Annotated in this window: 104 protein-coding genes and 1 tRNA gene (1 of these 105 cut by a window edge); 49 read left to right on the top strand and 56 right to left on the bottom strand. The window is 65.0% G+C overall.

Translation table 11 applies throughout. The features are described from left to right. The 4 genes from XI04_RS26715 to mobB all read right to left on the bottom strand — a co-directional run. Positions 1-442, bottom strand: partial view of a sigma-54-dependent transcriptional regulator gene (locus XI04_RS26715; RefSeq protein ID WP_152103448.1) — the 5' portion only. The gene continues 992 nt to the left of window position 1, outside the view; the window shows 442 of its 1,434 coding nt (coding positions 1-442); its start codon is at positions 440-442; the stop codon falls past the left edge of the window. A 180-nt stretch (positions 443-622) separates the two neighbouring features. After that, on the bottom strand, positions 623-856 hold the full coding sequence (locus XI04_RS26710; RefSeq protein ID WP_028142272.1) for a sulfurtransferase TusA family protein: 234 nt from the start codon (positions 854-856) through the stop codon (positions 623-625). 45 nt (positions 857-901) lie between these two features. After that, entirely contained in the window at positions 902-2,158 is a 1,257-nt protein-coding gene (locus XI04_RS26705) for a molybdopterin molybdotransferase MoeA (RefSeq protein ID WP_152103449.1), read from the bottom strand. 9 nt (positions 2,159-2,167) lie between these two features. Beyond that, positions 2,168-2,695 carry a molybdopterin-guanine dinucleotide biosynthesis protein B gene (gene mobB, locus XI04_RS26700; RefSeq protein WP_028142270.1) on the bottom strand — a complete coding sequence of 176 codons (528 nt, stop codon included), beginning with the start codon at positions 2,693-2,695 and terminating at the stop codon, positions 2,168-2,170. Between the two features lie 211 nt (positions 2,696-2,906). Here mobB and fdhD point away from each other — a divergent pair, with 211 nt between their 5' ends. The 3 genes from fdhD to XI04_RS26685 all read left to right on the top strand — a co-directional run bounded on the left by fdhD (position 2,907) and on the right by XI04_RS26685 (position 4,741). Continuing rightward, positions 2,907-3,797 carry a formate dehydrogenase accessory sulfurtransferase FdhD gene (fdhD, locus tag XI04_RS26695; protein ID WP_271608450.1) on the top strand — a complete coding sequence of 297 codons (891 nt, stop codon included), beginning with the start codon at positions 2,907-2,909 and terminating at the stop codon, positions 3,795-3,797. After that, on the top strand, positions 3,778-4,419 hold the full coding sequence (gene mobA, locus XI04_RS26690; RefSeq protein WP_271608451.1) for a molybdenum cofactor guanylyltransferase MobA: 642 nt from the start codon (positions 3,778-3,780) through the stop codon (positions 4,417-4,419). Before fdhD ends, mobA begins: the two co-directional genes overlap by 20 nt. A gap of 91 nt (positions 4,420-4,510) precedes the next feature. Beyond that, a complete protein-coding gene (locus XI04_RS26685) occupies positions 4,511-4,741 on the top strand; it encodes a hypothetical protein (RefSeq protein WP_028142267.1) in 231 nt (76 codons plus the stop codon). A 70-nt stretch (positions 4,742-4,811) separates the two neighbouring features. Here the strand turns inward: XI04_RS26685 and XI04_RS26680 are convergent, their stop codons facing one another. From XI04_RS26680 to XI04_RS26670, 3 genes are read right to left on the bottom strand one after another with little or no spacing between them, the layout of a single operon-like run. Then, complete coding sequence (locus XI04_RS26680; protein ID WP_271608452.1) at positions 4,812-6,773, bottom strand: molybdopterin biosynthesis protein; 1,962 nt, start codon at positions 6,771-6,773, stop codon at positions 4,812-4,814. Between the two features lies 1 nt (position 6,774). Next, on the bottom strand, positions 6,775-7,881 hold the full coding sequence (locus XI04_RS26675) for a molybdopterin-binding protein (RefSeq protein WP_271611304.1): 1,107 nt from the start codon (positions 7,879-7,881) through the stop codon (positions 6,775-6,777). Between the two features lie 54 nt (positions 7,882-7,935). Next, positions 7,936-8,763 carry a substrate-binding domain-containing protein gene (locus tag XI04_RS26670; RefSeq protein WP_038949543.1) on the bottom strand — a complete coding sequence of 276 codons (828 nt, stop codon included), beginning with the start codon at positions 8,761-8,763 and terminating at the stop codon, positions 7,936-7,938. A 380-nt stretch (positions 8,764-9,143) separates the two neighbouring features. Between XI04_RS26670 and XI04_RS26665 the strand changes: the two genes are divergently transcribed. Next, positions 9,144-10,037: a helix-turn-helix transcriptional regulator gene (locus XI04_RS26665; RefSeq protein ID WP_028142263.1), complete on the top strand. Its 894-nt coding sequence runs from the start codon at positions 9,144-9,146 to the stop codon at positions 10,035-10,037. Between the two features lie 98 nt (positions 10,038-10,135). Beyond that, positions 10,136-11,350, top strand: a complete 1,215-nt coding sequence (locus XI04_RS26660) for an ABC transporter substrate-binding protein (RefSeq protein WP_028142262.1) — start codon at positions 10,136-10,138, stop codon at positions 11,348-11,350. A 129-nt stretch (positions 11,351-11,479) separates the two neighbouring features. Here XI04_RS26660 and XI04_RS26655 read toward each other — a convergent pair whose 3' ends face one another. Next, the gene (locus tag XI04_RS26655; RefSeq protein WP_028142261.1) at positions 11,480-12,442 is read right to left on the bottom strand and encodes a TAXI family TRAP transporter solute-binding subunit; all 963 of its coding nucleotides are present in this window, start codon (positions 12,440-12,442) and stop codon (positions 11,480-11,482) included. A gap of 107 nt (positions 12,443-12,549) precedes the next feature. Between XI04_RS26655 and XI04_RS26650 the strand changes: the two genes are divergently transcribed. Then, entirely contained in the window at positions 12,550-13,524 is a 975-nt protein-coding gene (locus tag XI04_RS26650; protein WP_028142260.1) for a Bug family tripartite tricarboxylate transporter substrate binding protein, read from the top strand. A gap of 323 nt (positions 13,525-13,847) precedes the next feature. Continuing rightward, positions 13,848-13,923: transfer RNA gene (locus XI04_RS26645), tRNA-Ile, on the top strand. Positions 13,924-14,111: 188 nt separating this feature from the next. Here XI04_RS26645 and XI04_RS26640 read toward each other — a convergent pair. Next, on the bottom strand, positions 14,112-17,222 hold the full coding sequence (locus tag XI04_RS26640; RefSeq protein WP_028142259.1) for an efflux RND transporter permease subunit: 3,111 nt from the start codon (positions 17,220-17,222) through the stop codon (positions 14,112-14,114). After that, positions 17,222-18,325 (bottom strand): efflux RND transporter periplasmic adaptor subunit, encoded by a 1,104-nt coding sequence (locus XI04_RS26635; protein ID WP_038949707.1) that lies wholly within the window; start codon positions 18,323-18,325, stop codon positions 17,222-17,224. The genes XI04_RS26640 and XI04_RS26635 overlap by 1 nt, the downstream gene beginning before the upstream one ends. Positions 18,326-18,521: 196 nt before the next feature. On the opposite strand from XI04_RS26635, the gene XI04_RS26630 reads away from it, so the two are divergent. The 3 genes from XI04_RS26630 to XI04_RS26620 all read left to right on the top strand — a co-directional run bounded on the left by XI04_RS26630 (position 18,522) and on the right by XI04_RS26620 (position 20,448). Continuing rightward, positions 18,522-19,100, top strand: a complete 579-nt coding sequence (locus XI04_RS26630) for a TetR/AcrR family transcriptional regulator (protein WP_028142257.1) — start codon at positions 18,522-18,524, stop codon at positions 19,098-19,100. 32 nt (positions 19,101-19,132) lie between these two features. Next, entirely contained in the window at positions 19,133-19,984 is an 852-nt protein-coding gene (locus tag XI04_RS26625; protein ID WP_028142256.1) for an alpha/beta fold hydrolase, read from the top strand. Between the two features lie 95 nt (positions 19,985-20,079). Next, a complete protein-coding gene (locus XI04_RS26620) occupies positions 20,080-20,448 on the top strand; it encodes a rhodanese-like domain-containing protein (RefSeq protein WP_028142255.1) in 369 nt (122 codons plus the stop codon). 71 nt (positions 20,449-20,519) lie between these two features. Here the strand turns inward: XI04_RS26620 and XI04_RS26615 are convergent, their stop codons facing one another. Beyond that, positions 20,520-21,482, bottom strand: coding sequence for a helix-turn-helix domain-containing protein (locus XI04_RS26615; RefSeq protein WP_271608386.1), 963 nt, complete (start codon positions 21,480-21,482; stop codon positions 20,520-20,522). Between the two features lie 241 nt (positions 21,483-21,723). Between XI04_RS26615 and XI04_RS26610 the strand changes: the two genes are divergently transcribed. The 5 genes from XI04_RS26610 to XI04_RS26590 all read left to right on the top strand — a co-directional run bounded on the left by XI04_RS26610 (position 21,724) and on the right by XI04_RS26590 (position 28,531). Further along, positions 21,724-22,695, top strand: a complete 972-nt coding sequence (locus tag XI04_RS26610) for an ABC transporter permease (protein ID WP_271608385.1) — start codon at positions 21,724-21,726, stop codon at positions 22,693-22,695. Positions 22,696-22,735: 40 nt separating this feature from the next. Beyond that, positions 22,736-23,752: a sugar ABC transporter substrate-binding protein gene (locus tag XI04_RS26605; protein ID WP_028142252.1), complete on the top strand. Its 1,017-nt coding sequence runs from the start codon at positions 22,736-22,738 to the stop codon at positions 23,750-23,752. Positions 23,753-23,829: 77 nt separating this feature from the next. After that, a complete protein-coding gene (locus tag XI04_RS26600) occupies positions 23,830-25,947 on the top strand; it encodes an ABC transporter permease (RefSeq protein ID WP_271623802.1) in 2,118 nt (705 codons plus the stop codon). Continuing rightward, a complete protein-coding gene (locus XI04_RS26595) occupies positions 25,944-27,038 on the top strand; it encodes a hypothetical protein (protein WP_271608383.1) in 1,095 nt (364 codons plus the stop codon). Before XI04_RS26600 ends, XI04_RS26595 begins: the two co-directional genes overlap by 4 nt. Next, positions 27,035-28,531: a sugar ABC transporter ATP-binding protein gene (locus XI04_RS26590; RefSeq protein WP_271608382.1), complete on the top strand. Its 1,497-nt coding sequence runs from the start codon at positions 27,035-27,037 to the stop codon at positions 28,529-28,531. The genes XI04_RS26595 and XI04_RS26590 overlap by 4 nt, the downstream gene beginning before the upstream one ends. Positions 28,532-28,575: 44 nt before the next feature. Here XI04_RS26590 and XI04_RS26585 read toward each other — a convergent pair whose 3' ends face one another. Then, on the bottom strand, positions 28,576-28,800 hold the full coding sequence (locus XI04_RS26585; RefSeq protein ID WP_240536433.1) for a hypothetical protein: 225 nt from the start codon (positions 28,798-28,800) through the stop codon (positions 28,576-28,578). A gap of 452 nt (positions 28,801-29,252) precedes the next feature. Here XI04_RS26585 and XI04_RS26580 point away from each other — a divergent pair, with 452 nt between their 5' ends. Next, entirely contained in the window at positions 29,253-29,528 is a 276-nt protein-coding gene (locus XI04_RS26580; protein ID WP_028142247.1) for a hypothetical protein, read from the top strand. A 12-nt stretch (positions 29,529-29,540) separates the two neighbouring features. Here XI04_RS26580 and XI04_RS26575 read toward each other — a convergent pair whose 3' ends face one another. Beyond that, the gene (locus XI04_RS26575) at positions 29,541-30,335 is read right to left on the bottom strand and encodes an adenylate/guanylate cyclase domain-containing protein (RefSeq protein ID WP_028142246.1); all 795 of its coding nucleotides are present in this window, start codon (positions 30,333-30,335) and stop codon (positions 29,541-29,543) included. Between the two features lie 239 nt (positions 30,336-30,574). On the opposite strand from XI04_RS26575, the gene XI04_RS26570 reads away from it, so the two are divergent. Beyond that, a complete protein-coding gene (locus tag XI04_RS26570) occupies positions 30,575-30,754 on the top strand; it encodes a hypothetical protein (RefSeq protein WP_038949715.1) in 180 nt (59 codons plus the stop codon). Positions 30,755-30,900: 146 nt separating this feature from the next. Here the strand turns inward: XI04_RS26570 and XI04_RS26565 are convergent, their stop codons facing one another. The 7 genes from XI04_RS26565 to XI04_RS26535 all read right to left on the bottom strand — a co-directional run bounded on the left by XI04_RS26565 (position 30,901) and on the right by XI04_RS26535 (position 36,621). Next, positions 30,901-32,094, bottom strand: a complete 1,194-nt coding sequence (locus XI04_RS26565) for an adenylate/guanylate cyclase domain-containing protein (protein WP_271608381.1) — start codon at positions 32,092-32,094, stop codon at positions 30,901-30,903. Between the two features lie 114 nt (positions 32,095-32,208). Continuing rightward, entirely contained in the window at positions 32,209-32,793 is a 585-nt protein-coding gene (locus XI04_RS26560; RefSeq protein WP_038949720.1) for a HutD/Ves family protein, read from the bottom strand. Beyond that, positions 32,768-33,616, bottom strand: coding sequence for an alpha/beta fold hydrolase (locus XI04_RS26555; RefSeq protein ID WP_271608380.1), 849 nt, complete (start codon positions 33,614-33,616; stop codon positions 32,768-32,770). The genes XI04_RS26560 and XI04_RS26555 overlap by 26 nt, the downstream gene beginning before the upstream one ends. Positions 33,617-33,720: 104 nt before the next feature. Continuing rightward, on the bottom strand, positions 33,721-34,290 hold the full coding sequence (locus tag XI04_RS26550; protein WP_028142242.1) for a DUF2087 domain-containing protein: 570 nt from the start codon (positions 34,288-34,290) through the stop codon (positions 33,721-33,723). A gap of 251 nt (positions 34,291-34,541) precedes the next feature. Continuing rightward, positions 34,542-35,387 (bottom strand): SDR family NAD(P)-dependent oxidoreductase, encoded by an 846-nt coding sequence (locus XI04_RS26545; RefSeq protein ID WP_271608378.1) that lies wholly within the window; start codon positions 35,385-35,387, stop codon positions 34,542-34,544. Positions 35,388-35,396: 9 nt separating this feature from the next. After that, a complete protein-coding gene (locus XI04_RS26540; RefSeq protein WP_271608377.1) occupies positions 35,397-35,948 on the bottom strand; it encodes a carboxymuconolactone decarboxylase family protein in 552 nt (183 codons plus the stop codon). After that, positions 35,926-36,621: a TetR/AcrR family transcriptional regulator gene (locus XI04_RS26535; protein ID WP_028142239.1), complete on the bottom strand. Its 696-nt coding sequence runs from the start codon at positions 36,619-36,621 to the stop codon at positions 35,926-35,928. Before XI04_RS26535 ends, XI04_RS26540 begins: the two co-directional genes overlap by 23 nt. A 167-nt stretch (positions 36,622-36,788) precedes the next feature. Between XI04_RS26535 and XI04_RS26530 the strand changes: the two genes are divergently transcribed. The 5 genes from XI04_RS26530 (at position 36,789) to XI04_RS26510 (ending at position 43,631) form a co-directional block, all read left to right on the top strand. Beyond that, the gene (locus XI04_RS26530; protein ID WP_038949726.1) at positions 36,789-38,000 is read left to right on the top strand and encodes an ABC transporter substrate-binding protein; all 1,212 of its coding nucleotides are present in this window, start codon (positions 36,789-36,791) and stop codon (positions 37,998-38,000) included. A gap of 3 nt (positions 38,001-38,003) precedes the next feature. Then, positions 38,004-38,897 carry an MBL fold metallo-hydrolase gene (locus XI04_RS26525; RefSeq protein ID WP_271608376.1) on the top strand — a complete coding sequence of 298 codons (894 nt, stop codon included), beginning with the start codon at positions 38,004-38,006 and terminating at the stop codon, positions 38,895-38,897. A gap of 11 nt (positions 38,898-38,908) precedes the next feature. Beyond that, positions 38,909-39,877 (top strand): Bug family tripartite tricarboxylate transporter substrate binding protein, encoded by a 969-nt coding sequence (locus XI04_RS26520; RefSeq protein ID WP_271596505.1) that lies wholly within the window; start codon positions 38,909-38,911, stop codon positions 39,875-39,877. Between the two features lie 109 nt (positions 39,878-39,986). Beyond that, positions 39,987-40,526 carry a VOC family protein gene (locus tag XI04_RS26515; RefSeq protein WP_271608375.1) on the top strand — a complete coding sequence of 180 codons (540 nt, stop codon included), beginning with the start codon at positions 39,987-39,989 and terminating at the stop codon, positions 40,524-40,526. Positions 40,527-40,631: 105 nt separating this feature from the next. After that, positions 40,632-43,631: a patatin-like phospholipase family protein gene (locus XI04_RS26510; protein WP_271608374.1), complete on the top strand. Its 3,000-nt coding sequence runs from the start codon at positions 40,632-40,634 to the stop codon at positions 43,629-43,631. On the opposite strand, the gene XI04_RS26505 is transcribed toward XI04_RS26510, so the two are convergent. Continuing rightward, positions 43,624-43,800 (bottom strand): hypothetical protein, encoded by a 177-nt coding sequence (locus XI04_RS26505; RefSeq protein WP_157158100.1) that lies wholly within the window; start codon positions 43,798-43,800, stop codon positions 43,624-43,626. The genes XI04_RS26510 and XI04_RS26505 overlap by 8 nt on opposite strands. Positions 43,801-43,832: 32 nt before the next feature. Between XI04_RS26505 and XI04_RS26500 the strand changes: the two genes are divergently transcribed. After that, complete coding sequence (locus tag XI04_RS26500) at positions 43,833-44,645, top strand: class I SAM-dependent methyltransferase (RefSeq protein WP_038949730.1); 813 nt, start codon at positions 43,833-43,835, stop codon at positions 44,643-44,645. Between the two features lie 33 nt (positions 44,646-44,678). Here the strand turns inward: XI04_RS26500 and XI04_RS26495 are convergent, their stop codons facing one another. Both XI04_RS26495 and XI04_RS26490 read right to left on the bottom strand, forming a co-directional pair. After that, complete coding sequence (locus XI04_RS26495; protein WP_152103498.1) at positions 44,679-46,235, bottom strand: L,D-transpeptidase; 1,557 nt, start codon at positions 46,233-46,235, stop codon at positions 44,679-44,681. 231 nt (positions 46,236-46,466) lie between these two features. After that, the gene (locus tag XI04_RS26490) at positions 46,467-47,903 is read right to left on the bottom strand and encodes a lipopolysaccharide biosynthesis protein (protein ID WP_271608373.1); all 1,437 of its coding nucleotides are present in this window, start codon (positions 47,901-47,903) and stop codon (positions 46,467-46,469) included. 329 nt (positions 47,904-48,232) lie between these two features. Here XI04_RS26490 and XI04_RS26485 point away from each other — a divergent pair, with 329 nt between their 5' ends. Next, on the top strand, positions 48,233-49,300 hold the full coding sequence (locus tag XI04_RS26485; RefSeq protein ID WP_152103500.1) for an endo-1,4-beta-xylanase: 1,068 nt from the start codon (positions 48,233-48,235) through the stop codon (positions 49,298-49,300). 10 nt (positions 49,301-49,310) lie between these two features. Here XI04_RS26485 and XI04_RS26480 read toward each other — a convergent pair whose 3' ends face one another. The 3 genes from XI04_RS26480 to XI04_RS26470 all read right to left on the bottom strand — a co-directional run bounded on the left by XI04_RS26480 (position 49,311) and on the right by XI04_RS26470 (position 54,614). Then, positions 49,311-50,261, bottom strand: a complete 951-nt coding sequence (locus XI04_RS26480) for a DUF6492 family protein (RefSeq protein ID WP_271608371.1) — start codon at positions 50,259-50,261, stop codon at positions 49,311-49,313. A gap of 95 nt (positions 50,262-50,356) precedes the next feature. Further along, positions 50,357-51,151 (bottom strand): protein-L-isoaspartate O-methyltransferase family protein, encoded by a 795-nt coding sequence (locus XI04_RS26475; protein WP_271608370.1) that lies wholly within the window; start codon positions 51,149-51,151, stop codon positions 50,357-50,359. 1 nt (position 51,152) lies between these two features. Continuing rightward, positions 51,153-54,614 (bottom strand): AAA family ATPase, encoded by a 3,462-nt coding sequence (locus XI04_RS26470; protein ID WP_271608369.1) that lies wholly within the window; start codon positions 54,612-54,614, stop codon positions 51,153-51,155. Positions 54,615-54,756: 142 nt separating this feature from the next. Between XI04_RS26470 and XI04_RS26465 the strand changes: the two genes are divergently transcribed. The 4 genes from XI04_RS26465 to XI04_RS26450 all read left to right on the top strand — a co-directional run bounded on the left by XI04_RS26465 (position 54,757) and on the right by XI04_RS26450 (position 63,461). Next, complete coding sequence (locus XI04_RS26465; RefSeq protein WP_271608368.1) at positions 54,757-61,209, top strand: non-ribosomal peptide synthetase; 6,453 nt, start codon at positions 54,757-54,759, stop codon at positions 61,207-61,209. Between the two features lie 139 nt (positions 61,210-61,348). Next, complete coding sequence (locus tag XI04_RS26460) at positions 61,349-61,519, top strand: hypothetical protein (RefSeq protein ID WP_162832248.1); 171 nt, start codon at positions 61,349-61,351, stop codon at positions 61,517-61,519. Positions 61,520-61,752: 233 nt separating this feature from the next. Beyond that, positions 61,753-62,484, top strand: coding sequence for a 4'-phosphopantetheinyl transferase family protein (locus XI04_RS26455; RefSeq protein WP_028142226.1), 732 nt, complete (start codon positions 61,753-61,755; stop codon positions 62,482-62,484). Beyond that, a complete protein-coding gene (locus XI04_RS26450; protein WP_271611435.1) occupies positions 62,481-63,461 on the top strand; it encodes an LLM class flavin-dependent oxidoreductase in 981 nt (326 codons plus the stop codon). The genes XI04_RS26455 and XI04_RS26450 overlap by 4 nt, the downstream gene beginning before the upstream one ends. A gap of 122 nt (positions 63,462-63,583) precedes the next feature. On the opposite strand, the gene XI04_RS26445 is transcribed toward XI04_RS26450, so the two are convergent. The 3 genes from XI04_RS26445 to XI04_RS26435 all read right to left on the bottom strand — a co-directional run bounded on the left by XI04_RS26445 (position 63,584) and on the right by XI04_RS26435 (position 67,706). Further along, positions 63,584-64,609, bottom strand: a complete 1,026-nt coding sequence (locus tag XI04_RS26445; protein WP_028142225.1) for a histone deacetylase family protein — start codon at positions 64,607-64,609, stop codon at positions 63,584-63,586. A 180-nt stretch (positions 64,610-64,789) separates the two neighbouring features. Next, a complete protein-coding gene (locus XI04_RS26440; RefSeq protein WP_271591673.1) occupies positions 64,790-65,731 on the bottom strand; it encodes an SMP-30/gluconolactonase/LRE family protein in 942 nt (313 codons plus the stop codon). Then, a complete protein-coding gene (locus XI04_RS26435; protein WP_404536981.1) occupies positions 65,688-67,706 on the bottom strand; it encodes a PQQ-dependent sugar dehydrogenase in 2,019 nt (672 codons plus the stop codon). Before XI04_RS26435 ends, XI04_RS26440 begins: the two co-directional genes overlap by 44 nt. A gap of 261 nt (positions 67,707-67,967) precedes the next feature. Between XI04_RS26435 and XI04_RS26430 the strand changes: the two genes are divergently transcribed. Together XI04_RS26430 and XI04_RS26425 are read left to right on the top strand one after the other, a co-directional pair. Then, entirely contained in the window at positions 67,968-68,201 is a 234-nt protein-coding gene (locus XI04_RS26430; RefSeq protein ID WP_018316955.1) for a DUF6894 family protein, read from the top strand. A gap of 9 nt (positions 68,202-68,210) precedes the next feature. Further along, positions 68,211-68,387 carry a hypothetical protein gene (locus XI04_RS26425; RefSeq protein ID WP_162832249.1) on the top strand — a complete coding sequence of 59 codons (177 nt, stop codon included), beginning with the start codon at positions 68,211-68,213 and terminating at the stop codon, positions 68,385-68,387. A gap of 180 nt (positions 68,388-68,567) precedes the next feature. Here the strand turns inward: XI04_RS26425 and XI04_RS26420 are convergent, their stop codons facing one another. Continuing rightward, entirely contained in the window at positions 68,568-69,341 is a 774-nt protein-coding gene (locus XI04_RS26420; RefSeq protein WP_212476366.1) for an enoyl-CoA hydratase-related protein, read from the bottom strand. A gap of 121 nt (positions 69,342-69,462) precedes the next feature. Between XI04_RS26420 and XI04_RS26415 the strand changes: the two genes are divergently transcribed. Both XI04_RS26415 and XI04_RS26410 read left to right on the top strand, forming a co-directional pair. Further along, the gene (locus tag XI04_RS26415; protein ID WP_212476364.1) at positions 69,463-71,052 is read left to right on the top strand and encodes a gamma-glutamyltransferase family protein; all 1,590 of its coding nucleotides are present in this window, start codon (positions 69,463-69,465) and stop codon (positions 71,050-71,052) included. 91 nt (positions 71,053-71,143) lie between these two features. Beyond that, positions 71,144-71,602 (top strand): hypothetical protein, encoded by a 459-nt coding sequence (locus XI04_RS26410; RefSeq protein ID WP_212476362.1) that lies wholly within the window; start codon positions 71,144-71,146, stop codon positions 71,600-71,602. 55 nt (positions 71,603-71,657) lie between these two features. Here XI04_RS26410 and XI04_RS26405 read toward each other — a convergent pair whose 3' ends face one another. The 4 genes from XI04_RS26405 to XI04_RS26390 are packed head-to-tail and all read right to left on the bottom strand — an operon-like array spanning position 71,658 to position 75,142. After that, positions 71,658-72,944 (bottom strand): NAD(P)/FAD-dependent oxidoreductase, encoded by a 1,287-nt coding sequence (locus XI04_RS26405; protein WP_212476360.1) that lies wholly within the window; start codon positions 72,942-72,944, stop codon positions 71,658-71,660. A gap of 12 nt (positions 72,945-72,956) precedes the next feature. Then, on the bottom strand, positions 72,957-73,688 hold the full coding sequence (locus XI04_RS26400; RefSeq protein WP_095425573.1) for an amino acid ABC transporter ATP-binding protein: 732 nt from the start codon (positions 73,686-73,688) through the stop codon (positions 72,957-72,959). Continuing rightward, positions 73,685-74,338 (bottom strand): amino acid ABC transporter permease, encoded by a 654-nt coding sequence (locus tag XI04_RS26395; protein WP_028142217.1) that lies wholly within the window; start codon positions 74,336-74,338, stop codon positions 73,685-73,687. The genes XI04_RS26400 and XI04_RS26395 overlap by 4 nt, the downstream gene beginning before the upstream one ends. Before the next feature lie 45 nt (positions 74,339-74,383). After that, complete coding sequence (locus XI04_RS26390) at positions 74,384-75,142, bottom strand: ABC transporter substrate-binding protein (RefSeq protein WP_212476358.1); 759 nt, start codon at positions 75,140-75,142, stop codon at positions 74,384-74,386. 166 nt (positions 75,143-75,308) lie between these two features. On the opposite strand from XI04_RS26390, the gene XI04_RS26385 reads away from it, so the two are divergent. Next, a complete protein-coding gene (locus tag XI04_RS26385; protein WP_038974372.1) occupies positions 75,309-75,947 on the top strand; it encodes a helix-turn-helix domain-containing protein in 639 nt (212 codons plus the stop codon). 462 nt (positions 75,948-76,409) lie between these two features. On the opposite strand, the gene XI04_RS26380 is transcribed toward XI04_RS26385, so the two are convergent. Both XI04_RS26380 and XI04_RS26375 read right to left on the bottom strand, forming a co-directional pair. Beyond that, the gene (locus XI04_RS26380; RefSeq protein ID WP_038972072.1) at positions 76,410-77,675 is read right to left on the bottom strand and encodes a D-amino acid dehydrogenase; all 1,266 of its coding nucleotides are present in this window, start codon (positions 77,673-77,675) and stop codon (positions 76,410-76,412) included. A 70-nt stretch (positions 77,676-77,745) separates the two neighbouring features. After that, complete coding sequence (locus tag XI04_RS26375) at positions 77,746-79,074, bottom strand: aspartate aminotransferase family protein (protein ID WP_212251037.1); 1,329 nt, start codon at positions 79,072-79,074, stop codon at positions 77,746-77,748. Positions 79,075-79,223: 149 nt separating this feature from the next. Here XI04_RS26375 and XI04_RS26370 point away from each other — a divergent pair, with 149 nt between their 5' ends. Continuing rightward, positions 79,224-79,772 (top strand): cupin domain-containing protein, encoded by a 549-nt coding sequence (locus tag XI04_RS26370; protein WP_018646206.1) that lies wholly within the window; start codon positions 79,224-79,226, stop codon positions 79,770-79,772. Between the two features lie 191 nt (positions 79,773-79,963). Beyond that, complete coding sequence (locus tag XI04_RS26365; RefSeq protein WP_271608364.1) at positions 79,964-80,116, top strand: hypothetical protein; 153 nt, start codon at positions 79,964-79,966, stop codon at positions 80,114-80,116. Between the two features lie 43 nt (positions 80,117-80,159). On the opposite strand, the gene XI04_RS26360 is transcribed toward XI04_RS26365, so the two are convergent. From XI04_RS26360 to XI04_RS26350, 3 genes are read right to left on the bottom strand one after another with little or no spacing between them, the layout of a single operon-like run. Beyond that, positions 80,160-82,421 (bottom strand): xanthine dehydrogenase family protein molybdopterin-binding subunit, encoded by a 2,262-nt coding sequence (locus XI04_RS26360; protein WP_271608363.1) that lies wholly within the window; start codon positions 82,419-82,421, stop codon positions 80,160-80,162. Then, the gene (locus XI04_RS26355) at positions 82,414-83,469 is read right to left on the bottom strand and encodes an FAD binding domain-containing protein (protein WP_271623801.1); all 1,056 of its coding nucleotides are present in this window, start codon (positions 83,467-83,469) and stop codon (positions 82,414-82,416) included. The genes XI04_RS26360 and XI04_RS26355 overlap by 8 nt, the downstream gene beginning before the upstream one ends. Further along, a complete protein-coding gene (locus XI04_RS26350; RefSeq protein WP_038972077.1) occupies positions 83,466-83,963 on the bottom strand; it encodes a (2Fe-2S)-binding protein in 498 nt (165 codons plus the stop codon). The genes XI04_RS26355 and XI04_RS26350 overlap by 4 nt, the downstream gene beginning before the upstream one ends. A 252-nt stretch (positions 83,964-84,215) precedes the next feature. On the opposite strand from XI04_RS26350, the gene XI04_RS26345 reads away from it, so the two are divergent. Together XI04_RS26345 and XI04_RS26340 are read left to right on the top strand one after the other, a co-directional pair. Continuing rightward, positions 84,216-84,854: a TetR/AcrR family transcriptional regulator gene (locus XI04_RS26345; RefSeq protein WP_271608361.1), complete on the top strand. Its 639-nt coding sequence runs from the start codon at positions 84,216-84,218 to the stop codon at positions 84,852-84,854. A gap of 66 nt (positions 84,855-84,920) precedes the next feature. Beyond that, positions 84,921-85,328 (top strand): DUF4864 domain-containing protein, encoded by a 408-nt coding sequence (locus tag XI04_RS26340; RefSeq protein WP_271608360.1) that lies wholly within the window; start codon positions 84,921-84,923, stop codon positions 85,326-85,328. On the opposite strand, the gene XI04_RS26335 is transcribed toward XI04_RS26340, so the two are convergent. Next, complete coding sequence (locus XI04_RS26335) at positions 85,325-86,590, bottom strand: MFS transporter (RefSeq protein WP_097668792.1); 1,266 nt, start codon at positions 86,588-86,590, stop codon at positions 85,325-85,327. The genes XI04_RS26340 and XI04_RS26335 overlap by 4 nt on opposite strands. Positions 86,591-86,763: 173 nt before the next feature. Between XI04_RS26335 and XI04_RS26330 the strand changes: the two genes are divergently transcribed. The 8 genes from XI04_RS26330 to XI04_RS26295 all read left to right on the top strand — a co-directional run bounded on the left by XI04_RS26330 (position 86,764) and on the right by XI04_RS26295 (position 94,059). Continuing rightward, a complete protein-coding gene (locus XI04_RS26330; RefSeq protein WP_244429174.1) occupies positions 86,764-87,186 on the top strand; it encodes a hypothetical protein in 423 nt (140 codons plus the stop codon). 74 nt (positions 87,187-87,260) lie between these two features. Then, complete coding sequence (locus XI04_RS26325; RefSeq protein WP_028142204.1) at positions 87,261-87,545, top strand: hypothetical protein; 285 nt, start codon at positions 87,261-87,263, stop codon at positions 87,543-87,545. Positions 87,546-87,554: 9 nt separating this feature from the next. Next, positions 87,555-88,994: a TolC family protein gene (locus XI04_RS26320; RefSeq protein ID WP_271623800.1), complete on the top strand. Its 1,440-nt coding sequence runs from the start codon at positions 87,555-87,557 to the stop codon at positions 88,992-88,994. A 13-nt stretch (positions 88,995-89,007) separates the two neighbouring features. Next, positions 89,008-90,339: a copper oxidase gene (locus XI04_RS26315; protein ID WP_271608358.1), complete on the top strand. Its 1,332-nt coding sequence runs from the start codon at positions 89,008-89,010 to the stop codon at positions 90,337-90,339. Positions 90,340-90,371: 32 nt separating this feature from the next. Continuing rightward, positions 90,372-90,824, top strand: a complete 453-nt coding sequence (locus XI04_RS26310; RefSeq protein WP_271608357.1) for a cupredoxin domain-containing protein — start codon at positions 90,372-90,374, stop codon at positions 90,822-90,824. Between the two features lie 16 nt (positions 90,825-90,840). Continuing rightward, positions 90,841-91,143: a copper-binding protein gene (locus tag XI04_RS26305; RefSeq protein ID WP_038949761.1), complete on the top strand. Its 303-nt coding sequence runs from the start codon at positions 90,841-90,843 to the stop codon at positions 91,141-91,143. 279 nt (positions 91,144-91,422) lie between these two features. Continuing rightward, on the top strand, positions 91,423-93,564 hold the full coding sequence (gene flhA / locus XI04_RS26300; RefSeq protein ID WP_028142199.1) for a flagellar biosynthesis protein FlhA: 2,142 nt from the start codon (positions 91,423-91,425) through the stop codon (positions 93,562-93,564). A 294-nt stretch (positions 93,565-93,858) separates the two neighbouring features. Then, positions 93,859-94,059 (top strand): hypothetical protein, encoded by a 201-nt coding sequence (locus XI04_RS26295; RefSeq protein WP_028142198.1) that lies wholly within the window; start codon positions 93,859-93,861, stop codon positions 94,057-94,059. A gap of 284 nt (positions 94,060-94,343) precedes the next feature. On the opposite strand, the gene XI04_RS26290 is transcribed toward XI04_RS26295, so the two are convergent. From XI04_RS26290 to fliI, 12 genes are all read right to left on the bottom strand, one after another. Continuing rightward, positions 94,344-94,889, bottom strand: coding sequence for an REP-associated tyrosine transposase (locus tag XI04_RS26290; RefSeq protein WP_028142197.1), 546 nt, complete (start codon positions 94,887-94,889; stop codon positions 94,344-94,346). A gap of 73 nt (positions 94,890-94,962) precedes the next feature. Continuing rightward, entirely contained in the window at positions 94,963-95,892 is a 930-nt protein-coding gene (locus XI04_RS26285) for a hypothetical protein (protein WP_271623799.1), read from the bottom strand. Between the two features lie 368 nt (positions 95,893-96,260). Beyond that, positions 96,261-96,872, bottom strand: a complete 612-nt coding sequence (locus XI04_RS26280; protein WP_271623798.1) for a toxin-activating lysine-acyltransferase — start codon at positions 96,870-96,872, stop codon at positions 96,261-96,263. Positions 96,873-98,810: 1,938 nt separating this feature from the next. Beyond that, complete coding sequence (locus XI04_RS26275; protein ID WP_080670183.1) at positions 98,811-99,083, bottom strand: hypothetical protein; 273 nt, start codon at positions 99,081-99,083, stop codon at positions 98,811-98,813. A 548-nt stretch (positions 99,084-99,631) separates the two neighbouring features. Beyond that, positions 99,632-100,438 (bottom strand): transglutaminase-like domain-containing protein, encoded by an 807-nt coding sequence (locus tag XI04_RS26270; protein WP_028142196.1) that lies wholly within the window; start codon positions 100,436-100,438, stop codon positions 99,632-99,634. Between the two features lie 78 nt (positions 100,439-100,516). Beyond that, positions 100,517-100,690: a DUF3606 domain-containing protein gene (locus XI04_RS26265; RefSeq protein WP_081494336.1), complete on the bottom strand. Its 174-nt coding sequence runs from the start codon at positions 100,688-100,690 to the stop codon at positions 100,517-100,519. Between the two features lie 195 nt (positions 100,691-100,885). Further along, on the bottom strand, positions 100,886-102,109 hold the full coding sequence (locus tag XI04_RS26260) for an NAD(P)/FAD-dependent oxidoreductase (RefSeq protein WP_212476343.1): 1,224 nt from the start codon (positions 102,107-102,109) through the stop codon (positions 100,886-100,888). 132 nt (positions 102,110-102,241) lie between these two features. Continuing rightward, a complete protein-coding gene (locus tag XI04_RS26255; RefSeq protein ID WP_028142193.1) occupies positions 102,242-103,201 on the bottom strand; it encodes a helix-turn-helix transcriptional regulator in 960 nt (319 codons plus the stop codon). Between the two features lie 174 nt (positions 103,202-103,375). Next, positions 103,376-104,425, bottom strand: a complete 1,050-nt coding sequence (locus tag XI04_RS26250) for an anti-sigma factor (protein ID WP_152103516.1) — start codon at positions 104,423-104,425, stop codon at positions 103,376-103,378. Positions 104,426-104,462: 37 nt separating this feature from the next. Next, a complete protein-coding gene (locus XI04_RS26245; RefSeq protein ID WP_028142191.1) occupies positions 104,463-105,008 on the bottom strand; it encodes a sigma-70 family RNA polymerase sigma factor in 546 nt (181 codons plus the stop codon). 181 nt (positions 105,009-105,189) lie between these two features. Continuing rightward, positions 105,190-105,609, bottom strand: coding sequence for a flagellar export protein FliJ (gene fliJ, locus XI04_RS26240; protein WP_008138882.1), 420 nt, complete (start codon positions 105,607-105,609; stop codon positions 105,190-105,192). Between the two features lie 121 nt (positions 105,610-105,730). Continuing rightward, a complete protein-coding gene (gene fliI, locus XI04_RS26235) occupies positions 105,731-107,056 on the bottom strand; it encodes a flagellar protein export ATPase FliI (protein WP_028142190.1) in 1,326 nt (441 codons plus the stop codon). 440 nt (positions 107,057-107,496) lie between these two features. On the opposite strand from fliI, the gene ctrA reads away from it, so the two are divergent. From ctrA to XI04_RS26215, 4 genes are all read left to right on the top strand, one after another. Continuing rightward, positions 107,497-108,198, top strand: a complete 702-nt coding sequence (gene ctrA, locus XI04_RS26230; RefSeq protein WP_008138878.1) for a response regulator transcription factor CtrA — start codon at positions 107,497-107,499, stop codon at positions 108,196-108,198. Between the two features lie 173 nt (positions 108,199-108,371). Continuing rightward, on the top strand, positions 108,372-108,776 hold the full coding sequence (locus XI04_RS26225) for a DUF350 domain-containing protein (RefSeq protein WP_028142189.1): 405 nt from the start codon (positions 108,372-108,374) through the stop codon (positions 108,774-108,776). A gap of 1 nt (position 108,777) precedes the next feature. Next, positions 108,778-109,182 (top strand): hypothetical protein, encoded by a 405-nt coding sequence (locus tag XI04_RS26220; RefSeq protein ID WP_271608356.1) that lies wholly within the window; start codon positions 108,778-108,780, stop codon positions 109,180-109,182. Between the two features lie 3 nt (positions 109,183-109,185). Further along, positions 109,186-110,346, top strand: a complete 1,161-nt coding sequence (locus tag XI04_RS26215) for a glutathionylspermidine synthase family protein (RefSeq protein ID WP_028142187.1) — start codon at positions 109,186-109,188, stop codon at positions 110,344-110,346. A 291-nt stretch (positions 110,347-110,637) separates the two neighbouring features. On the opposite strand, the gene XI04_RS26210 is transcribed toward XI04_RS26215, so the two are convergent. The 4 genes from XI04_RS26210 to XI04_RS26195 form a co-directional block, all read right to left on the bottom strand. After that, positions 110,638-111,510, bottom strand: coding sequence for a CheR family methyltransferase (locus XI04_RS26210; protein ID WP_028142186.1), 873 nt, complete (start codon positions 111,508-111,510; stop codon positions 110,638-110,640). Next, positions 111,507-112,697, bottom strand: coding sequence for a protein-glutamate methylesterase/protein-glutamine glutaminase (locus XI04_RS26205; RefSeq protein WP_028142185.1), 1,191 nt, complete (start codon positions 112,695-112,697; stop codon positions 111,507-111,509). The genes XI04_RS26210 and XI04_RS26205 overlap by 4 nt, the downstream gene beginning before the upstream one ends. Positions 112,698-112,771: 74 nt before the next feature. Further along, entirely contained in the window at positions 112,772-113,137 is a 366-nt protein-coding gene (locus XI04_RS26200; RefSeq protein WP_007600538.1) for a response regulator, read from the bottom strand. Positions 113,138-113,210: 73 nt separating this feature from the next. Then, a partial coding sequence (locus XI04_RS26195) for a chemotaxis protein CheW (RefSeq protein WP_271623797.1) occupies positions 113,211-113,482 on the bottom strand: 272 nt, incomplete at its 5' end.

Below are 113,482 nucleotides of genomic sequence, written 5' to 3'. Positions count from 1 at the left end.
TGAGGATCTGGTTGGAGCGGAACGGCTTGAGCACGAAATCGGCCGCACCAGCGCGCAGGGCCTGGATCGCGGTGTCGAGGTCGGCATAAGCGGTGATCAGGATGGCGTCGGCGAAAAAGCCGACGGCGCGCTGCTCGGCGAGCCAATCGACGCCGTTCTTGCCTGGCATGATGTTGTCGAGAATGACGACGTCGTAGCGGTTGGAATCGAGCTTGCGCGAGGCCTGGTCGGTATCGGCCGCCTCGTCCACCAGCTTGCAGCGCGGTCCAAGCGTGCGCACCAGGAAATTGCGCATGCCCGGCTCGTCGTCGACGATCAGGATCGAGGCCTGCGCCAGCGCGCCGAACTCCGGCCCTGCAGCCGTCTTGCCGGGCTTGACGGCAGGCTCGCGGCCCGCCGCGGGACCTGCGGCAGCGCTTGCCCTCGATGTTGAGAAAGTCATGCCCGACGTCTTTGAGAGTCTTGGGATTGAGGGTCTTGGGATTGAGGGTCTTGGGTTTGAGAGACTTGGGTTTGAGCTCATGCACGGCACCAATCGGCGCCTTTCGCATTGCAGCGAAGTTCCGGCCGTGTCCCGCGCAGGCAACATAGTCAAACGTCGCCGCCGTGAATATTCGCCTTTCTACGGGGCGTCGCTCTTTTCGACCAGGAACACGATGCGCGCCTCGTTGCGCTCGGTGATCTCGACCTTGTCGCCGGTCTCGCGGATCAGGTTCGGAATGTCAATCACCGACAAGGGATCGGTGCAGTGGACCTCGAGCTGATCGCCCGGCTGCAACGGCTTGAGCGCCTTGCGCGTCTTCAGGGCGGGCAGCGGGCATTTCAGTCCGGTGAGATCGAGCGTCGTTCTGGTCATGGGCGCAACATGGCGGGACCGATCGATGGCGTCAACGCAAGGCCGCTAGAGCAGATCGGCGTAGGACAAAAAGCCTACGTCCTGCCCTGGCTCGACGCCCGTGACGCTCTCACCGAGCTCGACGAGGCCGTCGGTCTCGACCAGCGAGGACAACAGCCCGGCCCCTTCGCGCGGGAACTTCACCGCCTCCAGCGTGCCGTCCTGCGCCCGCCGCAAGGAGACGCGAACATATTCGCGCCGGCCCGCCTTCTTCTTGTAGGTGAAAGCCGCCCGCATCGGGATCGGCAGAAGCGGCTCCGGCAGGCCGCCGGCGAGCGCCAGCACCGTCGGGCGCACGACATGGACGAAGGTCACGAAGCTCGCGACGGGATTGCCGGGCAATCCGATCAGCGGCGTGCCGTCGATAATGCCCATCGCCACGGGACGGCCAGGCTTGATCGCCATCCGCCACAGCACCAGCGAGCCGATGCTCTCGACCGCCGCCTTGACGTGGTCCTCCTCGCCGGTCGAGACGCCGCCGGTCGTGAGGATCAGGTCATGATCACCGGCCACCTGCTTCAAGCCATTCGCGAGCGAAGTCCGCTCGTCGCGCAAGATGCCGAGATCGCTGACCTCGCAGCCGAGCCGGCGCAGCATCGCCATCAGCATGAAGCGGTTGGAATCGAACAGTTGCGAGGCCGCGCGCGGCTCGCCGGGCGAGGCCAACTCGTCGCCGGTCGAGAACACCGCAACGCGAATGCGCCTGATGACGTCGAGACTGACAAGTCCGAACGCGGCGGCGAGCGCGACATGCTGCGGCCGCAAGCGCTGGCCGGCGCGCAGCGCGATGTGGCCCTCAGGGATGTCCTCGCCCGCGGGGCGGACATTGGCGCCGGGCTTCAGCCCCGGCGGCAGCACGATCTTGCCGTCATCGTCGATGCGAACGTCCTCCTGCATGAAGACGGTTTCTGCATCCGGCGGCATCGGCGCGCCCGTGAAAATGCGTGCGGTATGGCCGGGCTTGATCGGCGCCTGTGCGAGGCCGCCGGCCTGGATGCGGCCATCGAGCGGGAACGCCCGCTCCGCGGCTTCAGGAATGTCGGCGTTGCGCACGGCGTAGCCGTCGACCGCCGAGTTGGTGAAGGGCGGCAGCGGCAGAGGCGCTGCGACATCGCGCGCCAGCACGCGCCCGTCCGCGTCGACCAGCGCCACCGTCTCCAGATCGGCGATCGCGTTGACGCGCGTCGTAATGAGACCGACGGCCTCGTCGACCGACATCATCGGGCCGCCGAAGGCAAAGCAATCGTCCGACAGTTGCGCCATGGTGCCTCGTCAGCGTATCGCGGCGCTTTTCGCCACCGCTTCTTCGACCGGCATCGCGGCGCGCAGCAGCAACGCCGCAGCTGCCGCGACATCGTCGAGATGGACAGTGGGCAGCCCCGTGTCAATGGCGGTGTCGGCCGCGATCCCGGCGATCCCGGGATCGTCGGGAAACAGCAACGGCTTGCCGTTCGCCGCGCGATGCACCTCGATCTTGCGATGCGGCTCGCGCTTGAAGCCCTCGACCACGACGAGATCGACCGCGGAAAGCTTGCTCAGGAGCTCGGGCAGCCGCGGCTCCGCCGCCCCGCGCAGTTCGTGCATCAGGGCCCAGCGGTTTGACGAAGCAACCAGCACCTCGGCCGCGCCGGCCTCGCGATGGCGCCAGGAATCCTTGCCGGGGACATCGACGTCGAACTGGTGATGCGCATGCTTGATGACCGAGACGCGCAGCCCTTGCGCGTTGAAATGCGGGATCAGCCGCGTCAACAGCGTGGTCTTGCCCGCACCGCTCCAGCCTGCAAGGCCGATGACTTTCATTCCAGCTCCGTGTCCGCGAGCGACTTGGTTTTGGTGGAACCGCTATCCCTCCCCGTCATTGCGAGCGAAGCGAGGCAATCCCGACTGCTTCCACGGTGGCACTCTGGATTGCTCCGTCGCTTCGCTCCTCGCTATGACGAACGGAGGCATTTCGTTTTCCGTCAGCATGCTTATATCGGCTTGACCCGAATGTCATGCTAACCTCGCCGCCATGATGAAGATCGACAAAGCCCCCGTGCCCCTGATCGTCCCTGACACGGCCGACCCGCGCCTGACCCAGAGCGTGGCCGGGACCGACCAGACCGGCACCAGGGTCGAGATCAAGGTGCCGATGGAGCGGCCGCTGACGCTCTACCTGAATTCCCAGGAGATCGTCACCATGATGACGATCGGCGATTACCCCGAATATCTGGCGCTCGGCTACCTGCTGAACCAGAACATGCTGAAATATAATGACGTGGTCACGGAGGTCGAATACGACGACGACCTCCAGGTGGTCGTGGTGCGCACCACGCACCACACCAATTTCGAGGCCAAGCTGAAGAAGCGCACGCAGACCTCGGGCTGTGCGCAGGGCACCGCCTTCGGCGATCTGCTCGAGGCGGTCGAAAGCGTCGCACTGCCGAAGGCCGAGCTGCGCACCTCCTGGCTTTACCAGATGACGCAGACCATCAACACGATGCCCTCGCTCTATCTGGAGGCCGGGGCGATCCACGGCTGTGTGCTGTGCAAGGAAGGCACCCCGCTTTGCTACACCGAAGACGTCGGCCGCCACAACGCCGTCGACAAGATCGCGGGCTGGATGTACCGCCACGGTGTCGATGCTAGCGACAAGATCCTCTACACCACGGGGCGGCTCACCTCGGAGATGGTGATCAAGACGGTCCGCATGGGAATTCCGATCCTGGTGTCGCGCTCCGGCTTCACCGCCTGGGGCGTCGATCTCGCAAGACAGGTCGGGCTGACGCTGGTCGGACGCACCCGCGGCAAACGCTTCATCGTCCTCGCGGGCGAGGAACGCATCGTCTACGACCAGGACCTCGCTTACGTCGAGGAAGAGTCGGCGAAGCACAAGCGCAAGGGTGAAGCTGGTGACGACTGAGATTTTGCCGACGCAAGGCGTGCTGCTCGCCGGCGGCCTGGCGCGGCGCATGGGCGGTGGCGATAAGCCGATGCGCACGATCGGCGGTCGCACCATCCTGGCGCGCGTGATCGCGCGCCTTTCGCCCCAGTGCAGCGGACTGATCCTCAACGCGAACGGCGATCCCGCGCGTTTCGCCGCATTCGGCCTGCAGGTCGTCGCCGACGACGTGCCCGGCTTTCCCGGTCCGCTCGCGGGCATCCTCGCCGCGCTCGACTGGACCGCGGCGAACCGGCCGGGCGTCGAATGGGTGCTCAGCGCCGCCGGCGACTGCCCGTTCCTGCCGCGCGATCTGGTCGCGCGCCTGCATGAAGCGCGAAAACGGGAGAGCGCTCAGCTCGCGGTGGCGGCATCAGGCGAGCAGTCCCATCCCGTGATCGGCCTGTGGCGCGTCGGCTTGCGCGACGAGCTCAGGCACGCACTGGTCGTCGAGGACCTCCGCAAGATCGACCGCTGGACCGCGCGCTATCCGCTCGCGACGGTGACGTGGCCAACCGAGCCGCTAGATCCGTTCTTCAACGCCAATACGGTCGAGGATATCGCCGACGCCGAACGGCTGGCGGCGCTGGATGATGCATCCTAAGGCGTTGCCTGTTCATGGCCTTGAGCTCCTGGCTATGAACCGGACCTAAGAAGCGAACGACCAATGATTGGGACGTTGCCCCGGATGAGCCATGGCCGACTCGCTCTTGGAAGTCATTTTCGATGTTGTCGATATCGCGTTCGATGTTTCGGACGCAATCGATCGCACGAAGCAGCTGGGCAAGCCCGACACCGTGGAAGTCCCGCCGGACCCGAAACCGTTGTCGGCCGCCGCCCAGCGTGCGCTCGCCGAAGCCGAGGAACGGGAGCGCAAACGCGGTCAGTCCGATCAAGCCGCCAGCCGCACCGACCAGGCATCGTAGCTGCAGACCCAGCCGGTATCAGTCCGCTCCTTCAGCCGAATATTTGATGCGCGAGGACTCTGCGCCGTCGCTACGCAGGCCGGAATCCCGCCCGCTCCAGCGCGGCGCGCGCCTCATTCGAGCCAAGCGCATCGAGAAACGCCTGCACCGCCGGCCGGTCTTTGCGCGCCGTGACCAGCGCGAAGTCATAATGCTCTTCCGCGAACGGAATGAAACCGAGGCAGGCCGCTTGGGCGACCGGCGCAATGGTCATGCCCCAGTCGGCACGGTGCTGCGCAACAGCTGCCGCAACTGCATTGTGCGACCGCGGCTGGTTCCAGTAGCCTTCCGGGCGCGCACCGCCGAGCAGCCGGTCGATCAGGATGCGCGTGCCGGCGCCCTGGTTGCGGTTGACCATGATGCAGGCGGGATCAGCGAGAGCAGCGGCGACGGCCTCCTTCGCACCGAGGCCCTCGAAACGCCTGTCGTCCGTGCGGAAGACGATGCCCTGCATCCGACGCCAGCCCGGTACGAGCTCGAGCCCCTCGACGAGATAGGGCGAGTTGTAGGTCTCGCTCTTGTCATCGAACAGATGGATCGGCGCCAAATCGCATTCACCGCGCTTTGCGGCCGCGAGTCCACCGAGGCTGCCGACGGCAATCGAGCGCACGGCCAGGCCGGCATGCGCGAGCTGGGCGGTGACGAGATCGAGGCCGGTGCAATGGCTGCCGACGATGACGAGATCGGGCACGCGCACATGCGGCGTGAACAGCGTCACCTCGGCTTCGGTCCCGGCCGGCATCTGGTCGGCGAGTGCGTCGATGCGCAGGAAACCATCGGCCTGAGCGAAGGACGTGATCGCACCAGACCCCTTGCCGGAGGGGTAGGCGATCAGGCCGTCCCTGCCCTCGACCAGCGACACCATGACGAACTCGGTGCGGCCGAGCTCGGACGCAATGCGCACCGGCACGGTCGCGTTCACCTTGGCATCCGAGCGCGGCGGCAAGCCAGCCAGCTTGCGCAGCACCGGCACGATCATGTCGTGGAAGGTAAACATCGCCGAGGTCGGAAAGCCCGGCAGGATCACCACCGGCTTGCCGTCGCACACCGCAAGGCACAACGGCTTGCCAGGCTTGAGCGCAACGCCATGCGCGATGATGCCGGGCTGGCCGAGCCGGCCGATGATGCGATGCGATAAGTCGCCCGCGCCTTTCGAGGTGCCGCCCGACAGGACCAGCATGTCGGCGTCCGCCAGCGCGCGGCGCATCGCGGCCTCGAGCCTGGCTTCATCGTCGGGAATGGCGCCGAGGAAGACCGCTTCGCCGCCGTTCTCGTCGATCGCAGCGGTGACGATGGCGCCGTTGGTGTCGTAGATCGCGGCGGGCGGAAGAGCCCCGCCGGGTTGGACCAGCTCGTCACCGGTGGAGATCACGGCGACACGCGGCCTGCGCGCGACGGTCACCCCGGCGACGCCGCAAGCCGCGAGCATGCCGATCTCGCGCGAGCCGATGATCGTGCCGGCACGCAGCAGCGCCTCGCCGCGCGCAATGTCGGATCCGGCGTACGACACGAATTGCCCGGGCGAGACCGCCCGACGCACGTCGATCGCATCAAGGCCAACCGGCTGGGTGTGCTCGACCATGACGACCGCGTCGGCGCCACGCGGCAACGGACCGCCGGTGGCGATCGGCGTTGCGGTTCCCGCTGCCACCTGGAGCGTCGGCGCGGTGCCGCAGTGGATGGTCTCGCCGTTCAGCGTGAGGCGCCGAGGAGCGCCTTCGCCAGCCGCCGCAAGGTCTGCCGAGCGCACGGCAAAACCGTCGACATTGGAGCGATCGAAAGGGGGAACGTCGATCGGCGCAGTGATGTCTTCAGCGAGCGCCACGCCGAGCGCATCGCCGAGCTTGCGCTTTTCGCTCGGAACGGCGCGCGGGAACAACGCGGCCTCGAAGCGCGCCAGGGCCTCCTCGCGCGAGAGGATCTTGAGGAACTGCTCCTGTTCGAGCGCGCTGCGGATTTGCGATTGCGGGTTCATCGACATGCCAAAACCCATATCATTCCCACATTAGATAGGCATCGACCGGCACGCCTGCCGCAAATCCCTCGTGGCTGTCAGGAATGAGCAGCCATGCATCCGCACCGGCAATGGCGTGGAGCGGCCATTCGCCCACGGCGAGCGGCGTCCAGCCGTGATGTTCCCTGGCCAGCAAAGCGATCTCGACGATGCCGACGCTGGACGCGATTTTTCGCGCAAGCGGCAGGCTCACCTGCCGGCGCGGCCGGCGCAGCGATAATCGGTCGATGAGCGGAAGCACGAGCGCGAGCCACACCGCCAGCGCATGATCCGGCGAGCCCGGCAAGGCGACGACGGGAACCTTTCCGAGCTTCGCGACCGCGGCGGTACGCCCGGGCTGAAGCGCAAGACCGTGGGCGATCACATGACCACGCTGAGCCAGCGCGGCGACGGCCGCATCGCCGCGGCCAACTCCGCTGCCGCCGACCGTCAGGATCAGATCGCAAGAGGATATATCCAGCGCATCGGCAATCGACACCGCATCACGCGCGCCGGCCTCATGCGTCTTCACATCCACTCCCGCGGCGCCCGCGATCGCGGCGATCATATGCATCGTTGCCGTTGCACCCGGCACGTTGACGATGCTCAGCCGGGGCCGACGCACGCCGAGCTTGTCCAAGCCGGCAACGCGCGCGAGCAGCAGATCGGCCGCGGCGACCGGTTGGCCCTCGGCGCCGGCCGGCGTGCGCGCCGCGATGTCGCTGCCGCCACGCCTGACGCCCTGCCCCGGCACGCCCTCCGCCAGCACCTGCACGAGCGGCCCCGATGGATCGACCGCGTCGGCATCGAGTACACAGTCGCAGCCGTCGGGCATCGCGTCACCGGCTTCGACCCACACGGGCGCTTGTGTCAACGGCAGCGGCGAATAAGAGGACGCGCCGACGAGATCGTTGGCGCAGAGCGCCCAGCCGTCCGCGGCGGCGATGTCGTGATGCGGATGGGCCGCAAGCAGCGGCGTGCCCGCCGCGATGCAGCCGGCCGCTTCGCTCAGCGGCAACTCCACCGGTGCGAGCGGTTCAAGCCCGCTCAGCAACGCGGCGAGCGCGGTGTCGAGCGGGGTCAGCGATGGCGGCAGGCGCTGGGTCATGCGCCATGGTGGACCATGCATCGCCCGGTTTGGCAACCACCGGCGATACCGCCGTCAACCGCCCGACCTATCCGCATTGGGGAAGAATAGCTGCTGCCCGTCGACCTTGTAGCCTGCGATCGCCGTCTGCCCCTCCGGCGAGGTCAGCCAATCGATGAAGGTCTGCGCGAGATCCTTCTTCACGTTCGGAAACTTCTCGGGGTTCACCAGCATCACGCCGTACTGATTGAGCAACCGCCGGTCGCCTTCGACGACGATATCGAGATCGCCGCGATCCCTGAAGGCGATCCAACTGCCGCGATCCGACAGCACATAAGCATTGGCGGCGCGCGCGGCGTCGAGCGCCGAGGCCATGCCCTGCCCGGCCTCGCGATACCAGGCGCCCTTGGCCCCGGCGATGTCGATGCCGGCGACGATCCAGAGCGCCAGCTCCGCAGCATGCGTGCCCGACCGATCGCCGCGCGTCACGAACGGCGCGCCCTTGGCCTCGATCGCCTTCAGCGCCGTCGCGATATCCTTGCCCTTGACGCCGGCGGGATCGTTCTTCGGCCCGATCAGCACATAGTCATTGTACATCACGTCGAAACGCTTCACGCCAAACCCGTCGGCGACGAATTTCTCCTCCTGCGGTCGCGCATGCATCAGCACGACGTCCGCCTCGCCTCTTCGCGGCCCGTCGAGCACCTCGTCGGCGCGCCGCGCGATCACCGTCACGTCGACGCCGGTCTTGTCGCGGAAGATCGGAAGCAGATAGTCGAGCAGACCGGACTCCTGCGTCGATGCGGTCGAGGCCAGCACGATTGCGCGGTCTTCCGCGGACGAGGCCGCAACGCCCGCGGTGAGGCCGCAGAAGAGCGCGAATGCAGCGGACAGGCGGCCCATGATCAGGTTCCCATTGGCTATGACGCGATCATGATGATGATCGATTGCGCCGCACTCGTGACGTGTTTGCGCGCTGCGACGCCCCATGCGAACAACAACAGATAGAATTTAAATCAAGCCACTACCGGCGGCAGGGCTTGGACCTAAGGCGGCAATCGCGCGGCTCGGGAAATTTCGGCAACGCAGATCGGCATGCCGATTGCCATCGCCGGCGATGAGCGCACGCTGCAGGATCATTCACCAAAGCAAAAGACGCGCGTGAGGATGTGTTGCAAAGCAGCGAGATGATCAGGCATGGTCCCGGAAGACGAGAATTGAAATGCAGAATTCCACCTGCGTCGAACGTCAAAAAGAAGCAAGAATTTGCATAGGAATGCAGGATGGAATTCCTGACGACCAGCGAAGCCGCCGACTATCTTCGGCTCGGCGAACGCAAGCTCTACGAACTCGTCACCACCGGCGCGATCCCCTGTACCAAGGTGACCGGGAAGTGGCTCTTCCCGCGCCACGAACTCGATCTCTGGGTGCTCTCTGGCCTCGCGCGTCCGGCCGGCATGCTGATCGCGGAGCCGCCGCCGGTCGTGGGCGGCAGCCAGGACGAGCTGCTGGATTGGAGCCTGCGCGAATCCGGCTCGGGCCTGGGATCGATGAGCGAGGGTAGCGTGCGCGGGCTCGAGCGCTTGCAGCGCAACGAGGTGATGGCGGCGGCGATACATTTCCACGGCCTGGATGCTTCCGACGATCTCACTGGGGATGCCAGTGTCGAAGCGCTGCGGGCCGCTCCGGATTTGCATGATGCGGTGCTAGTCGCGTTCGTGCGCCGCGAACAGGGTCTCGTGCTGCCGCAAGGCAATCCCAAGCATCTGCACGGCCTGACCGACGTGCTCGCGCTCGGCGCCCGGATGGCGATGCGGCAACAGGGCACGGGCGCGCAGATGCTGCTCGACGTGCTGCTGAAGCGCGCGGGCGCCACGACGCGGGATTTGCGCCGGGTCGAGACGCCGGCCCTCACCGGACCGGATCTCGCGGAACTGGTCCGCGCCGGCCAGGCCGATTGCGGCATCGCGACGCGCGCCGCCGCGCGTTCGGCCGGCCTCGATTTCGTGCCGCTGGTCTGGGAGAATTTTGACCTCGCGATGCGGCAGCGCAGCTATTTTCGCCCCGCCATGCAGGCCTTGATCGGATTTCTGAACGAGCGGCGGCTGCGCCAGCGCGCCGAGGAGCTGACCGGCTACGATCCCTCACCCGCAGGACAGATCCGCTTCGCAGCCTGACATTGACGCCCGCCCCAAAATAGTTGCAAAAGAAACCAATTCAGCCGGGCATACCCGGGGCAACACCGGCCAACGTGCCGGAACAGGGGAGGACAAGCATGAATCCAATCAGATTTGGACTGCCGGTCGCGGCCGCCTTGACGGCGGCGCTGCTGTCCGGTGCGGCATCGGCGCAGGTTTCCGACAACGTCGTCAAGATCGGCGTGCTCACCGACATGAACGGCCCGGCCTCTGCACCGACCGGCCAGGGCTCGGTGACGGCGGCGCAGATGGCGATCGACGATTTCGGCGGCACCGTGCTCGGCAAGCCGATCAGCGTCGTGGTCGGCGACCATCAGCTCAAGGCCGACATCGGCGCCTCGCTCGCGCGGCGCTGGTTCGACGTCGAGCAGGTCGACCTGATCGTCGACGTGCCGGTCTCGGCGGTCGGCCTCGCGGTGCAGAACATCGCCAACGAGAAGAAGCGGCTGTTCATCACCCACTCCACCGGCACCGCCGATTTCCACGGCAAGTTCTGCTCGCCTTACGCGATCCAGTGGGTGTTCGACACCCGCGCGCTCGCGGTCGGCACCGCGGACGCCGTGGTCAAGCGCGGCGGCGACAGCTGGTTCTTCATCACCGACGATTACGCCTTCGGCCATTCGCTGGAGCGCGACGCTTCCGCGGTGGTCACCGCCAATGGCGGCAAGGTGCTGGGCTCGGTGCGGCCGCCGCTGGCGACGCCTGACCTCTCCTCCTTCGTGCTGCAGGCGCAGGCCTCCAAGGCCAAGATCATCGGCATCGCGGCCGGACCGCCCAACAACATGAACGAGATCAAGACCGGCTCGGAGTTCGGCGTGTTCAAGGGCGGCCAGCAGATGGCGGCGCTGCTGGCGCTGATCACCGACATCCACGGCCTCGGCCTGCAGGCGGCGCAAGGCCTGCTGCTGACCACGTCATTCTATTGGGACATGGATGACAAGACCCGCGAATGGTCGAAGCGCTATTTCGCCAAGATGAACAAGATGCCGTCGATGTGGCAGGCCGGCGTCTATTCATCCGTGATGCACTATCTCAACGCCATCAAGGAATCCGGCACCGACGATCCGCTCAAGGTCGCAGCCAAGATGCGCGAAAAGCCGATCGAGGATTTCTTCTCCCGCAACGGCAAGCTGCGGGAGGACAATCTGATGGTCCACGACCTCTGGCTGGTGCAGGTGAAGACGCCGGAGGAGAGCAAATATCCGTGGGACTATTACAAGATCCTCACGACCATCTCGGGCGACAAGGCGTTCGGTCCGCCGGACCCGGCATGTGCGATGGTGAAGAAGTGACCGGCAACGCAAGCTAGCTGCAACGTCATGGCCGGGCTTGTCCCGGCCATCTACGTCTAGCCGCGCAGACAGAAGAACGTGGATGCCCGGGACAAGCCCGGGCATGACGAGCGCGGGTGTGGTCGCGAGCTACTTCATAACTCCAATCTCGCGGAAGTACTTTGCGACTCCCGGATGAATTAGCTCCGGCCTCGGCGCTGCGGCAACCGTGTTCGACGCCGTGGTCTCGCAGGCCTGCGCGAGCTTCTTGCAGAAATTCGTCTCGACGCCGTGCAGCGTCTTCGCCAGGCGATAGGCAATTTCGTCGGGCAGATCCTCGCGCGTCAGCACAAAGCTCCAGGACCCGAGCGAGGCGATCGGCGCGGACTGGTTCGGATAGCTATTGGCCGGCACCAGCAACGGCTTCAGAAAGGAATGCTTGGCGCGGATGCGCGTCATCTCTTCAACATCAGGCGCGATGAAGCGCGCGCCTGACGCGCTCGATGCGACCGCGGCAAAGCCGGGCCAGCCGATGCCGGCGCCCCAGAGCGCGGCGACGCGGCCGTCCTCGACCATCGCGGGACCGTCGCCGGCGCGATCGAGATAGATGGCCTTGAAGTCCTCATCCTGCCTCAGCCCGAGGCCATCCAGCACATAGCGCGCCAGGATCGGCAGGCCCGAGCCCTTGGCGCCGAACGCCACGGGCTGACCGACGAGATCGCGGATCGTCTTGTAGGGACTGTCCGCGCGCACCACGAACATGCCGGGGTTGGAATAGATCGCCGTGAGTATCTTCAGCCGAACCGGCGCACGCCCGATGCCGGCAAAGGCCTCATAGGCCGGCTCGCCTGCGACCAGCGCGAGATCGAGCTCGCCCTTCTCCAGCAGCGGAATGTTCTCGTTGCTGCCCTTGGTGTTGCGCGGGGCGATGGAGATTTGCGGATCGGCCGCGTTCATCACTTCGGCAAAGGCGTTGCCATAGAGTGGGAAGCCGCCGCCGGGCGTCGCGGTGCCCAAGCTGATCGTCGTGGTCGGAATGGCCGTGCCTCCGGTTTGAGCAGCAGCGGGGCTGGCGAGCAGCACTGCAGCAAGAGCGATCATCGCGAATCTCATGGTCATTCCCGGCGGGCCTGCGTCAACACCGACTTGCGGCGATGTAGGCAGGGAGCGGATTTTGTGAAAGCATATCGCCCAACGACAATAGAACAATGGGAGGCGTCATGTTGCGAATTTTGCGGTGCGGTTTTTTTGGGCTCGCAGTCCTCACAGGTCTTTTCAGCGCCACGCCTCCCTCCTCCGCCGCCTATCCCGACCGCCCCGTGCACTGGCTGATTGGATTTGCCGCCGGTGGCCCGGTCGACATCGTGGCGCGGATCATGGCGCAGTGGCTGTCGGACCGTCTCGGCCAGCAATTCATCGTCGAGAACCGCACGGGCTCCGGCGGCAACATCGCTGCCGCCGCCGCGATCAACTCGCCGGCCGACGGCTACACGTTGCTGTTCGTCGCGCCCAACAACGCGATCTCGACCTCGCTCTACAAGAAGCTGCCGTTCGACTTCATCCGCGACACCGTGCCGGTGGCCAGCATCATGCAGCTCACCAACATGCTGGTCGTCTCCAACGCGTTCCCCGCGAAGACGGTTCAGGAGTTCGTCGACTACTGCAAGGCCAATCCCGGCAAGATCTCCTTTGCCTCATCCGGCAACGGCACCTCGGTGCACATGTCGGCCGAGCTGTTCAAGGTGCTGACCAAGTGCGACATGGTGCACGTGCCCTATCGCGGCTCCGCCATCGCCTTCCCCGACATCATCTCCAACAAGGTGCAGCTGATCTTCGACAATCTGCCTTCGGCCATGGAGCAGGTGAAGGGCGGCAATGTCCGCGCGCTGGGCGTGACCTCGCCGCAGCGCTGGCCGAGCGTGCCCGACGTACCCGCGATCGCCGAGACCGTGCCGGGCTTCGAATCGGTCGGCTTCTACGGCATCTCCGCGCCGAAGGGCACCCCAAGCGAGGTGATCGAGACCCTCAACAAGGCCGTCGGCGAAGCGCTGAAAGACCCGAAGCTGGTGGCGCGCCTCACTGAAGTCGGCGGCATCCCCAAGCCGATGACGCCGGCCGAGTTCGGCAAGCTGGTCAATGATGAGACGGAGAAGTGGCGCAAGGTGGTGGAGTTCGCCGGGGTCTCGGTGGACTAGCGGCAGCTCAGCGGCGAGCCGGCAGGACATCGGAGGGGACCCCGGAGGCCCCCTCCATCAAATATCGCAAAACAACCCCATGCACAGTAGACGAGTCTAATAATTTCAATGGGTTACGGGGGACAAAAAGCGGCCCGCCGCGGGGCGTTTGCTCCGTCGGGCAAAACAGGGGATATACAGACATCGTCATCAAATTCGGTTATCCGAAACTGCGCGCCCGGCGTTCTCGCGAGCCAGAGCCAGCATTGCACCCCCGCCCCCATCCCTGTAAACGAACCGCGCACCGTTGCCGGCCGCGCGTTCCCGCGAGCCGTCTCGCGGCGGGGCCTGTAGCTCAATGGTTAGAGCCGGCCGCTCATAACGGTCTGGTTGCAGGTTCGAGTCCTGCCGGGCCCACCACGCTTCGCCCTGCGGGCTACGCGCGGCACAGCCACGCAACGACCGAAGGGCGAACGGTCCGGCGTAGCTGGAGCAAAGCGGACGCGAAGACGGACTTCGGCCGCGAGCTTCGGCCCGGCAAGCCAGCGCCACACATCAAGAGCGAAGCGAGTGAAGGCTGCCGCGCCGCCGGCTGATCAGAGATAGCCCTACTCGGCAGCCATTGCTGTTCGCAACTCCGGTTTGTCCGTCGCGCTCACAGGGATCTCATCCGCAGTCGGCTTGATGCGGAACCACGCGGCATACAGCGCAGGAAGGAAGAGCAGGATCAACACCGTGCCGACTGCCGTGCCGCCGATCAAGGTATAGGCCATCGATCCCCAGAAGACGGAGTGTGTGAGGGGGATGAACGCGAGTACGGCCGCAAGTGCGGTCAGGATCACGGGCCTCGTGCGTTGCACCGTGGCTTCGATGACGGCGTGGTAGTCGTCGAGGCCCGCCGCGCGGTTCTCCTTGATCTGTTCGGTCAGGATCAGGGTATTGCGCATCAGTATCCCGGCCAGTCCGATCAGTCCCAGAATCGCGTTGAATCCGAAGGGCTGGTTGAAGATCAGCAACGCAGGCACGACGCCGACGAGACCAAGCGGTGCTGTCAGCATGACGAGGGCCATCATCGAGAATGATCTGACCTGAAGCATGATGACGATCAGCGTTGCGGCGATCATGGCGGGAAAGACGGTCGCGAGCGCGTCATTGGCCTTCGTGGCCTCCTCGATCGAGCCGCCGGTCTCGATGCGATAGCCGGCCGGAAGCGATGCGATCAGCGGCTGGAGGGCTTTCACGATGTCCTTGGAGACCTCGGGAGGCTGCGTCGCCTCATTGATGTCCGAACGAATCGTGACGACCGGCGTGCGATCGCGGCGCTTCAGGATCGGCTCTTCGAGCTGGACTTCCGAATGGCCGATCTGGTCGAGCGGAATCAGACGGCCGTCTCGGCTCGTCAGTGAGAAGTCGGCCAACCGTGTCGGATCCAGCCGCTCACCGCCGGCGCTGCGCGCCACGATCGGGACATTGCGAATGTCCTCGCGGACCTGCGTGACGGCGATGCCAGTGAGGAGGAACTGGAGCTGCCGCCCGACTTCCGCCGGCGAGAGGCCGATGAGGTTCAGCCGATCCTGATCTGGAATGAAGCGGAGCACGGGTGTGCGATTGCCCCAATCCCGATTGGCTTGTCGCACGTCGGGAACGCCCCGCATGACCTCGACGGCTTTTTCAGAGAGCGCGTACAATTTCGCGGGATCGGGGCCCATCACCCGAAACTCCACCGGGAACGGCGTGTAGGGTCCGAAGACGAGCTGGGTGACGCGCACACGCGCTTCCCGGGCAAGGCCGTGTGATACCGCCTCCCGGAGCCGCTGCTTCAAAGCCTCGCGCGCCTCGGCGTCTGGCGTCAGCACGACGATCTTGGCAAAGGCCGGATCGGGGAGCTCCGGCGCCATCGCGAAGAAGAAGCGGGGCGCGCCCTGACCGACATAGCTGGTCACGATCTTCGCCTCGGGTTGATCATGCAGCCAGCGTTCGAGCTTCTCGACGGCGGCGGTCGTCGTCTCGATGCTGGTGCCTTCCGGCAGGCGAACCTCCACGAGAACCTCGGGGCGATCCGACGTCGGGAAAAACTGCTGCTTGACCGCGCCCATGCCGAGGCCGGACAGCGCGAAAGCGATCACGACGAGGCTGCAGGTCAGGAACTTGTGGCGCACGGCCGAGGTGATGACCCGCCGCAAGCGCCGGTAGTTCGGCGTGTCGTAGATCGCGTGGTGGCCGCCCTCGATAGGCTTGATCGCGGGCAGCATCTTGACACCAAGGTAAGGCGTGAAGATCACCGCGACGATCCAGGAGACGATGAGAGCGAACCCGACGACCCAGAAGATGTTGCCGGCATATTCGCCGGCGGTCGAGCGCGCGAACCCCACCGGCAGGAACCCCGCGATCGTCACGAGTGTGCCCGAGAGCATCGGCGCCGCAGTGTGGCTCCATGCGTAGGCCGCCGCACTGAGGCGGTCCATCCCCTCTTCCATTTTCACCACCATCACCTCGATGGCGATGATGGCATCGTCCACGAGCAGGCCAAGCGCGAGGATGAGAGCACCGAGCGTGATGCGATCGAAGAATCGGCCCGTTTCCAGCATGATGAGAAACACGACGGCCAGCGTCAGAGGGACTGCGGCGGCCACGACGATTCCCACGCGCCAGCCGAGGCTGAGCAGGCTGACCAGCAGCACCACAGCGAGCGCCATTGCGAATTTGATCATGAACTCGTCGACCGCGGAGGTGATGTTCACGGCCTGATCGGTCACCTTGTCGAGCGTCATCCCGAGCGGCAGTGTCCGCGCCAGGGCTGCGGACCTCTCTTCCAACGCCTTGCCGAGCGCCAGACCGTTCCAGCCCTCCTGCATCACTGCCGCGAGCATGATCGTGGGCTCGCCCTGGTGCCGGATGATGTAGGTGGGAGGATCCTCGTAGCCGCGACGAACCTCGGCGATGTCGGACAGCTTCAAGGTTCGTCCCGCAGCGACGATCGGCGTGTCGGCGATCGCCTGCACGCTGTCGTAACCGCCGTCGACCCGGATGAAGACCTGTGGCCCGCTCGTGTCGATCGAACCTGCCGGGGTCACCGTATTCTGCCGCTGCAAGGCGGCAACGATATCCTGTGCCGACACGCCGAGCGTTGCCAGCTTGGGATAGGAAAACTCCACGAAGATCTGCTCGGGACGTTCGCCGAAGATATTGATCTTCTTGACGCCGGGCACATGCAGCAGGTCCTGGCGGATCACCTCCGCCTTCCTGGCGAGCTCACGCATCGGCATGCCCTTCGCCTTGAGGGCGTAGAGCGCGAAGCTCACGTCCGAATATTCATCGTTGACGAAGGGGCCGAGCACGCCGGCCGGCAGCTTGCGGGCTTCATCTCCGAGCTTCTTGCGAGCCTGATAAAACTCTTCCTGGACGCTCGATGGCGGCGTGCTGTCCTTCAGCGTCACCGTCATGTACGCATAACCCGGCCGCGTCGTCGTCTCCACCCGGTCGTACCAGGTCAGCTCCTGAATCCGCTTCTCCAGGGGTTCGGCGACCTGGTCCTGCATCTCGCGTGCCGTCGCACCCGGCCACACCGTCGTGACCGTCAGGGTCTTGATGGTGAAGGACGGGTCCTCGGCCCGCCCGAGCATGAAGAAGGCGTAGGCGCCTGCTGCCGCCAGCAGAATGATAAAGAACAGGGTGACGGCCCGCTCGCGAACGGCGACCGCGGAGAGATTGAAGCTCATCATTTGCTCCCGCCGTCGGAGGCGGTCCTGACGCGAGCGCCCTCGTGCAGGAGGTGAGCGCCGAGCGAAACAATGGGATCAGCTGAGCTTGATCCAGAGATAATGGCCGCTTCGCTGGTCACGCGCAGAAGCTTGATGGGGCGAAAGTGTACGGTCGAGCTGCCGCTGTCGAACACCCAGACGCCCGTTGTCCTGCCGTCATCGAGCACGGCGCCCAGCGGCACCTGGACTTCCGGCTGACTGTCCTGGCTTGCGAGCCGAATGGTGACTGTCGCGCCGAGCGGTGCTGCCGCCGCCTCGCCGCCGAGCACGTAGCGGGCCTCGTAAGTCCGGGTCTGCGCGTCGGCAGAGTTCGACAATTGGCGCAGATGCGCCGCGTAGCGGCGTCCATCGCTTCCATACAGGCTGGCCTCGGCGAACGAGCCGATCGCCGGCCGGATCGTTTCGGGAAGCGCCACCACGGCTTCGCGAGGCCCGGACTGCGCAAGCCGAACGACCGCCTGGCCGGCCGAGACCACTTGGCCGGGCTCGCCAAGCGTTTGGGTGACCGTGCCGTCCGCGTCTGCCACCAGGATGGAATAGGTCGCCTGGTTCTCGGCGACCCCTGCCTCGGCTTCGGCCGCGGCGAGCTGCGCCTTGGCTGTATCCGAGGCGGCCTTCGCCTGCTCGTAGCGCTGCTTGGACGTCCATCCGTCGTTGACCAGGTTGGCATATCGCCGCTCATCGGCATCCGTCTGCACGACTACCGCGCGAGCCGCGGCCACGGCGTTACGCTTCGCCGCAAGCGCAAGGCGGAGGTCGGTCTCGTCGATCCGCATGAGAGGCTGCCCGGCTTTGACCTGCTCGCCGACATTCACCAGCCGCTCGACGATCTTGCCGGCGACGCGAAAGCCGAGATTGCTCTCCACCCGCGCGCCGATGGTGCCTGTGAACCCGCGCTCGGAGCCGTTCACCCGCGCGGCCTTCACCAAGCTGACCATCGGCGGCTCCTGCCTCGGGTCGCTCACGGCAGAGGCCTTTGGGGTGAAAATGCCGAGACTGACGAATGTGGCCACCCCCGCCGGGATCATAATACCGGCCAAAACGGCAGTTCCCCTTTTCATGACAGTCTCCTGTGCGATTTAGATTTCGTTCGAACTCTATATCGAATTAGAGGTCGACCACAATCTAAATTTGGCGACCTGACGGGAACGTGATCTCAGGAAATCACCGGTCCAGCTGCAACTGCCCACTTGATAGATGTCATTCGACATCTATATTGGACATAGATTTCGACTGAAATCCAAATGGAGGAGAACGATGCGCGTCAGTCGCGTTCAAGCCGCGGAGAACCGCCAAACCGTGATCAATGTGGCAAGTCGCCTCTTCAGGGATCGCGGCTTTGACGGCATTGGCCTCAAGGATCTGATGGAGGGGGCCGGGCTCACCCAGGGCGCCTTCTACAAGCAGTTCGCGTCCAAGGAGGACTTGGCGGTCGAGGCATCCAAGCGCGCGTTGGAGAGCGCTTCCGGCCGATGGTCGGACGCGGCCGCGCGCAATCCTGACGATCCGCTCAGCGCAGTGATCGGATTCTATCTCAGTGCAGATCATCGCGAAGAGAGAATGGACGGCTGTCCGATCGTGGCCCTCGGCGCGGACGCCGCCCGGCAGGGTCCCGACGTCAAGGCCGAGTTCGAAGCGGGCATCAAGGCCCATCTCGACGTGCTCGGCCGCTTCATCGCCAAGGACGGCGACCAGGGGTCCAGAGACAAGGCCATGGCCATTCTCGCGACGATGGTCGGCGCCGTGACGCTGGCGCGCGCGGTCAACGACACCGACCTCGCACGAGCCCTTCTGGATGCCGCAGCCGCGCTGGTCCGTGAAGCCGCCGCCGCTTGAACGACCGCCCCCTCGAAACTTGGAGAGATCGGATGCTTGACGTGAGCGAAGCCGGGCCGAGTTTGCTCAAATTATCGGAGAGGCTCAGTGTGCGTTTTCACAAGACCGGCAGCGGGCCTCCGCTACTCCTCGTCCATACGATCCGGACGCAGCTCGAGTATTTCCGCAGCCTCGCGCCTCTCCTCGCCCGGTCGCACACGGTGTACGCCATCGATCTGCCCGGCCACGGACACTCACCGATCGATCCGGGCGCGAGCTTCAACGAGCCCTATTTCAGGCAGGCGGTCATCCGCTTCATTGAGGCGCTAGACCTCTCGGATATAACGCTCGTCGGCGAGTCGATCGGGGGCGCATTGGTCCTCACGGTGGCGGCCTCCCTCCCACACCGCGTAAAGCGGGTCTATGCAATCAACCCCTACGACTACGAAACTCGCTATGGGGACGGAATTCGACGGGGCAATTGGCTCGCGAACTTCATTATCGGAAGTCTGCAGATCCCGGTGCTCGGGGCGATCAACGCGTCGCTCGAAAACAAGATCGTTCTCGGCAAGATCATGGGTGGTGGATACCACGACCCGCGCAAGCTGCCGGCCGATCTGCTCGCCGAGTTCGACAAGGTGGCCCACCGCCCGGGATACAAGCGGGCCGCACGCAAGGTGTTGGCGGGCTGGCGATCCTGGAGCACGGCCCGCGACTACTATCGGCAGATCTCGGCGCCGGTGACGCTCATCTATGGCGACAGCGATTGGTCTCGGCCCGACGAGCGCGAGCGCACACGGTCTCTCATTCCCAACTCGCAGGTGGTGACGCTCAGGAATACCGGCCACTTCTCGGCTGTCGAGAATCCGTCGGAGCTGGCTCGGGCGATATTGGCCGCGGAATGAGTGCATGATCAAGCAGAGCACGCTCCTCCAACAGAAGGAGGCGAAGTGCGGCCAATATGCTATCCTCCCCCCTAGGCCACCAACGGAGACAACCCATGCCAACCAGCGTCAAGCAAATGCTCGAAGCCGCCAACGCGGCGGTGCCCAAGATTACGTCGGAACAGGCCACTGACATGATCAAGAGCGGCAACACGCTGGTCGTCGACGTTCGCGATGCGCCGGAGGTGGCGGCCAGTGGCAAGATCGCAGGGGCCGTGAATGTCTCGCGGGGGATGCTGGAGTTTCGCGCGGATCCGGAGTTGCCTTCCCACGACAAGGCGTTCGACAAGAGCAAGAGCGTCATTCTCTACTGCGCGTCCGGCGGCCGGTCGGCGCTGGCCGGCAAGTTGCTGAAGGATTTGGGCTACGAGAAGGTCTACAACCTCGGCGGCTTCAAGGACTGGACGGGCGCCGTCGAGAAATAGGACGCGCGGGCCGGTCTGCAGGGGCTCGTTGCCGCCGAACGCCATCGCCGGCGGCTCGGCGCGCGATCCTCCTATTCGATCGACGTCATCTGCCGCCGGCGCAGCTCGGACGGGCTGTGGCCGAACTTCCTGCGAAACACCGTGCTGAAGTGCGACGAGCTGCTGAAGCCGAGGCGATAGGCGATCTCGGTCACCGACAGCGCGCGCAGCTCCGGGCGCATCAGCGCGTCGTAGCAACGCTGCAGGCGGCGGTTCAGGATCCATTCGGACACCGACATCTCGGTCGAACGAAACAGGTAATGCAGATGCCGGAGCGAGACGCCGTTGTTCCTGGCAATCTTCTCCAGCGACAGATCCGGATCGGTCAGATGCTCCTCGATCCAGCCCTTGACCGAGCGCAGGCGCGCGTTCCGCGCCGTCGCGTCTTCCGAGAACTCGTCCTTGTCGCCCATGTCCAGCGCGAGCGCCAGCACGTCCATCAACTCATGACCAAGCCGGGTTCGCGCCGTCTCCTCCAGGCTCGAGGCCTCCGATGCCAGCAGCGCGCAGAATTCGGCGGCGATCCGGCCCAGACCCCGCCCCGTCGCAATTGTCGCCGCCGACGGCATCTTTCCTTCGGCGAAGCGCGATGAAAATTCCTTGCGCGGAATCTCCAGATACAATGACCGGAATTGGTTCGAGCATTCGAGATCGTAGGCGTCGGAGGCCGAGAAGATCGCACCAACGCCCGGGCTGGTCACCAGGGTCTGGCCGGCCTGGAGCACGTCCATGCTGCCCTGTTGCAGAAACTGGACGTAGTAACAATCCTTGTCGAGCTTTGCGATGTGCCGGTCGCGCCGCGATATCCGCTGCTCCGACAGGAAGACGTCGCTCATCGTGACCGAGCCAAATTGCGCCTCGCGGATAAAGCCCTGGTAGTCGGCCGGCTTTACCGCGTTCACGTCGACATGAACATAGTGGTCGCAGATCGCATCTTGCCAAGCTGCGAAGCGCTTGGCGGGGTCTAGCTCCTCGGTCGTAAACACGAGATCCATGGTGGCCCGTTGCAGCGAGGTCTGGCTGTGCAGCGCACAAAAGCTGCCGGCCGATCTTAGGTTCCTGTCAGCTTCGCGCAAGACTCTTTGCGCGCCAACGCAAAAGGTTTGCGCGTTCAAGCAAGCCGCCTTGAGGCTCCTCGCTTATCAAGCGCAAAACAAATCTTGGGACGGGGGGAGGCAAGCGCGCGCCGAGACGGCGATCCCGCGCGCGCGATGCCGATCCCAGGGATGGCAAGCGATGAAGCGCGTTCGGATCAGCCAACAGGAGATCGTGTTTGCGGTCTTCGCTGCACTTTTCCTGACCTTCTCGGTCTTCCTCAGCGGCTTTCTCTCCGCCGACAACATGCTGACATTGCTGCAGAACGTGGCGGTGCTCGGCATCCTTGGCCTCGCCATGGCAATCGTCGTGATCGGCCGCGGCATCGACCTGTCGCTGATCGCCGCACTCGCGGTCCCCGGCGGCCTCGTGCTGCAGATGGTGCAGAATGGGCATTCGCTGCCGGCCTCGCTGCTCACCGCCGGCCTGCTGTCGATCGCGATCGGGCTCGTCAACGGCTGGCTCATCGCCTATGCGGAAGTGCCGCCCTTGTTCGCGACGCTGGCGACCGGCCTGTTCGTCGCCGGTCTCGGCCAGGCCGCCCTCTTCCAGCTCGACGTCGTGCAATGGAGCGACGGCATGGCCGGGTTCGAGCGGCTCGGCCAGGGCAGCATCCTCGGCATCCCCACCTCGATCGTCATGTTCGCGATCGCCTGCGTCGTGGTTTTCATCCTGCTGCGCAAGACGCGCTGGGGCGCCTACATCTACGCGATCGGCGACAACCCGTTCGCCGCGCGCGTCACCGGCATCCCGTCGCGGCCCATCATCGTGCTGCAATACGTCCTTGCGGCGCTGATCGGCTGCTTTGCCGGCCTCGTGCTGGCGGCGTCCGTCAACTCCATGCCGACCCGGATCTTCAATTCGACGCTGATCTACGACGTCATCCTTGTCGTCGTGCTCGGGGGCATCGGCCTGTCGGGCGGACGCGGCGGGGTCGTCAACGTCATCATCGGCACGCTCCTGATCGGAACGATGCTGAACGGAATGACGATCCTCAACGTCCCCTATGCCGGTCAGAACCTCATCAAGGGCCTCGTGCTCCTGGTCGCGGTCATCACGGACACGCTGCTCAACCCACGAAACGAAGAAACGGCCCAACAGGGCGACATCTGATCTGCCTGAAAAAAACGCGTATCCAACAAGGAGGAAGACAATGGCCTGCGTTCATAAATTCGCGCTTGGAAGCATCGCCGCATTGGCGCTTTCAGCCGGCGCCGCTCCGGCCCTTGCCCAGCAGGGCCTCGACGAGCCGTTCCAGAAGCCATTCCGGGAAGCGCTCGCCGGCAAGACGGTCGCCTACGTGCCGGTGGCGATGAACTTCGACCTGACCGAAGGCTGGTACGCCGGCCTCAAGAAGGAGCTCGAGCCGTTCGGCGTCAAGTTCGTGATTCGCGATCCCAACTGGAATACGAACGCCGGCGCGCAAGCCGTCACCTCGCTGATCTCGGAGAAGCCGGCGGTGATGGTGATCCACAATCCCGACGTCCAGACCTACGCCAAGCTGCTGCAGCGCGCCGAGAACGAAGGCATCTACGTCATCCAGATCAACATGGGCTCGGCCTATCGCAGCTCGGCCTTCGTCGGTGCCAACTGGATCGAGATCGGCGAGCGCCAGACCGAAGGCGTGGTGAAGGCCTGCCAGGGCAAATCGAACAAGATCGCCATCATCCAGGGCGCGCTCTCGGCGGCGGCCAGCGCCTACACGCTCAAGGGCGTCGAGAACATCCTCGCCAAGCATCCCGAGATCAAGGTCGTCTCCAGCCAGGCCGCCGATTGGGATGCCGCCAAGGCCAAGGCGATCACCCAGACGGTGCTGAAGCAGAATCCCGATCTCTGCGGCATCGTCGGCTTCTGGGACGGCATGGACATCGGCACCGCCGCCGCGATCAAGGAAGCCGGCCTGACCGGCAAGGTGTTCCTGGCGACCTCAGGCGGCGGCGAGCGCAAGGGGGCGTGCGAGCTCGTGAAGAACGGCTCGTTCGATCTCAACATGAGCTACGACGTCCCGACGCAGGCCGCGCAGATGGCCGGCACGATCAAATGGCTGTTGTCGTCGGGCGCCAAGCCGGGTTCGGTCAAGGGGTCCGAATACACAACGCTGATCCCGATCACGAAAGAAAACGCCGACACCCAGACGGCGTGCTGGAATCTCTCCGATCTCAAGAAGTGATCGCACACTAAAGCTGCGCGTTCCGTCGCTCCGGGTGCGGAACGCGCAACCTTGCTCATGGAATCAGCGGAAGGCAGATGCGCGAGACACTGACGAGGCTCCGATATCGCTACTGGCCGGACCATCTCCTCGGCGAGATCCTGTCCAAACGCTGGACCGAAACCGCCATCCCGGTGATCCTGCTGCTGATCGTCGGCTTCGCGCTCAGCCGCTCGCTCGAGCATTTCCTGTCCCCATCGAGCCTCGCCGACACGGCACGGCAGGCCGGCGAAATCGGCTTCATCGGTCTCGGCATGGCGCTGGTCGTCATCGTCGGCGGCATTGATCTCTCGGTCGGCTCGATCTTCGCCCTGACGGATTTCTGCGCGCTCTATCTGCTCGACGTGCTCAACTGGCCTGTCCCCGCCGTGGTGGTCGTCACCATGATCGTCGGCGGGCTGCTCGGCGCCGTCAACGGCGTGCTGATCGGCTATCTCAGGCTGCGCGCCTTCATCACCACGCTGATCACGCTGATCATCTATCGCTCGGCCTACGATCTGCTGATCCAGCGCTATTCCAACGCCATCGCGTCGGCTTTCCCGGACATTCCGTCCTGGGATTTCATCGGCGGCGGCAGCGTTTTCGGCATTCCCAGCGTCGCGCTGGTCTACATCGTCATCGCGATCTTCGGCCACGTCTTCCTGACGCGGCTGCGGCCGGGCTGGCACATCACCGCGATCGGCGGCTCGCGGCGCTCGGCCTACAATTCCGGCATTCCGGTCCGCCGCACCATCGCGCTCTGCTACGTCGCGAGCGGCGTGCTCACCAGCATCGGCGCGCTGTTCTTCGCGGCCCGGCTCGGCACGGTCGGCGGCGATATCGGCGTCGGTCTCGAGGTGATCGTGCTGACGGCAACCGTGCTCGGCGGCATCACGCTCGGCGGCGGCAAGGGGTCGGTCGTCAAATCCATGGTCGGCGTGCTCGTCGTCCTGCTCGTCACCAACGGCCTGACCGCCATGAATGCGCGCGGCGGCGTCAACCGCATGGCGCTGGCAACGATCCTGCTGGCGGCGGCGATGGTCGACATCCGTTGGCAGAAGAATCGCACCCGCATCATCAGCAAGGTCTATGTCGCCCCGACCTATCACGCGCTGCCGCCACCGCCGCCGACCGAGATCGGCAGCGGTGGGCCGTTCGAGCAGAACGACAAGCTGCGTGACGTCTCGCTGATCGGGCTCGGCCGGATCGAGGCGCCAGAGGACGTCATTCTCGACCGCAACGACGTGCTCTACGCGGGATCGCGGCACGGCGACATCATCCGCTTCTTCCCGCCGGACTACGAGCGGATGGAAGTGTTCGCACATATCGGCGGCCAGCCGCTCGGCATGGCGTTCGACAAAGAGGACAACCTTTATGTCTGCATCGGCGGCATGGGCCTCTATCGCATCAAGCCGGACGGCACCGTGGAGAAAGCCACCGACGAGACCAACCGCAGCATCTACTCCGTGAACGACGACAGCCGTCTCCGGCTTGCCGATGATCTCGACATCACAGACGACGGGTTGATCTTCTTCTCCGAAGCCACCGTCCGCTACGAGATGGACGAATGGCCAGTCGACGGGCTGGAAGCGCGCGGCAACGGCCGCATCATCTGCTACGACACCAAGACCGGCACCACCCACACCGCGCTACGTGGCCTCAAATTCCCGAACGGCGTCGCAGTCGCCAGCGACGGGCAATCCATCCTGTTCGCGGAAACGTTCGGTTGCTCGATCAAGCGCTATTGGTTCGCAGGTCCCAAGAAGGGCGACGTCGAGACCGTCATGGACAATCTGCCGGGCTATCCCGACAACATCAACCTTGCCTCGGACGGCAATTACTGGCTGGCGCTGGTCGGCATGCGCAGTCCGTCACTGGATCTCGCCTGGAAGATGCCGGGCTTCCGCCGGCGCATGGCCAAGCGCGTGCCGGTCGACGAATGGCTGTTTCCGAACATTAACACCGGCTGCGTCGTCAAGTTCAACGAGCAGGGCAAGATCCTGGAATCGTTCTGGGACCTCAAGGGCCTCAACCACCCCATGATCACCTCGATGCGGGAGCATCGCGGCTATCTCTATCTCGGCGGCATCGCCAACAACCGGATCGGCCGCTTCAAGCTCGACAATGCCGATCCCGACTTCGTTCAGTACGACAAGCGCTGGGGGAAGCCGTCGTGATGGTCGCTATCAGAGAATTCGCCAACCGCTTCCTCGGCCGCGGCGAGGCGGCTATCACCGTGCCGTCGTTCGACGGGGCGTTGAAGCCCAACCAGGCGCTCGAGCAGGCGGAGATCCTGCTCGAATGCGACGCGCCGGAGGATCTCGCCCCGGACGGCACCTCGCTGCTCATCGCCGATGGCGCGCGGCTGACGCGTTTGACCGGAAACTCTACAACGACGGTTCGCAGCTTCGAGCAGCCGATCTCCGCGCTGGCGTCCTTGCCCGGTGGTGGCCTTGCCGTCGCGCTCGGCGGCATGGAGGTCCGGCTCTACGACAACGCCACGGCCGAGACACCCAGGGCCGCCTTTACGCAGGGGCTGCACGCCGTCAATGCGCTGGCGCCCGCGGCCGACGGGACGTTGATCGCAACCGATGGATCGTCGTTGCACGATGTCGGCGACTGGGCGCGCGATCTGATGGAGCTCGGCAGGACCGGCCGGCTGCTGCGGCTCGATCCGAAGACGGGCGCGATCAGCGAGCTTGCCGGCGGATTGGGCTACGCTTTCGGCGCCATCACAAGCAACGGCGCCGTACTCGTCAGCGAAAGCTGGCGGCATCGCCTGGTCTCGATCGCACTGGACGGAAGCCGCAAGGATCTGCTGCGTCACCTCCCCGTCTACCCGTCCCGGCTTTCGCCGGCGAGCGGCGGCGGCTTCTGGCTCACCGCGTTCACCGCGCGCACCCAGCTGGTCGAGTTCGTGCTCCGCGAGCCCGCCTATCGCCGCCGCATGATCGCGGAGATCGACCCGGAGTTCTGGGTGGCGCCGCGTCTGCGCTCGGGCCACTCCTTCAAGGAGCCGCTGCAGGGCGCCCACATCAAGACCATGGGCGTGATGAAGCCCTGGGCGCCGCCGCGGTCGTATGGTCTCGTCATCCGGCTCGGAGCCGACGGCTTTCCACGCTACTCGCTCCACAGCCGGGCCGACGGCGTCAACCACGGCATCGTGTCCGCCGTCGAAGTCGGCAACGACCTCGTGATGATTGCCAAGGGCCCCGGGCGCGTCATCAAGCTGCCGCTGGCATCCCTCGGCGAGGAGGCCCGCGCATGAACGACCTCGTCCTGTCGCTGTCGAAGGCGACCAAGCTCTACGCCGGCGTGCCCGCCATCGACGGCGTCGATTTCGAGCTTCGGCGCGGCGAAATCCACGCCCTCGTCGGCGAAAACGGCGCGGGAAAATCGACGCTGACCAAGGTCATGGCCGGCGTCGTGACGCTGACGTCCGGCGGCATGATTGTCGACGGCGTCGACGTCACTCCGAGGACTCCGCTGGAGGCGCGCAACCTCGGCATCGCCATGGTGTTCCAGGAGAACAGCCTGGTGCCGACGATGACGGTGGCGCAGAACCTGTTTCTCGGTCAGGAGAAGTTCTACAATCGCCTGCGCGGCATCTACATCGCGGCCCAGCAATTCCTGCAATCGCTCAACTTCGACGTGACGCCCACCGCGACGGTCGGCGGATTAGGAGCGGCCAAGAAGCAGATGGTCGAGATCGCACGTGCGGTCCTGCACAAGGCCAAGGTGATCATCTTCGACGAGCCGACAGCGACGCTGACGCCGGAGGAGAAGAAGTACTTCTTCGACCTGGTCAAGGACCTGAAGAAGCGCGGGGTCTCCATCATCTTCATCTCGCATGCCCTTGAAGAGGCGCTGCTGCTCGCCGACCGCATCACGGTGCTGCGCGACGGCAGGCATGTCGTGACCGACGACGCCTCCCGCTTCGACCGGGCGCGCATCGTCCAGGCGATGGTGGGGCGGGATCTCTCCAACACGCTCTATGGCGCGCGCAAGGCGACGGTCCGCGCCTCGGGCAAGCGGGTGCTGACGGTGCAGAACCTGAAGATGGCGCCGATGGTGAAGAATAATTCGCTGTCGGTGTTTGCAGGCCAGATCACCGGCGTCTTCGGTCTTGTCGGCGCGGGACGCACCGAGACGTTCAAGATCGTCGCAGGCATCATGAAGCGCGACTTCTTCCACGGCGGCGAGGTGATCCTCGAGGACAAGCCGGTACGCTACCGCGTCCCCGCCCCGGCGGTGCAGGCCGGCATCGCCTACGTGACGGAAGACCGCAAGGTCGAAGGATTTTTCGAGACCGCATCCATTGCGCGCAACATCTATCTCGGCCTGCTCGCCAAGTTTCCCAAGGGACGCGCCTGGCTGTCACGACGCGAAAGCACGGCGACCGGAAAGTCCTGGATCAAACGGCTCAAGGTGCGCGCCATCGGCGACGAGGCCAAGGTCGTCGAATTGTCCGGCGGCAACCAGCAGAAGGTCGTGATCGCCAAATCGCTGATTCAGGATCCGGACCTGATCATATTCGACGAACCGACGCGGGGCGTCGATGTCGGAGCCATCGTCGAGATTCACGAGCTGATCAATTCGCTGGCCGACAAGGGCAAGGCGGTGGTCGTGATCTCCTCCTACCTGCCCGAGATCATGGCGCTGTCGGACCGCATCCTGGTTTGCAGGCAAGGCAAGGTCGTCGAGGAGTTTTCCGCGCTGGAGGCGACCGAGGAATCCATCATGTACGCGGCGATCCATTGACGGTTGCCCTTCCGCCACGTCGCTGCACAATCAACGCGGACGGATCAGGCGGAACGCGACATCGAGGCGGGCTGCGCGCTTCGCTCGCCCAGCAGCTTGCCGGTGGTGCTGTTGACGAAGTGCAGCGACATGCAGGCCGGGCACCTCACGGACACATAGCTGTCCGCCGGCTCGGAACTCTCGGGCCGCTCGTCATCGATCCGATGCTGGACGTTTATGCCGGTGCGCGGGCACCTGAAGAGAATCTGGCGCTGCATGTCGTTATTCATGCGCCCGAACCGCGGCCGGCGAAATTGCGGATGATTCCTTAGGGGCCCTCCCTGTGTTTGAGATGGGTCAATGCAAAGGCCCTGCTCACGCCTATGCTCTGCATGACATCGGCCGCGCTCCTGCTCCGGTGCCGAACGAAGCGGAGCCCGGACTCCTAGGCACTCCGGGCACCGCTTCGCAAGACGGGGACTGACCGACCGCGACCAGGAGCCGGCTCCGGACGAGCGGCTGCGCCGACGGGTTCGATGGAACCAGGGCAAAAGCCGCGGGTTGCAAAAGCCGCGGGTTGAATGCAGCCCTGGACAGAACACGCGATCGGCCTCGGTGCTTCCAAGGAAGCCGGGGCGGATTGACGTCGCCCTTGTCGCCTGACCGGACCGACACGGCCGCACGGTACCCCCGCCGCCGGAAACAGGCCACCATCGGGACCGCCACGATCAGGAGAGCAGCCATGATATCCGCCAACGTCGACGACCTGACCGCAGTGGTACGCTACGCGCTCGAAACCACCCGTGCGACCACGGTCTGCCCTTTCCACGATGAGGTGATCGTTCGCGTCGGCGACGACGCCGCCGAGAGCCACGCCTACGAACGCGCCAAGCGAATCCTCAGGAGCGACGGCACGGCCTTCGAGGCAGACGCTCTCAGGGAAGAGATCGGCCACCAACTCGCCGCCGCCGCGGACGGACGATGCCCCAAATGCGACCGGACCGATCCGAACAGATAGGCCTCAATCCCTTCAATCCTCCACCCGAAACAGCCGCCACCGCTCCGGCACGCCCTTGAGCTGATGCACGCCGTGATCCCTGAAGCGGATCTCCGACTGCGCCATCAGGTCCTTGACCGCGCTCGAGACCAGGACTTCGCCGGCGCGCGCTTTGGCGGCGACGCGCGTGCCGATGTGAAACGCGAGACCGACCATCTCGCCCCCGCTCACACTGTACTCGCCCGCATGCAGCCCGACCCTGATGTCGAGCCCCAGCGTGCGCACGGCCTTTTGAATCGCGGTCGCGCAGCGGACGCCGGAAGCCGGCGCCTTGAATGTCGCCAGCACGCCGTCGCCGGTCGTCACCACTTCCTTGCCACGCGTACTCTTCAGCTCCTTGCGCACGGCCGCGTAATAGTGGCCCATGACCTTGGTCCAACGCGCATCGCCGAGCTTTGCCGCCTTTTCGGTGGAGCGGACGATATCGACGATCAGGATGGTGGCGAGTGCCTGCTTGAGTTCCGCGCTCCGCTCGGCGGATCGGCGCCGGAGCGCGATCGGCCCGGCCAGCGGCTCGTAGCGGTGGCTGCGGCGCCGGGCGATGGCGGCTTTGGCGTAGTCCTGGGCGCGCTGCGTCGTGCCGCAGCGAACTGTCTTCTCCTGCGGCAATCGCGTCCAGTAGACCCTTCGTCCATCACCGGCGCCCTGCACCTCAACGGCACCCCACTTCAGGAACACCGCCGAGCCGACGCGCCGAACGCACCACGCCTTCGACGTGTAGCCGGATACGTTGGACTGCAGGACTCCGATGCGAAGGAATTTGGGCATGAACGTGCGGCCGATTTGAAGGACCGTTTGGGCGTCTTCGGGGCGGAAGCCTATTCGTACAATCCTGCATCGGCAATAGGGGCTTCCCAAGACTGTCGGCGGCACCTGACACCGGGATCGTGCTGACAGTGCCAAAACGCGAGCCGCCCGTCCATTCGTCGGTCGAGAGTTTTCACTCGTCCAAGCAACGATCAGCCTTCAGACGTGTTCTTCCGACATCAGACACGGTGAGGCGCGCCATGAGCAAGGATGACGGACTGAAGCCTGACGACTTCCCGATCGAGGCCGACAAGGACAAGCTCAGGACACGCAAGGGCGAGCCCGTCGCCTCGGCGGAGTCGGAGCAGATTGCGGACCAGATCGCCGAACGTCTGAACGAGCACGCGCACCAGCAAGAGCAGGATCGTTGGTCCGCGTAGGCGTTACGGGGGTGCCACCCCAGGGCCTGGGCCTGCACCGGGTCTCACAGGTCCGGCGAATGGCGGCCTCGGCTCGACCTCCGCCCCCTGGACGAACCGCAAATAGATGCCGCCGCTGGGAATTCGTCCCGGGTGAGGCAGTCGCCCTACCCGTGATACGCGAACAGCTCGATCGGATCGCTGAAGCCGCGCACCTCGTGCTTGCCGACGTGCTCCAGCTCGAACTTCCGCTCCACCAGCTCCGCAAAGTCGCGTGACAGCAGCACCGTTCGACCGAGCTGCTTGGTAAGGGCTTCGAGGCGGGAGGCCATGTTGACGGCGGGACCGATCACGGTGAAGTCGAGCCGGCTGGTCGAGCCGATATTGCCGTACATGACATCGCCGACATGGACGCCAATACCGTAATTCAACGGCGCGCGGCTGGTCGCATTGTTCCGCTCGTTCAGCGCGGTCATGGCCTGACGAGCCTCGGTCACGGCGTGGAGCAGGTTCGCGCAGGCATCGGGCTCTTGAAGCGGGAAGATGGCGAGCAGGCCGTCGCCGATGAACTTCAGGATCTCGCCGCCGTGCCGCGCGATCGGCTCGGACATCGCGTCGAAATAATCGTTGAGCAGATCGATGACGTCGTCGCGCGGCCAATTGTCGGAGATCTTGGTGAAATCCCTGAGGTCACAGATCATGATCGCGGCGCGCACCGTCGTGCCGCTGCCGCGCCTGGTGGCGCCGGCGAGGATCAGCTGGCCGGCATGGGAGCCGACATAGGTCTCCAGCAGCGTGCGCGCCAGCCGGTTCTTGATGCGGATCTCACTGACCAGCGCCAGCACCGGCAGGAGCTTCTTGAGCGCGGCGACATGCGAATCCTCGAAGCCGCCCGGACGGTCGGTCGCGAAGGTGATGAGATGCCGCTTGCCGAGCGTGTGGTAGAGCGGCCAGGCCACATAGTCGGTCAGGCCCATTTCGCGCATCTCGTCGTACAGGGCGTGCTTGCGGCCGAGCGAGGGATCGCGTTCGAGATTCTCGCGCACCTCGCTCGCGCCGTCCTGCATTTCATTGGCGGGGCTGCCGATGAATTCCGACCGCTCGCGGACGTCATAATCCACCCGCGCGATCTCCGCCTCGCGCATGCCGTCGGACCACATGAACCGGGCGCCAAGCCATTGCGGATGGTGGATCAGGACATGGAGCGTCGACCGCTTCAGCGGAATGCCCGCCTGCTGCAGACGGATGCACATGTCGGCGAAGATATTGTCGATGAAGCGCTCGTCGCGCGTGCCGTTGGTCAGCCAGTCGACGACACCGTCGGCCTGCGTGGCGGGGGCGTGATTGTCTTGCGCGGTCATATCCTGCCCTTCACGGCGGTCTGCATCAGGGCAGATATCGTGCCCCGGCTCCGCCGCGTCAACCTAGCCAGTTGCATGGATTGTGCGCATCGGGCTGTCGGGGCTGTCGCCCCCTTAACCGACGATCCGGATCGACCCCAGCACCACCGGACCCGAAACGAGCGCGAGCCTCGATGTCTCGGTCAATTCGATCCTGAGCGTGCCGTTGCCGGGGATGGCAAGATCCTCTCCATCGAGGCGAATGCGGCAATCGCCGTGCGGCGCGTAAACCAGATGCGTGCCGGCATGCAACGGTCGATCGCCGGCTTCCCTGAGCGCTTCGAGCTCGATCTCCACCGCACCGCGCCGCGCCATCAGGTTAACGACCTCGACCGGCCCGGCCTGAAGCTCCGTCACGATCTCGAGCTCGCCGGTGAACCGCACGGTCGTAAAAGGTTCACGCTCGTCGAATTCCTGGCCGGGGGCCTTGAGCACCAGCCCGCGCCCACTAACCACCATCTGCAAGCGGTCGATGCCCGGCATGTGGGAGAAGGGACCGGGCGCCACGATCGGCGTGCTCGCAAAGCGCCAGAGCAGGCTGCTCCAGTCCTTCACCCCAGCGTCAGCGCGATGTGCGTCCGCGATATCGGTGAAGATGCCGCCGCCGTTCTTCCAGGGCGAGCGGGTGTAGTCTTCAGGTCTGAGCAATGTCGTCTTCATGGGGATCCTCGATGCGATGAGGGTGCAGGGAAGCGCGTTCGTGTGCGTCCAGGAACGGCTCGGCCTCCTTGCGCACCACGTTCAGGTGCGTGAACAGCGCCACGTGGCCGCCGTCGGGGAGCGCCAGCAGCTTTACCTGCGGGATCGCCCGGCAGACGTTCTCGGCATGCGAGAACGGCACGACATTGTCGGCGCGGCCGTGAACGATGAGCGCGGGTGCCGAGATCGATCCCTCGGGCAACTCCCCCAGCGCGGCAAACTGCGCGATGTCGTTGACGGTCCCCGGAAGCCGGGCGTGCAGATGCTCGAACACCGTCGACTGCAAGGCGCGGAACAGCGGCCCTGCCTCCGGATGTCCCAAGGTCCGTTCGCGCATGGCGTCATCGGGAATCGCGCGGCGCGCGGCAGCCTGCGGATTCCGTTCACTTCGCCACTTCAGGATGCGGGGCAATCCGGGAAGACGCGCAAGGTGGCGCATCATGCGCAGGCGCGCGGTGATCTCCGGCGGCGTTTGCAGTTTCCCCGTGCAGGCCGATACCAGCACGAGCGAGCGGCAGCGCGAGGGATGCCGTGCGGCGAATTGCAGTGCGGAGGGACCGCCGGCGGAGACCGCGACGACCGCCACGGTCGAAATCCCGAGCGCATCGAGCAGCGCGCCATAGACGTCAGCCTGGTCGTCGGGCGACGCGCCAAGCTCGAGGCGCGAGCCGAGATAGCCCGGGCGGGACACGGCCACCACCCGCTTGTCCCTGAGCGTCGCGGCGAGGGCGCGCGCCAGCAGCCACGACTGGTCGTGGCCGCCCATGCCGCCATGGATGGCCATGATAGCGGGCCCCTCGCCTGCGATTGCGCATTGGACTGTCCCGCGGGAGGTCCGCACCGAGACCGGAGCGGGCCCGGCGAGCGGCAATGCGTCCGGATTTGCGATCATGTCGCGGCTTCCGGTCGTCCGGATGCGCTGGCCTTGAGGTGGCGCAGAAGCGCTGCCGCCTCCGTCGGCGGCCGACGCTCGATCCTGCGATACGCGCGGCCGTCGGCCGTGCGGGAGACCAGGCCGTGATCGCACAGCGCGCGGCGGAGCAAGGCATCATCGGCGAAAGCGTGCTGACGGCTCAACAACGTCTTCACTTGCGCCTCGGCCAGACTGCACCGCGGCGGGAAGCCGGCCCACAACACCCAGAGGCTCAACTGCTGCAGGCTGTGGCGGGCCGGCCAGCGAAGCAGCCTGCCGTGGTCGTCGAAATGGCGCGCGGCGCGCTGCACGCGCTTCAGATCGACCGCATCGACTTGTGGTGCCGGCGTGCCGCGATCGTCCACGGCAGTGCCGACCGCACGCGCGCGGAAATGCTGATAGTTCCTGTGCCCCGTCGCACGTGCAAGAATGTTGAGGAGCTCGACGTGACCGGGCGGCGACGTACGCTCCAGAAGCTGGGCGCGCAGGGATTTCGCGAGCGCGGAAATGTCGCCCGCAACGAATTCAATGGGGGTTCTGGTCATGACCAATCCTCGATGTGCCGTTCCACAGATGGATTGTCGGAGGTCACCGGCTTACGACGCGGCACGAGGTTTGGTGTCGATTCGATTGAGCCTTGCAGGTTTAGCTTCCCTCGCGGGACGGTGACGCCTGGGTGAACTGCAGACCCGGCCGAACTCTTACTATAGACGCCCGGCAAGCTCAAGAGCCCCGCCCACCGGATGGGGCGCGGGTGCACGTGGTGCGCAGCGCAATCCGGACTACGTATCCGCTCTCACATTCCGCTCAGGCCGCTATCGACCGCGAGCGTCTGCGCGGTGACATAGACGCTTTCGTCCGACAGGAAGAACAGCACCGCATAGGCGATCTCCCACGCCGTGGCCTGGCGGCCGAACGGGACGTGGCCCTTGCCGCGATTGGGACGGCCGGCGCCGGCTTCGCGGCCGTTCGGGGTGTCGACGAGGCCGGGATAGACGACGTTGGCGCGGACGCCACGGCGCGAGCCGAGATGAGCGATGTTGCGCATGAGGCCGCCGAGTGCGGCTTTCGATGAATCATACACCGCCATCTGCGATCCCGCCTTCAACGCCGCAATCGAGGAGATGAAGACGACCGAGCCGCCATCGTCGAATTTCGGCAGCGCGGCGCGGCAGCACAGCATGGGACCGCGGACGTTGACGTCGTAGATCCTGTTCCACTCCTCGGGGCTGACGTTATCGAGGCCGGTCTTGCCGAAGGTGCCGATGTTCAGCACCATGCCGTCAAGGCCACCCATGGCGCGATGGGCTTCCTCGACCATGCGCTGGACGTCAGCCTCGGACGTCACGTCGGCCGCGATGGCAAAGCCCTCGCCGCCTTCATCGGTGATATGCTTGACGGTCTGCTGAGCCGAGGCATGGTTGAGGTCAGCCACTGCAACCTTCGCGCCCTCCCGCGCGCATAAAATGCTCATGGCGCGGCCGTTGCCGATCGGATCGGTGGCGGCATCGAACACGCGCTGGCCGCCGCCGACGATCAGGATGCGGCGGCCCTTTAGCCGTCCCCTGCCCGGCGCCTCACCGAGCGATTCCGCGCTCGGCGGACGAACATAGCGCTCCGGCTTGCTGTCGGTTTCCGTCATCGCGACCGCCTACTTCTTGCCGCCGTCATAGACCGTCATGCCGGCTGCGGGATCGAGATCGGTTTCGGTCGCCTCGGTCAGGCGCGCCATCATCATGTAGAAGCCGAGCGCGACGATGGATTCCACGATCTCCTGGTCGCTGAAATGCTTGCGGGCAGCAGCAAAGGTCGCCTCGGGCACGCGGACGTTCTTGACGACCTCGCGCCCGAAGTTCAGCAGCGCGCGTTCGGCCTCGCTCAAGGCAGCCGCGCCGTAGTCGGAACGTTCGACCGCGTCGACCTGCGCTTGCGTGCAGCCGACGCCGAGCGCGATCGGAACATGCTGACGCCATTCATAGGCGCCGCCCTCTAACTGGGCAGCTTGAAGGATCAGGAGCTCGCGGTTGACCGCGCTGAGCTTCTGCTTGTGCAGGATCGAATTGCCGAGCCGCATCGCCGGGATCATGTTGGCCTCGGCATGGGCCATCATGCGAAAGATATTGAGTTTGACCGGCATGCGGTCGAACGAGGCGCGGATATCGCCGCTCGTGGTCTCCGGATCAATCAGGGGCAGCCTTGCCACGCGTTTCTCCCTTAGGCTTTCGTTTCTTGTCGGTGTCCTCGCCTGCCCCGATCAGCGACAGGAAGAAGGCGAGATAGCGGTCGATCGCCTCGATCACCTTCTGCCGCGGCGAGGGCGCGGCGCCCATCACGTAGTGCTCGAGGCGGATGTAGATCAGGCCGGCCGCGAACAGCCGCGCGGTCTCGCGCGGGTCCGGCGTATTGACTAGGCCGGCGAGCGCAAAGCCGCGGAAATAATCCGTCATCATGCTCTGCTCGCGAGCATAGAAATGATCGGCGAACTTGGCGCGGATGCCGGGCACACGGTTACGCTCGGCGGTGATGACCTTCTGAAACTGGTGCTCGCGCGGATCGGACCATTGCTCGACGAGGTCGAGCGCAAACTGGCGGCAGAACGCGGCGGGCTGGCGCGCGAGCTGCTTGTAGCGCGGCTCCTCCAGCCGGCTCGCCGAGCTTGCCGGACCGTGCTCGCTGACGATCGCCTCCAGGATCGCGGCCTTGCCGGTGAAATGATTGTAGAGGCTGCTCTCGCGGATGCCGACGCGGCGCGCGAGCTCCCGCATCGAGGCGCCGCCATAGCCGCTCTGCGCGAACAGGTCGAGCGCTTCGGTGAGGATGCGCTCACGGGTCGTGGGCGCAGCCGCTTCCGCCGCGCTTGTGGTGTGGAGAGCCATGCGACTTGACTAACGAACGATCGTTCGCTAGTCAACCGTACGAACGATCGTTCGTCTCGCCCACTCTGGCGGCAACGCTCGCGGCCCGCAAGCCTGCTTCGGGCGCTGTTCTCGCGTTTCAACTCCGCTCGATCGAGAGGCGGAGAGCAATTTTTGGGAGACGACCCATGGCGCGCTTCGCCCGCCCTCGCCTCACTGCGGCCTGCATCCTGTTGCCGCTGCTCGCGGCCAGTATCGCCTCAGCCCAAACCGCAAAATACGATCCCGGCGCCGACGACAAGACCATCAAGATCGGCACCACCGCGCCGCTGAGCGGCCCGGTCTCGGCCTTCGCGCAGATTGCGAAGTCGGCCGAAGCCTATTTCCGGAAAGTGAACGACGACGGCGGCGTCAACGGACGTCGCATCCAGATGATCATCGCGGACGATGCCTATAGCCCACCCAAGACGGTGGAGCAGACCCGGCGCCTGGTCGAGAGCGAGGAGGTGCTGCTGATCTTCGGCGGCGTCGGCACGCCGACCAACAGCGCCGTGCACAAATATCTCAACGACCGCAAGGTGCCGCAGCTCTTTTTGGGCTCGGGCGCGGCGAAGTGGGACGATCCCAAGAATTTCCCGTGGACCGTCGGCTGGCAGCCGACCTATCGCGACGAAGCGATCGCCTATGCAAAATACATCAAGGCGAGCCGCGCCAATGCGAAGATCGGTGTGCTCTACCAGAACGACGATCTCGGCAAGGATTACCTGAAGGCGCTGGAGGAAGGCCTCGGCAGCGGCGAAGCGATCGTCGCGCGCGCGGCCTATGAGACCTCGGCCCCGACCGTCGACACCCAGATTTTGCAGTTGAAGACCGCGGGTGCCGATGTCGTGCTGGTCGCGGCGACGCCGAAGTTCGCGGCTCAGGCGATCCGCAAGATCGGCGAGATCGGCTGGAAGCCGACGACCATCATCTCCAACGTTTCGGCCTCGATCAGCGGCGTGCTGGAGCCGGCCGGCAAGGACAGTTCCACCGGTGTCATCTCCAGCCAATATCTGAAGGACGCAACCGATCCCGCCAACAAGGATGACCCCGGCTACAAGGAATGGCTGGCGTTCATGGACAAGTACATGCCTGATACCAACAAGAGCGACTGGCTCAACGTCTACGGCTACACCATCGCGCAGACGCTGGTGACGGTGCTGAAGGCCTCCGGCAACGACCTCACCCGTGCCAATGTGATGAAGCAGGCGACCACGATGAAGGACGTGAAGCTGCCGATGCTGATCAACGGCACCGCGGTGAGCAACTCGCCCGAGCGCTTTACGCCGATGACGAGCCTCCAGCTGATCCGTTTCGACGGCACGCGCTGGGTGCCGTTCGGCGATCTCCTGAAGAACTGACCGATGCGGCAGGTGACGATCGGCAGCATGCGGGTCGATCTCGTCAGCGAGATCCCCGCGCTTGCCTTCGACAAGAGCTGGCTGTTCGCCAACGTCACCGACGAGGTGATCGCGGAAAACCGGAGCTGGCTCGATCACCGCTACATCGAGCCGGAGACCGGCCGCTTCATCCTCAGCCACCACTCCTATCTCGTGCGCACGCCGCGCTGGACCGCCATCGTCGACACCTGCTGCGGCAACCACAAGAGGCGGCCGCGCGTGCCGGCGTGGAACAACCTCGACCAGCCTTATCTCGAGAACTTGCAGGCGCTGGGCGTTACGCCCGAACAGGTCGACTTCGTGATGTGCACGCATCTGCATGTCGATCATGTCGGCTGGAACACGCGGCTGATCGACGGTCGTTGGGTGCCGACCTTCCCCAATGCGCGCTATCTGATGGGCCGCGCCGAATATCGCCACTTCGAGGCCGCGCACAATGCGGCGCCGAGGAGCCCGGTGAACCACGGCTCGTTCGAGGATTCCGTGCTGCCGGTGGTGGCGGCCGGCCTTGCCGAGTTCGTCGAGACCGATCATCACCTGTTTAGCGATCGCGACGCGGCCTTGCGCTTTGCGCCGGCACCTGGGCACACCGCCGGCAACATGCAGATCCACCTCACCGGCGGCCACGATCACGCGGTGATGTCGGGCGACGTCATTCATCATCCGATCCAGTGCGCCGCGCCGTGGCTGTCGAACGCCGCCGACGTCGATCCGGCCGCGGCGCTCGCAACGCGCATGGCGCTGCTGGAAGAGCTCGCGGATACCCCGAGCTATCTCCTCACCGGCCATTTTCCGGCCCCGACCGCGGGACACGTGGTCCGGCACGGCGACGCCTACAGATTTCGTTTCGAAGATTAGGGAATGCCATCATGATGCTGCGCACCGTCACGCTTTCGTTTCTCGCATTGCTGTCGGCGGCACTGCCGTCACACGCCGAAGAACCCGCCGCCTATCCCACGCACAAGATCAGGATGCTGCTGCCCTACGCGGCCGGCGGCGGCGGTGACGTGGTCGGCCGGCTGCTCGCCGACAAGATGGGCAAGACGCTGGGGCAGAGCATCTATATCGAGAACCACACCGGTGCGGCCGGCACGCTCGGCACGCAGATGGTCGCGACATCGCCAAACGACGGCTACACCATCACCGTCGGCGGCATGACCACGCATGTGCTGGCCCCCGCGATCTATCCAAAACTGCCCTACGATCCGATCAAGGATTTCACGACCATCGGCCGCGTCGGCACCTCCTCGATCATGCTGGTTGCGACCAAGAATTTTGCCGCCCACGACATCAAGGGCCTGGTCGCTCTGGCCAGGAAGGGCGAGCCGATCCAGTACGGCAGTTGGGGCGTCGGCTCGACCGGCCAATTCTGCGCGGAGATCCTGATGCAGCAGACCGGTATCAAGATGGACCACGTGCCGTTCAACGGCATCGCAAAACTCGCCGGCGACCTGCTCGGGGGACACATTTCGCTGGCCACACTCGACGTGGCCACCGCAACGCCGTTGGTGAAAGATGGTTCGATCAAGGCGCTGGCCGCCTGCGGCGAGCGCTCGCCGAGCCTGCCCGATGTCGCCAGCTACGGGGAGCAGGGCGTGCCGTTCGATCGTAGCCTGTCCTGGGCGATGTATGCGCCGGCGGGCCTCGCTCCGCCGATCGCACAGAAGCTCTCGGGGGCCCTGAAGGACGCGCTCGATGACGAGGTGGTGAAGCAGAAGCTGCTGGCACTCGGCATCACCCCGCAATTCGTCCCCGGCGACGAGCAGCGCGATCTCAACGCGCGCGACATCGCGGCCTGGAAGCAGGTTGCCAAGGACGCCGGCATTGAGGTCAAGTGAGCAGGAACGTGGCGGGCAGCTCGCGTGCACCATCCTTCGAGACGCCCGCCGGCGACGGGCCCTCAGGACGAGGTTCCGTCGTGAATAGGCAGAGAACAGGAGCGCGGGCATGAGCCGCATCTTCGGCGCGGTGCGCCAGAACGGATATGTGGTGCGGGACATCCAGGCCGCGATGAAGCACTGGATCGAGGTGATGGGTGTCGGCCCCTGGTACTACATGGACCGCGTCAAGACCGACTGGTTTCGTCACCGCGGCGAGGACTCCGCCGTGGAGATGAGCATCGCGCTGGCAAATTCCGGCGACCTCCAGATCGAGCTGATCCAGCAGCGCAACGACGCGCCCTCGCTGTACAAGGAGTTTCTCGATGCCGGGCACGAAGGCCTCCAGCACATGTCCTACTGGAGCCACGACTATCAGGCCCTCTACGACAAGGCGCTCGGGCTCGGCTACAGGATCGGCCATGAGGGCCAGATCGGCGGCGACAAGGGGCGCTTTGCCTATTTCGACACGCAGGACCATCCGGGCACGGTGATCGAGATCTCGGACATCAGCGGCACCAAGGGGCCGTTCTTCGAGAAGGTCCGGCAAGCCGCGATGAACTGGGACGGCACGCGGCCGATCCGCGAGGTCGGTGGGGCAAAATCATAGCCGGCAAGGCCGGTGCATCACTTGCACGCCTGTGTGGTAGGGTCCGCTGATTGAAACCGCGTTGGCCGGAGGTCCGCTCGACGGGGATATCATCAGGGGCGCAAGATGAGCCGAGACCAGGTCTTTGGGTTGCTCCGCAATCTCAAATGGTTCGTCGTCCTCAGCCTGGTCTTTTCTGCGATCCTGTCGCTGCCGGCGCAGATCGTCGAGCTTTATCGCATCAGCTACGCCGACCTGAAGTTCCTGAGCCTCGTCCTGCTGTGGCTGACGCTCCTTCTCGTCGGCAGCCTGATATGGTTCGGCTCCGCCATGGTGGTTCTGGAGAGCCGGGCCCGGCTCTCCGGCAAACCGACGAGGATGTTCAACTGGACTGCCAGATTCGCACCGATCGTGCTGGGAGCGCTCCCGCTGATCGCAGGTGCGGCCGGGCACTTCGGCGCAATTCCGCTGCGGCTCGGCGAAGCCGACGCCAAGCTGAACGAGATCTACAACGCCCCCGGAAGCGCCTTCGACAAGTTCGACGCCTCGCTCGCCATCTCGGTCGGGCAGTCGCTGCACCGAAGCGGCTATGCAGTCCTGTTTCTCACACTTCTTGCGGCCTGCCTCTGGTACGCTGTGGGAAAGGGGCACGCGGCCGACCCATCCTACGTTCAGCGCTTTCGCAGCCGATCGTTCCTGCTCGGCACGATTGGGCTTATCCTTGCCACCACCGCGATCTTCGCCGTCGGGCCGACGGGGTTTGCCGGCGCGCTCGGGCCCTTCGTCGTCCTCGCGCTCTTCGCCGTTTGCATCACCGCGTTCTGTACCTATGCGAGCCTCATTACCGTCCGTTCGCGCATGCCGTGGTTGCCGCTGTTTCTCGGCCTGGCGGTCGTCCTGTCCTGGATCGACTGCAACGACAACCACGGGATCCGGACACTGGACGGTCCGGCACCGGCGTCGGGCCTTGATTCGGCGACATCCGAATTCACACGATGGCTCTCACTCCGCCCCGACCGCGATCAGTTCAGCAAGGACTATCCCGTCTATGTCGTCGCCGCCCGCGGCGGCGGCATTTACGCCGCCTATCAGAGCGCGATCTTCCTGGCCCGGCTGCAGGATCTTTGTCCGGCCTTTCGCCATCACCTGTTCGCAATCAGCGGCGTATCCGGCGGGAGCATCGGCGCTTCGGTGTTCTCGTCGGCGCTTGCGACCGTTGCGCAGAAGGAGGCCGGCGAGACGGCATGCCCCAAGATCGCCAGCTATCTCGAACGGCAGTCTCCGCTGGACGCGGCGATCGAAACGCCGGGACCGAACGAGCGGTACGTTCGACAGGCGCTTTCTGCCGACCTGCTCTCGCCGCTCATCGCCTCGACGCTGTTCGGCGACTTTCTCCAGCGCTTCATCTTCCGTGCGGTCGGACCGCTCGACCGGGCCCGCGCGCTCGAATATTCGCTCGAAAGCGCGACGAGATCCGGCGCGACGGCCGGGCCGCTGGAGCAGCCGTTCATGGCGCACTGGCTGGCGGATGGCAGCAGGCCGGCGCTGCTGCTCAACGCAACCGATGCGGCGAGCGGACGGCGCGTGGTATTTTCACCGTTCACGTTCGGGAGGGAGGCGAACGGAGACAATGTCGATTCGCTGTCGTTCTTCCAATCCCTCAAGCCGCCGGACGGCGGGCCACCCAACTCCGGTCCCATCAACGTTCCCCTGAGCACCGCCGCGTTCGTCAGCGCGCGATTTCCATGGGTCTCGCCCGCAGCCAGCGTGACGGCAAAGGACCCTTCGTCGCCCGGCATCGACAAGATGCGGCTGGTCGACGGCGGCTATTTCGAGAATTCCGGTGTCGATACGGCCATGGATCTGATCGACTCGCTGCGGGGAACCATCGCGGAGATCAACAAGTCCGCCGATGATGCGCCTGATGGTGCAGCGAAGCCGAGCCCCCGTGTCTCGATCAAACTGATCGTGCTCGGAGGCGGCAGCTATCCCGAGCGCACCTCGTTCAGTTTCGGGGAGATGCTCGAACCGATCAAGGCGCTGCTGAACACACGCGACTCCCGGGCCTACATCGCGATCAACCGCGCCGCCCGGGCGCTGTCCGCGCAGTCCTTCGCCATCGACGTCCATGGGACGCAGGAGACCAGCATCGTCAGGAATCTGCGTCTCGCATCGCTGAGCAACCCGTACTACCCGCTCCCGCTCGGATGGACCATGTCGGACAAGACCCGCGAGATCATCGAAAAGCAGAGCGGCCGTTTTTGGGATTGTGAAGCCGGGCGAGACTTCACCCAGAGCGATCGCAGCGGCGCGACAGCGGATTGCATTCAGGTCCTGCTCGCGCACGAGCTGGATGAGACGGTCGACTTGGCCGCCCACGAGATCGCCATCGAGAACCACTATCGAGAGCTCGGCGATGCTCGTCAGGATGTTCCGTCGCGGCTCGACATCAGGGCGATCAGCCGATGCTACGCCGACGAATCGGGACTTCCGGTGAAGTCGTTCCAGGTCCATGCGCTGCAGGCGCTGCTCAGGGAATGGGACCACCATCCAGAGCTGACTGACCTGCGGCAGCTCGCCTATGTTCTCGCCACCGCGGCCTACGAAACCTGGGATTTCAGGATGTTGTCCGAAAATCTCGTCTACAGGAACGCGACAAGGCTGACGTCCGTATTTCGTATCCCCCAGGACGAAGCGCCACGGTTCGTCAACAATCCCGAGGGTCTGGCAAACAGGATTTACAGCGGCAAGATGGGAAACACGGAGCCGGCCGACGGCTGGCGCTATCGCGGCCGAGGCATGATCCAGTTGACCGGCCGCGGCAACTATCAAAAATATGCGGCACTGATTGGCGAACCGCTCGAAGAGGAGCCGGACCTGCTGTTCAATGCCAGCGTTGCCTCCCGCGTGACCTTTGCGCTCTTTTTCGGTGGTGGCGTCAACAAGCTGACATCTTATTTCAACGACGCGCAGGACGACTGGGAAGGCGCGCGCGCCGTGGTCGTGGGACGAGCATCGACCCAAACCCTCCGCCAACAGGCAAAACCCATCCTTACGACAGGCAAGCGATTGCTTGCCTGCCTCAGAGCTGCGCAGCCGCAGGAGACGCCGGCCAAGCTCAAATAGAGTTTGTCTTGCGGCCCCGGCCGGCTATTCTCGCAAATGTTGCAGATCCCGGCTTGGGGGCCGTGATGAAATTCTTTTTCTCTTTCTTTTTCAGCGGGCTGACATGGCCTGCGCGCCCGCTCGCGCGTTTGCCGACCAGCGCATGGCGCTGGTGATGGGAAATTCGCATGAACCCGTGTCCGAACCTTCAGCGAGGCAATCATGTCCGACACTGACAAGGTTTTCGCCGGCTCGATTCCGAAAATCTACGACGAGTATCTCGTTCCGATGATCTTCTCTGTCTACGCGGAGGACATCGCAAGACGCATCGCCGCCCGCTCGCCCTCCGTGCTGCTCGAGATCGCCGCGGGCACAGGCGCAGTGACGCGCGCCGTGGCGGCGGCGCTGCCGCGCGGCATCCGTTACGTGGCAACCGATCTCAACGAGCCCATGCTCGCGGTCGCCGCGCAGCGCCAGAAGGACGATGACCGCATCAGCTGGCGCCAGGCGGATGCATCGGCCCTGCCCTTTGGTGATGCCGAGTTCGACGCGGTCTGCTGCCAGTTCGGCGCCATGTTCTTTCCGGACCGCACCAAGGCTTACGCGGAAGTGAAGCGCGTCCTGAAGCCGGACGGCACGTTCGTGTTCAACGTCTGGGATCGGATCGAGGACAATGTGCTGACGCATGAAGCGACGGTCGCGCTCGGCAAACTGTTTCCCGACGACCCGCCGCGCTTCATGGTCCGCACGCCCCACGGCTATCACGACAGAGACGTCATCAGAGCCGACCTCGAACGTGCCGGCTTCCGCGATATCTCGATCGAGACGCGAGCTGAAACAAGCCGCGCGCCATCGCCCGAATATGTCGCGCTCGCCCTTTGCCAGGGCACGCCGCTGCGCGGCGAGATCGAGGCGAGGGATGCCAGCACGCTTCAGGCCGCGACCGACATCGTCGCCGAGGCGATCCGGACGCGTCATGGCGCCGGACCGGTGGAGGGCAAGATTCAGGCTGTGGTGATCGAAGCGCGTCCGTAACTGCAGGTCGTCCGGGCGGCTATTCCGCGCGTCCTACCACCAGCTTCCCTGCATCGGCTGCGTCGACTGATAATATTGGTACTGGCCGCGCTGCCGGCGCGGATTGGCCGGCTGTACGTAGGGGTCACGCTGGTAGAAGAAGCCGAAGCCGTTACCGCCGTTGTCCCAGCCGTCATCGCTGGCGATCATGGCAGGTGCGGTCGGCTTGCGCGTGATGAAGCCGCCTTGCGGCTGGTCGCTTAACACCGCGACGAATTCGGTCCGGTAATTGGTTTCGCTGCTCAGCGGCTCGTCCGAGACGATGATTGAAGAGCGCGGCAATGCGGTCGGCCCGATGCGATCCCACACCTCTTGCGGGATGGTGATGCGGTCGAGCGCATTCCTCGCCTCGTCGCCGTTTTCGATCGTGACCACGCTCCAGCGCAGGCCCGTAGCGGACTTCGCCATCGCCGTGAAGATATGCGTGCCGATCGGCTGCTCGGGATTGCGGATCGTGACGGGGACTTCGATGCTGGTGTCGAACACCTCACCGCCGCCATCAGGTGCTGGCTTATGCGTGTTTCGCCGCACGTAGAGCTTTTGCGTCGAGCGGCTGATGTAGACCGAGACCGGCTCACCGGCGAGCTTTGCGTCGGTCGCTGCCTTCACGGCGTCGGCCTTCCTGGCCGCGGTGGCCTTCGCGGCCTCCTTCGTCGCGGCCACGGCATCGCGCTTCGGCTGCGCGGCGGCCTTGGCGGCGTCGAGCTGCGTCGCCGCGTCGGCGGCCTTGGTCGCCGCCTTCTGCTTCAATTCCTCGGCCTTGGCGCGGGCCTGATCGTTCTTGGCATTCGCGAGCGTCTTGTCGGCGAAGGCGAGCTCGGCGTCAGCGCGGGCCTTCTGCTGTTCCAGCTTGCGCAGAACGGCAGGAAGCGAAGCAGCTTCCTTCGCGGCAGCGGAAGCAGCCTTCTTGGCCTCGTCGGCAGCCCTTGTGGCCTCGTCGGCTTCGGCGGAGAGCTTGTCGGCCTGCCTGGGCGCTGCCGCGATCGCTTCCGGCTTCGGTACGAACAGCGAGGGGTGAGAGATATCGGTCGGGACCGTATCGTGCGGCGAGATGATCACCCGCATCCCGATATACGTCTTGTCGAACAGGTTCTCGGCAAAGCCGAAGGGCATGCGCACGCAGCCGTGCGAGGCGGCATAGCCGGGCAGCGGTCCGCCATGCAGCGCGATGCCGTTCCAGGTGATGCGCTGCATGTTCGGCATCCAGGCATCGTCATACATGGTCGAGCGGTGGTCCTTGTCCTTCTCGATGATGGCGAAGACGCCGGCCGGCGTCTCGCGTCCCGTTGTGCCGGTCGACACTGGCGCGCGCAGGATCCAACCATCGGCATCGTAGAACGTGACCTGCTGACTCTTGATCGACACGATCGCCATGATGGGGTCGCCGGCCTGGCGCTGGGCCACCGCCTCGGCCGGCTGGCGCGCCTGCTTGGCCGCGCTCGCCGGCGCCACCGCCGCCAGGACCGCCATTGCCGCCAATGTCACGATTCCGGGAGGCACCCGACGCCGCATCGCCTTGGTGGGTTGCGCCGTCGTCAGTCGGTTTTTCATGCCATCCTCGGTCGAAATGCCGGCCCGCTCGTGCCGATCATGTATCAGATTGCGGTCATTCAATTAAGAAATCGCAGCCGCCATACGTTCCGTCTGTGGCGATATTCGGCCCGGTCCGGCGACAAATCCCTCATATACGACGGCCTGAGCCGGCGGAAGGTCGGTTGCAGCCGCGAACCAGGTGCAGTCACTGCGGCAGAATGTCCGGCTGTGCCGGCGAGGACACGCCCGTCAGACGCCCAGAGCCTTACGGTTGAAGCCTCGCAGGAAGCGCAGCGACAGCGTCCGGACATTGGCGACGTTGAGCAGCCAGGCCGCTCCGACATAGGCAAGGCCGCCGGCGAGGCTGACGATGACGAGCGCCACGAAGCCGGTGCCGCCCGCTTGCGACCGCGCAGCCAGGATCGCAGCCACCATCGCCGCAGCGGAGGCCGCAATACCGGCGAGGCGGCCGAGGTCGAACGGGACCGGGTGGGCGCGATGCATCAGGACGACGGCAACGAGGAAGCCGAGCGCCTCGGTCGCAAGCGTCGCCAGCGCCGCGCCGTAAAGGCCGTAGCCGGCGACCAGCGCGAACATCAGGACCACGCTGACCACCAGCGTGAGGAAAGATTGCGCCGCCAGCATGAACGGCCGCTCGGCCAGCTGGAAGCTGATCTGCACGTAGAACTGATTGGCGATACCGAAGAAGCGGGCAAGCACCAGGGTCGGCAGCAGCGCCGACACGTCGGCGCGGAAGTCGACGCCGACGAGCGTGCCGGCGACCTGATCCGCTGCCAGCGCGAGCCAGATCGCAACGGGCGTGACGACGACGAGCAGCAGCTCGAGACTTTCAGTCAGCCGCTCCCGCGTCGTCTCCTTGCTGTTCTCGGACAATGACCGGAACACCAGCGGCACGGTGGCCGCGGCGACGCTGGAGGCGATCATGACCATGAACTGGCGCGGCAGGTCGGCGGCAACGCCGAAGATGCCGGCGGCGTCCTTGCCGAGCAGATAGGCGACAATCAGCCGGTCGCAGGCCGAATAAACTGCGACGGAAAGCCCGGCGAGCGTCAGCGGCAGGCCGTAGCGCGCGAGCTGCATGAACTGGCTGCGCTGGAAGCGGGCAATCTTCGTGCGGTCGCCGACGAGGTTCAGGATGATGCCGGTGAGCGACCCCAGGCCGAACGCGGCCAGCAGGCCCAATCCACCCCAGCCGAGCCAGATGCCGAGGAGGCCGAAGCCGACGCTCGACACGCTGCGCACGATCGAAATCGCGGCAAACCGGTAGGGTCGCAACTTGGCGCGTTCGAACTCCTGGCCGACATCGACCGCATTGGCCATGATCGCGACGAACATGCTGGCGAGCAGCAGCTCGACACTGAGGTCGCTGCGGAACAGGAAGACCAGCGGGGTCGTGGCGCAAAGCACCGCGACCGTGAGCCCGAAAGCCACCATCGCCGTGCCGCGAAAATCCACCTCCGCCGACATCGCCTGATAACGTGACACCGACAGCTTGATCCAGGCGAAGAAGATCGCACCCAGAATGCCGGCGAGGCTGATGCCGACGACATAGACGCCGTACTCCGCCGGCGTCAGCAGCCGCGTATAGGCCGTGACCGCGAAGAAGCCCACCGCCGCAGGCAGGATGTAGGCGACGAGATAAATCGAGAAATGGCGGTTCAGCATGCGAGCATGGGACCGGCAACGGTCTTGCGAGTGTGGCGGCCGTTCATCAATGGGGCCTTGAATGGGGCCTTAAATGGGACCTTGGCGGGGCGAGCGAATGCGCCGCAGCATCGCTCAAGAGTGTCACATAAGTCTGCAGATTGGGCGGCGAATGAAGCCTTGAAGCCGCTTTCGCGCGTTAGCGTTAAATTTGCCCTTCCTCGAATGGCAAGGCGCGATCACGAAAAGGAACCGACTTCCAAGCGGCAGAGGTTAACCCAACAAGCCGAAACCCCGGCGTCGCGAGGCGCCGCTTGGTACGATGGTGCGTTGGTTCGAAAAGGACTGAAGTGACCAGGCTCGACAGACGCGAATTTCTCCTCGGCAGCGCCGCAGCACTCGCGGCGGGCGCATCCGCGTCGGCGGCGCCGGCGTCGAAACTGGCGCAGCGCCGTCCGGGGTTCGGCGCAGCGGCCACGCTCTGGGACCTGCAAGCCGATCCCAGGCTCGGCGAAGCCATCAGCACCTATTGCACCCAGGTCGTCCCGGTGCTCGAGTTGAAATGGCCGATGCTGCGGCCGAATGCGCACACGTTCAATTTCGAGCGCGCCGACGCGATTCTGGATTTTGCGCGGGACAACGATCTGACGATGCGCGGCCACGCGCTGGCCTGGTATCACGACATTCCGGACTGGGCCAAGCAGATCAAGGACACCCGCGGCGTCGAGCGCGCCTATGTCGACCACATCGGCACCGTCGTCTCCTACTACAAGGACAAGCTGACGTCGTGGGACGTCGTCAACGAGCCGATCCCGGACAATCCCCGCAGCCCAAAGGACCGGCGCGACACGTTCTGGACGCAGCATCTCGGTCAAGGCTGGATTCCGCTGGCCTTCCGCACGGCGGCTGCGGCAGATCCGTTCGTCAAGCTCGCGATCAACGAATATGACATCGAGTCGGCCAAGGACTCCTTCATTGCCAAGCGCGCGGCTTACCGCAATCTGATCATGGACCTGCTCGACCAGGGCGTTCCGCTGCACGCCGTCGGACTGCAATCGCATCTGCATGCCGAGCTCGAGATTGACACCCATGGGCTCGCCGAATTCGTCACCGAGCTGCGCTCGTGGGGACTTGAGGTGTATGTCACCGAGCTCGACGTCGACGACCAGAAGCTGACCGGAAGCCCGGCGGAGCGCGACGCCATCGTCGCCAAGCGCGTCAACGACCTGCTGACGGCGATTTCGACCAGCGGCCCGGTGCGCTCGATCCTGACCTGGGGCCTCTCGGACCGCTACAGCTGGATCAACGGCACCTTCGCCCGCGCGGACAAGCAGCCGAACCGGCCCCTGCCGCTCGACGGCGAGTTCAAGCCGAAGCCGTTCATGGACGTGATCAGCAAGTTCACGAAGGATGCCTGAACGCGCGAGCTTAGCCGCGCGTCTTCACCTCGAACTCGGCCGCCTCTCCCATATCTTCGGGCGACAGGCTCGGAGCCCGGCGATCGCGCGAGCTGAGGCGGAACACATCGCGGATGTCCTCGACCGAGGTCGACGAATAGGACTGGATGCAGAGCGCGACCTGCTCGGGCGAGGCGGCACGCATCAGCGCTTCGATAGCCGGGCGGTCGAGCGGCGTGTCGTCCCAATGCGAGACCGCGACGCTGTCTTCGGTGACCCGATGGGCGGCAAGATGCCCGGGCGAGTTCGCGACGAAATGGCCGTACATCAGATATTCCGAGAACTTCTTCTTCCGGCACAGCGCCAGAACCCAGTTCAAGCCGGTCGCCGACTTGATTTGCGCAGTCATCGCGCGCGCGGTGTCCTTGTCCCAGACCAACGCATTGCCGACATAATCGTCGGCGGGGAAGGAGCGGTTCTTGATGCCGAGCAGCTGATCGACGGTGCGCAGCCACAGCCCATGCAACGGGTGGTCAGCACCGATGTCCTTCGGCGTGACGAACAGCGGCGTCTTCTCAGCCCCGGCATATTGCCCGACGTCGAATTCGCGGAAGAACAGATTGTCCGAATCCAGGATGCAGATGCGCTGCTCGGGCGCGTTGAGGACGCCGGCAATCTTCAGGATCTGCTGGATGTGCCAGCCGTGCACCGGCAAGGACAGCAGCGACAGCCAGACGCGGCGCTTGCTGATGAACTGAAGCGCCGGCGGCAGCGCAAACAACCATTTCGGCAAGTAGCGCGAAGCCGGAACGATGACCCGCTTGTCGGAGGCGAAGCGCTCGAACAACGGCACGTCTTCATCGTTAACGAGAACATAATGCCGCGTGTATCCCGTGAGCCAGGTATCGATGCTCTCGCTGAGCAGCGAAAAGCGTTCGATATCCTTGGCATAGCTGGCGGTCAGCAGGGCAACGGAATGCATGGAGCGCGCTCAAATGGCCATCAGGCCGTACTCATAGCGGCGTCGGGGTGCGTTGGATACTTCCATTCGCAATCAAGGTAAAATGAAACGAAGCGTTAGCCATCCGACGGCAGTCCCTGCTCGATCCCGCGAAAGCGCAGCGGCGCCAGAGCTGAGGCGCGCTGCCACCAGTCGGCGATGCGGTCGTCGAGCGCGGTCGTGCCGCGGCCGTGGCCGGGGAAGATCCGGATCTGCTGCACCGCCTCGGCTTCGTACCCCCTGCCCTTGCGCGTGATCTTGAGGGCGGCGCCTTCACGGTCCCGCTGGGTCAGCGGCACCAACAGGCGGCCGCGCGGCCGAAGTGCCTCGAGCCAGAGCGGATGCGGATGTGAGAAGCCGGCGTGGATGATGATCACGTCAGCGGGCTCGCGGATCTCCTCACATCCATCGCCATGAAACACGATGACGTTGCGATAGGGGCGAAGATAGTTCGCTGCACGGAACGCCAGGCGCTGGTCGCAATCGACCGCCATCACGCGCCCTTTCGGACCGACCATCTTCGACAGGATCGCAGTGAAATAGCCGAGCCCGCAGCCGATCTGGACCACGCGGTCCTTCTCCTTGATGTCGAGCACGTCGATAAGATGGGCCCACAAGCTCGGCAGCCCGGTGTCGAGCTTGCGGCGCGCGTCGATCGCGACCAGCACGTTGTCATAGAGATGAACCGGATCCGCATCGGGCGTCAGCCGGTAGCTGCGCGCCGCCTCGCTCTTGATGCGCCAGCGGCCCCTCGGCAGAAAGTCTTCGCGCGGGACGGCAACGAGCGCTTCGAGCAGGCGCTTTGAGGCAATCCGCTCGCGCTTTGCAATCAGCTCGACGTAACGCGCTCGCGCGGCGGCAAGATCACTCATGTCAGGGGTCGGCGCGTTCGCGGACCGGCGCGTCCGCACCGAGCTCGTTGACGAGCTGCACCGCCTGCTTCAGGTCCGGGGTGTAAAAGCCCTCGCTGAACTTGCCGACAACGGGCACGAGCAGCAGACTCGCGTGCTCGCGCCTGCCGGCCTGATGCGACAGGCGCGCGAGGCTGACGGCCGTGCGAAGCTCCCAGGACAGCGCGCCCTGCTTGCGCGCGGTCTCCAGCGACAGCGCGAACAGATCGCCGGCCTCCTGCGCCGAGGCCGGGTCGCCGTCCGACAGCGTGATCTCGCCTTGCAGGCGATAGACTTCGGCGAGATAGGAGTGATCGCCGGTCCGCCGCGCGGTCGCGAGCGCACCGTCAAGCGCGCGCAAGGCGGCCTCGCGCATCCCGACCTTGGCGTAGGCTTCCGCAAGCAGGCAGCGGAACCAGCAGCCGGCGAGCCAGGAATCCATCGCCTCGTACTCGTCGAGGCCGAAGCGCATCTGGCTGAGGCCTTCATCGGCCTCGCCGAGTTGCGTCAGCGCCCAGCCGCGCAGGATCGCCGCCTGCTGCTTCCAGTGCAGGAAATTATGTTCGGTGGCGATGATCATGGCGCGGTTGGCATGGTCGCGCGTGCCCTCGACGTCGCGCAAATGCTGGCAGAGATACGCACCGAACACGAGCGCGAAGGCGAGCGTGAAGGGATGGCGGATCTTCTCGGCATTCGCGATCGCCTGCTCGCTGTGCTGGCGCGCCGCGTCGGGCCGGCCGAGGAACCACAGGAGGTAGCCGAGATAGGACAACGAGACGACGCCGGGATCGGTGCCGTGCCGCTCCATCAGATCGGAGTGCAGATCGGGGCTGTAGAGATTGATGCAGCGGTGCAGATGATGCTGGGAAGCTGCAAAACGGCCGCGATAGAGCATGGTCATCGCGATCGAGCGGTGCGCTTCGATCAGATAGCCGGTCTGCTGCGCCGGCTGCGTCCGCTCGTTGAGCCGCTCGCGCTTGGCGAATTTCAACAGCTCGACGCTGAGATCGTGCGCGCGGGTGAGATCGGCGCGGATGAAGTGGCAGACCCACAGGCCGCGGGTGGCGGCAAAGATCTTTTCGTCGTCGTCGAGCTGCTGGCCGAGCTCGAGCGCGCGGATGTAGTTCTCCTCGACCTCCTGGACCGCGTAGCCCTTGGCGGCGATCAGCGCGTTGCCGAGCGCGATGCGCAGCTCGAGCTCCATCTCGTCCGCGCCCTGCATCCGCGCATTGGCCTGCACGACGCTGAGACCGCGGCGCAGATGGCCGATCGCCTCCAGATTGGCACCGCTCTTGGCCGCCTGCTTGCCGGCCTTGAGCCAGAAGCTCGCGGCGCCCTCGCTCTGGCCGGATTCGGTCATGTGATGGGCGAGCAGCTCCGGTTCGCGCTCGGTCTTCTCCGGATACATCTCGGCAAGCACCTGGGCGATCCGCGAATGCAGCTTGCGCCGCTCGCTGTGCAGCAGGCTCGCATGCGCGGCGTTCTGGATCATGACGTGCTTGAAGGAGTAGAGCGCATCGGGCGGAAGACCGCGGCGCATGATCAGCCCGGCCTGCTCCAGATGATTGAGCGCCGCCTCGATCTGTTCGGCCGGCGTGTTGGCGACGGCATGCAGCGTCTCGTAGGAGAACTCGCGGCCGATGGTGGCGCCGATCTGCGCGATGCGCTTGAACGGCCCCATCCGGTCCAGCCGCGCCATCAGCGAGTCGGTCAGGGTTGCCGGGATCGCGAGCTGCCGCCACGGGCCCGACAGCACGTAGCGCCCATGCCGCTCGGTCAGCAGGTTGGATTCGAGGACCGTCTTGGTCAGCTCCTCCAGGAACAGCGGCACGCCGTCGGTCTTGACGATGATCTCCTCGACGACCTCCTTGGGCAGCTCTCTGCCGGCGACGCGCTCCACCAGCGTGGTGCGCAGCTGCCGGCTCAGGCGGTTCAGCACCAGCGTCGTGATGTGCGAATGCGCGTTCCAGCTCGGCTGGAATTCGGACCGCGCTGTGATGATGGCCAGGATCGGCCGGTTCTGCACCCGGTCGACCAGGAGATCGATCACCTCGCGGGAGGTCGGGTCGATCCAGTGCAGATCCTCGAACGCGATCACCAGCGGCATCTCGCGCGCAAGGCCGAGGAAATGATTGACCAGCGCCAGGGCGGTCGCATCCTTCTGCTGCTGCGGCGACAGCTCGAGCCGCGGATAGCGGTCGCCGGTCGGTATCGACAACAGCGCGGCAAACAGCGGCGTGACCTGCTCGATGTCGCCATGAGCGGCGGCAATCGCGCTCTCCAGGCTCGCCAGCGACAGCGCGGAGGCATCCTCGCGGTCGAGGCCAAGGGAGAATTTGAGCTGCTCGGCGAACGGATAGAATGCAGTGGACGTGTAATAGGGCGAGCACTGGAACGAGACCTGTCCATGCCGGTCGCCCGATATCCGCTCGAATATCTCCTGGATGATGCGCGACTTGCCGATGCCGGGCTCGCCGAACTTGACCACGACCTGACCGTCACCATCCTTGGCCTGCTCCCAGCGGCCCATCAACAGCGCGATCTCCTCCTCACGGTTGACCAGCGGCGTCAGTCGCGTGCCCATGGCGGCGGCGAATCGGGTCTCCACCCGCGAGGCGCGCACAACGTGCCAGGCCTGCGTCTTCTCGGATATCCCCTTCAAGGCGTGGACCCCGAGATTGCGGTAGTCGAACTTCCCCTTCAGCAGCGACTGGGTCGATGAGGAAATCACCACGCCATTGGGCGGCGCGAGGCCCTGCAGGCGCGCGGCGAGATTGACGGTTTCTCCGACCGCGGAGTCGCGCTCTTCGGTACCCTGTCCGACGAGGTCGCCGACCACGACGAGGCCGGTCGCGATCCCGATGCGGACGGCGGGTGCGTGGCTGAGCCCACCGCGCAGCTCGGTCGCGCGTGCGGTCGATAGCAATCGCACGATCTCGAGCCCGGCGCGCACCGCGCGCTCGGCATCGTCCTCATGTGCGGTCGGATAGCCGAAATAGACGAGGATACCGTCGCCGACGAAACGGGCGGCAAAGCCTTCGTAATGCTTGACCACGCGGACGCAGGTCTCGCGAAAGCTCGCGATCATGTCGCGGACGTCTTCCGGATCGAACTGCACGGACAGCGAGGTGGAATCCACCATGTCACAGAACATGGTGGTGAGCTGACGCCGTTCAGCGCCGACCTCCGTGCGCGTTTGCGGCACCATTGTCGCGGGCGCCTCGGCCGTTTCCGCCTGGAACAGCGCCGCCATCGCCCGCTGCAGCCGCTTGCGATCGCCGAGCGGCAATCCGAGCTCGACCAGATCGGATTCGGTCAGGTCGCCAATGACGTCGAGATCGAGACGGTGCTGTGCGAAGAGATCGGTGTAATGGCCGAGGCCGACGCCCTCGAGCCAGCGCTTCAGCCCGCCATCCCTTCCCGTGTCCGGCTCATTCTCCAGCATGGTGATTTCCGCCCGACCATAATTCCGTCGAAGGGCTTAGGGCCCCTCAACCACAGATTTTGCGGCCAAAACTTCACCTCAGACTGGACGCGTTCCCTGACTTCTTGGAAGAATAGCTCAATCGGATCAAAAGGGAACGGAATTGTCGGACGTCACACTCCCAGCCCCGGAGAAATCAAGCGGCACGGCAGCCGAAACCAAGACATTCGCCCATATCGGCGGCCTTCTCGATTTCTACGCCCGCAAGACGCCAGCGGCACCCGCCCTCCTCGCTCCGGGTCGACCCGTCCTCAACTACGGCGCGCTTGGCGAGGTGACGCAAAATCTTGTCGACACGCTGCGCCGGCTCGGCATCACCACTGCCGACCGGATTGCGGTTGCATTGCCGCGCGGCGCCGACAGCGCACTGGCGCTGATCGCGGTTGCCTCGAGCGGCGCCTGCGTCCCCGTCAATCCCGATCTGACCGCGGACGAGCTGCAGCGCTATTTCAGCGAACTGAAGCTGACCGCGCTCTTGACCCGGGCCGACATGAACTCGGCGAGCCGCGACGTCGCCAAGGCGCTGGATATCGCGGTGATCGATTTCGTGCCGGGACCGCAAGACGATCTGGGCGGCTGCAAATTCATCGGTCCGACGGTCGGGCCGGCGGCGACCGGGGGCGCCTCGCGCGGCGACGACGATGCGTTCATCCTGTTGACGTCGGGCACGGCAGCGCGGCCGAAGATCGTGCCGCTGACGCATCGCAATGTATGCCTGTCCGCCGCCAATGCCGGCCGCGTGCTGTCGCTCACCTCTCACGATCGCCTGCTCAACGTCCTGCCGCTGTTTCACGCCCATGGCTTGATCTCCGGCCTTCTGACGGCGTTGGCCGCAGGCTCCAGCGTGATCTGCACCGACGGCTTCGACGCACCGTCCTTCTTCGGCTGGATGCGGGAGCTGCAACCGACCTGGTACACCGCCGTGCCGACCATTCACCGCGCGCTGCTGACGGCGGCGGAATCCGACCCGGACCGCGCCCGATCGTCGTCGCTGCGCGTGATCCGCTCGGCCTCGGCCTCGCTCGCGCCCACGATCCTCGAAGGGCTGGAGGCGACGTTCGGCGTTCCCGTGCTCGAGACCTACGGCATGACCGAAGCGGCCTCGCAGATCGCAGCCAACCCGTTCGAGCTGCGCAAGGTCGGATCGGTCGGGCGCGCTGCCGGCCCCGAGATCGCCATCATGGACGAGACGGGCCGCGCACTTGCGAGCGGCGAGCGTGGCGAGATCATGCTGCGCGGACCGAACATGAGCCGCGGCTATTACAACGACGAGGCGGCGACGCAGGCCGCCTTCCGCAACGGCTGGTTCCGGACCGGCGATCTCGGCTATCTCGACCCTGACGGCTATCTCTTCATCGTCGGCCGCATCAAGGACGTCATCAACCGCGGCGGGCAGAAGATCTCGCCGCTCGAAGTGGAAGAAGTCCTGCTCAGCCATCCGGCCGTGCTGGAGGCTGGCGTGTTCGCGGTGCCGCACGAAAAGCTCGGCGAAAACGTCGCCGCCGTCGTGGTGCTGCGACCGGATGCCGAGGCGACCTCGGATCAGCTGCGCCAGTTCGCGCGCAGGCGGCTCGCTGCCTACAAGGTGCCGAGCTTGATCCGCAGCGTGGCAGCCCTGCCGAAAGGCGGCAGCGGCAAGGTCAAGCGCAACGCGCTGGCCGAGCTGATCGCCCAGCCGGAGGACGGCGACGAGGCGCGGCTGCCCCGCACCGCGCTGGAGACACAACTCGCCGCGATCTGGGCCGGCCTGTTGGAGCTGCCGCAGGTCGGCGTCGATCAGGACGTCTTCGCGCTCGGCGCGGATTCGCTCGCAGTGACGCAGATGCGCTCTCGTCTGCGCGAACGCTTCAACATCGACTTCTCGTTCGAGGACATCTTCGATTGCGCCACGGTCGCCGCGCTTGCAGCCCGGATCGACACCGCCGCAAGCCGTCGTGGGGCGGCACTGCCGGCCTGGCGGCAGGTGACGGAAGCAGACGCGCCGCTCTCGTTCCAGCAGCAGCGGATGTACGTGCTCTCGCGGCTCGATCCGACCCGCTACAATTACAACGTCGTCGAAGTCGCCGTGCTCAAGGGCCAGATCGACGTCGCCGCACTTCAGGCAAGCCTTGCGGCGATCTGCGCACGCCACGAGGCGCTGCGCTCGGTCTTCATCGAGCGGCAGGGCGAACCGGCGCAGCTCGTGCTGCAATCGCCGCCGCGGTTCGAGCGGATCAAGCTCAAGCCGTGTCCTGCCGACAAGCGGGCCGCAGTGATCAGGCGCGAGGCGCTCAAGCTCGCGCAATATCCGTTCGACCTGGCGCGCGAGCCGCCGCTGAAAGTCACCCTGCTGTCGTTCGATAGGACGAGCCATGCGCTGGTGGTCAATGTCCATCACCTCGTCACCGACGGCTGGTCGCAACGCCTGTTCTGGGAGGAGCTTGCCGCCCACTATGCCGCCGCACACAAGAAGAGCGTGGCGGCCCTGCCCGCGCCAGCTTTTCAATATCGCGACTTCGCGCTCTGGCAGCAGAGCTGGGCACAGACGCCGGCAGCCAAGGACCAGCTCGACTATTGGCGAGGCCAGCTCGACGGCGTCACCACGCTGCCGCTTCGGACCGACCGGCCAAGGCAGGAGGCCTGGAGCGGTCACGGCGCTCGCCACTATTTCGAGTTCTCCAAGGCTCTCTCGGGCGATGTCCGCGCATTGAGCCAGGATCAGGGCGTCACGCCCTTCATGACGCTGCTCGCGGTCTTCCAGTGCCTGCTGTTCCGCCACACCGGGCATGAGGACGTCGCGACGGGATCGCTGATCGCCAATCGCAACCAGATCGAGAGCGAGCGCCTGATCGGGTTGTTTGCCAACACGCTGATCCTGCGCAACGATTTTGGCGGCGACCCGAGCTTCGGCGAGATGTTGCGGCGGGTCCGGCAGGTCACGCTCGATGCCTACCGCAACCAGGACCTTGCGATCGAGGAGGTGTTGCGCGCATTGCAGATCGCACGCCGCAGTGACGGCAATCCGCTGTTCCGGATCATGTTCATCCTCCAGAACGCCTCGATCGAAGCGGCACGCTTTCCCGGCCTCTCGACGCGGCGGCTGGAGATCGATCCGGAAGTGGCGCGCTTCGACATCACGCTCGAGCTGGTCGAGGCCGACGGCCACTTCACCGGCTTCTTCGAATACGCCACCGACCTGTTCGACGCCGCGACGATCGACGGCATGGCGGCCCAGTTCAAGTCTCTGCTGAAGGCCGTCATCGCCGATCCGGAGCAGCGCATCTCGCGCCTGCCGCTCCTCAACGAGGCCGAACGCCGGCAATTGCTGGCGACAGGCCGGGGCGTGCCGTCCAATTTCACCACCCGCGGCAATGTGAGCGAACGCTTCGACCGCCAGGCCAGGACGACGCCGACCGCAATCGCGGTAACGGACGGACACACCTGCCTGAGCTATCGCGAGCTGGCGCGCCGCAGCCGGTCGGTTGCGCGCTGGCTGGTGCGCGAAGGGATCGGTGCCGAGAGCGTGGTGGCCTTGCTTGCGGATCGCGGCCCCGACTTGCTCGCCGCGATGATCGGGGTGCAGCGCGCGGGCGCGGCCTTTCTCAATCTCGATCCCGATCTTCCACCGGCGCGGCTCGCGACCATTCTCGGATCGAGCTGCGCCCGCATGCTGCTGACCGGCCGCGCGCGGTCACCCATGGTCGGCGCGCTGCTCGAACCGCTGGTCGAGCGCATCCCGGTGGCCGAACTCGAAGATACGATCGCCTCGGGATCGACCAAGCCGGCCCGTGCGGTACGGCGCGCAGCCTCCGGCCTCGCCTATCTCATCTATACGTCCGGCTCCTCCGGCGCGCCGAAGGGCGTCATGATCGAGCAGCGCGGCCTGTCGAACCATCTGGCCTCGCTGATTGCCGAGCTCGGCCTCTCCGCCAGGGACGTCATCGCGCAGTCCGCGCCGCAGAGCTTTGTCATCTCGGTCTGGCAGTTCCTGGCGGGCCCGATGGTCGGCGCGCGCGTGCATGTCTGCGACAATGCGATCGTGCAGGACCCGATCCTGCTGGCGCGGGAGATCGAACGCGAAGGCATCACGGTGCTCGAGATCGTCCCATCGCTTTTGCGCGTCATCGTCGAACGGATGAACGAGGCGCAAGTCCAGCGCGCCTTTGCGAGATTGCGCCTCCTGATCTCGACCGGCGAGCCGCTGCCCGTCGAGCTCTGCCGGGCCTGGTTCGCCCGCTGCCCGAAAGTGCCGCTGATCAACGCCTATGGCGCGTCGGAATGTTCCGACGACGTCTCCCTGCACCGCTTGACCAAAGCGCCGGCGACCGCGACGGGCAACGTTCCGGTCGGCGCGCCGCTGCCGAACACCCAGCTCTACGTGCTCGACGCCAACCTGCAGCCGCAGCCGGTTGGCGTGACCGGCGAGCTTTGCATCGGCGGCGCAGGCATTGGCCGCTTCTATGTCAACGATCCCGCGCAGAGCCGGCAGCGCTTCCTGCCCGATCCGTTCTCGCGCCAGCCAGGCGGTCGGCTTTACCGCACCGGCGATCTTGCCCGTCGCCGCGCCGACGGGACGATCGAATGCCTCGGCCGCGCCGACCATCAGGTCAAGGTCCGCGGCTACCGTATCGAGCTCAAGGAGATCGAGAACGCGCTGGCCGACCATCCGGGCGTGCGGGCCGGCATCGTCGAGCCGCGCCGCGAGGCGAGCGGCGACGTCAGGCTGATCGCCCATATCGTCGCAAAGCCCGACAGCCGGATCAGCGCCAGCGAGCTGCGCGAATTCCTGAAGAGCCGGTTGCCGGGCCACGCCATCCCGTCCGCATTCCTGTTCCTGGATCACGTACCGCTCAATGCCCATGGCAAGATCGACCGGTCCGCACTGCTGGCGCCGACGCAGCACGAGGCGCCCGGACCGGACGCGCCCGTGCCGGCGCGGCGCTTTACTGAAAAGGTGCTGTCCGACATCTGGATCGACCTGCTCAAGGTGGAAAGCCTCGGCGTCACCGACAATTTCTTCGACCTCGGTGGCCATTCGCTGCTGGCGGGCCAGGCGATGGCGCGCATCGCCCGCGCGCTCGGCGTGTCGCTGCCGATCAAGACCATCTTCGAGGCACCGACGATCGAGGAGCTTGCCCGGCGGGTCGACCAGGCCATGGCGGCGACGCCGCGCAAGCCTGTCGCAAGCGTGACGAGCCTGGCTGAAGCGAGCCGGGCCGACAGCGGCGGGCCAACGCTCTCGATCGCACAGGACCAGATGTTGCGGATCGAGCAGAACCTCCCGGGGTTGCCGCTGTTCAACCTACCCTTCGCCTTCCGTCTTCAGGGTCCGCTCGATGCGGCCGCCTTGGCACAGGCGATCGAGGACCTCGTGCGCCGGCACGAATCGCTGCGGACCGCGTTCGGCTGGAACGGCGAGGAGCCGGTCAGCCATATCGCCGCACCCGGATCCCTCGGCCGTGTCCTGACCATCGAGACGATCGGCGACGGTCACGCTCACAATAACAAGCGGCGCAAGGCCCTGGAGCTCCGGAAGATCGATCTTCTGATCCAACAGGAGACCTCTACGCCGGTCGACACGTCGCGCGCGCCGCTGCTCCGCGCCCGGGTGTTGCGGCTCCACGACGACGATCACGTGCTGCTGCTGACGCTGCATCACGCCATTGTCGACGGCTGGTCGATCGGCGTGCTGTTCGAGGAATTGTCGAGCCGCTATGCGGCGCTGGCCGGATATCCGTCGGTACCGCTACCGAAGCCGCCCCCGGCCTTTTCGGACGTCGCACGCTGGCAGCGCTGGTGGTGCGGCACGGACGCCGCCCGCCGGCAGGCGGCGGATTGGACGGAAAATTTGCGCGGCGCGGTCCCTGTCTTCGACGGCGAATCGAGCCCGGGCGCGTCCACCGGGCATCATCCGGTCAATCTGGATCGTGAGCTGCTCAGCCGGCTCACGGCGTTCGCCGGCCGGCACAATTGCACGCTGTTCATGTGCCTGCTCACCGGTCTGAAGGCCTTGCTGCTGGCCCGGACGGGTCGCACCGACATCTCTATCGCCACCGCCATGGCCAATCGCGCCCAGCCGGACACCGACCGAATCGTCGGCCCGTTCGAGAACACGGTGATCGTCCGCACCAAGATCACGCCGGAGCTGTCGTTCACGCAGGCGCTGGTGCGGGTACGCCAGAGCGTGCTCGACGCGCATGCGCGGCAAGAGCTGCCCTTCAACATCCTGGCTAACCATCTGGAGCGGGAGGGGATCGATCCGGCCTTGCTGCTCCAGGTCTATTTCACGCTGCAAAACCCGCTGCGCCAGCCGCTCGATCTGCCGGATCTCACGACAGGATCGATCGGCAACATCGCACGCGAAGGTCAGCCGGTGCTCCCGATCGACCAGACCTGGCTGTCGCTGATGCTCAAGGAGCGCCCGACCGGCATCACCGGCTCATGCAATTACAAGCGCGAGCTGCTCGACGGCCGCACGGTCGGCGCGTGGATGGAGGATCTCGTTGCGCTGCTGGGGGCCGCGGTCGCCCAGCCCAACACGCCGCTCGACGGATTACTCGCGCGCAACGCGGCGTGAGCGGATGACATCACGGACGAATACGGGTTCACTCGTCAAAGCTGTGCATGACCAAGTTGCATCTTGATTATTTGGCGTCGTCGCGCAAGATTATTCCGGCGTTTTGATTTGGACGATTATTTTCAACCGGGGGAGTGTTATGGGTTTCATCAAATTTACCAAGGGTACCTCGTTGAGCGACAAGGACCGCAAGGCCCTCCAGAAGCTGCTCGGTGCCGAGAAGAAGAAACTCCAATCCGCGCTGAAGGACGTCGACGCCAGCCTTTCGGTGCTTGGCGGCTCGAAGAAAGCCAAGAAGAAGAAGAGGTAAGATTCGTCGGCCGGGACGCCGTACGAATCTTCAAGCTTCGCTTTTCGGGGATGGGCCGCTCGCGTGTCGAGTTAAGGTCTCGCACAAGCTTGCGCCTGTAAACCGGCCTGCAAATCGACAAGAATTCGCCCGGGTGGACCGCTAGAAGCGGTCCGCTTGATTGATTCTTGCTCAGTTGTTTCTTCCGTCGGGACCGGGGATCATCCCTCGGCCTGACGCAAAAGGCCCAATTGATGGCGGACGACAGAATTGAACTCTTTGTCGGACTGATCGAGTCCATTGACGCACCGGGCGCGGTCGAGGCGTGCCGACGGCTGCTCTCGGTCGACGAACGGGTCCGGGCCGATCGCTTCATGTTCGAGCGGCACCGACGGCAATATATTTTCGCGCATGCGATGCTGCGCCTGGCGCTGTCGCAGATCGCCTCCAACGTCGCGCCGTCCGACTGGTCCTTTGCAGCCGGCCGCTATGGGCGGCCGTTTGTCGCAGCGCCCGCGACCTCGAGCGCGCTGCATTTCAGCCTGTCTCATGCCGACGGCTGCGTCGCCTGCGTGGTGTCGAGGCATGAGTCCGTCGGCGTCGACGTCGAAACCGTGTCGCGGCGGGTGGCGCCGCTGTCCACCGCGCTTCGCTTCTTTGCGCCGGAGGAGGTCGAAACGCTGCGCGGACTGCCGGAGCCCGCGGCGACCGAGCGCTTCTTCGACTATTGGACGCTCAAGGAGGCCTATCTGAAGGCCAGGGGCTTTGGGCTCAATCTGCCGCTCGACGCTTTCGCGATGCAGGTCTCGCGCGAGGCCATCGAGATCAGCTTCAAGCCCGATATCGCCGACGATCCCGACGGCTGGCGCTTCTCGCTGTGCTCGCCCTCGCCCTCGCATCGCCTCGCGATCGCCGACGGCTCCCGTGCGAACGGTGGCCTTCCCATCAGCCGCAATGCCTGGCCGCTCCAGGAAGCGGCTGAATGACGCCGCCGCGGCTGCGCGTCTTTCCCGCGATTTCGCGCAACCGCGACCCCCAGAAATATATCGGCGAGCTGATGCGGGTGGCTGAGTTCGCCGACCGCAACGGCTTCGAAGGCATTTTGCTGTTCGAAGGCAACGACGTGTTCGTCGAGCCCTGGGCGATGGCCCAGCACATCATGGCTGCGACGACGCGCTCTTCGCCGCTGATCGCCGTCAATCCGGTCTACATGCACCCGTTCACCGCGGCGAAATTCGTCTCCTCCCTGGCGCAGCTTCACGGCCGCAAGGTCTATCTCAACATGATCACGGGGACGGCGGTCAGCGACTTGCAGGGGCTCGGCGACGACCAGTCGCATGCCGACCGCTATATCAGGCTCGGAGAATTCGTGGGGCTGATGCGGCAGTTGCTGGCGAGCCCGCGACCGGTGAATTTCGCGGGCCGCTTCTACCGTGCGCACCATCTGCAGCTTCGCCCGCGCCTGCCGGCGGAGCTGATGCCCGAATTCCTGATCGCGGGGCAATCCGAGGCGGCCCAGCGCGTGGCGAAGGAGACCGGCTGCATCAAGATGCAGATGCTGCCGCCGGATCTCGATCGCGGCCTTGACGCGCCCGGCATGAATTTCGGCATCTTCGCCCGCGAGGGACGCGAGGAGGCGCGGCAGGCCGCAAAACTGCGTTTCCGCGACAACCCTGACGATCGCGAGCTTCTCGTGCTCACCATGGAGAACACCGATTCCGTGTGGAAGCGGCATCTCTATGCCGGCCAGAGCGGCGAGCTCGGGGACAATGGCTATTGGCTACTACCGTTCCTGACCTTCCAGGCCGACTGTCCCTATCTCGTCGGCAGCTACCAGGAGATCGGCGCGAAGCTGAAGGACTTTGCGGCCAAGGGCCTGACCACCGTTATGCTCGACATGGTCGCCGACGAGACCGAGATGCAGCACGTCTGCAAGGCGCTCGCGGCGAGCGGGATGTTTTAGATCACTCTCGCCGTCATGGCCGGGCTTGTCCCGCCATCCACGCCTTGCTCCACGCTCGAAGAACGTGGATGCCCGGGACAAGCCCGGGCATGACGACCAACGCGGGAAGAGGTGAAGATCCCTCACCGCGCCTCTTCAAATCCGGCCAGCACCGAGGTCAGGTTCGCGCCCAGAATATCCGAGAGATAACCGCCCTCCTGCACGAACACGGTCGGCAGGCCCATCCTGGCGATGGCCTGGCCGATGCGGCGGAAGCCGGGCGTGGTGACGGCCAATCCCTTGAGCGGATCGTGCTCGGAGGCATCGAGGCCGAGCGCGATGACGAGGGCACCGGGGGCAAAGGACTCGATCGCCTTGCGCGCGACGTCCATCGCCTGGATGTAGCCGTCATCGCCGGTGCCGATGGCGAGCGGGATGTTGAGATTGGTGCCGAGGCCGGGCCCCTCGCCGCGCTCATGGGCATAGCCCCACACATAGGGATAGTAGGCAATGGGATCGGCGTGGATCGACACCGTGTAGACGTCGGGCCGGGCGTAGAAGATGCCTTGCGTGCCGTTGCCGTGATGGACGTCGACGTCGAGGATCACGACGCGCTCGTGCTTCTGCCGCAGATGCGCGGCGGCGATCGCGCTGTTGTTGAGAAAGCAGAAGCCGCCGGCCATGTCGCGATAGGCGTGATGACCGGGCGGACGGCAGAGCGCATAGGTCGCATCCTCACCGTCCATCACCATCTGCGCGGCGGTGACCGCAACGTCGGTTGCGGCACAGGCCGCCGCCCAGGTGCCCGGACCGATCGGCGCCGCGGTGTCGGCGGTGTGCCAGCCGAGCTTGCCGACGATGTGGGTCGGATAGGTCGCAGCGTGGCGCACCGGATGGATGTTGCCGATCATCTCCGGACCGGAATCGCCAAGCGCGGTCCAGGCGTCCCAGGCTTCGCTCAGGAACGACAGATATTCCGGACTGTGAATGCGCGCGCGAGGGCCCTGTCCGAATGTGGTCGGCTCGACCAGCTGGTGCTTGCCGTCCTTCAACCCCTTCAGCAGGCGGTCGGCGCGCTCCGGCTGCTCGGTGGTGCGCTTGACGACACCGCGAACCAGGAAGAATTGCGGATCGTGGCTGCGGTGCAGTTCGGTATGGACGGCTTTCACTCAAACACTCCGTGCTTGCATGCTCTGGTCTTGACGCGTTTTCTTCACGCGAACCGGTATCCACTTCGCTCGAAAACGCTGTTGAGGCGGCGCCACAGACGTCTTGATCGCTGCGGCGGCCAGATGCAAGCAAGAAGAATGCCGTCTCGCCCTGCGGCGGAAGCAGATCGCAATCGGCGCTCAGCAGCGCCCGCGCTGCAGGCAGTGCTCGCGGCCCGGCTGATCGGTGCGGAAGGACTCGATGAAGCCGCCCTGACGCTGGGTGACGAAGACGGTCTTGCCGTCGCTGCCGCCGAAGGCGAGGTTGGTCGGCTCCTTGGCCTTCAGCGCGATCTCCCGCTCGACCGCGCCGTTCGGCTTCATCAGCGCAATCGTGCCCTTGAGAATGCGCGCGACATAGAGCCGGCCGGCAACGTCGGTGCGCAGTCCGTCGACGGTGTCGGGCTGAAACGCCTTGACGAGTTTGGCAGCCGTCAGCTCGTTGCCGTTGATCGCATAGGACCAGATCTGGCCGCTGCTGGATTCGCCGACATAGAGCGTCTTGCCGTCAGGGCTGAGATCGATGCCGTTGGTGGTGCCCATCGCGCGCGGCGCCGACATGATCTGTCCCTGCACCGTGCCGTCGGCGGCTTTCGTAATCCGCCAGATATGGCCTTCCCGGCCCTTCCAGTTCGGATCGCTCGCATAGATCGTGCCCTCGCGGGCGATCGTGATGTCGTTGGGCTGGTTCATCTCGTCGGAGTGAAACCAGATGCCCGGCTCGGTCGTCCCCTTCGCAATCGCGAAGATGTTGTGCTTCTTGTAGTCGGCGATGAACATGGTGCCGCTCCGGTCGAAGCGGATGGCGTTGCCGACACTGCCATCGGGCAGCGCCGTGAACGGCTCCGACGCGGTGCCGCCGGCGGGCAGCCGGCCGATGGTGCCGGGCCTGCCGAGATTGACCACGAACAAATTGCCCTCGAGGTCAGCCGCCGGACCCTCGATGCCGAAGGTGTATTCGCCGGGAGGCGTCACCTGCGCACTCTCGAACAGCTTCGTTTCCGCATGGGCGGACGCAGCCGCGACGGCGAGTAGGACGCTACTGCACAGGCACCAGAAATTCCTGCCGGATGTAATAGCCATCGCCGTCGGTGCACTCGCCATTCAAATAGGGATCGGCCGGCCGGAAGAATCGGCTGAAGCCGGGTTTGTCTACAGCGCTCCTTTGTGTCACGACAACGACCTTTCCGGCCGGTATTTCGCCGCATTCCTTGCTGGTTTTGCCAAAGAACTTGCGCTGCGGCGGGCCCGGCTTGATCCGCATCCGCGTACCCGGAACCATTGTCGCGACGAGCAGATCCGCCGTGTCCAGCAGACGTTTGTAGCCGGGCTCGGTCTTCGGCAGGCTCTCGCCGCCCGGCGGCATCAGCTTCTCCGCGCCGAGACCGCGGAGCCGCGTGCGCAGCTTGCCGGCGTCGGGATCGCCGGGATAGATCCAGCCGTCCTGCGAAAGCATGAAGCGGAGCACCGTTGCATCCTTCTCCGCCTCCGATTGGCCGCCCTTCAAGCCGAAATCGGAATGGCAGCCGACGCAATGCTTCTCGACGAGGCCTTTGCGCAGCGTGGTCAGCCGGGCGCTGTTCTGCGCATCCCTGGCGACGAAGGCCGCGAGCTGGTCGATCATCGCCTGGCTGCGCATGTCGCACGGCAGCGGTGGCGGCGGATCACCCGCGGCACGATCGATCCGGATCACCGTCTGGTTCTTGTCCTCGACCAGCCAGATCGCGCCGTCTTCCGCGACCGTCATGCCGACCGGCGCACCTTGCGGCCGCGCGCCGTTGACGCGGTGCCAGCCTGCGATCAGCTCGTCGAACGGCGCGGCGGCGACCTCGCCGGCGTCGGACTGAAAACTGCGCACCGGATCCGCGGCGCAACTGACGTGGTAGCGCACCGGCGCGGGGGAAGGCTTGGGGAAGCCGCGATCGTCGACGTCGTAGACGAGGACGCGGCTTCCGGTCGGACGATATCCGTGGAGGCCGACCAGCAGCTTGCCCTCCAGCTCCGGAAATTTGCTGCCATGATAATAGAGCATCGCGAGCGGCGCGCCGTGCGGCGGCATCAGCGAGAGCGGCGGCTTGTAGAGCGCGTTGGCCGTGCAGAGCGATTTGTAGAGCCCGCCTTGCAGCACGTTCCTGAATTCCGGGCTCGGCGTCGACAGATCGTAGCAATAGGGCCAGCCATAGTGCCTGCCCTGCTCGATCGCGTTGATCTCCTCGTTCGGCTTGAAGATGTCGGGCAAGTCGCGGCTGTTCTCGCCCTGCAGGAAGGCGTAGCCGGCCTCGGGAAACTTCGGATGCAGCGCCAGCGCCATCGAATTGCGCAAGCCTCGCGCATAGACGGTGTGCGGCGGATCGGCATCGCCGGGCTTCAGCGCCGGGAAGACACCACCCGGGGGCGGCGTGAACAGCCAGATTGCTGCCATCGCGAAAGCGCCCTCGGCCGCCGCGCAAGGCTTTGTGATTGGCGCCGGCGTGATGCAGTCGTCGCTGTGCGAGCCGACATTGACGAATAGCCGTCCGTTCCAGTCGAAGACAAACTGCTTGAGCGGATGCGCGCTCTCCTGGAGCCTTGTGCCGTCGGGAAGCGTGATCCGGCGGCCCGGCATATGACGGATGATGGTCTCGACCGTGCCGCGCGGATTGTCGGCGATGGGATCGAACCGGAAGATGGTCTCGGCGGTCGAGGCGTAGAGCTTCCTGTCCGGACCGATGGCGAGGCCGAACGGATATTCGATTCCCGCCAGGAGCTCCCTGAACCGCTGGCCCTGGGCCGCGCGCGGATCGAGCAGCAACAGCCGTCCGTCGGTGTGGCCCCAGCCACCCATGTCGGCCACCACGAACAGCTCCCGGCCCGGCAGCTGGACGATCGCGCGCGGGAATTTCAGGCCATCCTCTTCGCTGGCGACGAGCCCGGCGCAAAATCCGGCCTTCATGTCGATCTGGATCCTGGGAAAAGCGAGATCGCCATTGCCGCAGGTTTCCGCGCCGATCGCATAGCCGCTGCGGCGGAGCGGCTCCGATGACGCCGCCGAGATGAGCCCAAGCAGGGCCGCCAACACCCCCGCACACGCGCGCAGGCTTCGGCGTTCACGCCTGGATGTGAAGTAGCTCACGGCGGCCCCCCAGATTTCCCCCGAAAAAGCTGTTTCATGCCGTCCGAACGCCGTCCAGCCGAACATCACTCGCCTGTGATTAAACCTGTAACGACCTCTGAGCCGACCAATATCCGTAGATTCCCTTACCGGGCTCGACCCGAATGTTTCGCGAAGGCTTCGGGTGGTATCGATTTGCCATCCAAGTTGCTCCGCCAGGAGGCGCATATGGTCCAGGTCTATTTTCACTGCTCCAACACCGAGGGCACGCTGATCGACCGCTACGGCGCCGCCGTCTCCAATCTCACGGAGGCGCGCGACCGTGCCTCCCAGATCATGAATTCGATGATCCAGACGCCCGGCGCTGAAGACTGGCGCGATTGGGTGATCCATGTCAGCGGCTCCGACGGCGAGGATCTGTTCGATCTTCCTTTCACCGCCATGCTCGGCAAGCCGCATTGAGGTGATGTCATGTTGCTCGCTTCACTGAGCCTGTTCCGCCAGCCCGTGAACTTCGTCGCCGCCAAATGGCAGACGCTGATCAGGGTCGCGGGCGACCCCTACCGCCCCGAGTTGCACTACATGCGCGGGCCGGGCCCCAAATGGCGCGCCAAGTATCAGGGCAGCCGGCTGAACCGCTCGCTCTGAGCGCTACGGCCTCGCCGCTTCCAACTCCGTCTCTCCTTCGTCATGGCCGGGCTTGTCCCGGCCATCTACGTTTTTGGACGTGGGTCAAAGACGTGGATGCCGGACATAGGCGAGCGTAAGCGACGCCGTCCTTCGGACGGCTATGCCTGGGCATGACGAGTAGGGCAAGCGGTCCCTACCTCACCTCCCGGTAAACGTAGCCTTGCGCTTCTCAACGAAGGCATTGCGCCCCTCGATCGCGTCCGCGCTCTTGCGAACCACCGCCTGGAGCTCGATCTCGCGGCGGAACTGCGCCTCGTAGGTCGCCTGCTCGCTCTCCTCGACGAGCAGGCGCGTTGCCACCAAAGCGCGTGTCGGGCCCTCCGCCAGACGGCGCGCCAGAATCAGCGCCTCGTCCATCAGCTTCGCGTCGTCCACGACCAGCCGCACCAGGCCGATCTCCTGGGCCCGTTCGGCCGTCAGCGGCTCGTTCAGCAGCATCAGCTCGAGGGCGCGCTGGCGGCCGATCAGCCGCGGCAACAGCCAGGTCGAGCCGAGGTCCGGCACCAGCGCGATGCGGCTGAACACCTGGATGAAGCTCGCCGACCGCGCCGCCACGATCATGTCGCCGGCCATCGCCAGGCTGAAGCCGCCGCCGGCCGCGACGCCATTGACGGCGACGACGACGGGCACGCGGCATTCGCGCAGCGCCTTGAAGGCGGGCCAGTAGAGGCGCATGACGCCGGCAGCAAGATCCTCACCCAGCGCTTCCGACGCCTTCAAATTCTGTCCTGAGCAAAAACCGCGCCCCGCGCCAGTGAGGATCAGGGCTCGAATACCCTCGTCCTGCGCCATCTCGCCGATGGCGGTGGCGAGCGCGCCGAGCAGGTCCGGCGTCATCGCGTTCAGGCTCGCCGGCTCGTCCAGCGTCAGGATCCCGACCGCGCCATCCCGCGTCTGTTTCACACCAGCCATGTCGCGTCTCCCTTTGGATTTTCTCGTTGGTGGCAATGTGCCATCCTTCGCATGCGCCGCCAATGCCGAGCTTCCGCGCCAGCACAGCTGGCGCCAGAACAACAGAGATCAAGACGACATCATGCCTCATCAGTTCAGCCTCAACCAAACCGTCCGCAAACCCGCCGTCACCTCCAAGGGCGGCATCGTCGCCTCGCAATCGCGGCGAGCGGCCGAAGTCGGGGCGCAGGTGCTGGCGGCGGGCGGTGACTGCGTGGACGCGATTGTGGCGACCACCATGGCGCTGAATGTGCTGGAGCCCTGGAATAGCGGCATCGGCGGCGGCGGTGCGATGGTGCTCTACCGCGCCAAGGAAAATCGCTTTGAGGTGATCGACTACGGCATGTGCGCGCCGCAGAGCCTGCGCGTTGCCGACTATCCGCTCAGCGGCGAAGGCGCGGCGTCCGATCTCTTTCCCTGGCCGCGGGTGAAGGACGATCGCAACATCCACGGCCCCGGGTCGATCGCCGTGCCCGGCGTCGTCGCCGGGATGGAAGAGGCGCATCGCCGTTACGCCAGAATGCCGTGGAAGGATCTGGTCGCGCCGGCAGCCAGGCTCGCCGGCGAAGGCCTGCTGGTCGATTGGTGGACCACGGTGACGATCTCGGGCTCGGCCGCCGATCTCAGGCGCTATCCCGCGAGCGCAACGGCGTTCCTGAAGGATGGGCTGCCGCCGAGCGCGCCATGGGGCATCAAGGCCGAGACGCGGCTGCCGCAGGACACGCTGAAGGCGACGCTGTCGCATCTCGCCGAGGCCGGACCGCGCGATTTCTACCAGGGCGATCTCGCCAGGAGCATCGCCTCCGACATCAAGGCCGATGGCGGTTCGCTGTCGGTCGAGGACCTCGCCGCCTTCCGCGCGCATCTGCGCGAGCCGCTGGCGATCCCGTATCGCGGCGGCAAGGTGTACGCGACGCCAGAGCTCACGGCCGGGCCCACCATGGCGCACGCGCTGCGCCTGTTGCAGCAGAGCCTGAAGCCGGCAAGCGCGCCGGACGCAGCCGCCTATGTCGAATATGCGCTCGCTCTGCAAGCGGCCTTCCGCGAGCGGCTCAAGGACATGGGCGATGCCGACGGCAAACGCTCGCTCGGTGCGGAATATCTGGCGCCCGCCTGCACCACGCATTTCTCCGTGGTCGACCGACACGGCAACATCGCCGCGGTGACGCAGACGCTGCTCTCGTCCTTTGGCTCGAGATATGTGACGCCGCACACCGGCATCGCCATGAACAACGGCATCATGTGGTTCGATCCGACACCGGGCACCACCAATTCGCTCGCGCCCGGCAAGCGCTGCCTCTGCAACTACACGCCCGTCATCGCCGAGACCAGGGACGGCAAGCGGCTCGCGGTCGGCGCCTCAGGCGGCCGCCGCATCCTGCCGTCGGTGATGCAGCTCGTGTCGTTCGCGATGGACTTCGGCATGGACCTCGATGCCGCCATCCACCAGCCGCGCATCGACGCCAGCGAGGGCGCGGTGGTGATCGGCGATGCTCGCTTGCCTGAGGACGTGCGCAAGACGCTGGGCTCGCGCTTCGACTATGAAGAGACCCGCGTGCAGGCTTTGCCGCAAAAATTCGCCTGCCCGAGCGTGGTGATGCGCGAGGGCGACACGAATTCCGGCGCGGTCGAGATCTTTCAGCCCTGGGCCGAGGCGGTGGCAGAAGCCTGAGCGTTCGTCGAATAAGAAGCGGGCGCTAGCAGGACGCGCAACTGCTTCAACGGGTCATCGCGCCCACGCGGCCACGACGCGAGCCTCTCTCGTGTCCCGGACGCGCTGCAGCGTTCTTACGCTGCTGCGCAGCGTCCGGGGCACGTTCGACGCGCAGATCAGTGCCAGACTGCGCCAGCTTGCGTTGATTCGATGCGCCATCGCGCATCTCCGCGAGCGTCACGACTCCTCCACATTCGCAGGGAACTTACCTACCCGTCGTTCATTGATTGAACGGACAAATGCGCTCGCCCCAGTGGAGGACATGATGAAGAAACTTGCGCTCGCCGCGTCGCTGATCCTTGCAGCCGGCCTCACATTCACCAGTCCTGCCCTGGCCAAGGGCGGGCATGGTGGCGGACATGGAGGCGGACATGGGCACGGCCATGGTCATGGTCATTCGATGGGCCATCATCACCACGGCTCACCGCCGGGATGGTCGCGCGGACGCAAGGTCGGCTGGCGCGGTCACGGGTGCCCGCCCGGCCTGTGGAAACAAGGCCGCTGCTGAAGTCGGATATCTGCCAATGATGCAAGGCGCCGCTCCTGACCGGGCGACGCCTTCTTCACATGCCGAGCCGGTCCCGTATGCGGCCCGCAATCACCGCGGTCGTCACACCCACCGGCCAGAAGGCGTGCATCGGGATCGGCTTGATGCCCGTGATGGGCATGTCGATCTCGGCCTTGGCGCCGCCGATCAGCCGGCGGGCGAGCTGCGCCCCCATCGCGGTCGCGAGCGCGACGCCGCGGCCGTTGCAGCCGAGCGAGATCAGGATGCCTTCGGCAGGCTCATGCACATGGGGATAGTGATCCCCGGTGATGGCGAGACGGCTATTCCAGCCGTGAGTCCAGGCAACGCCTTTCAATTGCGGCCACAGCCGCTCGGCATAGCGCATGAGATAGGCGACGTCGTGCGGCGACTTGATCCAGCGCATCGGGCCGCGGCCGCCCATTAGCAGGCGGTTGTGCTGGTCGATGCGGTAATAGACGGTGATGTGGCCGCTCTCGTACAACACGGACCGCGTCGGCATGATCGAGCGGGCCACCGCATCGGAGAGCGGCGCCGTGGCCGCGATCGACGAGAACACCGGCACGATGGTGCGGCGGAGCGCGGGCCAGAGATCCCCGGTAAAACCGTTGGTGGCGAGCAGGACCTTGTCGGCATGAACCACCGCCCGCGGCGTCTCGATGCGCCAGCTTCTGCCATCGCGGCGCAGTGACAGCGCCGGCGTCTCGCCATGCACCTTCGCGCCGGCCGAGATCGCGGCGCGTGCGAGACCACGGGCGTAGCTGAGGGGATGCAGATCGCCGCCGCGCGCATCCAGCATGGCGCCGATGTAGCGGTCGGTGCCGGTCATCTCGCGCAGCTGCTCGCGGTTCAGATATGTCACCGGCATGCCGCGGCGGATGCATTGCTGCGCCGTCGTCTCGATCGCCGCGGCGCTGGTCGCGTTATAGGCCGCACGCAGCGTGCCGTTCTGCCGCGCCTCGCAGGGGATCTGGTAACGGCGGATCAGGTCATGGGTGAAGTTGGTGGTGCCGTAGGAGAACGCGATCATGCGGCGGCCGAGGTCAGCGCCGAAATCGGCCTCGATCTGATCAGGATCGTGCTTCAGACCGGGATTGGTGTGGCCGCCATTGTTTCCGGACGCGCCCCAGCCCGGCTCCTGCGCCTCCAGCACCAGCGCCTCGACACCCTGCTCCGCCAGATGCAACGCGGTGGACAGGCCGGTGTAACCACCGCCAATGATCGCGACCGAAACATTCTTGCCCGTATCGAGCGGCGGCGTGGCAACCGGCGCGACGGCGGTGTCGGCATAGAGCGAGGGCGGCAGAGGCAGGCGCGCAGGCATGGCGAAGTCCGGTCAGAGCGGATGCAGCACACGCCGCAAGAAATCCTGCGTGCGCGGATGCTGGGGTTGGTTGAGCAGCGCCTTGGCCGGCCCCTGCTCGACGATGACACCGCCGTCAATGAACAGCACGCGGTCGGCAACGTCGCGGGCAAAGCCCATCTCGTGGGTGACGACCACCATGGTCATGCCGTCGTCGGCGAGCTTGCGCATCACGCCGAGGACATCGCCGACCAGTTCAGGATCGAGTGCCGAGGTCGGCTCGTCGAACAGGATCGCCTTGGGCTGCATGGCGAGGGCCCGCGCGATCGCGACGCGCTGCTGCTGGCCGCCGGAGAGTTGCGGCGGATGCGCATCGGCCTTCTCGGCAAGCCCGACCTGGGCGAGCAGCGCGCGGCCGCGATCGAGCGCCTGCGCGCGCGATTCCTTCTTCACATAGAGCGGTCCTTCGATGACGTTCTCAAGCGCGGTGCGATGCGGAAACAAATTGAAGCGCTGGAACACCATCGAGACCTGGGTGCGGATGTTCACGATCGACGGCGCGTCGCGGTCGACCTTGAGCCCCTCGACGCTGATCTCGCCGCGGTCGTAGCTCTCGAGCCCGTTGATACAGCGCAGGATGGTGGACTTGCCGGAGCCGGAGGGACCGACGATGCAGACCACCTCGCCCTTCTGCACCGAGGCCGTGATGCCCTTGAGCACCTCGTTCTCGCCAAAGCTCTTGTGGACGTCGCTCAGTTCGATCATCGCTTGCCGGCCCGCTTCTCGAAGTGACGGACCAGCAGGATCAGCGGGATGCTCATGGTGAGGTACATCAGCGCAACAAGCGTGAACACGCTGGTGTTCTTGAAGGTCGAGGACGCGATCAGCTTGCCCTGCAGTGCGAGCTCGGCGACCGTGATGGTCGAGGCCTGCGAGGAATCCTTCAGCATCATGATCATGACGTTGCCGTAAGGCGGCAGCACGATGCGCACGGCTTGCGGCAGCACCACGCGGCGCATGGTGAGCCACCAGCCCATGCCGATCGACTGCGCCGCCTCGATCTGGCCCTTGTCGATCGCCTCGATGCCGGCGCGGAAATTTTCCGCCTGATAGGCCGAATAGGCGATGCCGAGCCCGAGGATCGCCGCCTGCAAGGCCGACAGCGTGACGCCGAGATCGGGCATCACGAAGTAGAGATAGAACAAGAGGACGATGATCGGGATGCCGCGGATCACGTTGATCAGGCTGGCGCTGATCATCGACAGCGCCTTGATGCCGGAGACCCGCATCATCGCCCAGATCAGGCCGAGCACCGTCGAGAGCAGCAGCGAGCCGATGGTGACGACGATCGTCAACACGACGCCGTTCATCAGGATCGGGAAGAACTCGGCGGCGTCGTGCCAGAAGCCTTTCATCGGCAAGCCTTCACAAAAGAGCCTTCATCGATCCGAACTTATCGATCAGCCCTGAGCCTTGAGGCCCCATTTGTCGAGGATCTTGTCGATGGTGCCATTGGCCTTCAGCTTCGCCAGCGAAGCGTTGATCCTGCCGAGCAGCGCGGCCTCGCCCTTGCGTACGCCGATGCCGACCGAGCCGACGGTGACGGGCTTGTAGCCGTCAACGAGGCGCACTTCGGGGAAGCCGCCCTGCTTCAGGTTATAGGCGAGGATCGGATAATCGGCGTAGCCGGCCTTGAGGCGGCCGGTGTTCACGTCGCGCAGGATGTCCGGAATGGTGTCGTAGGCCTTGACGTCCGCGAACAGGCCAGACTTCTTCAGCGCGTCGACGAAGGCGGTGCCGACCTGGGCGCCGACCGTCTCGCCCTTCAGATCCTCTTGCGTGGCATAGGCCTTGGTGTCGCTCTTCGGCACGACGAGGCCTTCGCCATAGGTGTAGATCGGATCGGAGAAGTCGACGACCTCCTTGCGCGGCGCGGTGATGAACATCGCGGCGGCGATGATGTCGATCTTGCTCGAGGTCAGCGACGGGATCAGTGCCGAAAACTGCATCGGCTCGATCTGCACGTTGAAGCCGGCATCCTTGCCCACTTCGGTGACGAGATCGACCATGATGCCCTGGATGGTGTTGGTCTTGGTGTCGAGGAAGGTGAAGGGAATGCCTGTCGGGGTCGAGCCGACCTTCAGCACCTGCTGCGCCGAAGCGGGCGTTACGGCTGCCAGTGCGAGCGCCGCGACCGCGGCCAGACCAAAACGCTTCATCGCATCCTCCTTTGGGGCTGGCCGATGGCGGCGCTCGCGGGTGTTGCGAGTCGAGCCGTTTCGGCCTATTTTCACCAATATGAAAATTTGGTCACACTTTCGCTGATGATGCAAGTGGTTTTCATGCACATGAAGGAAGCGGTTTGACGTGAGCGGTGGCAAACGAATGCGCAAACCGGCGGCAACCAAGCCGGCGAAGCGGGTGAAGCCCAAAGCCGTCACCAAGCCGGCGGAGCCTGCGATGGACGTCGCGGTCGGCCGCCGCATCCGGGATCTCAGGCGCGTCAGGCAATTCTCGCTGGAGACGGTCGCGGCGCGCACCTCACTGTCGATCGGCTTTCTCAGCCAGATCGAGCGCGGCCTGTCGTCACCATCGCTGCGCGTGCTGGCGACGCTCGCCGACGTGCTCGGCGTCGGCATCGCCGCACTGTTCGGCGCAAGCCCGAGCGCCGACGGCACCTCCGATCAGGTGGTGACGCGTGGGCTGCAGCGGCCCGAGCTGAAGCTCTGGCGCACCGGCGTCTCCAAGCAATTGCTGAGCCCGGCCAGCGCTGACAACAAGCTCAATCTCTTCCTGGTGCATCTGGAGCCCGGCGGCTCCACCGGCGACGAGCTCTACACCCATGACGGCGAAGAGGCCGGCCTCGTGCTCGAGGGCGAGATGATGCTGACGGTGGACAGCGAGACATGGTCGCTGAAGACCGGCGACAGCTTTCGCTTTGCCAGCCGAAGGCCGCACCGGTTTTCAAATCCGGCCGAGGATGCGAAGGCTGTGGTGCTGTGGGTGAACTGCGTGACGGGCTAGCCGAGCTTACGATCAAGCAAGGCGCTCACAGGGAACTGCATCGCATAGATCATGCGACAGACTTCATAGCGGTGTAGCAGCCCCCTCTCCTAGGCCCACTGAGGCTGTGAATGCGGAGCATCGTGGACCGTGGGAGAGCAACCGTCAGTTAGCAGCTTGAAGTAAATATGATAGATCAAGTTGAACAGAACTTCGCAGTATATACTTGGATTGTTATAACCATTTTCCCTCGAGTAGCGGTGGGGTACAAAGCCCGACCTGCAGATATTGTAGACCGGACACTCGGAACATTTTTGGGGTACCCGTTCCGTCTGGTTCAACTTCTTGAAAGTAGGATCATCAAAGACCCTCGAAATCGAGTCACGATGTACATTGAACTCGAAATGTGCCCCACTCTTGTTTATTCGCGAAACGTCGTGGGCTTCAATATCGCCATCGCTGTCGATAATGATCGACCGACACTCAGCCGAACCGGTGCTGATACCGCTCCACCGTCAGCGCACTCACATCGATGTCCGGCTTCTTGCCCGACAGCATGTCTGCGAGCACGCGCCCGGAGCCGCAGGACATGGTCCAGCCGAGCGTGCCGTGGCCGGTGTTGAGGTGGAGATTGGCGTATTGCGTCGGGCCGATCACCGGCGGGCCATCCGGCGTCATCGGACGCAGACCGCTCCAGAACGTCGCCTTGGCGAGATCGCCGCCGCGCGGGAACAGATCGGTCAGCGAATGATCGAGCGTAGCGCGGCGCGCATCGTAGAGCTTGTCCGAATAGCCCGAGATTTCGGCGGTGCCGCCGACGCGGATTCGATTGCCGAGCCGCGTGATCGCGACCTTGTAGCTCTCATCCATCACGGTCGATTCCGGCGCGCCTGCGGCGTCCTTGATCGGCACCGTGATCGAATAGCCCTTCACCGGATAGACCGGCAGGGAAATGCCGAGCGGCGCGGCGAGCCGCGACGACCAGCTTCCGAGCGCGAGGACGTAAGCGTCGGCCTGCAATGTGCCGGCACTGGTCACAACACCGCTGACGCGCGCGCCGTCGGTGATGATGCGGTCGATGCCGGTGTTGAACATGAAACGCACGCCGAGCGCCTCGGCATGCTTGGCCAGCGCCTGCGTGAACATGTGGCAGTCGCCGGTCTCGTCCTGCGGCAGGCGAAGCCCGCCGACGAACTTTTCCTTCACGCCTGCGAGCGCCGGCTCGACCGCGATGCAGCCCTCGCGGCTCAGCACCTCGAACGGCACGCCGTATTGCTTGAGCACGGCGATGTCCTCAGCGGTGCCGTCGAGCTGGGCCTGGTAACGGAACAGCTGCAGCGTGCCTTGCGAGCGCTCATCATACTGGATGCCGATGTCGCGGCGCAGATCGCGCAGGGAATCGCGGCTGTACTCCGCGATCGGGATCATCCGGCTCTTGTTGACCGCGTAACGTGCGCTGGTGCAGTTGCGCAGCATCTTGAGCAGCCAGACCCACATCACCGGATCGAGCTTCGGCCGGATCACGAGCGGGCCGTGCTTCATCAGCAGCCACTTGACCGCCTTCACCGGCACGCCGGGGCCGGCCCAGGGCGAGGAATAGCCGGGCGACACTTCGCCGGCGTTGGCGAAAGAGGTCTCCAGCGCCGGCTCAGGCTGACGGTCGACGACCGTGACCTCGTGGCCGGCACGCGCAAGGTAGTAGGCAGAGGTGACACCGATGACACCGCTGCCGAGGATCAGAACTTTCACGCTTGGTCAAACTCCCGCGGCATCACGCTCGCCGCTGCAAGGAAACAACTCGCAACGGCGAGAGCAATTATCAGGCCACCCGCTTGATGGCGTCACCAAGGATCGCGACGATATCGTCGATGTGGCTCTTCTCGACGATGAGCGGGGGCGACAGCGCAAAGGAGTCGCCGCTCATGCGGAAGTACAGCCCGCGATTGAAGCAGTCGACCATGACGTCGTAGCCACGCGCACCGACCGCGCCGTCGCGCGGCGACAGCTCGACGGCGCCCATCAGCCCGCAATTGCGGATGTCGATGACGTTGGGCAGGCCTTTCAGCGAATGCAGCGCGTCGCGCCAGTATTCGGCGATCGACGCACCGCGCGTGAGCAGGCCCTCGTCCTTGTAGATGTCGAGCGTCGCGATGCCGGCGGCGCAGGCCGTCGGATGCGCCGAATAGGTGTAGCCGTGGAACAGCTCCATGACGTTTTCCGGGCCGATCATCATGGCGTCATGCACCTTGCGATGCGCGAACACCGCGCCGCAGGGAATGGTGCCGTTGGTGATGCCCTTGGCGGTCGTCATCATATCAGGCGTGACGCCGAAGAAGTTTGCGGCGAACGGCGTGCCGAGACGGCCGAAGCCGGTGATGACCTCGTCGAAGATCAGGAGGATGCCGTGCTTGTCGCAGATCTCGCGCAGGCGCTGCAGGTAGCCCTTCGGCGGCGGCAGCACCGCGGTCGAGCCCGGCACCGGCTCGACGATGACGGCGGCGATCGTCTCGGCGCCGTGCAGAGCCACCAGCCGCTCGAGATCGTCGGCGAGCTCGGCGCCATGCTCCGGTTGGTCCTTGGCGAAGGCGTTGCGGGTGAGATCGTGGGTATGGCGGATGTGGTCGACGCCCGGCAGCAGCGTCGCGAAGGCGCGGCGGTTGGCGACCATGCCGCCGACCGAGGTGCCGCCGAAGCCGACGCCGTGATAGCCGCGCTCACGGCCGATCAGGCGGGTGCGGCTCGCCTGGCCGTTGGCGCGGTGATAGGCGAGCGCGATTTTCAGCGCGGTGTCGACCGATTCGGAGCCGGAATTGGTGAAGAAGATGCGGTCGAGGCCCTTCGGCGCGATCTCGGCGAGCCGCTCGGCGAAGTCGAACGCCAGCGGATGGCCCATCTGGAACGACGGCGCGAAGTCCAGCGTCATCAGCTGGCGCTCGACTGCGGCGGCGATCTGCTTGCGGCCGTGGCCGGCATTGACGCACCAGAGACCGGCGGAGCCGTCGATCACCTTGCGGCCGTCCACGGTGGTGTAATGCATGCCCTCGGCCGAGGAGAACAGGCGCGGCGCCTTCTTGAACTGCCGGTTGGCCGTGAACGGCATCCAGAACGAGTCGGTCTTGATAGTGTTCGGAATCTGATGAAGGGTCACGGCCGCGCTCCTTTGCTGACCCTCTAGCAGAGCCACGGCTTGGAATGCGCAACAAGTCCTTTTCTGGTGACCTGCAAGCCATTGATTTAGCTGGGGCCGCCGGGCCATATTTGCGCGATCCGCAACACCTGCAACACAGGACCTGGGCCATGAGCGTCGACATCGGTGGACGGCTGCGATTCATCCGGGCGCGCCACAAGCTGTCGCAGCGCGAGCTGGCCAAGCGTGCCGGGGTCACCAATTCGACGATTTCGCTGATCGAATCCAACCAGATGAACCCCTCGGTCGGCGCGCTCAAGCGCATCCTCGACGGCATCCCGATGGGGCTCGCCGAGTTTTTCGCGCTGGAGCCGGAGTCCAGGCGCAAGATCTTCTACCGCGCCGAGGAGCTGACCGAAGTCGGCAAGAAGCCGATCTCGTACCGGCAGGTCGGCGACAATCTGTTCGGTCGCAGCCTGCAGATCTTGAAAGAACGCTACGAGCCCGGCAGCGACACCGGACGCGTCCATCTCGTCCACGACGGCGAGGAAGGCGGCATCGTAATCTCGGGCAAGCTCGAAGTCACCGTCGAGGACGAACGGCGCATCCTCAATCCGGGCGATGCCTATTATTTCGAGAGCCGCCGCCCGCATCGATTCCGCTGCGTCGGCGGCAAGCCGTGCGAAGTGATCTCGGCCTGCACGCCGCCGACGTTCTGAATTGCGAACAGTCGCATCCGAAAGGTTACGGGCGGCCACCGGTATCTTACGGTGGTTGAGCCATCTCAATTTCTGTGCGCCAGACCGCTATATATTACGAACCGTAGCCGAGCAGCCTGGCTTAGAGGTGCTGAGGTTATGGCCCCGGACTCCAGGGTATTCCGGGGCCGCTTCGTAACAGAGGCCCGCACATGAAGATCACTCTTGTCAATGCGGAAGCTGCGCTCGACGAAGTCCTGCGCGACACGGATAAGCTCCGTTCGCGCGAGCTGCGCAAGGCCATCGCAAAACACATCGAAGCGCAGAGAGAGCAGATCAAGGCTCTCCGCAGGATGATGAACTGAAAACGGCCGCTGCGGAGCCAGCATTCCTCGCCCGCCTGCCGCCTCAACGCTGCGCCAGCAACTCCTCAATCCGGATCGGGAATTTGCGCACGCGCACGCCGGTCGCATGCCAGACGGCGTTCGCGACCGCGCCGGCACTGCCGGTGATGCCGATCTCCCCAACGCCCTTGATGCCGAGCGCGTTGACATGCGGGTCATGCTCCTCGACCGTGATCACATCGAGCGGCGGCACGTCGGCACTCACGGGGACATGGTACTCGCCGAGATCAGCGTTCATGATCCGGCCGCTGCGCCGGTCGGTGACGGCCTCCTCGTGCAAAGCAAACGACATCCCCCAGATCATGCCGCCGAACAGCTGGCTTTGCACCATGCGCGGGTTGACGATGCGCCCGGCCGCGAAGGCACCGACCATGCGGGTGACGCGGACCTGGCCGAGCTCGGGATCGACCTTCACCTCCGCGAACACGGCGCCATGGGCATGCATCGCATATTCCTCCATCGCCGCAGGGTTCGGCGCACCAGTGCCGCGCGCCTCGACCTCGGCGAGGCCGGCGCGCGCCAGGATCTCGGCATAGCTCTCGCCGCGGCTCTCGTCGTCGCGTCGGATCAATCTACCGTCGCGCGCGATCACGCCGGCATTGCCGGCCCCGAACAGCGGCGAGCGCTCGTCATTGGTGGCGAGATCGGCGAGCTTTGCGATCACGGCCGCGCCAGCGCTGTGGATCGCCGCACCCGCGGTCGCGGTGTGCGCGGAGCCGCCGGCGATGCCGGCATCGGGCAGGTCCGATGTCCCCGCCTTGAACGCGACGCGGTCGATATCGAGGCCGACGGCGTCGGCGGCGATCTGCGCCAGCGCCGTCCAGGCACCCTGCCCCATGTCGTGCGCGCCGATCTCCATCATGCCCGAGCCGTCGCGTCGGATCGCCGCGCGCGCTTCGGCCTGGAACATCAGTGCCGGGAAGGTCGCGGTGCCCATGCCCCAGCCGACCAGCAGGCCGGCATCATCGCGCATCTGCCGCGGCTGCAGCGGACGCTTCGCCCAGCCGAAGCGCGCCGCGCCCTGATCGTAGCAGGCCCGCAGCGCCTTTGAGGAGAACGGCTTGCCGGTGATCGGCTCGACCTCGGCATAGTTCTTCAGGCGGAAGGCGAGCGGATCGATGCCGCAGGCCCAGGCCATCTCGTCGATCGCACTTTCGAGCGCGATCGATCCCGTTGCCTCGCCCGGCGCGCGCATGAACAGCGGCGTGCCGGTATTGACCCGCACGGCGTCATGCGAGGTGCGGATCGCAGGTGCCGCATAGAGCGTATGCGAGGCATCGGCCGCCGGCTCGTAGAAATCGTCGAACGTGCTCGATACGGTTCGCGCATGGTGATCGAGCGCGGTGAGGCGCCCCTCACCGTCGGCGCCGATGCGCAAGCGCTGACGGGTCGGCGCGCGATGGCCGACCGGGCCATACATCTGCTCACGGCGCAGCACCAGCTTGACCGGCTTGCCGACCAGCTTCGCGGCCATGATGCCGAGGACCGGCGGACCGCCCATGAGCCCCTTCGATCCGAAGCCGCCACCGAGGAACGGGCTGCGGATGTGGATCTTGTCGTGCGCGATGCCGAACAGCTCGGCGATGCGCGCGAGCGACAGCTTCAGGCCCTGGGTCGGCATGTCCACGGACAGCCTGTCGCCATCCCAGTGAGCCACGACCGCATGCGGCTCCATCGCGTTGTGATATTGCGGCGGCGTCTCATAGGTCGCGTCGATCTGCGTCTCGGCCGAGGCAAGGCCCGCCTCGACATCGCCGCGGTGATTTTCGGTGGGGTTGCCGACGCCGACGACCGGCGGCACAAAACTCTCGCCGGCATCGAGGCCGATGAGCGGAGGCTGCGCCTCGTAGCGCGGCGCCAGCAGCGCGGCACCTTCCGTCGCGGCTTCAAGCGTCTCGGCGATCACGACCGCGATCGGCTGATTGGCGTAGCGGACCTCGTTGCTCTGCAAAGCCTCCATCCGAAACACGAAGGGATTGGTCTTGATCTCGGGGTCGATGGCGAGCGGTGGCTTGTGGTCCTGCGTCATGACGTCGACGACGCCGGGATGACGTTTGGCGGCAGCGACATCGAGCGACGCCACACGTCCGCGCGCGATGCTGGAGGTCGCGATCACCGCAAACAGCATGCCGGGCGGATGATTGTCGGCGGCATAGGTCGCCTGCCCCGTGACCTTGAGGACGCCGTCACGGCGGGTCAGCGGCTGGCCGATGTTCGAGGCGTGGCGCAGATGGGCAGGCGCGCTGGTGAGATTGAGCTCAGGCATGGATGGCTCCGGACGTCGAGGCAAAGGGAGAGGCCGGCAGGGCGGGCAGGCGCGCGGGCGTCCCGGCGGCGGCGAGGGTCAGCGCGCGCACGACGATGCGGCGCGCGAGCTCGATCTTGAAGGCGTTTTCGCCGGACGGCTTTGCGTCGGTGAGCGCACGCCAGGCGGCTTCCTGGAAGGCGTCGGCCGTGGGCGCGACGCTCTTGAGAACGGCCTCCGCAGCGCGGGCACGCCAGGGCTTTGCGGCGACGCCGCCGAGCGCAAGCCGCGCTTCGGCAATCCTGCCGTTCTCGATCCGCAACGCAGCCGCGGCCGAGACCACCGCGAAGGCGTAGGAGGTGCGCTCGCGAACCTTGAGGTAGCGCGCATGCGCGGCAAATTCGCGCGCCACCGGCGGCAGGCGCACCGCAACGATGAGATCGCCGGGCTCGAGCGCGGACTCGCGCTCGGGCGTATCGCCGGGCAGGCGATGTAGTTCGTCGAGCCCGATCTCGCGCCGGCCGCCCCGGCCCTCGATCTCGACGACCGCACCGAGCGCGACCAGCGGCACGCAGAAATCGGAGGGATGCGTGGCGATGCAATTCTCGCTCCAGCCGAGCACCGCGTGGGTGCGGTTCTCGCCGCCGCGGGCGTCGCAGCCGCTGCCGGCCTCGCGCTTGTTGCAGCGGCTGGCGGTGTCGTAGAAATACGCACAACGCGTCCGTTGCAAGAGATTGCCGCCGACGGTCGCGGCATTGCGCAGCTGCGCGGATGCGCCGGAGAGCAGCGCTTCGGCGACGGCCGGATAGGACCTCGCGAAGTCCGCATCATGCGCGAGATCGGCGTTGCTCACCAGGGCGCCGATGCGCAGGCCGCCGTCGGCGAGGCGCTCGATGCCGTCGAGCCCTTCGAGGTGCGTGATGTCGACGAGACGATCCGGACGGCTGACGCCACCTTTCATCAGATCGAGCAGATTGGTGCCGGCGGCGAGATAGACGGCGCCGGGCTGGGCGGCGGCGGCAACGGCTTCAGTGACGGTGGCGGGCCTGACATAATCGAACGGTTTCATGCCGGGCGCCTCTGGTTGGATTCGTCCATCTGTCCTTGCGCGTCGAGCACGGCGTCGACGATGCCGGCATAGGCGCCGCAGCGACAGAGATTGCCGCTCATGCATTCGCGGATGCGTTCGGGATCGTCGCCGGCCTGGCCTTCACGCATCATGCCGATCGCGCTCATGACCTGACCCGGCGTGCAGAAGCCGCACTGAAAGCCGTCATGGGCGATGAAGGCGGCCTGCACCGGATGCAGCTGGTCGCCGCGCGCAACGCCCTCGATGGTGAGGATATCGGCGCCGTCATGACTGATCGCGAGCGCGAGGCACGAGTTGATACGCTTGCCGTCGACCAGAATGGTGCAGGCGCCGCACTGGCCGCGGTCGCATCCCTTCTTGGTTCCGGTGAGATGGAGGCGCTCACGCAAGAGATCGAGCAGCGTGACGCGCGGATCGTCGAGGACGAAGTCGCGCCGCGCACCGTTCACGGTGAGGCTGATGGAGTGGTTCATACAAGGCTCCGATCAGATTTGGACATGAGTGATCGCGCAGCGCGCCACCGCCGTGGCCGCCGTCGATCTACGTTGACGCGGGCAGAAGCCGGCCAACACCCAGGCGAAGATACGGAGGCTCCCTCCGCTTAACAAGGGCCGGTGGAAAAATATTGGAATTTGTCAAAAGCCCGTGCGCCACCAACGCGATGCAGCCCGGCAAGGGTTCAACAAGGGTTCAATCTAACCAATTCGTGATCTACATTGCCCGATATGGACGACCACAGCGACCAGACCCGGAAGCCCCGCGCCGATGCCGTGCGCAATCGCGAGCGCGTGCTCGAAGCCGCCAAGGCCGTGTTCAACGCGGGCGGCCCGGAAGCGAGCCTGGAGGCCGTGGCCAAGCGCGCCGGCGTCGGCATCGGCACGCTCTATCGGCATTTTCCGACGCGCGAGGATCTGTTCGAGGCCGTGTATCGGCGCGAGGTCGAGCAGCTCAGCGAGCTTGCCGAGCATCTGCGAAGCGCCAAGGATCCGGTCGAGGCGCTGCGGCGCTGGCTGCAATCCGCCGTCGAGTTCGTCGCCACGAAAAAAGGCATGTTGGCCGCGCTGGCGCTTGCGTATCAGAGCTCGTCGGAACTTGCCGTTTTCTCGATGGACCGGCTGACCAAGGCGATCGGCTCGCTGCTCGAGCGCGCGGTCGCGGCCGGCCAGATGCGCGCCGATATCAGCCCGGAGGACCTGCTGCGGGCGTTTTTCGGGATGTGCTACATGCACGATCAGCGGGGGTGGCAATCCTCGGTGCTGCGCCTGCTCGACGTGTTCGTCGACGGGCTGCGGGTGCAATCCGCTGCCAAGACCAGGGCGCGCGTGGCCAAGCCAGCGAAGCTGGCGGTGAAACGGAAGCGATAGCGCGCCCGTATTTCCCTGAGGTCATGCTAGGATCAGCATTGCCGGGATTTCAACGCGGAGCCTGTCATGCGCATTGCCGCCTTGCTGGTCGCTCTCATTACTGCCTTCAACCCTATCTCAGCACGCGCCGACGATGTCGCGACGGCACAGGGCGTCATCCGCGCCCAGGAGCAGGCTTTTGCGCGCGACGATGCGGCCGCGGCCTATTCCCACGCCGCGCCGGCGATCAAGGAGATCTTCCCCGCACCTGGCGCCTTCATGTCGATGGTGCAAAGCGGTTATGCGCCGGTCTACCGGCACAAGAGTTTCGAGTTCGGAGACAGCAAGAGCGAAGGCAGCTGGATTGCGCAGCGCGTCCACATCATCGACGCCAATGGCGAGGCGTGGGAAGCCCTGTACACGCTCGAGCAGCAGGCGGACGGCAGCTACAAGATCACCGGCTGCTCGCTGCTGAAGGCGGGACAGGCGGCTTAGGTTGCAAAGCCCGGTCCGGTCCTGGCCGACTTCATCCGCGAGCGGATCAGCAGCGTCAGGACGATGCCGATATTGAGCGCGTTCCACGCCACACCGTTCGCGAACGCCGCGGCGTAGGAACCGGTCGCATCGAAGATGATGCCCGACACCCAGCCGCCGAAGGACATGCCGAACACCGAGGCGAAGATCACGATGCCGACGCGCGTTGCGGCTTCGCTCGCCGGCATCGCCTCGCGCACGATGATGGCGTAGCTCGGCACGATGCCGCCCTGGAACAGGCCGAACATCGCGGAGATGAGATAGAGCGAGGCGAGGCTGTCGAAGAACAGATAGAACACCAGCGCGAAGCCCTGCGCCAGCGATCCCACCAGCAGCGTGCGGATGCCGCCGATCTTGTCGGCGAGGAAGCCCGAGCCGATCCGGCTGACGATGCCGCAGGCCATCATCAGCGACAGCATCTCGGCGCCGCGCGCCACGCCGTAGCCGAGATCGCCGCAATAGGCGACGATATGCACTTGCGGCATCGCCATGGCGACACAGCAGGAAATACTGGCGATCGAGAGCAGCACCGTCAGCGTGTTGGTCGACAGCCTGAGATCGACGCGCGGCGGCGGCGCATTGGCGTGGTCGTGGACCTTGTCGTGACCTATCTGCGCGCGCAGGACCAGCACGAGGATCGTCATCAGGCTGACGCAGACGAGCCCGATGCCGATATGAGTGTAGCGCCAGCCAACCTCCTGCATGCCCCAGTTCACGATCGGGGGCCACATCGTTCCGGCGAAATAATTGCCGCTCGCGACGATGGTCACGGCGAGGCCGCGATAGCGCTCGAACCAGTGCGAAGCCTCCGCCATCAGTGGCGCGAAGGTCGCCGACGTTCCGAGCCCAATCAGAAAATAGGCCGCCACGAACTGCCAGAGTTGTCCGGACAGCCCCGCGAGCACATTGGCAACGCCGAGGAAGGCGATGCTGATCGCCATTGCCGGCACGATGCCGAACCGGTCGGTGATCTTGCCGGCGATCACGCCGCCGAGCCCGAAGCCGAACATCATGAGGGTGAAGGCCAGCGACACCGCGCCGCGGGTGGCGGAGAATTCGGTCTGCACCGCGGGAAGCATCACCACGATCGCCCACATGCCGACTCCACCGATCGAGCCGATCACCAGCGCAAGCACAAGCCGTATCCAGGCCTGACGGGAATCAGGGCTGAATGTTCCAGGCGTTTGTCCGGAGTGATTTGGCGCGTGCACGGGGCGGAACATGGCCCGCGGATCGTCACAGGGTCAAGCATCGTGGCGCGATATTGGGCATGCGCGGTGCACTGCGGTAAGAAGCAGCTTGGCGAACGCGCGATTTGCCATTAGTTTGCAATCCGCGTGAGCAAATCGCCGCGCGAAAGCATGTCGGCGGAATGTTGCTGCGATTGACACGATCGATGCGGATCAAGGTGGGGCGCTTCATTGCCCTCGCCTATCTGTTCTGCGTGCTCGCGCCGGCGGCAAGCCTCGCCTGGGGCAGCGGCCCGGCGCCGTGTCTCGATGAGACCTTGCTGGCCGATCTCGCACCGGTGCATCAGCAGATGCCGGGCGGTCACATGCACGACGGCAGCTCGCACGATCACGCGGCGGCACACGCGCATCACCAGGCCGCTGCGCAGGACGCGCCCGCTTCTTCGCATCATCATGGCGGCAAGGGCACGGCCGGACCGTGCTGCGCGATGATGTGCATCAGCGCGCTGCCGGCCGATCTGCCTGGCTTCGCCAAGCCGGTTCAGCCCGTCTCCGCCTGTGCCCCCGAGATCGTGGCCAGCCTGCACAGCACGGCGCCGCCCCTGCACTACCGCCCTCCCATCGCCTGATCTGACACGACGATTTCGGGCCGAGCGCGCGTTTGCGCGCGCGGACCTGTGGTCTTTCAGATCAGGGATGAAGCATGCTGACGCTTTCCGTGGCGACGTCCGCCGCCGCATCTACGGCGCGAGGACGACACTTTCGATTCCATTGGCCGTTGCTGGCCGCACTTGCGCTGGCGCTGTCCGGCTGCATGCCGGCAACGACGCAAGTCGCCGGCGCCGATCCCGCTGATCCCTCGGCGAAGGTCGCGCCTGTCGGCTATGGGTCGACCATTGCGCCCTACACCAGCCTGCGGCCTGCAGCGCCGGCGCCATGGCGCGACCGCAACGAGGCCGTGACGCCGCAGCCGAAGCAAGACCGGTAGGAGCGCGCCATGACACATCAATTCGCGCGAGGCCTGCTCGTTCTCGCCACGCTCAGCCTTTGCGCACCCGGTCTTGCCGGCTGCGCCGCGTTCTCGCCCGACAGCGGCATGAGCGCGGTCTCCGAGCTGACGAGCCAGACCATCAACAAGGATGTCGCCTTCGTTCGCACGCCCGAGGGAGCGGGCGTGGTCGACGCGCGCGTTCGCCAATTATTGTCGCGGACGCTCGGCGTGGACGCCGCCGTTCAGGTCGCACTGCTCAACAACAAGGGATTGCAAGCCGTCTATAACGAGCTGGCGCTGGCCGAGACCGATCTGGTCGAGCAGAGCCTGCCGTCCAATCCCGTGTTCTCGATCTCGCGGATCTCAGGCAACGGCGCCAGCGAGATCGAGCGCCAGGTGGTCGGCGACATCCTTGCGCTCGCCACCCTGCCGTTCCGCTCCGACATTGCCCGCGACCGGTTCCGCCAGGCGCAGTTGCGCGCGGCGCTGGCGACGTTGCGGCTCGCCGCCGACGTCCGCGGCACCTACGTGCGTGCTGTCGCCGGCAACGAGATGGTGGCGCTGCTGACGGATGCGAAGGCGACGGCGGAATCGACAGCGCAGCTCGCGGTCAAGCTCGGCGAGACCGGCTCACTCAACAAGCTCGACCAGGCCCGCGAGCAGGTGTTTTACGCCGAGACCACCGCCGACCTCGCCAGCGCGCGCCAGGCTGCGGCGAGTGCGCGCGAAAAGCTCGCGCGGCTGATGGGATTGTGGGACGGCGGCCTCGACTTCCGTCTGCCCAACCAATTGCCACCGCTGCCGCGCCGGCCGCAGGCACTGCCCTTGATCGAGGCCGATGCGGTGGCCCATCGCATCGATCTGCAGATCGCCCGGCTGGAGCTGACGGCGCTGGCGAAGTCGCTGAACCTCACCGAGGCGACGCGCTTCGTGACGCTGCTCGATCTCGCCGGCATCTCCCGCCGCACCAGGGATCCCGAAGGCGCGCCCTTCCGCGAACGCGGATTCGACGTGCAGTTCCAGATCCCGATCTTCGACGGCGGCGAAGTCCGCGTGCGGCAGGCGGCCGAGACTTACAATCTCGCCTTCAACCGCCTGACCGAGCGCGCCGTCAACGTGCGCTCGGAGGCACGCGATGCTTATCGTATCTATCGCTCGGCTTACGACGTCGCCAGCCACTACCAGCGCGAGATCATCCCGTTGCGTAAGATCATCACCGAGGAGATGCAGCTCCGCTTCTCCAGCATGCAGGTCGATATCTTTGCGCTGCTCACCGAGGCACGACAGCGTCTGGCCTCGCTGCGCGGCGCGATTGACGCCCGGAAACGATTCTTCCTCGCCCAGTCCGATCTGCAGACCGCCGTCAACGGCGGCGGCGCGCCTGCTGCGGGCGGCGACACTTCAACCACCATCGCCGCGGCAGCGCCTGCCGACGGCGGCCACTGAGATGGAGGCCGGCATGTTTTCCCGCAGAGGGTTTTTGGGCACCGCCGCGCTCGTCGGCGCATCCGCGGTCCAGGGCCGCGTGCAGGCGGCATCTATCCCGGAAGCTGCGCACATGGACAAGGTGGTGATGCAGCCGCCGCTGCATCCCGTCAGCGGGCCCGACTATCGCCCCGTCGTCACGCTGAACGGCTGGTCGCTGCCGTTTCGCATGAACGGCGACTGGAAGGAATTCCATCTCGTCGCCGAGCCCGTGGTGCGCGAATTCGCCGAGGGCATGAAGGTGAATCTGTGGGGCTACAACGGCCAGTCGCCGGGCCCGACGATCGAGGCGGTCGAGGGCGACAAGGTCCGCATCTTCGTCACCAACCGCCTGCCCGAATACACCACCGTGCACTGGCACGGCATGATCATTCCGAGCGGCATGGACGGCGTCGGCGGGCTGACCCAGCCGCACATCCAGCCGGGCAAGACCTTCGTCTACGAGTTCGAGATGAGGAAGAGCGGGACCTTCATGTACCACCCGCATTCCGACGAGATGGTGCAGATGGCGATGGGCATGATGGGCATGGTCGTCGTGCATCCGCGCGATCCGAACTTCCGGCCGGTCGACCGCGACTTCGTCTTCGTGATGAGCACCTATCGCGTCGATCCCGGCACCTATCTGCCGCAGGTCAACGAGATGACCGACTTCAACATGTGGACCTGGAATGCGCGGGTGTTTCCCGGCATCGATCCGCTGCCGGTCAGGCTCGGCGACAAGGTGCGCGTGCGGATCGGCAATCTCAGCATGACCAACCATCCGATCCATCTGCACGGCCACAGCTTTGCCGTGACCTGCACCGATGGCGGCTGGATTCCGGAGAGCGCGCAATATCCGGAGACGACGACCGACGTGCCGGTCGGCGCCGTGCGCGTGTTCGACGTGCTCGCCGACAATCCCGGCGACTGGGCGTTCCATTGCCACAAGTCGCATCACACCATGAACGCCATGGGACACGCGGTGCGCAATTTGATCGGCGTGTCGCGCAAGGACCTCGCCAAGGCGGTCGGCAAGCTCGCGCCTGACAGCATGGCGATGGGCTCGACCGGCATGGCGATGGGCAACATGGAGATGCCCGCGCCCGACAACACGCTGCCGATGATGACGGGCACCGGCCAGTTCGGGCCGATCGAGATGGGCGGCATGTTCACAGTGATGAAGATCCGCGAGGACCTCGCACGCGACGATTATCGCGATCCCGGCCCCTATCAATTCCCGAAGGGCACCGTCGCCTACGAGGTCGAGGCGCCCGATGCGGCACCAGTGCGGCAGCCGGGCAAGCCGACGCACAAAATGAAGATGTGAGCGTTTCGATGAACCACCAACTGGAGACCACGATGAAGACGATCAAACTCGGCCTCGCGCTGGCGGCGCTTTTGACCGCGCCGGTCCTTGCTCACGACAAGCACGGGCATGGGACCTTTTCGGCCGGCGAGCCCGGCAATCCGAACAAGCCCGCGCGCACCATCGAGATCCTGCTGAACGAGATGGACTACGCGCCTGCCAAAATCGAGGTCAAGCGCGGCGAACAGGTCCGCTTCGTGCTGCGCAATGTCGGCAAGGAAGACCACGAATTCCTGCTCGCCACGCCCAAGGAGAATCTCGCGCATGCCATGGAGATGAAGAAGCATCCGCACATGGAACACGACGATCCCAACGGTGTCAGGCTCGCACCGAACAAGACGGCCGAGATCCTCTGGAAGTTCAGCAAGGCCGGCACGTTCGAATTTTCGTGCCTCATTCCCGACCATCGCGACTACGGCATGGTCGGCCACGTCACCGTGAAGTAGCGACAAGGAGCCTCCCATGAACCGCATCATCCGCATTGCCGCAGCGCTGACGCTGGCTGTCGGCCTTACCACTGCTGCCCTCGCCGCCGAAGGCGCCGCGATCAGCGGCGAGGTCAAGAAGGTCGACGAAGGCGCCGGCAAGATCACGCTCAAGCATGGGCCGGCCAAGAGCCTCGGCATGGAGGACCCCATGACCATGGTCTACCGCGTCAAGGATGCGGCGATGCTCAAGCAGGTGAAGGTCGGCGACAAGGTCACCTTCGAGGCCGAGGAGGCGGCGTCGGGGTATACGGTGACCAAGATCGACAAGGCGAAGTAGGGGTTGCCCGGTCATTCCGGGGCGCGCGCAGCGCGAACCCGGAATGACGACCTTGGCTCCCAAAACACCCCGGTCCGCCCCTCTTCCCACCCCGCGTTAACCCTTTGCTAACCATACACCCGGCAAGAATTGCCGGGTGAAGTCGAGTGTCGTCAGCCGCGTAAAACGGGAGCTCCCGTGGACGCCAGTGCGGTGCCTCACTTTCGGAACGGCGGCCCTTCGGCCGCCGCGCAGACATTTGGGGCGCGCGGACGGCAGTCGCGCGGGGAGGCAGCTACCATGGTCGACGTCACCGCGGGACAGGGCGTAGGCAGCGCAAGGCCCTCGATTCCCTCCCTCAACGAGATCGTCAACGTCCTCAAGCGCGGCGACATCGCGCTGGCGCTCGGCATCCTCACCATCCTGGTGGTGCTGATCCTGCCGCTGCCCGCGATCGTGCTGGACCTGTTCCTGGCGATCTCGATCACGCTGTCGATCCTGATCCTGATGACCTCGCTGTTCATCCAGACACCGCTGGAATTCTCGGCCTTCCCGACCATCCTGCTGATCTCGACCATGCTGCGCCTGTCGCTCAACATGGCCTCGACCCGGCTGATCCTGTCGCACGGTCACGAGGGCACGGCGGCCGCCGGTCACGTCATCGAGGCCTTCGGCAGCTTCGTGATGGGCGGCAATTTCGTCATCGGCATCATCGTCTTCGCCATCCTGATCATCGTCAATTTCGTCGTCATCACCAAGGGTTCGGGCCGTATCGCCGAGGTCGCCGCCCGCTTCCACCTCGACGCCATGCCCGGCAAGCAGATGGCGATCGACGCCGACCTCGGCGCCGGCCTGATCGACGAAAAGGTCGCCAAGCACCGCCGCAAGGAGCTGGAAGACGAGAGCGGCTTCTTCGGCGCCATGGACGGTGCCTCCAAATTCGTCCGCGGCGATGCCATCGCCGGCCTGTTGATCGTCTTCATCAACGTCGTCGGCGGCATGATCATCGGCGTGGCGCAGCAGGGCATGTCCTTTGCCGATGCGGGGCGCAGCTACACGCTGCTGACCGTCGGTGACGGCCTCGTCACCCAGGTGCCGGCGCTGATCGTCTCGACCGCGGCCGGCCTGCTCGTCTCCAAGGCCGGCGTCTCCGGCGCCGCCGACAAGGCTCTGATGAAGCAGTTCTCCGGCTATCCGCAGGCGCTCGCGATGTCCTCGGCGGTCATGCTGGTGCTGGCGGCCCTGCCGGGCATCCCGACCCTCCCCTTCCTGGCGCTCGGCACCGGCGCCGGTGCGCTCGCCTGGCACGCCCGCAACCGCAATCGGGTGACGGCCAAGGCCGAGGAAGCCGCCATGGCCGCACCCGCTGCGGGAACGCCGGGTGCGGCGGGCACGGCGGCGGCCGAAGAGCCGATCTCGGCGGCGCTCAAGATCGACGACCTCAAGATCGAGCTCGGCTATGCGCTGCTGCCGCTGGTCAACGGCCCCGACGGCACCGACCGCCTCACCGAGCAGATCAAGGCGCTGCGCCGTTCGCTCGCGATCGAGATGGGTTTTGTGATGCCGGCGGTGCGCATCCTCGACAACGTCCAGCTCGAGGCCAACACCTACATCATCAAGATCAAGGAGGTCGACGCCGGCACCGGCAAGATCTGGCCGAACCAGTTCATGGTGATGGACCCCGGCGGCAGCCAGGTGCAGGTGCCCGGCATCCACACCACCGAGCCGACCTTCGGCCTGCCCGCGACCTGGGTCGATGCCAGTCTCAAGGAGGAGGCCTCGCTCAAGGGCTACACCGTCGTCGACGCCGCGACCGTGCTCTCGACCCATCTCACCGAGCTGCTCAAGGCCAACATGTCGGACCTGCTCTCCTACGGCGAGGTGCAGAAACTGCTCAAGGAGCTGCCGAAGGAGCAGGGCGAGCTGGTCAAGGACATCGTGCCGGGACAGGTCACGGTCTCCGGCATCCAGCGCGTGCTGCAGCTGCTGCTCGCCGAGCGCATCTCGATCCGCGATCTCTCCACCATCCTCGAAGGCATCGCCGACTCGCTCGCCTTCTCGCGCAATCCCGCCACCATGGTCGAGCACGTCCGGGCCCGCCTGGCGCGGCAGATCTGCGCGCAGAACACCTCCTATGCCGGCTATCTGCCGCTGATCGCGCTGTCGGCGCGGTGGGAGCAGGCCTTTGCCGAATCCATCATCGGCCAGGGCGAAGAGCGCAGCCTTGCGATGCAGCCCTCGAAATTGTCGGAGTTCATGACCGGCGTGCGCGAGGCGTTCGAGCGCGCCGCCCGCGAAGGCGAGGCGCCGGTGCTGGTCACCTCTGCGGCAATTCGTCCCTTCGTCCGCTCCCTGGTGGAGCGGTTCCGGGCCCAGACGACGGTGCTGTCGCAGGCCGAGATCCACCCCAGGGCGAGATTGAAAACTGTCGGAAGCATCTGATTTGCCTTAAGAAGCCGTGTGTTTTTCGGCCACAGGCAAATGGTTTCTGAGTTCCTGGCGCCTTGTGGACCAAACCTCGACAAGGCGCCTGACAGGCACATTACAGCTTTGAAATAATTGCAAAAATGCACGATCAAGGGTCGCTTTTGATCGCGATCTTTCACGTCCTGTCACGCTCTTGTGATGGCCTCTTGGGAACGAATCCCCCCAATACTAGGTTGTTGGGCACCGGAAGCATGAACCTGCCTGAAACGGCCGGCGACTACTTCGGGTAGATGGCGGCAGGAGGCTTCCATGAACCACTCGATCTACAGCGCAGATCGCGCGACCCATTTGAAAGTCGTGGTCGTTGCCCTCGTCGCAGGGATCGCGGTGGCGGGCCTCGGCATCACGGCACGCACGGGTTCGGACGAAGGTCTGACCCAGACCGCCCGCGTCATCAAGGCCGACAAGCCGGTTGTTATCACCAGCGCGAATGCATCCCTCGTTCGCTAAGGAGATCTGACGAGTTTTTTGAATTCACGCGGCTCTTTACCAGCCCCCCAAAGTCGCCACGTGGATATGTAGACGACCCCAACCCCAAGTCGACTACAGAAAGCGCCCGCCCCCCACGGGCGCTTTCTCATGTCTGGGGGTGTGATTGCAGGCGCGCTCGCCAAATTCATCAAACACACGACTGTCTCCTCTCGTGTTCCGGACGCGCTGCAACGCGATTTCAGCACCCGCCTCACTCCGTCATTCCCGGCCCGCGTAGGATGGGTTGAGCGCAGCGATACCCATCATCTGCCCTCTCCTCTTTCACCGTATTCGTGTGCATCCTCCGAACGATCGCCGGCCCAGTCGACCGGATAATTGCCAAGCCTCACATGGCGATGAAACGAGGACCATGCCCAGTCGCATACGCGCGGGACCAGCCCATGCTTGACCGGATTGATGTGGACGTAGTCGACATGGCGCACGAAATCGCCTTCATCGCGTATGGCATGCTCCCAATAGCGGCGCTGCCAGATTCCGCGTTCGCCCCTTGCGGCGCGGCTCGATGATATTCGTTCACCGCGCTCGACGCCGCGAGAAAATGCTGACTTGACCAGTCGCCAGCGTGTTGCGAAATCGGAATCGCCTTCGGGTAACGACCATACCGCATGGAGATGATCGGGCAGCACAACGACGGCGTCGATCGTGAAGGGATGACGTCGGCGTGTTTCGCGGAAGGCCGCGCGCAAGATCTCGACATGGTCCGTCAGCAGGGAAAGCCTGCGCTCCGCCAGATTGACGGTAAAGAAGAAGCTGCCTCCCGGGACGAAGTTGCGACGATAATTTGTCATCATGAATTGGCCGAGAAGAAAGTGATGGGTTTCGCAAGGGCTCAACCCATCCTACGGGCTCAGCAAGACTTGTTCACTTTTTCCTGAGCTGGACCTTTTGAAGCCAACTGCAACTCCCGCCGGTCCCGAATATCAAAATGCTCGAATCGGAATGCGGGAGCATGAACGAGGCACGCCCATTCGATCCGTCGCACACTCGCTCTACCGTATTGCGGAGAAGATCACGGGTGATTTGGGCCGTTGCCCGCTCTAGATAAAAAAGGTTTGTACCTTCCGCAGCGACACAGAAGGTGATCAGACCACCGTCTAGAGGAGCAACAACGGTACGAGGGCACGGCATGGGTCCTAGGCGACCTGGCACAACAGTATCGGGAACGTCTTTCTGCCAATTAATCTGGCCCTTCGGAGTGATGCGCGCAACGCTCAATGGCTTTGCCGAAGGAGGCTTCGACCATGGCTCAGTCCACGCAGTCGCTGCGTAAAGGTCGCCCCGTCCGGAAACAACTTTCATTAGCCAAGCGGAGCTTGGATTTTGAGCCGGCTCTTCACGGACAAGTTGACGATCAAGAAGTCGACCTTCAGTCTCAAACCGCCATAAAGCGACTCGCACAGCAGCGCCGACAGGATGGCCATCGACAGCTTCGAAAGCCACTACCGCAATCAAATCATTCAATACAGTAACCGAGGCGATTTTGCCCGCGCCGAACGTCTTCTCCCAAACGATCTCTCCATCTCCAGATATTCGCGCGAGCCAGCTTGCGTCGTCTTCTCTCCCGACGATCACCGCGTCACCGCTGGGCAAAACCGCTATATCAGCAATTGTGTTATCACGATTGCGCGCAACCTCAATTTCCCGAATCACGTGCCCGGCCGGGTCGAGCTTTGCGATGTAGCCATCAGACAAAGGAGCACCACCGATCGAACGTCGGATGTTCTGCGTTCCCCCGACCCAGAGCGAGCCGTCCGCTGCCACTGCCAAATGGATGGCGGAGGCAGCAAGCATCTTCGCACTCAGAATTGGAACGCGGGTACCAGTGCTAAGCTCGCTCGCGCCGATCGACAATGCCAGGCGCTTCTCACGATCTTGAAGAAGGAGGACCGCGGTGCCGTTCGTCGCTGGAGCAACCTCCAGTACCGTGACCTCCGGGATAGACCAAAGGTATTTTGACGATGATATAAGTCCGTTACCGCTACTCGGCTCGGCAGATAGAGGAAAGTTCAGACAGCTAAGCGAGCTGAGGAAAAACAATGCAGCCGGAAGCGCCCTAATGGTAGGCTCTAGGCAGCTCGCGGCAACAGACAGCAGCCGACCACACCAAGCTGCATTAGCCAATCGATACGCATAAACGCGGAACACAGGCGGCATCGAATTTACCACTTACCGGGCTCTATTTGATCGCGCATCTCGCTTTCGCCCCCAAACGGAGCAACCACATCGATGATCTTCCTGTTCGCCCCGCTCTTCCATTCCGTCGGCGTCAACCGCACATCCCCCGCATCGATCCGCTTCGCAACGGTCTCATCCGCCAGCGCCCAGAATGCGACGCCAACCGGCTGCTCGCCCTTGTAGAAGATGCGGAACTGCTGCAGCAGGATCGCCGGCATCACCAGCCATTCGAGATCGCCGAGCGGGATCGCCTTGTGGCGCGGCGACTGCGTCATCAGCCAGGTGATCTCGCCGAGCACCTGCGACACGGTCTTGGGCGGCGGGACCGCTTGCGCGGCGGCGGTGGAAGCCCCGGATTCGTTTGCGGCCTGGGCGCCGTTCGCGTGCGGAGCGCTGCCGGACGCTTCGCCGAGGCCGGCGCTCGCCTGCCCTGCTGCCGCTGGCGTTGGCTCTTCGATCCGCTTCGCGGCTCCGGTCTTCGTCATCCGCTTCTCTCCACGCGTCTTCTTCCCGGTGCCCGGCATCGCCTGTTCTCCTTGCGAGAAAGGCCGAAGTTGAGAGCGGCCGTAGGATGGGTGGAGCGAAGCGATACCCATCGTTTCAGCGGCAGAGGATGATGGGTTTCGCAAGGGCTCAACCCATCCTACGGGCTGCTATGGACAGAATGCCATTCCCAACCCCTGCGGGTGACGCTAGACGAAACAACCTGGGCACATCAAGCAATAATTTGATGACGGAGTTGTCGGCGCGCGAGGCGTGTGGATTTCGCCACGCCGGCGTCATGAAGGATGTTGCAGCTTGCCGCGTCACGATACCGCCTGCTCTGTTGTGCGAACGCCGTGACGGAGTGTGAAGTACCAGCGCCCACCACTCTCGTGTCCCGGACGCGCTGCAGCGATCTTACGCTGCTGCGCAGAGCCGGGACCCAGGAAGCCACAGCATTTGCTGCCACGTGGGCCCCGGCTCTGCAGCGCATCGCTGAAGAAGCGCTGCGCTGCGTCCGGGGCATGAGAGCGGAATTTGGACGCAGCTCGTAGGATGGGTAGAGCGCAGCGAAACCCATCAACACTTCCCCTGTGTTGAAACATGATGGGTTTCGCAAGTGCTCTACCCATCCTACGCCTCCGAGACACGCCTTCGCATCCTCGCGGCTGATCTCGCCCGAGCTTTGCTTGATCTCTTCACCCTCTTGAATGGAGAGGGCGCAGGGAAGACCGGGCGCCGGCTGGCACCCGCGGTCCACTGTGCGAATCCTGCGTAACAAGAAGCTGCACAGCGGCATACAGGTGTAGCCAGGACATCCCGGCCTTCCCTGCGCAGTGGCTTTACGGCTTATGTCGTGATCTCCCCGGGGAGCGTTGCACTATTGCCCCCGTCGCCTTGCGGATGGCTGATGCGTGGGCCCGGTTGGACCGCACACATCACCACAAGACTTGGCGCACAGACCCCGGGCGCCAGGACCACACGATTTTGCCGTACGCCGATCACACCGGTCGTGTGCGCGATGCTTTCGCTCACGGCTCTCCGCCCTGCGAAAGCTCTTCGCGCCGATGCAATCAGCGTCCACCGCCGCCCGGCCCGCGTTCGTGACGATCGCGATACGCCCCTCTTCCTTGGGCCGGGTTGCGACGACACATACGCCCTTTCCGAAATTCGGTAAAGTGGAATATTTTTAAGGCGCCGATTGACCGATGGATTGGGTGTTTTGCCCGTCGGGCAACACAAGGGCTTGTAAGCTGGGCCCATCCACCGAATTGGTCTCGGTCAGTAGCCTCCGTGTCAAATTTCCAGGATTGCAATCAAGGCTGATGTCGGCGAACCGCGCCGCAAGTCAGGTATAAAGCTTAAAGCCTCCAGCGGCGTTCCTGGAAAGCTACATGGAAATCACGATCAGCCGCTAGACGTCGCGCCCAATGGCTTTCCATCTCGAGAAAAACGCCGCCCGCTTAAATGAAGCGCAGGCGGCGGCTTACCAGCCCCCGGGAGGGTGAGAGCAAAATCCCGATGAAGGAGAACGAGACCTGAATTCAAGATGGCGGCAGTAGGCCCGGCGAGGTCAGCCACTTGTTGAGCTCCCCAGCAACATCGATCTGGCGGGCTTTTCGCAGAAGCTCCGCGCGGCGGACGCCAGCGGGCATCCCGTTGGCCTGTAGGCGGAGATTGATCGCCTCTTGCGCAAGGCGGTATTCGAATGTCAAGGATTGTCGTGGGGACCGTTGAGCCGGCATGTATGACGCTCCGCTGCGGGGTTGAGCGGGAGCGCAACTTGCGTTCACACCACCGATAGATGCTATGGGCCGCTCGATGGTCGTGGGACAGTGCGCCTTTATCTGCCGGATAGCGAGCGCTTTGTTCGGTTCCTGGCAGCAACTATCCGCATCCACTGGCGCCTTGTGCGGTCTGCCCTCCCATCCAATACCGTGCCAGCCAGATGAAGAGCACGCTTTCGTTGGCGCACCACTCGACGACCTTTGGCATCATCGTTCGTCATCTCACAGGCTCGCTCAATTGGCGCGCATGTTCGGAAGCGAGACTCAGCAACCGCGGCAAATATTCTTGAGCTTCGCGGCGGTTCGGGCTTCTTCCGCACGAAATGGATCTTTGTAACCTGACGATGGGTCGATGCCGGCTTCATCGGGCTTCCTGGTTCTTGGAGGAAATGCCGCATCGTAACAGGAAAGGCGCGCGCTGGTGCTTTCGATCGCACGGCAGTTCGGCTCGGCGGCAAAAGCTGTTGGCGTGAATGTGCCCAGTGCGAATGCCAGCAAGAGCGCCGCGGTCCATGTGCCTGTTCGAACCATCCTCATGCTGAACACTCCATAGCTATTTGGTTTTACTCGCCCAGGTGGGACGCTCGCCGGTCCAGGCCGGAAGAGCATCCCATTCGGACCAACGCATCCGGCGCTCCTCACCTCCGACCCTCACGAAAACAAAGGGCGCATCGTCCCGGCCAGTCTTCGAACCAACGAAGATTGCCGGAACCCCGTAGGCATCCCTGATGATCGCCGTGTTTGCCATTTTGGGCTCCCGTTAGCTTGAACTGGCTCAACGCCGCGGTTTGCAGTTCTGACGCATGGTGATTGAACCGACTTGCCGCTACAAAATGGCCGTCACCGCAATCAGCAGCACGAGAAAGACCGGCACCAACAAAGGTGGTACGAGCCACTCACGAATGTCGAATTTGTCGAAATCTGACATCTGACCGCCTTCTCTTGGGTTGAGGCGGGAGCGCGAAGCTCTCAGTCACCGATAACGGCCACGTAGCGCACGGTGATGCGAACTGTGTAGCAGTCTTCTAATCAGTTAGCGAGATCAATCTCAGCCGCCTGGCACCCAATCGCCCAAGGCGAGCGCTCTACACAAGTTCATCAGTCCACACCTTGAAGCTGACGAGCGTGTTGGGTCCGAAAGTCTGGGCAATCGGAACATCCGCCGCATCGCGGCCTTGTGCAATCAGGACGCGCCCAATTCGCGGAGTGTTGTTGCGTGCATCGAATGTGTACCAGCGACCGCCAAGATAGGCTTCGAACCAGCCTGCAAAGTCTCCGGGGGCGTGGGGCGGCGGGATGCCGATGTCGCCGAGATAGCCGGTGCAATAGCGCGCTGGAATGTTCAAGCAACGGCAGAATGCAATGGCAAGATGCGCATAGTCGCGACAGACGCCCTTGCCCTCGTTGAATACGTCCCAAGCCGTCATGGTGGCCCGCGCATGCTGGTAGCCGAATGCGATGTGATTGTGCACGAAATCGCAGATCGCCTGGACCCGTGACCAACCCGGCGCCACGTTCTCGAACAGCTTCCATGCGATGTCGGAAAGCCGATCGGTTTCGCAGTAGCGGCTGCCAAGCAGATAGACGATGGTATCAGGTGGCAGATCCTGCACCGCGCATTGCGTGGCGGAAGGCACAATGACATCAGGCAGCCCGCTATCGCGCACTGTGCCGTTGGCGGAAAGACGCATGCGGCCGGCGGGCGCGACAAATCGATTGCACCAGTTTCCAAAGCCGTCGCGGTAGGGCGAGATCGGCACGGGAGGCTCGGTGATGAGATAATCCGGCACGATGATGTCGGATGCCCGGGTGAAATGCATACCGACGACAGCAATCAATGGTGTGACTTGCTGGAATTCGTAGGTCATCTCGAAGCCAACCTGTATTTTCATGTTCAGGGCCTGCCTCGACTGCATTGACTCGAAATGGCTGCGGGGACGATCGCGTTGGCAACGGCGGCCGGCGGTCCGCTACTTCAAACTAGAGGCCTCCTTGGTGATGGCCGAGATTGAACTGCCAGACTTGCGAACGACGTTGGTAAATTGCTCATCCGATAGCTTGAGCCGCCTGCGCAGGATCCTGACCTGCACTTTATCTCTTAAATCCAGCGAATTGCGGAAATGGGTCGGCTTTGGTCTGTTCATATGTTTCTTTCGCGATGAGGGGATGGACTAGATCGCGCGACCAGGCGGGCGTTACGCCGCTCCTGCTGCGACGGCGACTGTCCGCTGCTCACGAAGATTTTGTCTCCGTCAAGCCAACATTCGCCAGGGAGCGACGTTCCTCCGCTTTTAGGATTATCTGGTCGTGAGCGAAGAGGCAGATACGCACGAGCCAGCTCAACGACGCGGAGCCCCGTAAGTCGGCGGCGGTGCCTGCACCGTCGGCGCAGCGGCGGCGAACAGCTCATCCTTGCTGCCGGTCAGCGGCGGATAGATGCGCTTGCGGTTGATGATGTTCTTGGTCGCCTTCGCAGCCTGACCGGTCGCCTTGACCTCGCGATCCCAGCCCTCGGTATAGAGCGCGCCCCAGCCGCCGAGATCGAGCACGGTCACGTACCAGTCGATCCGCAGCGGCAACATCGGCAGGCCGGCGAGATCGGCGACCACGTTGTGGCCGGCGAAACGGCCCATGGGACGCGCGAACTGGCAGGACATCACGGTCGGATGCAGCCCGTCGACCACGCTCGAGGCGACGTCGCCGGCCGCGAACACGCCACCGACATCGGCAACCCGCATGAAGGGATCGACCAGCAGGCGCCCGAGCCGGTCGCGGGCGTCCGGAAAGCGCGCCGCCAGAGGGCTCGCACGCATCCCGGCACACCAGATCACCGTCTGCGCCGGGATGAACTCGCCGGAGCTCAAGCGAATGCCGGCGGCCTCGACCGAGACGACGCGCACGCCGAGACGCGTCTCGACGTCGAGCGCGGCCAACGCCGTCTCGATGACGGGACGCGCCGGCGCACCGATGGTGGCGCCGACCGCGGGATTGGGATCGACCAGGATGATGCGGCGGCTGCCGGCGATGCCCGCCCGCGCCAGCCTGTCGGGCATCTCGGCTGCGACCTCGATGCCGGTAAAGCCGGCACCGACCACCACGACGGTCGACCGCCCCGGCGCGGGCGCGCTGCGGCCGAGCGAGGCGAGATGGTCCTCGAGGCGGAGCGCCGCAACATAGGTATCGACATCGAAGGCGTGCTCGGCAAGGCCTGGTATGTCGGGACGCATCACCTCGCTGCCGAGCGCCAGCACCAGGCGGTCATAGGCCAGCGTCTGCTCGCCGCTGCTCGTGACCAGCGAAATCTCGCGCCAGGCCGGATCGATGGCTTCGACCTCGCCGATCTCGTGACGGACACCGACGGGATCGAGCAGCTTCGGCAACGGTATCGCGACCTCGCGGAGATCGACCTCGTAATTGCGCACCCGGATGTTGTGATAGGGATTGCGATCGATCACGCAGATCTCGATGTCGCTGACAGCACCGATCTCGTCGCGCTTGCGCGCGGCACCGATGGCCGCCCACAGGCCTGCAAATCCGGCGCCGAGCACGACGATACGCGCCATGTCCGTTGACTGCACTTTCCCAATGGAACGACGAGCGAACAACAAGCGATCGAGCGGTCTACCCGCACAGGTAGATATAGCTCATCGCCGCCAACGGGCCAACCGTGATCCGCAGAACGAAACCGGCGCGCCTCACGCCTCGCGCAATTCCGACGGTGTCGCGCCAAAGCGCTTGCGGAATGCACGGTTGAAATAGGACAAATCGGAAAAGCCCGAGGAATGTGCGATGTCGCTGATCTTGCGCGTCCTGGCGCGGGGATCGCCGAGCAGCTTGCGTGCCTGCAGCAGGCGCTGCTCCAGCACGAATTCGGTGAAGGTCGTGCCGGCCTGCTCGAACAGGCGTTGCGCCTGGCGCGGGCTGAGGCCCGAGCGCGTCGCGACCTCGGACAGGCAGAGATCGTTGCGGCCGAGCGCGGCCATCACATCGGCGCGCATGAGGTCGAGGCGCGCCGCCGCATGGCCGCGGCCGCGCGCAAGGCTGGCATGCTCGGCATCGGTGCCGAGCAGGAGGCCGACGAGATCGACCATATGCTGCGCGGTCAGGCGCTGGCCCACCGCGTCGAGATGCGGCGCGTGATTGGCGGCGAGCGCGTGGTAGCGGAAGATGGTCTCTGCGACGGCACCATCGCTGAGCACTTGCGACAGCTTGTCCTCGGCACGCGGACTGATGTCGAGCAACGCGCGGCGCGGCATGCGGATGGTGGTGAAGCGGTTTTCATCGGTGTGACCGACGGTGCCGGTGATGCTCATGTCGACGAGCACCATTTGCGCGGGCGCAAGCTCCACGGTGTGGCCGTTCTGCCCGACACGCACGAGGCCGGCATGTGCGGCGATCAGCACGAGGTCGTCGCTGCCGTCGGCAAGGTGGCTCTGGGTGCGGGAATATTGCGCGGAGGCGCCTTCCGGAATGGCGAGCGCGATGTTGTCGACCACGCTGATCTGGAGCCGGCAATCGATGCTGTCGCCATGACTCGGCCCGATATCGAGGCCGCAGGCCCCGAAAGCCCGCTCGCGCCAATGTTCGAACGCAGGGCCGTGCGGCAGTCCCGTGTATTGGTGAACGAAGATGCCGGACGTTTTCGCTGCATCCATCTGATTTCTAGCCCCTCTCCGGCGTCACGATCGGCGGCGCCGACTGCAAATTCCGGGGATTTGACGCCGCAAATTGCGGTGAGGTTCAAATCGGGGGCGGATTCAGGCAGACTTGTCGGGATGCGACGGCGAAGCGGACCCTGGCGACAGGGTCGTAGCCCGCATGAACGGCACCTATTTCTTCGCGGGCGCCTGCGGCTGGGACGGCGGCACGGTCTCGATCAGCTTGCCGGAAAACACCGGGGCCGAGGTCGGCCGGCCGTCGGGCGAGCCGCCGGCCTGCTCGACGGTGACCGCGTAGGTCGCGCCGTTGACGACGTCGGCATCATAGGAGGCGAGCAGCGGACGCGCGGTGAATTCACCCGCGCCGATCACGCCGAGCGAGCGCGGGCGCGGCAGCTTGTCGGAGATCAGCCAGAGTTCGAAGCTCTTGCCGGGCTCCGGCGTCGCGCCGACCTTGCGTACCGTGAAATTCCGCGTCGCGCCGTCGATGGTGAGGATGAAGGCGGGGCCACCGCCCTGGCCCTGCAGCAGCGCGACATATTGCGCCGCGGCGGCGAGCGGCGCGGCCGGCGTCTTCACTTCCACCGTCTGGATGCGCGGCGCGGGGCGTAAAGCCCCCGGCAGCGCGTCGGGCAGGAAGATCTGAAGCGACAGCGTCACCAGCAGCGCAGCCGCGAGCGCGCCGACCGCGGATGCGATCGAGCGCCAGCGCTTCACGCGGCCCTCGAGACGGATCACGTTGGTGTCGTCGGCGATGGGCACCTGCGGCGTCCGGACGACCTCAGGATCGGGCGCATGGACCTGCGGCATGAACACCGGCGCGATGTCGGGTATCACATCGGATCCGGAGCGCATCGGCTCGGGCTGCTCTGCTTCGGGAGGCTGCGGCTCCGGTTGCGGTCCCTGCTCCAGCGGCGCTTCCGGCGGCGCGGCCTCGACGGGCGGGATTGGCGGCGGTACGATTTCGGCCAGACCGGGCGGCTGCTGCGCAAGCGCCGTGCGCGCGATCTCGGACCTGATGTTCTCCCACACGATCGGACGCGGCTCGACCGAGCCGACCATCTGGTTGAGGGCGCCGAGCCGATAGGCCCAGGCCTGCACGATGTCGGCGAACGCCGGGTCCACCGCCATCATGGTCTCGACCTGCGCGCGCTCATCGGCATCGAGGGTGCCGAGCGCATATTCCGCGGCGAGCGCGATATGGTCCTCCGAGTAGGCCATCACATGCAGTCCAGAACCACCCTCACAGTATAAACCCTCATAGTCCGAGGCACTCCCGGATATCCAACATGCTGCGCCGGAGCCACGTCTTCACCGTGTTGACGGGAGCGGCGAATTTCTCCGCCAATTGCTCGCGGCTCCAGCCGTTGTAATAGGCGAGAAGCACGAGCCGCTGACGGTCCGGCTCGAGCCGGCCGACGCATTCCAGCAGCCGCTTCAACTCTTCGGTCATCTCCCGGCGCGCCAGCGGATCGGGGCTGTCGGCCGCGACCTCCATCGCCTGAGGCTCTTCCTCGATCGAGACCTCAGACTTCTTGCGCACGATGTCGATCGCACGGTTGCGCGCAATCGAGGCCATCCACGTGATCGGCGACGACAGCGCCGGATTGAACCCGCCGGCACCGTTCCAGATCTTGACGTAGGTCTCCTGAATGACCTCCTCTGCGAGATCCTGTCGGCGCAAGATACGGAGCACGACGCCATAAAGTTTCGCGCGCGTGGCGGCGTAGAGGCGCTCGAACGCCGTCTGATCGCCCTTCGCCACCGCCTCGATCAACCCGACCAGCTCTGCTGGCGTCAGCATTCAGCCCCCCGACACGCGGGCCATCGCGTTCCGCGCAGGCCCCGGCACTTCGCTACCATAGCGCGCGGCCAAGCCGTCCACCAAGGGGTGCGGCGCCACACTGTGGATAGCACATGCGAAAACCCGGACCTTGCGGGTCCGGGTTTGGCAATAATTCCAGGATGGTCTGGCGGCTAGCGGCTCAGGCGACGGCGCCGATGCGGGCGCGCATCAGGCCGATGCTGTCGAGATCGGCCTGCTCGCGCGCATTTTCCTCGGCGCGCTCGCGGGCCTGGTCGCGCTCGTCCAGGAGCTCGACCTTCTTGAGCTCCTCGAAGGCCTCGGCCAGCGCGGCCTTGGCTTCGTCGAGCTGGCCCTTGAGCTCGTCCGCCGAGCGGGTCAGGTTCTCGCGGCGCTGAATGGCGGCCTTGGCATAGGTCGGATAGGCGAAGTGCGAGGGATCGTTGATCCCGGCTCGCTCCTGCTCGGTCGTGATCTCGCGCTCGAGATCGGTCGACATCCGCTGGAAGTCGGCGATCATGGTCTCGATCTGGGTGACCCGGCGGCGCTTCTCGTCGACCTGAAACTTCTTCAGGCGGATGAGGGTATCTCGTGACTTCATCGACTCGTACTCCCCAGAAGTCCCCTCGCTGCACGTGGGACGTCACCGGTCTCCCCACAGGCCCAACAGGGGCCAAGACCGGCTCTGCTACTCTGTGGGATGGGATGATGACCTGACAAAGTTAGCGTTCCGTTTCCAAATTACCGAGGATTTGCGCCAATTGGCGATACCCGTCCGCCAGAGACGCATTTTCGTCCTTGCGCTGGCGCAGGAACGCCTCGAGCGGTTCGTGCAGGCGGATCGCCTCGTCGACCTCGGGGCTGGAGCCGGCCCGGTAGGCGCCGAGCCGGATCAATTCCTCCATGTCGGCATAGGTCGCCATCACCGCCCGCGCCTTCTGGATGGTCGGCCAGAACTGCGGGTCGGCCGATTTCGGCATGGTGCGGGAGACGGATTTGAGGATGTTGATGGCGGGGTAGCGGCCGCGCTCGGCGATCGAGCGCTGCATCACGATGTGGCCGTCGAGGATGCCGCGGACCGCATCGGCGATCGGCTCGTTATGGTCGTCGCCGTCGACCAGCACCGTGAAGATCGCGGTGATGGCGCCCTCCCCCAGGCCCGGTCCGGCGCGCTCCAGCAGTTTCGGCAGCTCGGTGAAGACGGTCGGCGTGTAGCCCTTGGCCGTCGGCGGCTCGCCGGCGGACAGGCCGATCTCGCGCTGGGCCATGGCAAAGCGCGTCACCGAGTCCATCAGGCAGAGCACGTCCTGATCCTCGTCGCGGAAATATTCGGCGACCGCGAGCGTCAGATACGCCGCCTGGCGGCGCATCAGCGCCGGCTCGTCGGAGGTTGCGACCACGACGACGGAACGGGCGAGGCCCTCCTCGCCGAGGTCGTCCTGGAGGAATTCCTGAACCTCGCGGCCGCGTTCGCCGATCAGCCCGATGACGCTGACCGCGGCATCGACGTTGCGCGCGAGCATCGACAGCAGCACCGATTTGCCGACGCCGGACCCTGCGAAGATGCCCATGCGCTGGCCGCGGCAGCAGGTGAGGAAGGTGTTCATGGCGCGCACGCCGAGATCGAGCGGGGCGCCGACACGCTTGCGCGAATGCGCCGGGGGCGGCGCATTGCGGAACGGCATCGGCGAGGCGCCCTGCGGCAGCGGTCCCTTGCCGTCGATCGGCTCGCCCAGCGCGTTGACGACGCGGCCGAGCCAGGCCGACGACGGTCGCACCAGATTGGCGGCATTGGCGATGACGGCCTTGCAGCCGCGGCGCACGCCGTCGAGGCCGGCGAACGGCATCACGACAGCATTGTTGCCGGAGAAGCCGATCACCTCGCAGGGAATCGAACGGTTGGCGCCGGTCTCGATCACCAGCCGCGCGCCGACCGACATCGCATGAATCGGGCCGGCCACCTCGACCATCAGGCCGCGGACACCGACGACGCGGCCATAGATATTGATGCCGTCGATGTCGCCGATCTGTTCGGCAAGCGCCTTCATAAGGGAGCCTTCATTAAGGACCGCGCCTTGGTCATCCCCAGGGTCGCCCTTTGCGATCCCCGGGACTTCACGGTGAAAACCTTAAGTTTCGCCATATTTCTGAACGGCGCTTAACTTCGTGTTTACCCGCATCATTAATCATTGCGTCACTGTCTTTGTGACTGAGCGTGACTCCCCTTCAGAAGAAGGCTGAGTCGCGGGAGTCGGTTAGGCCCGTCTCTTAAAGTGGAACTTGAACTGAGCTGGGTGACGAAAGCTGCTTCGCGCACAGGACCTTAGGGCGATTCGACAAAAATTGCACCCGGGGGACTTGCGTTCCAGAATCAGGATTTGTTAACCATCTGTTGTCAGGATCCGAATCAGTTGTTCAAAGGCGTTTTGTTGAGTGCCGCGAATGCGGCCGACCTGACGCCCAGGAGCGGCGACTATGGGGAACTGGCATGCGCGTTTTGCTGATTGAAGATGACAGCGCCGTCGCGCAGTCGATCGAGCTGATGCTGAAGTCTGAGAGCTTCAACGTCTACACGACCGATTTGGGGGAAGAAGGCGTCGATCTCGGTAAATTATACGATTACGACATTATCCTTCTCGACCTCAACCTGCCCGACATGTCCGGCTACGACGTGCTCAAGCAGCTTCGGGTCTCCAAGATCAAGACACCGATCCTGATCCTCTCCGGCCTCGCCGGCATCGAGGACAAGGTCAAGGGTCTCGGCGTCGGCGCCGACGACTACATGACCAAGCCCTTCCACAAGGACGAGCTGGTGGCCCGCATCCACGCGATCGTGCGCCGCTCCAAGGGTCACGCCCAGTCGGTCATCCAGACCGGCGACCTCGTCGTCAACCTCGACACCAAGACGGTGGAAGTCGGCGGCCAGCGCGTGCATCTGACCGGCAAGGAATACCAGATGCTGGAGCTGCTCTCGCTCCGCAAGGGCACGACCCTGACCAAGGAAATGTTCCTCAACCATCTCTATGGCGGCATGGACGAGCCCGAGCTGAAGATCATCGACGTCTTCATCTGCAAGCTCCGCAAGAAGCTGGCCAACGCTTCCGAGGGACGCAACTTCATCGAGACCGTGTGGGGCCGCGGCTATGTGCTGCGCGAGCCGCACGAGCACGAAGAGCGCATTCCCGCCTGATCTTCTGGGTTTACGTCGCGGGCCCCTTTCGGGCTCGCTCCTCCCAGCCTGGACCCCGCCGCAAATGGCGGGGTTTTGTTTTTTGGGGACGTGAAGGCGGCTTCGTCGCCGTCCCGCCATTGAACCGCTATGCTCTCCCCGCCGACGAATGGTCGCTGCACGATGGGGGAACGATGATCCTGCAATCACTGGCCGGCCTGCCCGCCTTCCTGGTCTATTTCTGCACCGGGCTGATCGCGATCGTGGCGTATCTGTTCGTCTATACCCGCATCACCGCGCATAACGAGTTCCAGCTGATCCGCGACAACGAGCCGGCCGCGGCGATCGCGCTCGGCCTCAGCCTGCTCGGCTTCGTGGCGCCGCTGGTCAGCGCCATCGCGCATTCGGCCAATGTGCTGGACTGCCTGATCTGGGCGACGATCGCGCTGATCGTGCAGATCATCGTTTTCTTTCTCGTGAGAGTGCCGGTGCCGAAGCTGTCGGAGCGGATCGCCGCCGGCGAGCTTGCGCCCGCGATCTGGCTCGGGCTGTCCTCGCTCGCCGCGGGCCTGCTCAACGCCGCCAGCATGATCTATTGAGATGGCCGACAAACCGTCCAAACAGCAGTTCGGCAAGCGTCGGCCACGCCTGCCACAGCCATTGCCGCTGCCGGCCAAAGAGCCGACGAAGCGCTCAGGCCATGTCGCCCTGCTGGTGATGGGCACGCTCGCGGTCGGCACCACCGCCTACACGATGATGCCGCGGCAGAATTGCGAGCCCACGCCCGGCGCCGTGCCGGGGCAGACGACCACGACCTGCACAAGCAGCAGCGGCAGCAGCTCGTCAGGCGGCAGCAGCTCGCGCTGGTCGTCGCGGTCGAGCTTCTTCAGCAGCGATTCTTCGAGCCATTCTTCGGCGGGAACGTCGTCGTCCGATTCCGGCCACAGCGGCGTCAGCCGCGGCGGCTTCGGCTCGTTCGGCCATGGCTTCTCTGGCGGCGGTTGATCCATGCAGCGCATCAATTGCCTGGAGCGCGACGACTGGCGGGAGACCGCGGCGCAATGCGGCTTCGTCTTCCACACCATCGACGGCGAACGCTATTGGGACGAGCGCGCTTATTACGGCTTCACGCTCGACGAGATCGAGCGCGGCATCGAGACGCCGACCGCCGAGATCGAGGCGATGTGCCTGGAGCTTGCCGGCCGCGTCATCGGCGAGGAGCGGTACCTGCGGCGCTTGCAGATTCCGGAAGCGTTCTGGAGCCTGATCGCCGAGAGCTGGCAGCGCGACGACCGCAGCCTCTATGGCCGGCTCGATTTGAAATTCGACGGCAAGTCGCCGGCAAAACTGCTCGAATACAACGCGGATACGCCGACCTCGATCTTCGAGGCCGCGGTGTTTCAATGGACCTGGCTCGAGCAGGCGATCGAGCGCCGCATCGTCCCTGTTCGCGCCGATCAGTTCAACTCCATCCATGAGCGGTTGATCGCGGCGTGGAAGGAGATCGCCGCGGGCCGTCATGTCCATCTCACCGGCACCACCGACAACTCGGAAGACGCCGGCACGCTCGCTTATCTCGAGGACACCGCGCGCCAGGCCGGCCTCTCGACCAGGTTGCTCGACATCGAAGAGGTCGGCTGGCGCGATGAGCCTGGCGGCTTCGTCGATCTCGACGAGGCCGACATCGCACTCGCCTTCAAGCTCTATCCCTGGGAATGGATGTTCCAGGATTCCTTCGGCGCGAAGCTGAAGGAGGCGCCGACGCGCTGGATCGAGCCGCCGTGGAAAGCGGTGCTCTCCAACAAGGGCATTTTGCCGCTGCTGTGGGAGATGTTTCCGAACCATCCCCATCTGCTGCCGGCGTTCTTCGAGGACGACGCGCGGGCAGCGGAGCTCGGAACGTCGTATGTCCGCAAGCCGCTGCTGTCGCGCGAAGGCGCCAACGTCACGATCGTGTCCGGCGGCGTATCGCTGGACGAGCAGGAAGGTCCCTACGGCGCCGAAGGTTTCGTGCGCCAAGCGCTCTCGCCGCTGCCGAATTTTTCAGGCTTCTATCCGGTGGTGGGAAGCTGGCTGGTGAACCACGAGCCGTGCGGATTGTCGATCCGCGAGGACGAGAGCCCGATCACCGGCAACCGCTCGCGGTTTCTGCCGCATGCGATTTTGTGATTTGTCGTTCCGGGGCGCGACAAAGTCGCGAGCCCGGAATCCATGGTCACAGGCGGATCGAATGGCCCCGCGTCTAACCACCTGCCTGTTACGATGGCTTGTGGTTATGGATTCCGGGCTCGGCGCTGACGCGCCGCCCCGGAATGACGAGGAGAAGATTCACCTCGCAGCAGTATCGTAGGGTGGGCAAAGCGAAGCGTGCCCACCATTTCAGTTGCACAATTGGATCGATGGTGGGCACGGCGCAAGTGCGCCTTTGCCCACCCTACGATTCCTAACGCGTGGAGGAATTCACCTCGCCGCAGCAATCTTCAGCGGCTGCGGCATCAATCCGCCCATGGGGCGGCCGGAGCGTGCGGGGTTGAGCTGGTAGAGACCGCGGCGGTCGGTGATGGGACGGAACGCATCGGTGATACCGACGACGGATTCGGCGGCGCCAAGCAGCAACGTGCCGTCGGCCTCCAGGCCCTTCGCCATCCGCTCGAAGATCACCGCCTTGGTGTCCTGGTCGAAATAGATCAGCACGTTGCGGCAGAAGATCACGTCGAACGTGCCGAGATGGGAGAAGTCCTGCAGCAGATTGAGCTGGCGGAACTGCACCATGGCGCGAATGTCGGCATTGAGCTGCCAGGTCTCGCCGGCTTGCGTGAAATACTTCATCAGGTGCTGGATCGGCAGGCCGCGCTGCACTTCGAACTGGCTGTAGATTCCGGCCTTGGATTTCTCCAGCACCTCCTGCGACAGATCGGTGGCGACGATCTCGATGCGCCAGCCGGCCAACGCTGCGCCCATCTCCTTCACGCACATCGCGATCGAATAGGGCTCCTGACCCGTCGACGACGCCGCCGACCAGATGCGCAAGCTCTTGCGCGCCGCGCGCGCCTTGATCAGGCCCGGCAGGATGGTGTCGCGCAAGTGATCGAAGGGAATCTTGTCGCGGTAGAAGAAGGTCTCGTTGGTGGTCATCGCTTCGACGACGTCGGTGGCAAGCCGGCCGTCGCCGTTCCTGATCTTCAGCACGAGATCGGGAATGCCTGACAGACTCGCCTTGCGCGCCAGCGGCAAGAGCCGGCTCTCGACCAGATATTGCTTGTCAGGGGACAGATCGAGTCCGGAGCGCTCTTTCAGGAACTTACGCAGATAGTCGTAGTCAACCGGCGTCACGCGCGATCTCCCGCGAACAGGCGGTTGACCTTGGCGCCGATCTGGTTGAGCGGCAGGATCGCCGCGCAGATGCCGGCATTGGCCGCCGCGCCCGGCATGCCCCAGACCACGCTGGAGGCTTCGTCCTGCGCGATGACGCTGCCGCCGGCGGCAACGATGTCCTTGCCGCCGCGCATGCCGTCCGAGCCCATGCCGGTCAGGATCACGGAGAGGATGCTGCCGTGCCAGATGTCGATGGCGGAGGTGAAGAGCGGATCGACCGCAGGCTTGCAGAAATTGACGGCGGGGCCGTCGTCGAGCGCGATCACGGTGTCCGCGCCGCTGCGCACCACGCGCATGTGCTTGCCGCCGGGCGCTAGATAAATCCGTCCCGGCTTCACCGGCTCGCCGTCGACCGCCTCAGCTGCCGGCTTACGGCTCGAACGCGCCAGATGCTCGGCAAGAATAGTGGTGAAGGTCGGCGGCATGTGCTGGGTGATCAGCACCGGGAAGCGGTCGATCACCGGGCCGAGCTCGGTGACGAGCGCCATCAGCGCCTGCGGACCGCCGGTCGAGGAGCCGATCAGCAGCACCTTGGGCGCCTGAGGGGAGAACGGGCGCATGGTGAGCGCCCCTGACGACGCAGCGGGCACCGCCGGAACGGGCGCTGTGGGCCGCGCAACAGGACTACGCGGGGCCGGAGCCGGGCTTGCGGGCGCCAGCGGCGGGCTTGCGACCGCGGCCTTGCGACGCAGCCGCGCACCGAGATGGCGGATCTTCTGGATCAGGTCGTGATGAAAGATGTCGGCGGCCGACGCCTCGCGCGTCGATTCCGGCTTCGGAATGTAATCGGCGGCGCCGAGCGACAGTGCCTTGAAGCTGATCTCCGCGTTACGGCGGGTCAGCGTCGAAGCCATGATGATGACGAGATCGCGCTTCTTCGCCAGCAGCTGCGGCAGCGCCGAGATGCCGTCGAGCTCGGGCATTTCGATGTCGAGCACGGCAACGTCGGGATTGATGCGTTCGATCTGGTTGACCGCTTCGAGCCCGGTGCGCAGCGAGGCAGCGACCTCCATGTCGTGCTCGGCACCGATCCAGCGCGAGATCAGACCGCGGATGACGACGGAGTCGTCGACGATCATCACCCGCAGCGGCCCCGCTTCGCGCGAGCCGGTCGTGGTCGAATTACCTGCGAACGCAACACTCATTACTCACCAACTCAGACTGAAAGGGTACAGTTGAAAACGAGCGCCGAAGCATTCTTCGGCCTCCGGCCGATCGCTCAGATAAGGCCGACTTCCTGGAATTTCGCCGTCACAATGTCCTTGTCGAACGGCTTCATGATGTATTCGTTGGCGCCGGCATGCAGCGCGCGCGCGATATGCGCGACGTCGTTCTCGGTGGTGCAGAACACGACCTTGGGCTGATCGCCGCCGGGCATGCGCCTGAGATGGCCGAGGAACTCGTAGCCGTCCATCACGGGCATGTTCCAGTCGAGCAGCACCGCATCGGGCAAGCCGCGCTTGCAAGCCTCCAGCGCCTTCTCACCGTCCTCGGCTTCGAGGATCTGGAAGTCGAGGCCCTCCAGGATCCGGCGCGCAACCTTGCGAATGACGCTGGAATCATCAACGACGAGACAAGTTCGCATGTGAACCTCTGCTTCCTCCCCCTTTGCGGGGGGCACTTCCAATTGCAAGTCCGTCGGCGACGATGCCGCAGTATCAGGCCGCCATCATCTCGGGCGCGAGCTCGAGGACGCGATCGACGTCGAGGACGACCATGAGCTGGCCGTCGAGGCGATGGACGCCGCCGGCGAGCTTGGCCATGCGGGGGTCGAGGTTGACGGGATTTTCTTCCATGCCGGCTTCGGGCAGGCGCAGCACCTCGCCGATCTGGTCGATCAGGAGGCCATAGGATTCGCCGCGGAGGTCAACGCCGACCGCCATCGGCACCTTGCCGTCCTCGGGCTGCGGCAGGCCGAGACGGGCGCGCA

The organism is Bradyrhizobium sp. CCBAU 11430 (assembly GCF_028128855.1).
GTDB lineage: Bacteria > Pseudomonadota > Alphaproteobacteria > Rhizobiales > Xanthobacteraceae > Bradyrhizobium > Bradyrhizobium ottawaense.
Note: the sequence above shows the minus strand (reverse complement) of the source record. Positions and strands in the feature narration are given on the sequence as shown.

What these genes read in the sequence shown, in the direction of transcription:
- XI04_RS26710 (WP_028142272.1), bottom strand. Translation starts at nt 856, where the DNA reads ATGACCAGAACGACGCTCGATCTCACCGGACTGAAATGCCCGCTGCCC.
- XI04_RS26705 (WP_152103449.1), bottom strand. Translation starts at nt 2,158, where the DNA reads ATGGCGCAACTGTCGGACGATTGCTTTGCCTTCGGCGGCCCGATGATG.
- mobB (WP_028142270.1), bottom strand. Translation starts at nt 2,695, where the DNA reads ATGAAAGTCATCGGCCTTGCAGGCTGGAGCGGTGCGGGCAAGACCACG.
- fdhD (WP_271608450.1), top strand. Translation starts at nt 2,907, where the DNA reads ATGATGAAGATCGACAAAGCCCCCGTGCCCCTGATCGTCCCTGACACG.
- XI04_RS26685 (WP_028142267.1), top strand. Translation starts at nt 4,511, where the DNA reads ATGGCCGACTCGCTCTTGGAAGTCATTTTCGATGTTGTCGATATCGCG.
- XI04_RS26680 (WP_271608452.1), bottom strand. Translation starts at nt 6,773, where the DNA reads ATGGGTTTTGGCATGTCGATGAACCCGCAATCGCAAATCCGCAGCGCG.
- XI04_RS26675 (WP_271611304.1), bottom strand. Translation starts at nt 7,881, where the DNA reads ATGACCCAGCGCCTGCCGCCATCGCTGACCCCGCTCGACACCGCGCTC.
- XI04_RS26670 (WP_038949543.1), bottom strand. Translation starts at nt 8,763, where the DNA reads ATGGGCCGCCTGTCCGCTGCATTCGCGCTCTTCTGCGGCCTCACCGCG.
- XI04_RS26665 (WP_028142263.1), top strand. Translation starts at nt 9,144, where the DNA reads ATGGAATTCCTGACGACCAGCGAAGCCGCCGACTATCTTCGGCTCGGC.
- XI04_RS26660 (WP_028142262.1), top strand. Translation starts at nt 10,136, where the DNA reads ATGAATCCAATCAGATTTGGACTGCCGGTCGCGGCCGCCTTGACGGCG.
- XI04_RS26655 (WP_028142261.1), bottom strand. Translation starts at nt 12,442, where the DNA reads ATGAGATTCGCGATGATCGCTCTTGCTGCAGTGCTGCTCGCCAGCCCC.
- XI04_RS26650 (WP_028142260.1), top strand. Translation starts at nt 12,550, where the DNA reads ATGTTGCGAATTTTGCGGTGCGGTTTTTTTGGGCTCGCAGTCCTCACA.
- XI04_RS26640 (WP_028142259.1), bottom strand. Translation starts at nt 17,222, where the DNA reads ATGAGCTTCAATCTCTCCGCGGTCGCCGTTCGCGAGCGGGCCGTCACC.
- XI04_RS26635 (WP_038949707.1), bottom strand. Translation starts at nt 18,325, where the DNA reads ATGAAAAGGGGAACTGCCGTTTTGGCCGGTATTATGATCCCGGCGGGG.
- XI04_RS26630 (WP_028142257.1), top strand. Translation starts at nt 18,522, where the DNA reads ATGCGCGTCAGTCGCGTTCAAGCCGCGGAGAACCGCCAAACCGTGATC.
- XI04_RS26625 (WP_028142256.1), top strand. Translation starts at nt 19,133, where the DNA reads ATGCTTGACGTGAGCGAAGCCGGGCCGAGTTTGCTCAAATTATCGGAG.
- XI04_RS26620 (WP_028142255.1), top strand. Translation starts at nt 20,080, where the DNA reads ATGCCAACCAGCGTCAAGCAAATGCTCGAAGCCGCCAACGCGGCGGTG.
- XI04_RS26615 (WP_271608386.1), bottom strand. Translation starts at nt 21,482, where the DNA reads ATGGATCTCGTGTTTACGACCGAGGAGCTAGACCCCGCCAAGCGCTTC.
- XI04_RS26610 (WP_271608385.1), top strand. Translation starts at nt 21,724, where the DNA reads ATGAAGCGCGTTCGGATCAGCCAACAGGAGATCGTGTTTGCGGTCTTC.
- XI04_RS26605 (WP_028142252.1), top strand. Translation starts at nt 22,736, where the DNA reads ATGGCCTGCGTTCATAAATTCGCGCTTGGAAGCATCGCCGCATTGGCG.
- XI04_RS26600 (WP_271623802.1), top strand. Translation starts at nt 23,830, where the DNA reads ATGCGCGAGACACTGACGAGGCTCCGATATCGCTACTGGCCGGACCAT.
- XI04_RS26590 (WP_271608382.1), top strand. Translation starts at nt 27,035, where the DNA reads ATGAACGACCTCGTCCTGTCGCTGTCGAAGGCGACCAAGCTCTACGCC.
- XI04_RS26585 (WP_240536433.1), bottom strand. Translation starts at nt 28,800, where the DNA reads ATGAATAACGACATGCAGCGCCAGATTCTCTTCAGGTGCCCGCGCACC.
- XI04_RS26580 (WP_028142247.1), top strand. Translation starts at nt 29,253, where the DNA reads ATGATATCCGCCAACGTCGACGACCTGACCGCAGTGGTACGCTACGCG.
- XI04_RS26575 (WP_028142246.1), bottom strand. Translation starts at nt 30,335, where the DNA reads ATGCCCAAATTCCTTCGCATCGGAGTCCTGCAGTCCAACGTATCCGGC.
- XI04_RS26570 (WP_038949715.1), top strand. Translation starts at nt 30,575, where the DNA reads ATGAGCAAGGATGACGGACTGAAGCCTGACGACTTCCCGATCGAGGCC.
- XI04_RS26565 (WP_271608381.1), bottom strand. Translation starts at nt 32,094, where the DNA reads ATGACCGCGCAAGACAATCACGCCCCCGCCACGCAGGCCGACGGTGTC.
- XI04_RS26560 (WP_038949720.1), bottom strand. Translation starts at nt 32,793, where the DNA reads ATGAAGACGACATTGCTCAGACCTGAAGACTACACCCGCTCGCCCTGG.
- XI04_RS26555 (WP_271608380.1), bottom strand. Translation starts at nt 33,616, where the DNA reads ATGGCCATCCATGGCGGCATGGGCGGCCACGACCAGTCGTGGCTGCTG.
- XI04_RS26550 (WP_028142242.1), bottom strand. Translation starts at nt 34,290, where the DNA reads ATGACCAGAACCCCCATTGAATTCGTTGCGGGCGACATTTCCGCGCTC.
- XI04_RS26545 (WP_271608378.1), bottom strand. Translation starts at nt 35,387, where the DNA reads ATGACGGAAACCGACAGCAAGCCGGAGCGCTATGTTCGTCCGCCGAGC.
- XI04_RS26535 (WP_028142239.1), bottom strand. Translation starts at nt 36,621, where the DNA reads ATGGCTCTCCACACCACAAGCGCGGCGGAAGCGGCTGCGCCCACGACC.
- XI04_RS26530 (WP_038949726.1), top strand. Translation starts at nt 36,789, where the DNA reads ATGGCGCGCTTCGCCCGCCCTCGCCTCACTGCGGCCTGCATCCTGTTG.
- XI04_RS26525 (WP_271608376.1), top strand. Translation starts at nt 38,004, where the DNA reads ATGCGGCAGGTGACGATCGGCAGCATGCGGGTCGATCTCGTCAGCGAG.
- XI04_RS26520 (WP_271596505.1), top strand. Translation starts at nt 38,909, where the DNA reads ATGATGCTGCGCACCGTCACGCTTTCGTTTCTCGCATTGCTGTCGGCG.
- XI04_RS26515 (WP_271608375.1), top strand. Translation starts at nt 39,987, where the DNA reads ATGAGCCGCATCTTCGGCGCGGTGCGCCAGAACGGATATGTGGTGCGG.
- XI04_RS26510 (WP_271608374.1), top strand. Translation starts at nt 40,632, where the DNA reads ATGAGCCGAGACCAGGTCTTTGGGTTGCTCCGCAATCTCAAATGGTTC.
- XI04_RS26505 (WP_157158100.1), bottom strand. Translation starts at nt 43,800, where the DNA reads ATGCGAATTTCCCATCACCAGCGCCATGCGCTGGTCGGCAAACGCGCG.
- XI04_RS26500 (WP_038949730.1), top strand. Translation starts at nt 43,833, where the DNA reads ATGTCCGACACTGACAAGGTTTTCGCCGGCTCGATTCCGAAAATCTAC.
- XI04_RS26495 (WP_152103498.1), bottom strand. Translation starts at nt 46,235, where the DNA reads ATGAAAAACCGACTGACGACGGCGCAACCCACCAAGGCGATGCGGCGT.
- XI04_RS26490 (WP_271608373.1), bottom strand. Translation starts at nt 47,903, where the DNA reads ATGCTGAACCGCCATTTCTCGATTTATCTCGTCGCCTACATCCTGCCT.
- XI04_RS26480 (WP_271608371.1), bottom strand. Translation starts at nt 50,261, where the DNA reads ATGCATTCCGTTGCCCTGCTGACCGCCAGCTATGCCAAGGATATCGAA.
- XI04_RS26475 (WP_271608370.1), bottom strand. Translation starts at nt 51,151, where the DNA reads ATGAGTGATCTTGCCGCCGCGCGAGCGCGTTACGTCGAGCTGATTGCA.
- XI04_RS26470 (WP_271608369.1), bottom strand. Translation starts at nt 54,614, where the DNA reads ATGCTGGAGAATGAGCCGGACACGGGAAGGGATGGCGGGCTGAAGCGC.
- XI04_RS26460 (WP_162832248.1), top strand. Translation starts at nt 61,349, where the DNA reads ATGGGTTTCATCAAATTTACCAAGGGTACCTCGTTGAGCGACAAGGAC.
- XI04_RS26455 (WP_028142226.1), top strand. Translation starts at nt 61,753, where the DNA reads ATGGCGGACGACAGAATTGAACTCTTTGTCGGACTGATCGAGTCCATT.
- XI04_RS26450 (WP_271611435.1), top strand. Translation starts at nt 62,481, where the DNA reads ATGACGCCGCCGCGGCTGCGCGTCTTTCCCGCGATTTCGCGCAACCGC.
- XI04_RS26440 (WP_271591673.1), bottom strand. Translation starts at nt 65,731, where the DNA reads ATGGCTATTACATCCGGCAGGAATTTCTGGTGCCTGTGCAGTAGCGTC.
- XI04_RS26430 (WP_018316955.1), top strand. Translation starts at nt 67,968, where the DNA reads ATGGTCCAGGTCTATTTTCACTGCTCCAACACCGAGGGCACGCTGATC.
- XI04_RS26425 (WP_162832249.1), top strand. Translation starts at nt 68,211, where the DNA reads ATGTTGCTCGCTTCACTGAGCCTGTTCCGCCAGCCCGTGAACTTCGTC.
- XI04_RS26420 (WP_212476366.1), bottom strand. Translation starts at nt 69,341, where the DNA reads ATGGCTGGTGTGAAACAGACGCGGGATGGCGCGGTCGGGATCCTGACG.
- XI04_RS26415 (WP_212476364.1), top strand. Translation starts at nt 69,463, where the DNA reads ATGCCTCATCAGTTCAGCCTCAACCAAACCGTCCGCAAACCCGCCGTC.
- XI04_RS26405 (WP_212476360.1), bottom strand. Translation starts at nt 72,944, where the DNA reads ATGCCTGCGCGCCTGCCTCTGCCGCCCTCGCTCTATGCCGACACCGCC.
- XI04_RS26400 (WP_095425573.1), bottom strand. Translation starts at nt 73,688, where the DNA reads ATGATCGAACTGAGCGACGTCCACAAGAGCTTTGGCGAGAACGAGGTG.
- XI04_RS26395 (WP_028142217.1), bottom strand. Translation starts at nt 74,338, where the DNA reads ATGAAAGGCTTCTGGCACGACGCCGCCGAGTTCTTCCCGATCCTGATG.
- XI04_RS26390 (WP_212476358.1), bottom strand. Translation starts at nt 75,142, where the DNA reads ATGAAGCGTTTTGGTCTGGCCGCGGTCGCGGCGCTCGCACTGGCAGCC.
- XI04_RS26385 (WP_038974372.1), top strand. Translation starts at nt 75,309, where the DNA reads ATGCGCAAACCGGCGGCAACCAAGCCGGCGAAGCGGGTGAAGCCCAAA.
- XI04_RS26370 (WP_018646206.1), top strand. Translation starts at nt 79,224, where the DNA reads ATGAGCGTCGACATCGGTGGACGGCTGCGATTCATCCGGGCGCGCCAC.
- XI04_RS26365 (WP_271608364.1), top strand. Translation starts at nt 79,964, where the DNA reads ATGAAGATCACTCTTGTCAATGCGGAAGCTGCGCTCGACGAAGTCCTG.
- XI04_RS26360 (WP_271608363.1), bottom strand. Translation starts at nt 82,421, where the DNA reads ATGCCTGAGCTCAATCTCACCAGCGCGCCTGCCCATCTGCGCCACGCC.
- XI04_RS26355 (WP_271623801.1), bottom strand. Translation starts at nt 83,469, where the DNA reads ATGAAACCGTTCGATTATGTCAGGCCCGCCACCGTCACTGAAGCCGTT.
- XI04_RS26350 (WP_038972077.1), bottom strand. Translation starts at nt 83,963, where the DNA reads ATGAACCACTCCATCAGCCTCACCGTGAACGGTGCGCGGCGCGACTTC.
- XI04_RS26345 (WP_271608361.1), top strand. Translation starts at nt 84,216, where the DNA reads ATGGACGACCACAGCGACCAGACCCGGAAGCCCCGCGCCGATGCCGTG.
- XI04_RS26340 (WP_271608360.1), top strand. Translation starts at nt 84,921, where the DNA reads ATGCGCATTGCCGCCTTGCTGGTCGCTCTCATTACTGCCTTCAACCCT.
- XI04_RS26335 (WP_097668792.1), bottom strand. Translation starts at nt 86,590, where the DNA reads ATGTTCCGCCCCGTGCACGCGCCAAATCACTCCGGACAAACGCCTGGA.
- XI04_RS26330 (WP_244429174.1), top strand. Translation starts at nt 86,764, where the DNA reads ATGCGGATCAAGGTGGGGCGCTTCATTGCCCTCGCCTATCTGTTCTGC.
- XI04_RS26325 (WP_028142204.1), top strand. Translation starts at nt 87,261, where the DNA reads ATGCTGACGCTTTCCGTGGCGACGTCCGCCGCCGCATCTACGGCGCGA.
- XI04_RS26320 (WP_271623800.1), top strand. Translation starts at nt 87,555, where the DNA reads ATGACACATCAATTCGCGCGAGGCCTGCTCGTTCTCGCCACGCTCAGC.
- XI04_RS26315 (WP_271608358.1), top strand. Translation starts at nt 89,008, where the DNA reads ATGTTTTCCCGCAGAGGGTTTTTGGGCACCGCCGCGCTCGTCGGCGCA.
- XI04_RS26310 (WP_271608357.1), top strand. Translation starts at nt 90,372, where the DNA reads ATGAAGACGATCAAACTCGGCCTCGCGCTGGCGGCGCTTTTGACCGCG.
- XI04_RS26305 (WP_038949761.1), top strand. Translation starts at nt 90,841, where the DNA reads ATGAACCGCATCATCCGCATTGCCGCAGCGCTGACGCTGGCTGTCGGC.
- flhA (WP_028142199.1), top strand. Translation starts at nt 91,423, where the DNA reads ATGGTCGACGTCACCGCGGGACAGGGCGTAGGCAGCGCAAGGCCCTCG.
- XI04_RS26295 (WP_028142198.1), top strand. Translation starts at nt 93,859, where the DNA reads ATGAACCACTCGATCTACAGCGCAGATCGCGCGACCCATTTGAAAGTC.
- XI04_RS26290 (WP_028142197.1), bottom strand. Translation starts at nt 94,889, where the DNA reads ATGACAAATTATCGTCGCAACTTCGTCCCGGGAGGCAGCTTCTTCTTT.
- XI04_RS26285 (WP_271623799.1), bottom strand. Translation starts at nt 95,892, where the DNA reads ATGCTTGCTGCCTCCGCCATCCATTTGGCAGTGGCAGCGGACGGCTCG.
- XI04_RS26280 (WP_271623798.1), bottom strand. Translation starts at nt 96,872, where the DNA reads ATGGGTATCGCTTCGCTCCACCCATCCTACGGCCGCTCTCAACTTCGG.
- XI04_RS26275 (WP_080670183.1), bottom strand. Translation starts at nt 99,083, where the DNA reads ATGAGGATGGTTCGAACAGGCACATGGACCGCGGCGCTCTTGCTGGCA.
- XI04_RS26270 (WP_028142196.1), bottom strand. Translation starts at nt 100,438, where the DNA reads ATGAAAATACAGGTTGGCTTCGAGATGACCTACGAATTCCAGCAAGTC.
- XI04_RS26265 (WP_081494336.1), bottom strand. Translation starts at nt 100,690, where the DNA reads ATGAACAGACCAAAGCCGACCCATTTCCGCAATTCGCTGGATTTAAGA.
- XI04_RS26260 (WP_212476343.1), bottom strand. Translation starts at nt 102,109, where the DNA reads ATGGCGCGTATCGTCGTGCTCGGCGCCGGATTTGCAGGCCTGTGGGCG.
- XI04_RS26255 (WP_028142193.1), bottom strand. Translation starts at nt 103,201, where the DNA reads ATGGATGCAGCGAAAACGTCCGGCATCTTCGTTCACCAATACACGGGA.
- XI04_RS26250 (WP_152103516.1), bottom strand. Translation starts at nt 104,425, where the DNA reads ATGGCCTACTCGGAGGACCATATCGCGCTCGCCGCGGAATATGCGCTC.
- XI04_RS26245 (WP_028142191.1), bottom strand. Translation starts at nt 105,008, where the DNA reads ATGCTGACGCCAGCAGAGCTGGTCGGGTTGATCGAGGCGGTGGCGAAG.
- fliJ (WP_008138882.1), bottom strand. Translation starts at nt 105,609, where the DNA reads ATGAAGTCACGAGATACCCTCATCCGCCTGAAGAAGTTTCAGGTCGAC.
- fliI (WP_028142190.1), bottom strand. Translation starts at nt 107,056, where the DNA reads ATGAAGGCGCTTGCCGAACAGATCGGCGACATCGACGGCATCAATATC.
- ctrA (WP_008138878.1), top strand. Translation starts at nt 107,497, where the DNA reads ATGCGCGTTTTGCTGATTGAAGATGACAGCGCCGTCGCGCAGTCGATC.
- XI04_RS26225 (WP_028142189.1), top strand. Translation starts at nt 108,372, where the DNA reads ATGATCCTGCAATCACTGGCCGGCCTGCCCGCCTTCCTGGTCTATTTC.
- XI04_RS26220 (WP_271608356.1), top strand. Translation starts at nt 108,778, where the DNA reads ATGGCCGACAAACCGTCCAAACAGCAGTTCGGCAAGCGTCGGCCACGC.
- XI04_RS26215 (WP_028142187.1), top strand. Translation starts at nt 109,186, where the DNA reads ATGCAGCGCATCAATTGCCTGGAGCGCGACGACTGGCGGGAGACCGCG.
- XI04_RS26205 (WP_028142185.1), bottom strand. Translation starts at nt 112,697, where the DNA reads ATGAGTGTTGCGTTCGCAGGTAATTCGACCACGACCGGCTCGCGCGAA.
- XI04_RS26200 (WP_007600538.1), bottom strand. Translation starts at nt 113,137, where the DNA reads ATGCGAACTTGTCTCGTCGTTGATGATTCCAGCGTCATTCGCAAGGTT.